Source organism: Flavobacterium sp. SM15 (assembly GCF_022012335.1).
Taxonomy (GTDB): Bacteria; Bacteroidota; Bacteroidia; order Flavobacteriales; family Flavobacteriaceae; genus Flavobacterium.
In genome coordinates this window covers 173,014-288,356 of the sequence record NZ_JAKLTO010000004.1, presented here as the reverse complement: position 1 = coordinate 288,356, position 115,343 = coordinate 173,014, and the positions used below count along the sequence as shown (strand labels likewise).

The 115,343-nt window shown below is 35.7% G+C and carries 106 protein-coding genes, 1 other RNA gene and 1 pseudogene (2 of these 108 only partly in view); 67 read left to right on the top strand and 41 right to left on the bottom strand.

Annotation, left to right across the window (positions count from 1 at the left end):
* From LZZ90_RS09135 to LZZ90_RS09055, 17 genes are all read left to right on the top strand, one after another.
* On the top strand, nucleotides 1-2,020 hold the 3' portion of the coding sequence (locus LZZ90_RS09135; RefSeq protein WP_237790386.1) for an FAD-dependent monooxygenase. It extends 278 nt beyond the left edge of the window; 2,020 of the gene's 2,298 nt are visible here — the last part of the coding sequence; its start codon lies beyond the left edge, outside the window; it ends in the stop codon at nucleotides 2,018-2,020.
* 25 nt (nucleotides 2,021-2,045) lie between these two features.
* Nucleotides 2,046-3,635, top strand: coding sequence for an AMP-binding protein (locus LZZ90_RS09130; protein WP_237790385.1), 1,590 nt, complete (start codon nucleotides 2,046-2,048; stop codon nucleotides 3,633-3,635).
* Between the two features lie 17 nt (nucleotides 3,636-3,652).
* Complete coding sequence (locus LZZ90_RS09125; RefSeq protein ID WP_237790384.1) at nucleotides 3,653-4,078, top strand: thioesterase family protein; 426 nt, start codon at nucleotides 3,653-3,655, stop codon at nucleotides 4,076-4,078.
* A 4-nt stretch (nucleotides 4,079-4,082) separates the two neighbouring features.
* Nucleotides 4,083-5,063, top strand: a complete 981-nt coding sequence (locus tag LZZ90_RS09120) for a carbon-nitrogen hydrolase family protein (protein WP_237790383.1) — start codon at nucleotides 4,083-4,085, stop codon at nucleotides 5,061-5,063.
* Nucleotide 5,064: 1 nt separating this feature from the next.
* Nucleotides 5,065-6,171, top strand: coding sequence for a cupin domain-containing protein (locus tag LZZ90_RS09115; RefSeq protein ID WP_237790382.1), 1,107 nt, complete (start codon nucleotides 5,065-5,067; stop codon nucleotides 6,169-6,171).
* A gap of 1 nt (nucleotide 6,172) precedes the next feature.
* Nucleotides 6,173-7,357 carry a retropepsin-like aspartic protease gene (locus LZZ90_RS09110; RefSeq protein WP_237790381.1) on the top strand — a complete coding sequence of 395 codons (1,185 nt, stop codon included), beginning with the start codon at nucleotides 6,173-6,175 and terminating at the stop codon, nucleotides 7,355-7,357.
* Nucleotides 7,357-8,268 carry a fumarylacetoacetate hydrolase family protein gene (locus LZZ90_RS09105; RefSeq protein ID WP_237790380.1) on the top strand — a complete coding sequence of 304 codons (912 nt, stop codon included), beginning with the start codon at nucleotides 7,357-7,359 and terminating at the stop codon, nucleotides 8,266-8,268. The genes LZZ90_RS09110 and LZZ90_RS09105 overlap by 1 nt, the downstream gene beginning before the upstream one ends.
* Nucleotides 8,269-8,276: 8 nt before the next feature.
* Nucleotides 8,277-8,906, top strand: a complete 630-nt coding sequence (locus tag LZZ90_RS09100; RefSeq protein WP_237790379.1) for a class I SAM-dependent methyltransferase — start codon at nucleotides 8,277-8,279, stop codon at nucleotides 8,904-8,906.
* A gap of 1 nt (nucleotide 8,907) precedes the next feature.
* On the top strand, nucleotides 8,908-9,657 hold the full coding sequence (locus LZZ90_RS09095) for an Asp/Glu racemase (protein ID WP_026981583.1): 750 nt from the start codon (nucleotides 8,908-8,910) through the stop codon (nucleotides 9,655-9,657).
* A gap of 111 nt (nucleotides 9,658-9,768) precedes the next feature.
* Nucleotides 9,769-10,647 carry a pirin family protein gene (locus tag LZZ90_RS09090; RefSeq protein WP_237790378.1) on the top strand — a complete coding sequence of 293 codons (879 nt, stop codon included), beginning with the start codon at nucleotides 9,769-9,771 and terminating at the stop codon, nucleotides 10,645-10,647.
* Between the two features lie 153 nt (nucleotides 10,648-10,800).
* Nucleotides 10,801-11,115 (top strand): GNAT family N-acetyltransferase, encoded by a 315-nt coding sequence (locus LZZ90_RS09085; protein WP_237790377.1) that lies wholly within the window; start codon nucleotides 10,801-10,803, stop codon nucleotides 11,113-11,115.
* 41 nt (nucleotides 11,116-11,156) lie between these two features.
* On the top strand, nucleotides 11,157-11,459 hold the full coding sequence (locus LZZ90_RS09080) for a phosphoribosylpyrophosphate synthetase (protein WP_237790376.1): 303 nt from the start codon (nucleotides 11,157-11,159) through the stop codon (nucleotides 11,457-11,459).
* Between the two features lie 56 nt (nucleotides 11,460-11,515).
* A complete protein-coding gene (locus LZZ90_RS09075) occupies nucleotides 11,516-12,130 on the top strand; it encodes a hydrolase (protein WP_237790375.1) in 615 nt (204 codons plus the stop codon).
* Between the two features lie 3 nt (nucleotides 12,131-12,133).
* Entirely contained in the window at nucleotides 12,134-13,021 is an 888-nt protein-coding gene (locus LZZ90_RS09070) for a pirin family protein (RefSeq protein ID WP_237790374.1), read from the top strand.
* A 3-nt stretch (nucleotides 13,022-13,024) separates the two neighbouring features.
* Nucleotides 13,025-13,417, top strand: a complete 393-nt coding sequence (locus tag LZZ90_RS09065) for an OsmC family protein (protein WP_237790373.1) — start codon at nucleotides 13,025-13,027, stop codon at nucleotides 13,415-13,417.
* A 9-nt stretch (nucleotides 13,418-13,426) separates the two neighbouring features.
* Nucleotides 13,427-14,509: a DUF6544 family protein gene (locus LZZ90_RS09060; RefSeq protein ID WP_237790372.1), complete on the top strand. Its 1,083-nt coding sequence runs from the start codon at nucleotides 13,427-13,429 to the stop codon at nucleotides 14,507-14,509.
* 107 nt (nucleotides 14,510-14,616) lie between these two features.
* Nucleotides 14,617-15,369 carry a GH25 family lysozyme gene (locus LZZ90_RS09055; protein ID WP_237790371.1) on the top strand — a complete coding sequence of 251 codons (753 nt, stop codon included), beginning with the start codon at nucleotides 14,617-14,619 and terminating at the stop codon, nucleotides 15,367-15,369.
* Nucleotides 15,370-15,403: 34 nt separating this feature from the next.
* Here LZZ90_RS09055 and LZZ90_RS09050 read toward each other — a convergent pair whose 3' ends face one another.
* Nucleotides 15,404-15,931, bottom strand: coding sequence for a helix-turn-helix transcriptional regulator (locus tag LZZ90_RS09050; protein ID WP_237790370.1), 528 nt, complete (start codon nucleotides 15,929-15,931; stop codon nucleotides 15,404-15,406).
* Between the two features lie 268 nt (nucleotides 15,932-16,199).
* Here LZZ90_RS09050 and LZZ90_RS09045 point away from each other — a divergent pair, with 268 nt between their 5' ends.
* Nucleotides 16,200-18,065 (top strand): ATP-dependent endonuclease, encoded by a 1,866-nt coding sequence (locus LZZ90_RS09045; protein WP_237790369.1) that lies wholly within the window; start codon nucleotides 16,200-16,202, stop codon nucleotides 18,063-18,065.
* A gap of 141 nt (nucleotides 18,066-18,206) precedes the next feature.
* Here the strand turns inward: LZZ90_RS09045 and LZZ90_RS09040 are convergent, their stop codons facing one another.
* Nucleotides 18,207-19,823 carry an ABC-F family ATP-binding cassette domain-containing protein gene (locus LZZ90_RS09040; protein WP_237790368.1) on the bottom strand — a complete coding sequence of 539 codons (1,617 nt, stop codon included), beginning with the start codon at nucleotides 19,821-19,823 and terminating at the stop codon, nucleotides 18,207-18,209.
* A 157-nt stretch (nucleotides 19,824-19,980) separates the two neighbouring features.
* Here LZZ90_RS09040 and LZZ90_RS09035 point away from each other — a divergent pair, with 157 nt between their 5' ends.
* Nucleotides 19,981-21,384, top strand: coding sequence for a thioredoxin-like domain-containing protein (locus LZZ90_RS09035; protein WP_237790367.1), 1,404 nt, complete (start codon nucleotides 19,981-19,983; stop codon nucleotides 21,382-21,384).
* An 83-nt stretch (nucleotides 21,385-21,467) separates the two neighbouring features.
* On the opposite strand, the gene fsa is transcribed toward LZZ90_RS09035, so the two are convergent.
* From fsa to ffs, 4 genes are all read right to left on the bottom strand, one after another.
* Nucleotides 21,468-22,124, bottom strand: coding sequence for a fructose-6-phosphate aldolase (fsa, locus tag LZZ90_RS09030; RefSeq protein ID WP_237790366.1), 657 nt, complete (start codon nucleotides 22,122-22,124; stop codon nucleotides 21,468-21,470).
* 45 nt (nucleotides 22,125-22,169) lie between these two features.
* A complete protein-coding gene (locus LZZ90_RS09025) occupies nucleotides 22,170-22,973 on the bottom strand; it encodes an SDR family oxidoreductase (RefSeq protein WP_237790365.1) in 804 nt (267 codons plus the stop codon).
* A gap of 54 nt (nucleotides 22,974-23,027) precedes the next feature.
* A complete protein-coding gene (locus tag LZZ90_RS09020) occupies nucleotides 23,028-24,026 on the bottom strand; it encodes an enolase C-terminal domain-like protein (RefSeq protein WP_237790364.1) in 999 nt (332 codons plus the stop codon).
* A 63-nt stretch (nucleotides 24,027-24,089) separates the two neighbouring features.
* Nucleotides 24,090-24,188, bottom strand: an RNA gene (ffs, locus tag LZZ90_RS09015) — signal recognition particle sRNA small type.
* A gap of 88 nt (nucleotides 24,189-24,276) precedes the next feature.
* On the opposite strand from ffs, the gene LZZ90_RS09010 reads away from it, so the two are divergent.
* Together LZZ90_RS09010 and LZZ90_RS09005 are read left to right on the top strand one after the other, a co-directional pair.
* A complete protein-coding gene (locus LZZ90_RS09010) occupies nucleotides 24,277-25,353 on the top strand; it encodes a glutaminyl-peptide cyclotransferase (protein WP_237790363.1) in 1,077 nt (358 codons plus the stop codon).
* A 19-nt stretch (nucleotides 25,354-25,372) separates the two neighbouring features.
* Complete coding sequence (locus LZZ90_RS09005) at nucleotides 25,373-25,702, top strand: HopJ type III effector protein (protein ID WP_237790362.1); 330 nt, start codon at nucleotides 25,373-25,375, stop codon at nucleotides 25,700-25,702.
* Between the two features lie 76 nt (nucleotides 25,703-25,778).
* On the opposite strand, the gene LZZ90_RS09000 is transcribed toward LZZ90_RS09005, so the two are convergent.
* On the bottom strand, nucleotides 25,779-26,375 hold the full coding sequence (locus LZZ90_RS09000) for a hypothetical protein (protein WP_237790361.1): 597 nt from the start codon (nucleotides 26,373-26,375) through the stop codon (nucleotides 25,779-25,781).
* A gap of 250 nt (nucleotides 26,376-26,625) precedes the next feature.
* Nucleotides 26,626-28,512 (bottom strand): molecular chaperone DnaK, encoded by a 1,887-nt coding sequence (gene dnaK / locus LZZ90_RS08995; protein ID WP_237790360.1) that lies wholly within the window; start codon nucleotides 28,510-28,512, stop codon nucleotides 26,626-26,628.
* A gap of 211 nt (nucleotides 28,513-28,723) precedes the next feature.
* Between dnaK and LZZ90_RS08990 the strand changes: the two genes are divergently transcribed.
* Nucleotides 28,724-30,112, top strand: a complete 1,389-nt coding sequence (locus tag LZZ90_RS08990; RefSeq protein ID WP_237790359.1) for a DUF6056 family protein — start codon at nucleotides 28,724-28,726, stop codon at nucleotides 30,110-30,112.
* 8 nt (nucleotides 30,113-30,120) lie between these two features.
* Here the strand turns inward: LZZ90_RS08990 and LZZ90_RS08985 are convergent, their stop codons facing one another.
* Nucleotides 30,121-31,377 carry a hypothetical protein gene (locus LZZ90_RS08985; RefSeq protein WP_237790358.1) on the bottom strand — a complete coding sequence of 419 codons (1,257 nt, stop codon included), beginning with the start codon at nucleotides 31,375-31,377 and terminating at the stop codon, nucleotides 30,121-30,123.
* 137 nt (nucleotides 31,378-31,514) lie between these two features.
* Between LZZ90_RS08985 and LZZ90_RS08980 the strand changes: the two genes are divergently transcribed.
* On the top strand, nucleotides 31,515-32,936 hold the full coding sequence (locus LZZ90_RS08980; protein ID WP_237790357.1) for an L-serine ammonia-lyase: 1,422 nt from the start codon (nucleotides 31,515-31,517) through the stop codon (nucleotides 32,934-32,936).
* An 18-nt stretch (nucleotides 32,937-32,954) separates the two neighbouring features.
* Here the strand turns inward: LZZ90_RS08980 and LZZ90_RS08975 are convergent, their stop codons facing one another.
* Nucleotides 32,955-33,398, bottom strand: a complete 444-nt coding sequence (locus LZZ90_RS08975; protein ID WP_237790356.1) for a nuclear transport factor 2 family protein — start codon at nucleotides 33,396-33,398, stop codon at nucleotides 32,955-32,957.
* 95 nt (nucleotides 33,399-33,493) lie between these two features.
* Here LZZ90_RS08975 and panB point away from each other — a divergent pair, with 95 nt between their 5' ends.
* Genes panB through LZZ90_RS08950 form a run of 5 tightly spaced genes read left to right on the top strand, consistent with a single transcriptional unit; the run spans nucleotide 33,494 to nucleotide 38,061 of the window.
* Nucleotides 33,494-34,312 (top strand): 3-methyl-2-oxobutanoate hydroxymethyltransferase, encoded by an 819-nt coding sequence (gene panB / locus LZZ90_RS08970; RefSeq protein ID WP_237790355.1) that lies wholly within the window; start codon nucleotides 33,494-33,496, stop codon nucleotides 34,310-34,312.
* Nucleotides 34,312-35,007, top strand: a complete 696-nt coding sequence (locus tag LZZ90_RS08965) for an RluA family pseudouridine synthase (protein WP_237790354.1) — start codon at nucleotides 34,312-34,314, stop codon at nucleotides 35,005-35,007. Before panB ends, LZZ90_RS08965 begins: the two co-directional genes overlap by 1 nt.
* Nucleotides 35,008-35,047: 40 nt before the next feature.
* The gene (locus LZZ90_RS08960) at nucleotides 35,048-36,412 is read left to right on the top strand and encodes a DUF5723 family protein (RefSeq protein WP_237790353.1); all 1,365 of its coding nucleotides are present in this window, start codon (nucleotides 35,048-35,050) and stop codon (nucleotides 36,410-36,412) included.
* A gap of 18 nt (nucleotides 36,413-36,430) precedes the next feature.
* The gene (locus LZZ90_RS08955) at nucleotides 36,431-37,201 is read left to right on the top strand and encodes a hypothetical protein (protein WP_237790352.1); all 771 of its coding nucleotides are present in this window, start codon (nucleotides 36,431-36,433) and stop codon (nucleotides 37,199-37,201) included.
* A 2-nt stretch (nucleotides 37,202-37,203) separates the two neighbouring features.
* On the top strand, nucleotides 37,204-38,061 hold the full coding sequence (locus LZZ90_RS08950) for a neutral zinc metallopeptidase (RefSeq protein WP_237790351.1): 858 nt from the start codon (nucleotides 37,204-37,206) through the stop codon (nucleotides 38,059-38,061).
* 54 nt (nucleotides 38,062-38,115) lie between these two features.
* On the opposite strand, the gene LZZ90_RS08945 is transcribed toward LZZ90_RS08950, so the two are convergent.
* Nucleotides 38,116-38,742: a hypothetical protein gene (locus LZZ90_RS08945; RefSeq protein WP_237790350.1), complete on the bottom strand. Its 627-nt coding sequence runs from the start codon at nucleotides 38,740-38,742 to the stop codon at nucleotides 38,116-38,118.
* A gap of 64 nt (nucleotides 38,743-38,806) precedes the next feature.
* A complete protein-coding gene (locus LZZ90_RS08940; protein ID WP_237790349.1) occupies nucleotides 38,807-40,342 on the bottom strand; it encodes a YifB family Mg chelatase-like AAA ATPase in 1,536 nt (511 codons plus the stop codon).
* A 179-nt stretch (nucleotides 40,343-40,521) separates the two neighbouring features.
* Here LZZ90_RS08940 and LZZ90_RS08935 point away from each other — a divergent pair, with 179 nt between their 5' ends.
* Nucleotides 40,522-41,721 carry a HAMP domain-containing sensor histidine kinase gene (locus LZZ90_RS08935; RefSeq protein ID WP_237790348.1) on the top strand — a complete coding sequence of 400 codons (1,200 nt, stop codon included), beginning with the start codon at nucleotides 40,522-40,524 and terminating at the stop codon, nucleotides 41,719-41,721.
* 29 nt (nucleotides 41,722-41,750) lie between these two features.
* Here LZZ90_RS08935 and LZZ90_RS08930 read toward each other — a convergent pair whose 3' ends face one another.
* The 3 genes from LZZ90_RS08930 to LZZ90_RS08920 form a co-directional block, all read right to left on the bottom strand.
* Nucleotides 41,751-43,778 carry a thioredoxin family protein gene (locus LZZ90_RS08930; RefSeq protein ID WP_237790347.1) on the bottom strand — a complete coding sequence of 676 codons (2,028 nt, stop codon included), beginning with the start codon at nucleotides 43,776-43,778 and terminating at the stop codon, nucleotides 41,751-41,753.
* Nucleotides 43,778-45,040, bottom strand: a complete 1,263-nt coding sequence (tilS, locus tag LZZ90_RS08925) for a tRNA lysidine(34) synthetase TilS (RefSeq protein WP_370640660.1) — start codon at nucleotides 45,038-45,040, stop codon at nucleotides 43,778-43,780. Before tilS ends, LZZ90_RS08930 begins: the two co-directional genes overlap by 1 nt.
* Nucleotides 45,041-45,102: 62 nt before the next feature.
* Nucleotides 45,103-46,392, bottom strand: a complete 1,290-nt coding sequence (locus LZZ90_RS08920; RefSeq protein ID WP_237790345.1) for an anthranilate synthase component I family protein — start codon at nucleotides 46,390-46,392, stop codon at nucleotides 45,103-45,105.
* A gap of 247 nt (nucleotides 46,393-46,639) precedes the next feature.
* Between LZZ90_RS08920 and LZZ90_RS08915 the strand changes: the two genes are divergently transcribed.
* The 3 genes from LZZ90_RS08915 (at nucleotide 46,640) to LZZ90_RS08905 (ending at nucleotide 49,853) form a co-directional block, all read left to right on the top strand.
* A complete protein-coding gene (locus LZZ90_RS08915) occupies nucleotides 46,640-48,364 on the top strand; it encodes a hypothetical protein (protein ID WP_237790344.1) in 1,725 nt (574 codons plus the stop codon).
* Nucleotides 48,365-48,526: 162 nt separating this feature from the next.
* On the top strand, nucleotides 48,527-49,420 hold the full coding sequence (locus LZZ90_RS08910; RefSeq protein WP_237790343.1) for a DUF4349 domain-containing protein: 894 nt from the start codon (nucleotides 48,527-48,529) through the stop codon (nucleotides 49,418-49,420).
* 55 nt (nucleotides 49,421-49,475) lie between these two features.
* Nucleotides 49,476-49,853: a DoxX family protein gene (locus LZZ90_RS08905; RefSeq protein WP_237790342.1), complete on the top strand. Its 378-nt coding sequence runs from the start codon at nucleotides 49,476-49,478 to the stop codon at nucleotides 49,851-49,853.
* 54 nt (nucleotides 49,854-49,907) lie between these two features.
* On the opposite strand, the gene lpdA is transcribed toward LZZ90_RS08905, so the two are convergent.
* The 3 genes from lpdA to LZZ90_RS08890 form a co-directional block, all read right to left on the bottom strand.
* On the bottom strand, nucleotides 49,908-51,311 hold the full coding sequence (lpdA, locus tag LZZ90_RS08900) for a dihydrolipoyl dehydrogenase (RefSeq protein ID WP_237790341.1): 1,404 nt from the start codon (nucleotides 51,309-51,311) through the stop codon (nucleotides 49,908-49,910).
* A gap of 196 nt (nucleotides 51,312-51,507) precedes the next feature.
* A complete protein-coding gene (locus tag LZZ90_RS08895; protein WP_237790340.1) occupies nucleotides 51,508-51,708 on the bottom strand; it encodes a hypothetical protein in 201 nt (66 codons plus the stop codon).
* Nucleotides 51,709-51,794: 86 nt separating this feature from the next.
* Nucleotides 51,795-52,253 carry an Lrp/AsnC family transcriptional regulator gene (locus LZZ90_RS08890; protein ID WP_237790339.1) on the bottom strand — a complete coding sequence of 153 codons (459 nt, stop codon included), beginning with the start codon at nucleotides 52,251-52,253 and terminating at the stop codon, nucleotides 51,795-51,797.
* A gap of 179 nt (nucleotides 52,254-52,432) precedes the next feature.
* Between LZZ90_RS08890 and LZZ90_RS08885 the strand changes: the two genes are divergently transcribed.
* On the top strand, nucleotides 52,433-53,638 hold the full coding sequence (locus LZZ90_RS08885; RefSeq protein ID WP_237790338.1) for an aminotransferase class I/II-fold pyridoxal phosphate-dependent enzyme: 1,206 nt from the start codon (nucleotides 52,433-52,435) through the stop codon (nucleotides 53,636-53,638).
* A 171-nt stretch (nucleotides 53,639-53,809) separates the two neighbouring features.
* Nucleotides 53,810-55,984, top strand: a complete 2,175-nt coding sequence (locus tag LZZ90_RS08880) for a DPP IV N-terminal domain-containing protein (RefSeq protein WP_237790337.1) — start codon at nucleotides 53,810-53,812, stop codon at nucleotides 55,982-55,984.
* 619 nt (nucleotides 55,985-56,603) lie between these two features.
* On the opposite strand, the gene LZZ90_RS08875 is transcribed toward LZZ90_RS08880, so the two are convergent.
* The gene (locus LZZ90_RS08875; RefSeq protein ID WP_237790336.1) at nucleotides 56,604-58,304 is read right to left on the bottom strand and encodes an amino acid permease; all 1,701 of its coding nucleotides are present in this window, start codon (nucleotides 58,302-58,304) and stop codon (nucleotides 56,604-56,606) included.
* 161 nt (nucleotides 58,305-58,465) lie between these two features.
* Between LZZ90_RS08875 and LZZ90_RS08870 the strand changes: the two genes are divergently transcribed.
* The 10 genes from LZZ90_RS08870 (at nucleotide 58,466) to LZZ90_RS08825 (ending at nucleotide 68,365) form a co-directional block, all read left to right on the top strand.
* A complete protein-coding gene (locus LZZ90_RS08870; protein WP_237790335.1) occupies nucleotides 58,466-58,807 on the top strand; it encodes a hypothetical protein in 342 nt (113 codons plus the stop codon).
* Between the two features lie 92 nt (nucleotides 58,808-58,899).
* A complete protein-coding gene (locus LZZ90_RS08865) occupies nucleotides 58,900-59,460 on the top strand; it encodes an AraC family transcriptional regulator (RefSeq protein WP_237790334.1) in 561 nt (186 codons plus the stop codon).
* Between the two features lie 81 nt (nucleotides 59,461-59,541).
* Nucleotides 59,542-61,965 carry a heavy metal translocating P-type ATPase gene (locus tag LZZ90_RS08860; protein WP_237790333.1) on the top strand — a complete coding sequence of 808 codons (2,424 nt, stop codon included), beginning with the start codon at nucleotides 59,542-59,544 and terminating at the stop codon, nucleotides 61,963-61,965.
* Nucleotides 61,966-62,054: 89 nt separating this feature from the next.
* Nucleotides 62,055-62,273 (top strand): heavy-metal-associated domain-containing protein, encoded by a 219-nt coding sequence (locus LZZ90_RS08855; RefSeq protein ID WP_237790332.1) that lies wholly within the window; start codon nucleotides 62,055-62,057, stop codon nucleotides 62,271-62,273.
* 6 nt (nucleotides 62,274-62,279) lie between these two features.
* Complete coding sequence (locus LZZ90_RS08850) at nucleotides 62,280-62,750, top strand: DUF3347 domain-containing protein (protein WP_237790331.1); 471 nt, start codon at nucleotides 62,280-62,282, stop codon at nucleotides 62,748-62,750.
* Between the two features lie 8 nt (nucleotides 62,751-62,758).
* Nucleotides 62,759-64,945, top strand: a complete 2,187-nt coding sequence (locus tag LZZ90_RS08845; protein WP_237790330.1) for a multicopper oxidase domain-containing protein — start codon at nucleotides 62,759-62,761, stop codon at nucleotides 64,943-64,945.
* Between the two features lie 89 nt (nucleotides 64,946-65,034).
* Nucleotides 65,035-65,604, top strand: a complete 570-nt coding sequence (locus LZZ90_RS08840) for a DUF4256 domain-containing protein (protein WP_237790329.1) — start codon at nucleotides 65,035-65,037, stop codon at nucleotides 65,602-65,604.
* 258 nt (nucleotides 65,605-65,862) lie between these two features.
* The gene (locus tag LZZ90_RS08835; protein ID WP_237790328.1) at nucleotides 65,863-66,000 is read left to right on the top strand and encodes a hypothetical protein; all 138 of its coding nucleotides are present in this window, start codon (nucleotides 65,863-65,865) and stop codon (nucleotides 65,998-66,000) included.
* 81 nt (nucleotides 66,001-66,081) lie between these two features.
* Nucleotides 66,082-66,831 carry a hypothetical protein gene (locus LZZ90_RS08830; RefSeq protein WP_237790327.1) on the top strand — a complete coding sequence of 250 codons (750 nt, stop codon included), beginning with the start codon at nucleotides 66,082-66,084 and terminating at the stop codon, nucleotides 66,829-66,831.
* A 94-nt stretch (nucleotides 66,832-66,925) separates the two neighbouring features.
* Entirely contained in the window at nucleotides 66,926-68,365 is a 1,440-nt protein-coding gene (locus LZZ90_RS08825) for a hypothetical protein (RefSeq protein WP_237790326.1), read from the top strand.
* Nucleotides 68,366-68,561: 196 nt separating this feature from the next.
* Here LZZ90_RS08825 and LZZ90_RS08820 read toward each other — a convergent pair whose 3' ends face one another.
* The 3 genes and pseudogenes from LZZ90_RS08820 to LZZ90_RS08810 form a co-directional block, all read right to left on the bottom strand.
* On the bottom strand, nucleotides 68,562-69,404 hold the full coding sequence (locus tag LZZ90_RS08820; protein WP_237790325.1) for a DUF3825 domain-containing protein: 843 nt from the start codon (nucleotides 69,402-69,404) through the stop codon (nucleotides 68,562-68,564).
* A gap of 520 nt (nucleotides 69,405-69,924) precedes the next feature.
* Nucleotides 69,925-70,377, bottom strand: a pseudogene (locus tag LZZ90_RS08815) (RtcB family protein); the annotation flags it as partial.
* An 845-nt stretch (nucleotides 70,378-71,222) separates the two neighbouring features.
* Complete coding sequence (locus tag LZZ90_RS08810; protein ID WP_237790324.1) at nucleotides 71,223-72,740, bottom strand: TROVE domain-containing protein; 1,518 nt, start codon at nucleotides 72,738-72,740, stop codon at nucleotides 71,223-71,225.
* A gap of 117 nt (nucleotides 72,741-72,857) precedes the next feature.
* Here LZZ90_RS08810 and LZZ90_RS08805 point away from each other — a divergent pair, with 117 nt between their 5' ends.
* Nucleotides 72,858-73,469, top strand: a complete 612-nt coding sequence (locus tag LZZ90_RS08805) for a hypothetical protein (protein WP_237790323.1) — start codon at nucleotides 72,858-72,860, stop codon at nucleotides 73,467-73,469.
* A gap of 42 nt (nucleotides 73,470-73,511) precedes the next feature.
* Complete coding sequence (locus LZZ90_RS08800; protein ID WP_237790322.1) at nucleotides 73,512-74,534, top strand: WYL domain-containing protein; 1,023 nt, start codon at nucleotides 73,512-73,514, stop codon at nucleotides 74,532-74,534.
* 163 nt (nucleotides 74,535-74,697) lie between these two features.
* Here LZZ90_RS08800 and LZZ90_RS08795 read toward each other — a convergent pair whose 3' ends face one another.
* On the bottom strand, nucleotides 74,698-76,059 hold the full coding sequence (locus tag LZZ90_RS08795) for a T9SS type A sorting domain-containing protein (RefSeq protein WP_237790321.1): 1,362 nt from the start codon (nucleotides 76,057-76,059) through the stop codon (nucleotides 74,698-74,700).
* Between the two features lie 253 nt (nucleotides 76,060-76,312).
* Here LZZ90_RS08795 and LZZ90_RS08790 point away from each other — a divergent pair, with 253 nt between their 5' ends.
* The 3 genes from LZZ90_RS08790 (at nucleotide 76,313) to LZZ90_RS08780 (ending at nucleotide 78,629) form a co-directional block, all read left to right on the top strand.
* Nucleotides 76,313-76,738 carry a DUF1801 domain-containing protein gene (locus tag LZZ90_RS08790; protein WP_237790320.1) on the top strand — a complete coding sequence of 142 codons (426 nt, stop codon included), beginning with the start codon at nucleotides 76,313-76,315 and terminating at the stop codon, nucleotides 76,736-76,738.
* Between the two features lie 30 nt (nucleotides 76,739-76,768).
* Nucleotides 76,769-77,119, top strand: a complete 351-nt coding sequence (locus tag LZZ90_RS08785) for a DUF2200 domain-containing protein (protein ID WP_237790319.1) — start codon at nucleotides 76,769-76,771, stop codon at nucleotides 77,117-77,119.
* Between the two features lie 148 nt (nucleotides 77,120-77,267).
* The gene (locus LZZ90_RS08780) at nucleotides 77,268-78,629 is read left to right on the top strand and encodes an RCC1 domain-containing protein (RefSeq protein ID WP_237790318.1); all 1,362 of its coding nucleotides are present in this window, start codon (nucleotides 77,268-77,270) and stop codon (nucleotides 78,627-78,629) included.
* A 56-nt stretch (nucleotides 78,630-78,685) separates the two neighbouring features.
* Here LZZ90_RS08780 and LZZ90_RS08775 read toward each other — a convergent pair whose 3' ends face one another.
* A complete protein-coding gene (locus LZZ90_RS08775) occupies nucleotides 78,686-80,662 on the bottom strand; it encodes a thiamine pyrophosphate-dependent enzyme (RefSeq protein ID WP_237790317.1) in 1,977 nt (658 codons plus the stop codon).
* Between the two features lie 220 nt (nucleotides 80,663-80,882).
* Between LZZ90_RS08775 and LZZ90_RS08770 the strand changes: the two genes are divergently transcribed.
* From LZZ90_RS08770 to LZZ90_RS08745, 6 genes are all read left to right on the top strand, one after another.
* Nucleotides 80,883-81,836, top strand: coding sequence for an isopenicillin N synthase family oxygenase (locus tag LZZ90_RS08770; protein ID WP_237790316.1), 954 nt, complete (start codon nucleotides 80,883-80,885; stop codon nucleotides 81,834-81,836).
* Nucleotides 81,837-81,911: 75 nt separating this feature from the next.
* Complete coding sequence (locus LZZ90_RS08765; protein WP_237790315.1) at nucleotides 81,912-82,244, top strand: translation initiation factor; 333 nt, start codon at nucleotides 81,912-81,914, stop codon at nucleotides 82,242-82,244.
* 77 nt (nucleotides 82,245-82,321) lie between these two features.
* Nucleotides 82,322-83,194, top strand: coding sequence for a nucleoside phosphorylase (locus LZZ90_RS08760; protein ID WP_237790314.1), 873 nt, complete (start codon nucleotides 82,322-82,324; stop codon nucleotides 83,192-83,194).
* The gene (locus tag LZZ90_RS08755; RefSeq protein WP_237790313.1) at nucleotides 83,194-83,571 is read left to right on the top strand and encodes a VOC family protein; all 378 of its coding nucleotides are present in this window, start codon (nucleotides 83,194-83,196) and stop codon (nucleotides 83,569-83,571) included. Before LZZ90_RS08760 ends, LZZ90_RS08755 begins: the two co-directional genes overlap by 1 nt.
* Nucleotides 83,571-84,098, top strand: coding sequence for a GNAT family N-acetyltransferase (locus LZZ90_RS08750; protein ID WP_237790312.1), 528 nt, complete (start codon nucleotides 83,571-83,573; stop codon nucleotides 84,096-84,098). Before LZZ90_RS08755 ends, LZZ90_RS08750 begins: the two co-directional genes overlap by 1 nt.
* A complete protein-coding gene (locus LZZ90_RS08745; RefSeq protein WP_237790311.1) occupies nucleotides 84,095-84,640 on the top strand; it encodes a GNAT family N-acetyltransferase in 546 nt (181 codons plus the stop codon). The genes LZZ90_RS08750 and LZZ90_RS08745 overlap by 4 nt, the downstream gene beginning before the upstream one ends.
* A gap of 14 nt (nucleotides 84,641-84,654) precedes the next feature.
* Here the strand turns inward: LZZ90_RS08745 and LZZ90_RS08740 are convergent, their stop codons facing one another.
* Nucleotides 84,655-85,458, bottom strand: coding sequence for an AraC family transcriptional regulator (locus tag LZZ90_RS08740; RefSeq protein ID WP_237790310.1), 804 nt, complete (start codon nucleotides 85,456-85,458; stop codon nucleotides 84,655-84,657).
* A 153-nt stretch (nucleotides 85,459-85,611) separates the two neighbouring features.
* On the opposite strand from LZZ90_RS08740, the gene LZZ90_RS08735 reads away from it, so the two are divergent.
* From LZZ90_RS08735 to LZZ90_RS08715, 5 genes are all read left to right on the top strand, one after another.
* Nucleotides 85,612-87,129 carry a succinate CoA transferase gene (locus tag LZZ90_RS08735; protein WP_237790309.1) on the top strand — a complete coding sequence of 506 codons (1,518 nt, stop codon included), beginning with the start codon at nucleotides 85,612-85,614 and terminating at the stop codon, nucleotides 87,127-87,129.
* 143 nt (nucleotides 87,130-87,272) lie between these two features.
* On the top strand, nucleotides 87,273-88,118 hold the full coding sequence (locus tag LZZ90_RS08730; RefSeq protein WP_237790308.1) for a substrate-binding domain-containing protein: 846 nt from the start codon (nucleotides 87,273-87,275) through the stop codon (nucleotides 88,116-88,118).
* Between the two features lie 14 nt (nucleotides 88,119-88,132).
* Nucleotides 88,133-89,065: a transglutaminase gene (locus LZZ90_RS08725; protein ID WP_237790307.1), complete on the top strand. Its 933-nt coding sequence runs from the start codon at nucleotides 88,133-88,135 to the stop codon at nucleotides 89,063-89,065.
* A gap of 43 nt (nucleotides 89,066-89,108) precedes the next feature.
* Nucleotides 89,109-89,690 (top strand): outer membrane beta-barrel protein, encoded by a 582-nt coding sequence (locus LZZ90_RS08720; protein ID WP_237790306.1) that lies wholly within the window; start codon nucleotides 89,109-89,111, stop codon nucleotides 89,688-89,690.
* A gap of 11 nt (nucleotides 89,691-89,701) precedes the next feature.
* Nucleotides 89,702-90,265, top strand: coding sequence for a hypothetical protein (locus tag LZZ90_RS08715; RefSeq protein ID WP_237790305.1), 564 nt, complete (start codon nucleotides 89,702-89,704; stop codon nucleotides 90,263-90,265).
* Nucleotides 90,266-90,295: 30 nt separating this feature from the next.
* Here LZZ90_RS08715 and LZZ90_RS08710 read toward each other — a convergent pair whose 3' ends face one another.
* Nucleotides 90,296-90,961 carry a uracil-DNA glycosylase gene (locus tag LZZ90_RS08710; RefSeq protein ID WP_237790304.1) on the bottom strand — a complete coding sequence of 222 codons (666 nt, stop codon included), beginning with the start codon at nucleotides 90,959-90,961 and terminating at the stop codon, nucleotides 90,296-90,298.
* 55 nt (nucleotides 90,962-91,016) lie between these two features.
* Here LZZ90_RS08710 and LZZ90_RS08705 point away from each other — a divergent pair, with 55 nt between their 5' ends.
* Nucleotides 91,017-93,188 (top strand): DNA mismatch repair protein MutS, encoded by a 2,172-nt coding sequence (locus LZZ90_RS08705; RefSeq protein ID WP_237790303.1) that lies wholly within the window; start codon nucleotides 91,017-91,019, stop codon nucleotides 93,186-93,188.
* Between the two features lies 1 nt (nucleotide 93,189).
* Nucleotides 93,190-93,606: a thiol-disulfide oxidoreductase DCC family protein gene (locus LZZ90_RS08700; protein ID WP_237790302.1), complete on the top strand. Its 417-nt coding sequence runs from the start codon at nucleotides 93,190-93,192 to the stop codon at nucleotides 93,604-93,606.
* A 54-nt stretch (nucleotides 93,607-93,660) separates the two neighbouring features.
* On the opposite strand, the gene LZZ90_RS08695 is transcribed toward LZZ90_RS08700, so the two are convergent.
* The 4 genes from LZZ90_RS08695 to aroC form a co-directional block, all read right to left on the bottom strand.
* Nucleotides 93,661-94,503: a T9SS type A sorting domain-containing protein gene (locus LZZ90_RS08695; protein ID WP_237790301.1), complete on the bottom strand. Its 843-nt coding sequence runs from the start codon at nucleotides 94,501-94,503 to the stop codon at nucleotides 93,661-93,663.
* Nucleotides 94,504-94,629: 126 nt separating this feature from the next.
* Nucleotides 94,630-95,697 carry a T9SS type A sorting domain-containing protein gene (locus LZZ90_RS08690; RefSeq protein ID WP_237790300.1) on the bottom strand — a complete coding sequence of 356 codons (1,068 nt, stop codon included), beginning with the start codon at nucleotides 95,695-95,697 and terminating at the stop codon, nucleotides 94,630-94,632.
* Nucleotides 95,698-95,854: 157 nt separating this feature from the next.
* Complete coding sequence (locus LZZ90_RS08685; RefSeq protein ID WP_237790299.1) at nucleotides 95,855-96,754, bottom strand: T9SS-dependent choice-of-anchor J family protein; 900 nt, start codon at nucleotides 96,752-96,754, stop codon at nucleotides 95,855-95,857.
* Nucleotides 96,755-96,815: 61 nt separating this feature from the next.
* A complete protein-coding gene (gene aroC / locus LZZ90_RS08680; protein WP_237790298.1) occupies nucleotides 96,816-97,862 on the bottom strand; it encodes a chorismate synthase in 1,047 nt (348 codons plus the stop codon).
* 149 nt (nucleotides 97,863-98,011) lie between these two features.
* On the opposite strand from aroC, the gene LZZ90_RS08675 reads away from it, so the two are divergent.
* The 3 genes from LZZ90_RS08675 to LZZ90_RS08665 all read left to right on the top strand — a co-directional run bounded on the left by LZZ90_RS08675 (nucleotide 98,012) and on the right by LZZ90_RS08665 (nucleotide 100,320).
* Entirely contained in the window at nucleotides 98,012-98,842 is an 831-nt protein-coding gene (locus tag LZZ90_RS08675; protein ID WP_237790297.1) for a UDP-2,3-diacylglucosamine diphosphatase, read from the top strand.
* A gap of 90 nt (nucleotides 98,843-98,932) precedes the next feature.
* The gene (locus LZZ90_RS08670; RefSeq protein ID WP_237790296.1) at nucleotides 98,933-99,688 is read left to right on the top strand and encodes a hypothetical protein; all 756 of its coding nucleotides are present in this window, start codon (nucleotides 98,933-98,935) and stop codon (nucleotides 99,686-99,688) included.
* A gap of 110 nt (nucleotides 99,689-99,798) precedes the next feature.
* On the top strand, nucleotides 99,799-100,320 hold the full coding sequence (locus LZZ90_RS08665; RefSeq protein WP_237790295.1) for a hypothetical protein: 522 nt from the start codon (nucleotides 99,799-99,801) through the stop codon (nucleotides 100,318-100,320).
* Nucleotides 100,321-100,353: 33 nt separating this feature from the next.
* On the opposite strand, the gene LZZ90_RS08660 is transcribed toward LZZ90_RS08665, so the two are convergent.
* From LZZ90_RS08660 to LZZ90_RS08610, 11 genes are all read right to left on the bottom strand, one after another.
* Nucleotides 100,354-100,794, bottom strand: a complete 441-nt coding sequence (locus LZZ90_RS08660; RefSeq protein ID WP_237790294.1) for a protease complex subunit PrcB family protein — start codon at nucleotides 100,792-100,794, stop codon at nucleotides 100,354-100,356.
* The gene (gene bshA, locus LZZ90_RS08655; RefSeq protein WP_237790293.1) at nucleotides 100,769-101,920 is read right to left on the bottom strand and encodes an N-acetyl-alpha-D-glucosaminyl L-malate synthase BshA; all 1,152 of its coding nucleotides are present in this window, start codon (nucleotides 101,918-101,920) and stop codon (nucleotides 100,769-100,771) included. The genes LZZ90_RS08660 and bshA overlap by 26 nt, the downstream gene beginning before the upstream one ends.
* A gap of 143 nt (nucleotides 101,921-102,063) precedes the next feature.
* On the bottom strand, nucleotides 102,064-102,534 hold the full coding sequence (locus LZZ90_RS08650; RefSeq protein ID WP_237790292.1) for a DUF1801 domain-containing protein: 471 nt from the start codon (nucleotides 102,532-102,534) through the stop codon (nucleotides 102,064-102,066).
* A 30-nt stretch (nucleotides 102,535-102,564) separates the two neighbouring features.
* Nucleotides 102,565-105,471 carry a glycoside hydrolase family 3 N-terminal domain-containing protein gene (locus tag LZZ90_RS08645; RefSeq protein WP_237790291.1) on the bottom strand — a complete coding sequence of 969 codons (2,907 nt, stop codon included), beginning with the start codon at nucleotides 105,469-105,471 and terminating at the stop codon, nucleotides 102,565-102,567.
* A 39-nt stretch (nucleotides 105,472-105,510) separates the two neighbouring features.
* Entirely contained in the window at nucleotides 105,511-105,993 is a 483-nt protein-coding gene (locus tag LZZ90_RS08640) for an ABC transporter ATPase (RefSeq protein WP_237790290.1), read from the bottom strand.
* Nucleotides 105,994-106,141: 148 nt separating this feature from the next.
* On the bottom strand, nucleotides 106,142-106,738 hold the full coding sequence (locus LZZ90_RS08635; protein WP_237790289.1) for a hypothetical protein: 597 nt from the start codon (nucleotides 106,736-106,738) through the stop codon (nucleotides 106,142-106,144).
* Between the two features lie 214 nt (nucleotides 106,739-106,952).
* Nucleotides 106,953-107,744, bottom strand: coding sequence for a (Fe-S)-binding protein (locus LZZ90_RS08630; protein WP_237790288.1), 792 nt, complete (start codon nucleotides 107,742-107,744; stop codon nucleotides 106,953-106,955).
* Nucleotides 107,745-107,774: 30 nt separating this feature from the next.
* A complete protein-coding gene (locus LZZ90_RS08625) occupies nucleotides 107,775-109,109 on the bottom strand; it encodes a (Fe-S)-binding protein (RefSeq protein WP_237790287.1) in 1,335 nt (444 codons plus the stop codon).
* Nucleotides 109,110-109,128: 19 nt separating this feature from the next.
* Nucleotides 109,129-110,082: an MlaD family protein gene (locus tag LZZ90_RS08620; protein WP_237790286.1), complete on the bottom strand. Its 954-nt coding sequence runs from the start codon at nucleotides 110,080-110,082 to the stop codon at nucleotides 109,129-109,131.
* A 55-nt stretch (nucleotides 110,083-110,137) separates the two neighbouring features.
* Nucleotides 110,138-111,256: an N-acetylmuramoyl-L-alanine amidase gene (locus tag LZZ90_RS08615; RefSeq protein ID WP_237790285.1), complete on the bottom strand. Its 1,119-nt coding sequence runs from the start codon at nucleotides 111,254-111,256 to the stop codon at nucleotides 110,138-110,140.
* 16 nt (nucleotides 111,257-111,272) lie between these two features.
* Entirely contained in the window at nucleotides 111,273-112,307 is a 1,035-nt protein-coding gene (locus LZZ90_RS08610) for an N-acetylmuramoyl-L-alanine amidase (RefSeq protein ID WP_237790284.1), read from the bottom strand.
* A gap of 215 nt (nucleotides 112,308-112,522) precedes the next feature.
* On the opposite strand from LZZ90_RS08610, the gene LZZ90_RS08605 reads away from it, so the two are divergent.
* On the top strand, nucleotides 112,523-115,168 hold the full coding sequence (locus LZZ90_RS08605; RefSeq protein WP_237790283.1) for a putative LPS assembly protein LptD: 2,646 nt from the start codon (nucleotides 112,523-112,525) through the stop codon (nucleotides 115,166-115,168).
* Between the two features lie 38 nt (nucleotides 115,169-115,206).
* Nucleotides 115,207-115,343 carry the start of a RidA family protein gene (locus LZZ90_RS08600; protein ID WP_237790282.1) on the top strand. The gene runs 244 nt beyond the window's last position, so 137 of the gene's 381 nt are visible here — the first part of the coding sequence; the start codon lies at nucleotides 115,207-115,209; its stop codon lies off the right edge, out of view.

Below are 115,343 nucleotides of genomic sequence, written 5' to 3'. Positions count from 1 at the left end.
ATGTTCCCGTAAAACTTTGCTTCAGCTTTTACAACAACGATGTGCCGAAGAAGGTGTAAATCTTCATTTTGAACAAAATATCGACGATCTCTCGCAATTTAAAGACAGCGACATCATTGTGGCTGCTGATGGCATTGGAAGCGCAATCCGATCACAATTTGCCTCAGATTTCGGAACTAATGTCAAACTACAGAAAAACCGTTTCGTGTGGTTGGGTTCTACTAAACCATTGGATGCTTTTACTTATTTTTTCAGAACTACAGAATTTGGAACTTTTGTAGCCCATACCTATCAATACGAAGCAGGAATGAGTACCTGGATTTTTGAATGTTCCAACCAAACATGGGAGAACGCAGGTTTTAAAGTTGAAGATGAAGCTTCCACAGTTCAAAAAATATCCGAAATCTTTAAGGACGAATTAGACGGTCATCCGTTAATTACCAATAAATCACATTGGCGCCAGTTTCCGCATGTTACCAATGAAAAATGGTCTAAAGACAACATTGTTTTATTAGGCGATGCAAAAGCTACGGCTCATTTTTCGATCGGTTCCGGGACTAAATTGGCAATGGAATGTGCAATAGCATTGTCGGATGCTGTGGTTACCAATCAAAATAATGTTTCAACTGCTTTTGAACACTACGAAAAAGCAAGAAGAAACCGCGTGGAAATGATTCAGCACGCAGCAAATGTTTCCTTAGATTGGTTTGAGCACATGGATAGACACGTTAAACATGATTTTCAGCAATTTGCCTTTGGAGTAATGACTCGCTCTAAAAAAGTTACGTTTGAAAATTTAGCGATTCGCGATGCTTCCTATCCTGAAAAAGTATTATCTGAATTCAATGCTAAAATTGGGATTGAAGCCAAAACTCCGGCAGCTTTCACACCTTATAAATTAAGGGAAATGACTTTGCAAAACCGAATTGTAATGTCTCCGATGGGGCAATATTCGGCAGAAAACGGTGTGGTAAACGATTGGCATTTTCAACATTATACCAGCCGTGCAATTGGTGGTTTAGGATTAATTATTGCAGAAATGACTGCCGTATCAGAAACCGGAAGAATCACTCCAAGTTGTGCAGGTTTATATTCACAGGAACAAGTAATTGGCTGGAAACGAATTATCGATTTTATTCATAAAAATACTCAAACGAAAATTGGAATTCAGCTTGGACATTCCGGAAGAAAAGGCGCTATCAAAAAACCTTGGGAAGGCGCTTCGGAACCTATTGAACATCCTTGGCAATTGCTTTCAGCCTCTCCTATTCCATTCAATGAAAAACTAGCTATTCCAAAAGAAATGACTTTGGAAGATATGGATCAGATTGTTTCGGAATTTGTTCAGGCTACTAAAAATGCAGATGCAGCTGGTTTTGACATGATTGAATTGCAGGCGCATCACGGGTTTTTATTAGCTTCCTTCTTATCGCCCTTAACCAATATCAGAACCGATGAATTTGGCGGAAGTATTGAAAACCGTTTAAAATTCCCTATTCGTGTTTTCACAGAGATGCGTAAAGCATTCCCACAAAACAAGCCAATGTCCGTTAGAATTTCCGCTTGCGATTGGGTAGAAAATGGAATTTCGGAAGAAGACATTATTAAAATTTCGGAAGCTTTTAAAACAGCCGGAGCTGATATCATAAGTGTTTCTACAGGAAATACCGTAGCAAATCAGAAACCGCAAGTTGGCAGAATGTGGCAAACGCCTTTCTCTGATATGGTGCGTAATACAGTTCATATTCCAACAATAACAGCAGGTTACATTCAGGATATCGATCAAATCAATACGATTTTATTAAACGGTCGCGCCGATTTGGTTTCCTTGGGAAGACCATTGCTTTTAGATCCTTATTTTGTTCGAAATGCTCAGGCTTATGAAAATTTCAGACCTACGGATATTCCACAGCAATATATGGCAGGCACTACACATTTGTATCCACTTAAAGCTTCGGAACGCAAAATGGTTGAAGGCATGAAAAAGGCGTTAAAGCCTGAAAGTCATAAAAAAGTATAGTTTAGAAGATTTCAACTTAACAAAAATGAAACATTACGAAGATAATTTCGCTCACAATAGTTTACCGTCTCTGGACTTACAACCGGATTACGCTTTTTTGGACTTGCCACAATTTATCCGACCGGAAATGCTAAACTGCGTGGAACGTCTGTTGGATTTTCATATTCAGAATGGCCATGGAGATGCAGTTTGCATCCAGACATTTGAAGAGTGCTGGACTTATAATGACTTGTATGAAAAAGCGAATCAGATTGCCCATATTTTAATTGAAGATTTAGGCCTAAAATCAGGTAATCGTGTTTTAATCCGTTCGGCAAATAATCCGATGATGGTAGCTTGTTGGTTTGCAATTTTAAAAGCCGGCGGAATTGTTGTTGCAACGATGCCATTGTTACGTTCCAAAGAGCTTACCACTATTATTGATTGTGCCGAGATTTCACATGTGCTGTGTGACAGTTCTTTATCCGAAGAAATGGAATTGGTTAAATCATCGTTTTTGAAAAGAACATGCTATTACAATGCTTCGGAACTTGAAGATTTGATGCAAAACAAACCTAAAACTTTTTCAAACTATCATTCTAAATCAGACAGTATTGCTTTAATTGGTTTTACTTCCGGAACAACGGGGTTGCCAAAGATGACGGCACATTATCATAAAGACGTACTCAATATTTGCGAAGCTTTTCCTCAATATTCTTTACAACCTACTAAAGATGATGTATTTACAGGAAGTCCTCCTTTAGGTTTTACTTTTGGATTGGGTGGATTAGTATTATTTCCAATATATTTTGGAGCATCTACATTTTTAATAGAAAAACCAACTCCGGATTTATTACTGCAAGCAATTCAGGATTACAAAATTACTACTTGTTTTACTGCACCAACTGCTTGGCGGGTATTAACTTCTAAAGTAAATGAATTCGATATTTCAAGTTTGCGCAAATGTGTTTCAGCCGGGGAAACTTTGCCTTTAAAAGTTTGGGAAGACTGGTATCATGCAACAGGTTTGAAAATCATAGACGGAATTGGCGCAACGGAAATGCTTCATATTTTTATTTCCTCTAATGAGTCCAACATGAAACCCGGCTCTACAGGTGTTGCCATTACTGGATATGATGCGAAAATTATCGATAATCAAGGTAATGAAGCTTCAATAAATAAACCTGGAAGATTAGCCGTAAGAGGAATAACAGGTTGCAAATACTTAAACAGAGAAGAAAAACAGCGCGAATATGTTGAAAACGGCTGGAATTTGACCGGAGATATTTTCCGTCAGGATGAAGATGGCTTTTTTTGGTTTGTGGCGCGCGGTGATGATATGATTATTTCCTCAGGATACAACATTGCAGCAATTGAAGTGGAAAGCGTTTTATTAACACACGAAGAAATTCAGGAATGTGCTGTTGTGGGCTTACCGGATGAAGAGCGTGGTATGTTGGTTTGTGCCCATATTGTTCTAAAAGAAAAACATAAAGCAACGGATGAATTAGCCAAATCTATTCAGCAGTGGTTCAAGGAAGTAGCTGCTCCATATAAATATCCAAGAGTTATTAATTTTATTGATGTTTTGCCGAAAACTGAAACGGGTAAAATTCAGAGATTTAAATTGAAATAATACTTAATTTTACAGATATGAAGTATTTTATTAAAACAGAAAAAATTCGTTTTCAACATATAGACTTTGCAGGAATCGTGTTCTATCCGAGATTCTTGGAAATGCTTAACGGATTGGTGGAAGACTGGTTTGAAGAAGCATTACATCGACCTTTTTCCAAAATGCACGAAACAAACGGAATTCCAACCGTAGATTTAAAAGTACAATTTAAAAAAGCTGCACGTTTAGGTGAAGTTATTATCAAAGAATTATGGGTTAAAGAACTGAGAAGCTCTTCCCTACTTTGTGGCTTTATGTTTAAAAATCAACAGGGTGAAATCATATTGGAAGGCGAAGTTACGCTTGTTAACGTGAAAATTGCCGAAGACAGAAAAACAATCTCCGCAGAATCATTCAACGATGAGATGCGAGAAAAAATAAGTTATTTCCTTTTACCACAATAAAATTATGGAATTCAAAAAATTCAAAGCCGCTACTGTTCAAACTTCACCGGTATTTTTAAACGTTGAAAAAACAATCGACAAAGCAATTTCATTTGTTCAGGAAGCTGCTTCTAACGGAGCAAAACTCATTGCTTTCCCTGAAGTATTTGTTGCTGGATATCCTTATTGGAACTGGGTTATGACGCCGGTTCAAGGCAGCAAATGGTACGAAGAATTATACAAGTGTTCGGTAACTACTGAAGATGAAGATATGCTTCGTTTATATCAAGCAGCGAAAGACAATGATATACACATTGTGATTGGAGTTAATGAACGTGGCAACAGTTACGGCGAAATTTACAACACAAATTTAATCATCGATAACAAAGGAAAACTAATCGGAAGACACCGTAAATTGGTGCCAACTTGGGCTGAAAAACTAACCTGGACATCCGGTGATGGTTCTTCATTAAAAGTTTATGATACGGAAATTGGCCCGATCGGAACTTTAGCTTGTGGTGAAAACACGAATACTTTAGCTCGTTTCACCCTATTATCTCAAGGCGAATTGATTCATATTGCGAATTATATTTCCTTACCGGTTGCCCCACCCGATTACAATATGGCGGAAGCAATCAAAATCCGTGCAGCAGCACATTCCTTTGAAGGTAAGTTGTTTACGATAGTTTCCTGTTCAACAATTTCAAAAGAAATTATGGACGCTTTAAAAAACGATGTTCCGAATATTGAAGAATTACTAACCCGTAAAAACTCTGCCTTTTCTGGATTTATCGGACCAAACGGAGCAGTAATTGGAGAACCGTTAATTGATGAGGAAGGAATTGTTTATGCCGATATTGATTTAGCTAAATGTATCCAGCCCAAACAAATGCACGACATTTTAGGGCATTATAACCGTTTTGATATTTTCGATTTGCGTGTGAATGTAGCGCCAACACGAAAAATCACTTTTATTGACAATCACGAAGAATTCAATAAGAAATAATATGGAAGAAAAATATAGCGATGACGTAATTGGTCGCGCACGAGTACAAGACACACCGGAACTTGAAGCCTATTACAAAGAATTAGAAGGTTTAGGAGCCGGTGCTTTATGGACGGTTGCCAACGATATCGAGCCTTGGGAACCGAGAACTTCTTCTATTCCAATGCTTTGGAAATATGAAGATTTACGCGAACTGGTTTTAAAATCATCCGAATTGGTTACACCTGAACAAGCTGGACGTCGTGTAGTTTATTTAGTAAACGATAAACGTAAAGATGTTTCAGCGGCTGTGGGCTGGTTATATACAGGAATTCAAGTTACTCGTCCGGGAGAAAGTACATCAGCACACCGTCACAAGGCTTCTGCTCTACGTTTTATTATGGAAGGTGAAGGCGGTTATACGGTTGTAGACGGAAACAAGGTAACTTTTGAAGTAAACGATTTCGTAATCACACCAAATTCTGCATGGCATGAGCATGGTGTTGCCCAAGACGGAAAAACCTGTGTTTGGCAGGATGGTTTGGATATTCCGCTAGTAAATGCTTTAGAAGCCAATGATTATGCGGTTTTTGACGGAAAACAACCTTTACAGGCACCTGTTAATTATTTACCGTCATCCTATGGTGGTGCTGGAATCATTCCGGCTGATAAAGTATGGGATAAACCCTATTCCCCATTATTCAAATATTCATGGAAGCAAGTATATCCGGCCTTATTAGAAGCTGCAAAAGTAAATGAAGGTTCTCCTTTTGATGGGATTATCATGCAGTATTCCAACCCTTTAACGGGTGGTCATGTAATGCAGACTATGGGTGCTTCCATGCAACTATTACCAGCTGGTTTTAAAGGGAAAGCACATAAACATACAGGATCGTTTGTGTATCAATGCGCAAAAGGAAGCGGATATTCAATTATTGACGGAAAACGATTTGACTGGAAAGAAAGAGATATTTTCTGTGTACCGTCTTGGGCTTGGCACGAGCATCATAATGCTTCCGATACCGAAGATGCTTGTCTGTTCTCTTTCAATGATTTGCCTGTGATTGAAGGATTAGGGCTGTATCAGGAACGCGTGTATACGGAGAATAATGGGAATCAAACTGTTTAAAATGAAAGCCAGACTTCACTTTTTGGTTGTGCTTTGCTTGCTCACTGTTATTGGTTACGGTCAAAAGTTAAAAATAAACAGTGGTAAAATAGCGCAGTCCAATTACTATGAGGTAATCGATTTCGAATTGGTAAATGAGAAAATAAAGATACCAGTTACTATTAACAATAAAGTTTATTATTTTATGTTAGATACTGGTGCTCCGAATCTGATTTCCAAACGAGTGGCAGATGATATTAATCTTCAAAACAAAACAAGCATAGTAACTACAGATGCCAATAACAATAAAAGCACTTTAGAAATGGGCGCTTTGGAGTCAATAAAATTAGGAACGCTGGATTTTCAGGATAACGTTGTCTTGATTTCTGATTTGGACAATCATCCGTTATTAAAATGTTATAAGATTGACGGCTTGATCGGAAGCAATTTTTTTAAAAATTCCATCTTAAAAATCAGTTTAAAAGAACGTAAAATATGGGTTACCGATAAAATTAAGAACCTAAATATAAAAACACCTGCTTCAAAATTATCATTGATTGGAGAGCAACAATCGCCCTATATTCCGATAAGTTTTTTAAACGATTCAGGTAATAAAGGTTCCGAACATTTGATGATTGACACCGGAATGGACGGTTTTTATGAAATCTCAAAACGAGTTTACAAACTAATTGCTAAAGAAAAGTTCTTTAAAGAATTGTCCAGTTCTTCCGGAAGCGGCAGTGTCGGATTGTTTGGAGCATCAACTGAAAAAGAACAATTCCTGCTTCAGACAAATTATTTTAAAGTAAATGAAACTGTTTTTTCAAACGTTATAACTACAACTACTGAAGACAACAATTCAAGAATCGGCTTTGATTTGTTAAAACACGGAGACATAACCTTAGATTTCAAAAACAAAAAATTTTATTTTGAATCTAACCCTAACATTACACTTTCTGAAAAAGTACCCGTTTATGCAGCAACTTTCATGAACAACAAATTATCGGTTGGTTTTGTCTGGAGTTCCTCCTACCGGAATCAATTGAATTATGGTGATGAGATTGTGCGCATGGGGAATTACACGCTAAGCGAACTTGATCTTTGTGATATATTAAAGTTGAAAAACTTCAGAAAAGAAAATCCTTCCTATGAAATGGAAATAAAAACAAAAGAAAATAAAACCGTCCTTATTAAAATAGAGAATTAATGAAATTAGCAACGTATCAAATAAACCACACAGCACCAAGATTGGGTGTTGTACAAGATAACCACATGATTGATTTAGAAGATGTGGCACAAATCAAAAAAGAGTCCCTTCCTAAAACCATGTTGGATTTAATTGATATGGGATTAATAGAAGTAACACGCATTCAGGGAATCATCAACAGTTTAACTTCAGAAGAATTAAGTAATTGTTCGTATCCTTTGTCGAATGTGACTTTCCTTGCTCCTATTCCGAAACCAAGAAAAAACATCATCGGAATCGGTTTAAATTATACAGAACACGTTGCGGAAAGCGCAAGAACTTTGGATACAACGGGAAAATTGCCTCAAAAACCAATCATTTTCTCCAAACCACCAACGTCGGTTACAGCTACAAACACGAATATTTTGCTAAATCCTAAATTAACGCAACAATTGGACTGGGAAGTGGAATTAGCGGTTGTTATAGGTAAAGGCGGAAAATACATACCAAAAGACGAAGCGTTAAACCACGTTTTCGGTTATACGGTTATTAATGATATTTCGGCTCGTGATTGTCGTCGTGAAGGTCAATGGATCGTTTCTAAAGGACAAGATACGTTTGCACCAATGGGACCAGTTTTAGTGACTGCGGATGAAATCGAAAATCCTCACAATTTAAACTTGTCTTTAAAATTGAACGGTGTTGAAAAACAAAATTCAAACACAAAATTCCTTTTGTTCAACATCAACGATTTAATTGAAGATTTAAGTACTGTTTTCACATTAGAATCCGGAGACATTATTGCAACAGGAACGCCGGCTGGAGTTGGTGCAGGAAGAAACCCTCAGGAATGGATGTGGGACGGTGACGTTGTTGAAGCTACTGTAGAAGGCATCGGAACTATTACAAATACCGTAAAAGAAATTAAATAATTCTCAAGGTGGACAAAACGCAAAAGGCAGTCGAAGTTTTTAATAAAAATGCAAATCTATACCAAGATCGTTTCATGGATTTTGATTTGTACAATGATACTTTTGACTTGTTTTGCGACACAATAGACAAAAAAAATGCTACTGTTTTAGAGCTGGCTTGCGGTCCGGGAAACATCACAAAATATCTTTTACAGAAACGCGCTGATTTTCAGATTTTAGGTACTGATTTGGCACCCAACATGATTGAATTGGCGCAAAAGAATAATCCTTCCGCTGATTTTCAATTGCTGGACTGTCGGGATTTCTTAAAATTGAACAGGCTTTTTGACGGAATCATGTGCGGCTTCGGATTGCCATATCTCTCCAAAGAAGAAGCAATCCAACTGATAAAAGACGCGGCAGTTTGTCTTAACCCGGAAGGTGTTTTGTATTTAAGCACCATGGAAGACGATTACAGCAAATCGGGATTCAAAAAAGGAAGTACAGGCGATGAAATTTTCATGCATTACCATCAGGAGGATTATTTATACAAAGCCTTAATTAAAAGCGGTTTTAAAATAATAGCTTTGGAGCGAAAAAAATTTCCCGAACAAGACGGATCAGACACAACAGATTTAATATTAATTGCAAAAAAATAAAATGAAAAAATACAGAATTGGCCAGATTGTCCCTTCTTCTAACGTAACTATGGAAACCGAAATTCCGGCTGTTTTCCGTTCGCGTGAAACTATTTTACCGGAGCGTTTTACCTTCCATTCCAGCCGTATGAGAATGAAAAAGGTAACCAAAGAAGAATTGGAAGCTATGGATGCCATGAGCTTGAAATGCGCCACAGAATTATCCGATGCGCACGTAGACGTTATGGGTTATGCTTGTTTGGTAGCTATCATGAGCATGGGACGCGGTTATCATTGCGTTTCTGAAGTGAACTTACATCAGGAAACCATTAAAAATGACTTCCCTACTCCTATTGTAACTTCTGCCGGAGCATTAATCAACGGATTGAAAGTTTTGGGAGCGAAAAAAGTTGCTGTCATTACACCGTATATGCGCCCGTTAACTGATTTAGTTGTTGATTATATTGAACATCAGGGATTTGAAGTAGTTGATTCCATTGCTTTGGAAATTCCTGATAACTTGGAAGTCGCAGCTCAAGACCCAATGAATTTACTTGAGATATACAAACGATTGGATTTAACCGGTGTTGATGTTTTGGTAGCTTCTGCCTGCGTACAAATGCCATCTTTGGAAGCCATCGATTTAATTCAGAAAGAAGTTGGTATTCCGGTGACTTCTGCAGCGGTTTGTACTACTTATGAAATGATGAAAAAATTAGGCATTGAAGCCAAAGCACCAATAGGCGGTGAATTATTAAGCGGAAAATATTAAACGAAGGGAGCTGTTAAAAGCTCCTTTTTTGTTTGTACTTCTTAATCTAAATTAAGTGTTTTCCTTCTTTTGATGACGTAACTTTGTGTATCAATTTAAAAAAATAACACAATGGCAACAAAAAATATCGAATTAGTAGCCGAACCAAGAGCGCCACATTTCGTAGGCGACGGCTTTAGAGTACATAATTTCATCCCAAGTGGTTATCGTTTGGATATGGAACGTATGAGTCCTTTTATCATGCTGGATTATAATTCAAAATACAACTTCCCTCCTTCTGAAATTCCTAAAGGTGTTGGAGTGCATCCGCACAGAGGTTTTGAAACCGTAACCATTGCATACAAAGGAAAAGTAGCGCATCACGACAGTGCTGGTGGCGGTGGAATTATTGGTCAGGGAGATGTACAATGGATGACCGCAGCTTCCGGTGTTTTGCATAAAGAATACCATGAAGAAGAATTCAGTAAAACCGGCGGTGAGTTTCAAATGGTTCAGCTTTGGGTAAATCTTCCGGCAAAAGATAAAATGAGCCAACCAAAATATCAGGCTATTTCCAATGATGAAATGGGGCGCTATGAACTTCCTGATAATGCAGGTTTTATCGAAGTTATCGCAGGAAATTATAAAGATGTAAAAGGTCCCGCTTTCACTTTCACACCGGTTAATATGCAAAACGCCAAACTTAATAAAGGAGGAAAAGCAGAGTTTTCATTTCCGGCAAGTTACAATACTGCTTTATTGGTTATTGAAGGAAGTATCAAAGTGAATGACAAAGAAAATGTTTCAACCGATCATTTTGTATTATTTGAAAATGAAGGAGAAAATTTCACCATTGAAGCTCTTGAAGATACAATCGTTTTAGTTTTGAGTGGTGAACCGATCAATGAACCAATTTTCCCTCACGGACCATTTGTAATGAATACCAGAGAAGAAATTATTCAGGCAATTGAAGATTTTAACAATGGAAAATTTGGTCATCTTGAAGACTAAAGCGTGAAATTCTAAATTCTGATTTTATTTAACCATATAAGGTCAGTTATGAGGATTTCTAAATTCTAAATAAACATATAAGTTATATAAGTTTCAGTATGACAACACTTATATGACTTATATGGTTAAATAATAATCTTTAATCATAAAAATATGAAACCAGAATTCGAAAACATTCCACTAAATAAAAACGAAGAAACCCATCGTTTTGAAATTATTGTTGATGGCTATAAAGCGTTTATTGACTATAAAGAACGTCCAGGTAAAATCACTTTAATTCATACAGAAGTTGAGCCGGAATTAGAAGGAAAAGGCGCAGCAACAGCAGTAATTGAGAAAACGTTGGATTATATCGAACAAAACAATTACAAACTTGTTCCGCTTTGTCCTTTGGTGTTTGCTTACATCAAAAGACATCCGGAATGGAAACGAATTGTTGATCCTGATTTTAAAGGATTTGAGGAATAAGTCGTAACTTTAAAAGGCTATTATAATCAATACAAAACCATATGGAGAATTACGACAATTTAATCGAAGCGATAAACGGCTTAAAAGAACAAGGTTACGTAGAAAATTTTAACCTGAAAGAAAACTGTTTGGAATGCAGAGGAAATCAGTATAAAATCTTTCACAACGAATTTGAAATCGATAAAGCTTTTCGTTTTGAAGATGATTCCACGCCCGACGATTCCTCCATTTTATATGCAATTTCTTCAGAAAAATATAAACTGAAAGGTATTATGATTAACGCTTACGGGATTTATACTGATGTAATTACCGATGAAATGCTGAACAAATTAAAATTCTCATAGCATCAAAATATTCAGTTAAAGGCTTTATCCGATTACAATCTTGAAAATTTCATAACATGAGCAGTACAACATCTATTCGCGACCCCAAAGCAGATCATTTGTTAAGCCCTGAGAATTCAGCGCTTATTATTATTGACTATCAGCCGGTTCAGGTTTCTTCCATTAAATCAATGGATCAGACGCTTTTAGTGGAACAAATTGTCCGTTTGGCTAAAACGGCAAAGATTTATAACATTCCCGTGGTTCTATCAACGGTAAATGTTCAAACGGGAAGGAATCAAGACACAATTACTCCTTTGAAAGAAGTTTTAAAAGACGATGCTTCCTACGACCGAACAAGTATTAACGCTTGGGAAGACAAAGAGTTTCTTGAGGCTGTTAAAGCCACCGGAAGAAAAAAACTAATCATGGCCGCGCTCTGGACAGAAGCCTGTTTAACCTTCCCAGCTTTAGATGCCTTAAAAGAAGGTTTTGAAGTTTTCCCTGTGGTAGATGCTGTTGGAGGAACTTCATCGGCAGCTCATGAAATTGCTTTACGAAGAATGGAACAAGCCGGAAGCCAACTCATTTCCGTAAATCAATTGCTTTGTGAATTACAACGTGATTGGAATCGTGAAGAAACGGTACCGGGCTTTTTTCAGGTTTTATTTAAAGATGGAAAAATACACTAAACTATGTCAAACGTACAATTAATTATAGAAGAACGTTCCGCCGACATCGGTAATTTTATGGTCGGACGATTGCTTCCTTTTCGTGAAAAAAGAACCGTTGGCCCCTTTGCTTTTATTGACCACATGGGGCCCGCTTGTTTAAAAGATTATCAGAATTTAGACGTTCCGCCACATCCACACATTGGGCTTTCCACCCTAACCTATTTGTTTGAAGGAAGCATTATGCACCGTGACAGTTTAGGAACAGAAATAGAAATCCAACCCGGAGCCGTAAATTGGATGACCGCCGGAAAAGGAATTGTGCATTCGGAACGAACACCGGAATATTTACGAACTTCAGATAAATTTTTACACGGATTACAAATTTGGGTAGCGCTTCCGAAGGAATTGGAAGAAATGGAACCTACTTTCACTCATGTTGAAAAAGACGATTTACCTCATTGGCAACAAGACGGTGTTTCGATAAAACTAATTGCCGGCGAAGCGTTTGGCAGAAAATCTCCGGTTCCGGTTTACAGTCCGTTGTATTTTTTAGAGATTAAATCAAAACAAAGACAAAAGGTAAAAATTGGGGACGATTTATTTGGCGAAAGTGCTTTATACATTTTAGAAGGAAGCATCACCGACGGAACCAATACTTTTGAGCCGAAGCAAATTCTGATTGCCAAAGACAGTAAACTTTGTGAATTCGAAATGGCTGAAAACACTACGGTTTATATTTTTGGTGGCGAACCTTTTCCGGAAGAACGCTTTATTTTCTGGAATTTCGTTTCCTCTAGAAAAGAACGTATTGAACAAGCCAAAGCAGACTGGGAAAACCAAACCTTTCCAAAAGTTCCCGGAGAAACGGAATTTGTACCGCTTCCTCCTGCTTTAAAAAACTTTAAATAAGCTATGGAAAAGATTAGCGCTCATATAGGAAGACAGAATTATAAAGTTGATGTTCAGGGTTCAAAAAAAACCTTGATTATTGATGAACCTCTTGAATTAGGAGGTCAGGATTTGGGACTGAATCCGAAAGAATTGCTTGCAGCTTCTTTAGGCGCGTGCACTTCCATCACTTTGAAAATGTACGCAAACCATAAAGGCTGGGATTTAACCGATGTAAACATTGATGTTACTTTTGACTGGGACAAGGAAACTTCAAAATCATTTTTTACAAGAGAAATTGAATTGATTGGAAATTTAGACGATGCTCAACGCGAACGACTATTAAAAATTGCCGACAGCTGCCCGGTTCATAAAGTGCTTATGAATCCTACCGAAGTGGAAACCGTTTTACTATAAATCCAAATTATGAAAGTCTTATTGGTATTACTCCTATTTCTTCATGGATTAATCCATTTGATAGGGTTTGCCAAGGCTTTTCATTTTGGAAACATCACGCAATTAAAGTTTGAAATATCCAAACCCATTGGTCTACTTTGGTTACTTTCTGCATTGCTCTTTATAAGTTCGGGATTTCTTTTATTCCTGTCAAATAATGTTTGGCTGTTAACTGCAATCATTGCGTTGCTACTTTCTCAATTTCTCATTTTCAAAAGTTGGAAAGATGCTAAGTATGGAGCGCTGATCAACTTTACTATTTTAATTGCTGTTATTTTAAGTTACGGAAGTTATCGCTTTGAAAATGAATATATAAACGATGTAAAAGCAAACCTGAAAAGTTCCAAAAATTTTACTCCTGAACTACTAACAGAAGCTGATTTAAAGCCACTTCCACTCCCCGTTCAAAAATACCTTAGATATTGTGGAGTGGTAAACAAGCCTAAAATTAAAAGCATGAAAGTTGTTTTTGAGGGCGAAATGCGTGACAAAGGGAAAGATTATTTTTCCTTCCGTTCCGAACAATACAATTTTTTTGAAAAACCAACAAGATTGTTTTTTATGAAAGCCAAAATGTTTGGAATTACTGTTCCCGGATATCATAAATATTCCGATGCAAAGGCAGCTATGAATATCAAGCTTTTCGGGATTTTTCCAATTGTTTCCCAATCGGGTTCAGTGATGAATCAAACAGAAACCGTTACGCTTTTTAACGATATGTGTTTGCTGGCTCCCGCTACTTTAATCGATAAAATAATTAAATGGGAATTAATTGATAACAAATCAGTTAAGGCTATTTTTATAAATAATAAGATTAAGGTAACAGCAAAACTTTATTTCAATGATAAAGGACAATTGGCAAACTTCATTTCCAACGACCGAACCGCTGTTGCAGATGGAAAAAAATATCCGTTTTCTACTCCAGTCCTATCGTATAAAAATAATAACGGATTCAGATTAATGAGTTCCGGTGAAGCGGTGTGGCGTTATCCCGATGGGAAATTTACTTATGGAAAATTTCATTTAAAGAAAATCCATTACAATCTTGATTAGTTACTTTGTTAATAAATACAGTTTGCTGCAAAATCTATTTATGATGATTTTTTTATTTTTACAAAAAATCTTACACTTTGATAAAATAAGAAATTCAAAATAATTCCATGACAACACCTATTCGTTTAATAAGTTTAACTTTAATTAGTTCGTTTTCAATTTTTACATTCCTGATTAAAGAAAATAATTTCAATTTTAAAAATTCAAAACAAAACGAACATCCAGTTGCAGACAGCTTAATTTACGGAATTGACCTTTCACATTATCAGGGAGATGAAATTGAGTACTTAAACGCAAAAGGTACCCGATTAACTTTTGTAATCTGCAAAGCAACTGAAGGCCTCACCTACACAGATCCCGATTTTAAAACCAATTGGGACATGATTGACGAGAATGGTTTTGTTCGCGGAGCCTATCATTTTTATCATTGTGCAGACGATCCTACCCAGCAGGCGAACTATTTTCTATCGACTATTGGTAAATTAGACGAAACAGGTTTTCCGCCCATTGTAGATTTCGAGGAAAACAGTATTGATAAAAGTTGCAACAAAGCCAGCATTCAAAAAAATCTACTGACCTTTTTAAAAATACTAGAGCAAAAAACGGGAAGAAGACCAATACTATATACAGACACTAACATTGGTAATTCTCAAATAAACAGCGCTGCTTTTGCCAATTATACGCTTTGGATAGCCGATTATAACAATGGAAACCAACCTGATATTCCTTCCGTATGGAAAACAAAAGGATGGGTTATCTGGCAAAAAAATCCAAATTATAATCTGGATAATTACAGTAACGATTATGATGTTTTTAATGGTAGTGATGTTGCTTTTCTGAAATTTCTTCAAAAAGAGTAAGTACTTAAGAAACAATCAAATCTAAGCTCTGATGTTATTTGTAACGCTCTAACTCCTTCTTTAATTCCTTATGATAGTGTTGTGCAGCTTTTAGGGCAAGCTCGCATTTTAATTGAACCGACAGACCGTTTTTCTCCATTCCTTTTATCGCTTTGCGGCGTAATATTCCTGTAAAATCTGGGGAGGTTTGTTCTTTCTCTGGATGCTCATTTTCCAGATAAGCCACCAACTCTAATGTGGATGAATATTTTTGGTATTTTGCCTTATAACTTTCCAGCTCTCTGTTCAGTAATAGAAGTTTTAGCTCGTTTTCCTTAAGCTCCTGCTCCACTACCAGAATACTTTTAGCAGTTTCAGCTTTTAAATCTATAACCGTGCTTTTATCCTGCTGTTTGTTTTTTACATGATTGTACAGCGTTACGAGTTTCAGCATTTTTGCAGTTGGCAATTCCCGTAAACCGAGTTCAAACATTGCGATTTGGCTTTTGGTGGTTTTTAATAATATGGCGGCTTCTTCTTGGGTTATGCCTAAGGTTTGTCTGAAATTGTTTGGTTTTAGCATGGCTTATTGATTTAATCTTTTGTGATCATTTTTTTTGAATGACAAATATAATTACAAAACTGTGATCTTTATTTTTTATAGGAAATTTTGATTACAAAGTTGTGATCTTTTATTTATATATCAAAATTTGATTACGGGTTTTTTAATAATTTTTTGGTTAGGTGTCAATAAGTTTAGGGTTTGTCTTGAAGGAAATTTATTATATTTGGGAAGTAGATATGTGTTTTAATAGATGTCTACAAATTATGTGTGATTAAAATCAAACTGAATGTATATATCAAAAATTTCAATCAAAAACTTTAAGTGCATCCAAGAACTAACTATTTATCCAAATGAGAAATTCAATGTAATTATTGGGGAAAATAATCAAGGAAAAACAACAATATTTGAAGCTTTACAGATTTGGTATCGGTGTTATCAACTATACATTAGGCCCAACAGAACAGATTTCTATCAAGGGAATAATTTATATCTTGCTTACAAAGATTTAAATTTTTTACGACTATCTAAGGATACGGACTTGTTTAGATCAGCTCCCAACGAAGCAATAATTGGATTAATGATAAAAGATCAAGACACATCAGGAAATGATGTATCTTTCGATCTTCAATTCAAGATTAACAGGCCACAATCAATATCTAACGCATATCTAAGGGTATTAAAAAACAATAATCAGCAATTTATTCGTTTTGCAGCTCATTTAAAAACAAAACACGTTAAGCTTGATGACGCAATATTTTTGTACCAAACAAACCCAATTGCTCAAGTATTGTCACAAGAACCTTTCATGAACGAAGGTCAAGTTCGAAAAAAAATAACCAGAGGAAAATCTCAAGAAGTATTAAGAAATAAAATATTGTTACATAACAATTTGATAAATCTCGAAACTCAAGTATCTAACGTACTTGGAGGTGAAGTAAAATTTAAAATAACTAATAAAGACAGGAAAGACAGAGATGAATACATAAACTTACAAGTTCAAAATAGAGGCCATTCTCTAGATCTTCATCTACAAGGAAGCGGTTTAATACAAGTAACAGAGATTTTCGCAACCGTTGATTATCTAGAATCTAAACTAAACATTCTTTTGATTGATGAACCTGATAGTCATATTCATTTAGCATTACAGAAAAGATTAATGACAAATCTTCAATCTATGTCAGACAATCAATCATTTATCATTACTCATAACGATGGTTTTGTAAGTCAAATTTCAGATGGAGAATTATTTTATTTGAATCAAGATGCGAAAACATCAAAAGTTTTAAATCCACTTACAAATGCAGATTTGATTAAAAAAGATTTCGGAAGTCCAATTCTGACATTGGAAAAATTAAATAGCTCAGAAAACATAATATTTGTTGAAGGAACTGATGACAAATATTACATTGAAAAATTGTTAGAAAAATTCATTGAACATAACATAATTACAAACTCTCAAAATTTAAAACCATGTTTTTATTTTCAAGTGAGAGGAAAAGATAATTTAAGTACAAAAATCGAGCATAACAAAAGAACACTTAGTCAATTATTTAATGACAAAAAATATATAGTCGTAACGGATAAAGATTTCACTTCTCTTACTAATAGCACCCAGTTAAATATTTCAATAAAACAGAAACTTGGCCCAACTTCTGATGCATTTTGCCACGACGGTTATTGTATCGAATCAACGTTATTTAGTGATTTAACAAAACTTTACGAGTACTTAGCTTATGTAACTTCTCAAAACGTAGCAACCATCGAAAGTCAGTCAAATATAATTCTAGATTTAATTTTAACTGAAGTACAAAATGTTACTTCCGCCAGATATCAAAAATTTCAACAACAATTCAATTCACAAAAAAATAATAGACAAGAATTAGCTTCTACGATGATAAGTGATGTTATTCTTGATGCAACACAGAATAGAGCTACTTTAAAGTACATAATGAATAAGCATACAATTCGTGAGTACATAACGCAGTTAGAAAATGCATGTTCAGTTTCCGTCGTTCCTGGAGGAGTGAGTTTATCTGATGAGGATTTTTGCAACAAACTTTTCCTCAATTATATTGATCAGATAACAACTCATAACGTTTTATACGATAATCATAAACTAATACTTGAAAAAATCTATAGTGCAGAATATTAACGAAACACAACAAGGTTTACGTCAAGCGATCTGAAGTTAAAAGCAGAGCTTAGTACTTTCAGTGATAAATTTAAATTTTTATGCTTCGTAATCTCATTAAAAGTGTTAAAAAAATCCCGCCAAACAGCGGGATTTTTAATATTAAGAATACATCTTCGTTCTCAATTCTTTAATCTTCGGATCATCCAAATAATCATCGAAAGTCATATAACGGTCGATAACTCCCTTTGGCGTGATCTCCACTACTCTGTTGGCAACGGTTTGTGCAAACTCGTGGTCATGGGTGGTGAACAATACAGAACCTTTAAAGTTTTTCAAGGAGTTGTTGAAGGCTGTAATCGATTCCAAATCTAAGTGATTGGTTGGCTCGTCTAACATTAAAACGTTGGCTCTTAACATCATCATTCTTGATAACATACAACGTACTTTTTCTCCTCCAGATAAAACGCGTCCTGTTTTTAAAGCTTCTTCTCCTGAGAAAATCATTTTCCCTAAGAATCCGCGAACGTAAACTTCGTCTCTTTCCGGTTCAGTTTTCGCCCACTGACGTAACCAGTCTACCAAAGTTAAATCGTTTTCAAAGAAACTGTGGTTGTCTGCAGGTAAGTAAGATTGGTTAGTCGTAATACCCCATTCGTAAGTTCCGCTATCTGCTTTTAAATTGTCGTTCAAAATTTCATAAAAAGCGGTAGTTGCACGGGAATCTTTTGAGAAAACCACAACTTTATCACCTTTGGCCATATTCAAATCGATGTCTTTAAACAAGGTTTCTCCTTCCAAAGTATAACTCAATCCCTGAACATTTAAAATCTGATCGCCCGCTTCTCTCTCCTGATCAAAAATAATTGCAGGATAACGACGGCTTGACGGTTTGATTTCGTCTAAGTTCAATTTATCGATCATCTTTTTACGGGAAGTTGCCTGTTTTGATTTTGCAACGTTTGCCGAGAAACGACGGATAAACTCTTCTAATTCAGCTTTTTTCTCTTCAGCTTTCTTATTCTGTTGTGCTCTTTGTTTCGCCGCTAATTGAGACGATTCATACCAGAACGTATAGTTCCCGGAATAATGGTTGATTTTCCCGAAATCGATATCCGAAACGTGCGTACAAACTGCATCCAAAAAGTGACGGTCGTGAGAAACCACTAAAACCGTATTGTCATAATTCGCTAGGAAATTCTCTAACCAACCGATCGTTTCAAAGTCAAGATCATTGGTAGGCTCATCCATGATAAGTACATCCGGGTTTCCGAAAAGCGCCTGCGCCAATAACACACGTACTTTCATCTTTCCTTCCATGTCGCTCATCAAAGTATAATGATGCTCTGCTCCGATTCCTAAGTTGGAAAGCATGGCTCCGGCGTCAGATTCTGCGTTCCATCCGTTCATTTCGTCAAACTGCATTTGCAATTCTCCGATTCGGTCTGCGTTTTTATCGTCGTAATCGGCATACAATTCGTCCATTTCCTTTTTAATGGCAAACAAAACCTTATTCCCCATTAATACGGTTTCCAAAACGGTATGATCGTCAAACATATTGTGGTTCTGGTTTAAAACCGACATACGTTTTCCCGGCTCAAGAATTACACGTCCCGAAGTTGGATCGATATCTCCCGATAATATTTTTAAGAACGTTGATTTTCCAGCACCATTTGCTCCAATAATACCGTAGCAGTTACCTTGTGTAAAAGTTACGTTTACTTCGTCGAACAAAATTCGCTTACCAAATTGTACTGATAAATTTGAAACTGTTAACATTGATTTCTTATTTTTAATAAAAGTGTTGCAAAAGTAGAAAAAATAACGGAGTTTTACGCGCTTTATTTAGAATGTGTTTATGCTTATTTTAACTGTACATTAACAACAAGTTAAGTATTACAAAGCTATTTTTGTTTCGATAATTAACTGATATTGAATGTTTGCCTATTTCAAAAATCTACTTCTTCCTATTTCCACAATAGCCCTGTGCACACTTACCTCTTGTAATAAGGAGTTTAAAGATGGTGACTATACAGCTTATTTTGGTGGCGAAATTATCAACCCAAACAACCGGTATGTATTATTACTTAAAGATAATGAGGTAGTTGACTCAATATTACTTGATGATAAAAATCGTTTCTTTAAAAAGTTTGATTCTCTTGCTCCGGGGATGTATACTTTCAGACATGAACCCGAATATCAGTATATTTATTTTGGCAAGAACGACAGTTTAATGCTGCGTTTAAACACAAAAGAATTTGATAACTCTTTAGTTTTTTGCGGACGTGGAGACCAGAAAAACAATTTCATGATCGAAATGTTCCTGAAAAACGAATCCGATAAAGATTACGAAGTTTTTGATGAAAGTTATAAGGATTTCACTAAAAGCATCGATTCCTCACTAAAAGTTAAAAAAGCTTTTTATTTAAGACGTAAAACTGAAATCGGTTGGGACGACAAATTCGATGTATATGCCAAAGCTTCAATTGATTTAAATCATTTGGCAAAAAAAGAAATCTATCCGATGGCGCATAAACGAAGAACCGGAGAAGATTTATCACACAAACTTCCTGCAAATTATTACGCTTTCCGTAAGGAAATTGATTATAATAACGAAGATTTAACTACCTATATGCCTTTTGTACGTTACATGACCGCAATGCTTAATAATATTGCGTACAGTAATTGTAACAGTGAGAAAGATTACGAGAAACATGCTTTAGGCTGTAATATCAAAAAACTTAATATTACCGATACGCTTTTTAAAAATTCCAAAGTTAAAAACGGGGTTTTAAACAACATTGCCTTTACGTATCTTCTTGAAGATCAAAATATGGCAAACAATAAAAAGTTTTTAGAGCGTTATTTTAAATTATCTACAGACAAGAGTCGTCATAATGAAATCAGAAAAATTTCAAGTGCCGCTCAATACCTTAAGCCCGGAAACAAATTACCAACTGAAAGTTTTGTAAATACTTTTGGTGAAAAGGTAGATTTCAACCACATGGTTAAAGGACAGACAATTGTTTTCTTCTGGACTCAAAGCTCCAAATCACACTTGGAAGCCGTACATAAAAAAGCGCACGCTTTAAAAGCCAAATATCCTGATTTGAATTTTATTGCCATTAATATGGACGATTCTAAAGAAGATTGGCTTAAAACTTTAGCAAGTTATGATTTCAGAGATACCGTAGAACTTCATGCTACTGATCTGCAGAAATTAAAAGACGAGTGGGTAATTACCAAAATTCACCGTGTAATTCTTTTAAATGGTAATGGAACCATCAAAAATGCTTTTGTGAGTTTATTTGATGCTAATTTTGAAGAGCACTTGAAATAAGTTTACAGTCACAGTCACGATTTACAGTATAAAAAAAGGATTCAATTTAGTTGAATCCTTTTTTGTTTTATCCTTAAGAAATATTATTTATTTCCTTTTTCGTAATCAGCAATGAATTGAGCAATTCCGATGTCTGTTAAAGGGTGTTTTAATAATCCTGTGATGGATGATAAAGGCCCTGTCATTACATCGGCACCAATTTTAGCACAGTTTACCACGTGCATTGTATGACGAACAGATGCAGCCAAAATTTGAGTTTCAAAAGCATAGTTGTCATAAATCTGACGGATTTCGTCGATTAAGTTTAAACCGTCTGTTGAAACATCGTCCAAACGTCCTAAAAATGGAGAAACATAAGTAGCTCCGGCTTTAGCAGCTAAAAGTGCCTGTCCAGCTGAGAAAACTAAAGTTACATTAGTTTTGATTCCTCTGTCTGAAAAATATTTACAAGCCTTGATTCCTTCTCTAGTCATTGGAAGTTTAACAACGATTTGCTCGTGTAAATCTGCTAACTCCTCACCTTCTTTGATCATGCCTTCGAAATCCATAGCGTTCACTTCAGCGCTTACGTCTCCGTCAACAATATTACAGATATCAACATAGTGTTTTAAAATGTTGTTCTTTCCTGTAATTCCTTCTTTTGCCATTAACGACGGGTTTGTGGTAACTCCGTCTAAAATACCTAGCGACTGAGCTTCTTTGATTTGCTCTAAGTTTGCAGTGTCAATAAAAAATTTCATATAAATGATAGTTGTGTTTCTAAGGTTGATAAATCGGTTGCAAAATTACAACTTATAATGGTTCATTAATAATTTCTCATACATTTTGTCGGGAAGGATTCGCTTTAATACGATGGAAAACTTCTGCATAAAAGCCCCAACTTTATAGTGAATATCCGGATTGGGTTGCTGGATAATTGCATAAACCGCAAGCGCCATATCGTTCGGATTACTTCCGCTGTCTACATGCTCGTCCATTTCTTTTAAGGTGTTTCCATAAGGAATTTCATAAGCAGAACCTTTAACAACCGGCGCATGATAACGACCTGAAGCAATATTCGTTGCAAAATCGCCCGGCGCTACATTAGTAATATGGATTCCGAAAGATTTGGTTTCCATGCGTAAGGCTTCTGTAATCAGTTCCAAAGCGCCTTTCGAGGCAGAATATACACTACGATAAGGCAATCCCATATAACCGGCTATAGAAGTTACATTAATAATCAATCCTGATTTTTGAGAACGCATTTGTGGCAAAACCGCTTTCATTACTTCGATCGGGCCAAACAAATTGGTTTCGAAATTGTTTTTGATTTCTTCAGAAGGAATTTCCTCTAACGGGCCGGTAATTCCAACTCCGGCGTTGTTGATTACAATATCAAGACGTCCTGATTTTGCGATTACTTCGGATATCGCATTTTGGATACTTTCTGTGTTTCGAACATCTAATGCAACTAAAGGAAAAACAGAATTTTCAACACGCTGCGGATTTCTGCTTGTTCCATAAACCACGAAACCTTTACTATGCAAAAATTCTCCTATTGATTTCCCAATTCCGGAAGAACCTCCGGTAATCAAAACCACTTTATTCATTTGATTGATTTTATTAAAGCTTTGCGAAAGTACGCATTTTTAGACGTTTTTCGATTATAAAATTTGAATTCCCAAACCTGGTTTTTCAGAAAGAAGTACTTTACCGAATTCAATTTTGGAACCATTCGCAATGTCGTTGGAAATAAGATTTGCTCCGTCTAAATCCACAAAATCCACTAAAGGCGTTAATACTGCACCAGCTGAAATTCCAACGGTTGATTCAGTCATACAGCCAATCATTATTTTAAAGTTTAAGGCACGAGCGCTTTTAATTAATTTTAGAGCTGGTGTCAAACCGCCGCATTTAACAAGTTTAATATTGATGCTTTGGTAATGCGGTTGAAGTGTTTTTAAATCGATGTTTTCCTGACAATCCTCATCAGCCATCCAGTTTGGAAATTTATCGGCTTTAAGATTCGAATAATTTTCAGATGAAGGTTTCATGGGCTGTTCAACATAGGTGAAATTTTTAGATAATTCAAAGTTTTCCAGCCATTTACATTGTTCACTCGTATAACTTCCGTTAGCATCCAAAGCTATTGTTTTACCACAATTTAAAAGCAATTCGATTTCTTTCTCGTCAAAATGATTGCATTTTACTTTGAATTTTGTCCAAGACGATTTTTCAATTTTAGAGAATTGTTCTTGAATTGGAGCTGCACTAATGGTTATGGAAGATTCCGGTAAATGGTTAATCTCGATTGGATTCAGCTCAATAAAACTTCTGTTTTCCAGCTTTCCAAATAAATCCCAATAAGCACAATCTAAGGCAGAACGCAGAAAACTCGGTAGTTGTAATTCTTCCAGAAAACGATAAAACTCTGTTGGATGATTGATTTTTTGACTTTCAATTTTCTCTTTAATGGTGTGAAGCTTTCTATCAAAATCTTCTAAACTGATGTGATAATAATCGATTCCGGTACATTCGCCGTAACCAGAATAACCGTGTTTGCTTATCTGAACAACAAGTGCTTCCCTAAAAGAATAGCTTCCGTAAGAAATTGAAAAAGTCTCTTTGAGATGAAATCGGACAATTTGCCAGGATAAAACCATTAGTAGTGTTTGAATGGCCCTAAAATAAAAAAATCTCCGCAAGGGAGACTAACTTTTTAAAAAAAATGGCAAGCGACCTACATCGCACCGCTACAACCACATACCTTTGCTGTGTTCCCACCCTGGAGGAGTCTGCAGGAGCTGGTCGTGTAGGACTTGCCGTTGCAAATGTACAACTTTTTTATTTTTTTGCAAGGCAATTTGAGGATATAAAATATCGTTGTATATTGCTGTGACAATAATTTAAACAATGAAAAAACATAACTTATTAGCTTTCATTTCATTAGGAGCACTTATAATTTCCTGTAACGGTGATAAAAAAAATCAAGAAAATTTATTTTCAATCGATTCAACCGGTTTTAAAGAGCAATATCATACCGATGAGAAGCTTTCTTTAGGAGTAAAAAACAACGAAAACAAGACTATCGACTCTATAATTTACTATGTAAACGATGTAAAAGTTGGAAGTGTTAAAGGTAATTCTAAAATTGATTTTCCTTTCACAGATCAGAAATTAGGGTACCAAAACATTAAAGCATTAGTGTATTCCGAAGGAGAAAATAACGAAGCTACTTATCGTGTGGAATTAGTTTCCAACATTCAGCCTAAATTGTTGAAATACACAATCCTTAATACTTATACTCATGATTTAAAAGCTTATACTCAAGGTCTTGAATTTCATAGAGATACATTGATTGAAAGTACTGGTAATGGCTCAGGAAGCGGAACAGGATTACGCGGTATTTCCTCACTTCGTAAAACCGACTATAAAACCGGAAAAGTATACAAAATTGTAGAACTTCCCGAGAGTGTTTTCGGGGAAGGCTGTACTATTTTAAATAATAAGATTTATCAGATTACCTGGCAGAACAACGAAGGTTATGTGTACAATGCAGACACGTTCAAAAAAGAAAAAACGTTCTCATATTTCAAAAAAATGGAAGGCTGGGGATTATCCAACGATGGAAAAAATCTTTTAATGTCTGACGGTTCTGAAAAAATCTATTTTGTAAACCCTCAAGATTTTAAAGAAGTTGATTATATAAATGTATATACTGCAAATACTAAGATTAAGGCTGTAAACGAAATGGAATGGATTGACGGAAAAATCTATGCAAATATTTACACCATGGATGCAATTGCTGTAATTAACCCTAAAAATGGAGCTGTTGAAGCAGTTATCAACTTAGCAGATTTAAAATCCAAAGTAACGCAACATCCTGATTTAGACGTATTAAACGGAATCGCTTACAATCCAAAAACCAAAACCATTTTTGTTACCGGAAAAAACTGGGACAAAATGTTTGAGATTAAGGTTGGCGAATAACCATTTTTAATTTACTTCTATGGAATTAATTGCAAAAATTCAAACGCAGCCTGAAACGATTTCGTTTTCTGAAGTTATCGAGTACATTGACTCCAAATATAGCTTTACGCCTACCCGCTTCACAAACGGTGATATTGTAAACGAAGTGAATCAGAACAATGGTTCCTGCAAAATATTTTATTTTGCCAGCTCTCATTCGTTATCAGTAGAACAAACCTTGCATTTATTTGGAAACTACTATCGCATTGACGTTTTGGAAAATCCTGACGGAATCGACCATCAAAACATTAGAAACTTTATGAAATTTGGCTGGGAACGTGTTATTTTTGATGGAAAAGCATTGCAATAACAAAAATTAAATCATAAAAAAAACTCCTCAAAAACAATTCGTCTTTGAGGAGTTTTTTTAATAAAATTAAGCAAGCTTATTTTTTCTTCTTTGCTCCTGCTCCGGCAGCAACATATTTTTTGTCTGTAGCATTATAAGCATATTTGGTTTCTCCTTTTTTATCTTTCAGAATGAAATCTCCGTTAGGAAGAAGCGAAAATTCAAAACCTTCGCGACGCATTTTTTCCTGAGTTTCGGAAGCATTCTTAAGTCGGTCTAAAAATACTTTTTCAACAATATGAGTTGTGGTTTGTGTATTGCCAATCATTTGGGTTTTAGCTGTTACGTCCCAAATTTCAGAAACGATTGCAGTAGCATCTTCTTGCTTCAAATCTGTTTTGGTTGTTCCATCTTCTTTCCAGGTAATATAAAACAAGTCAGTTCCTTGAGTCTTGAACTTAGTAATTTTAGCTTCAGATACTTTTCGGGTAGGATCAACTGGTTTTGAGAAAAGTTCTTCTTTTTTTCCTGCGTTGTCAACATTAGCAATCATTTTGTTGCCTTTCAATTCAATGGAAACATTTTCAGTTTTGGCCGAAGTTCCGGAAGCAGCTTTACTTCCACCCTTCTTTTTTTGGGCATAACCAATACTTGTGCAAACTACTAAAGCAAATAGCAAAATTGTTTTTTTCATATATGTTAAATTTATTTTTTAGTGGTCATATATGGTATCGCTTTTATTTATTGGTGTTTACTTACGTAAACTTGTTGTTAATAGCGATTTCATAATTATTTATAGGTTTCTTAGAATCGAAAAATACAAAAATATTCTTCAAAAAAACAATTCTTTATTTTTTTAACAAATAGATTAAAATCTGTGAATGACCAATAAAAAAAGGCTGCCTAATTAAAGACAGCCTTTTCTAACTATAATGATAGAAGATTTATTTCACTTCCTCAAAATCTACATCCTGAGTCTGGTCGCCGTTAGCGTCCGCTTGCGGTTGCGCTTCATGGGTTTGACCTTCTGACTGAGCTTTGTATAATTCTTCAGAAGCATTTTTCCACGCTTCGTTGATTTTATCCAATGCCGGTTGAACTGTATCTACGTCTTTAGTTTCGTACGCTTGTTTCAATTCATCCAAAGCAGCCTGAATGCTCGTTTTGTTTCCTTCTGATAATTTATCTCCGAATTCTGAAAGCTGTTTCTCCGTTTGGAAAATCATACTGTCCGCTTCGTTTAATTTATCAACTTTTTCTTTAGCCGCTTTATCTGCTTCCGCGTTGATTTCCGCTTCTTTACGCATTCTTTCGATTTCTTCCTGAGTAAGTCCTGAAGACGCTTCAATACGAATATCGTGTGATTTACCGGTTCCTTTATCAACCGCTGTTACGTGGATGATACCATTCGCATCGATGTCGAAAATAACTTCAATTTGTGGTACTCCTCTTGGCGCTGGCGGAATTCCGTCTAAGTGGAAACGACCAATTGTTTTGTTGTCGTTTGCCATTGGACGCTCCCCTTGCAACACATGGATTTCTACTGATGGCTGATTGTCTGCCGCTGTTGAGAAAACCTGTGATTTTTTAGTTGGGATCGTTGTATTCGCATCGATTAATTTTGTCATTACGCTTCCCATAGTTTCAATTCCTAAAGAAAGTGGCGTAACGTCTAATAACAATACGTCTTTTACATCTCCAGTTAAAACTCCACCTTGAATTGCAGCTCCAATTGCTACAACTTCGTCAGGGTTTACTCCTTTTGATGGTTTTTTACCGAAGAATTTCTCAACTTGCTCCTGAATAACTGGAATACGTGTAGAACCTCCAACTAAGATCACTTCGTCGATGTCTGAAGTTGATAAACCTGCATCTTTCAATGCTTTAGCAACCGGGTCCATAGAACGTTTTACCAAAGTGTCAGCCAATTGCTCGAATTTTGCACGAGTTAAAGTCTGAACTAAGTGTTTAGGTCCTGAAGCAGTAGCTGTAACATAAGGCAAGTTAATTTCAGTTTGTGCAGAAGATGACAACTCGATTTTTGCTTTTTCAGCCGCTTCTTTCAAACGTTGTAAAGCCATTGGGTCTTTACGTAAATCTACTCCTTCAGCACTGTTGAATTCGTTAGCCAACCAATCGATGATTACCTGGTCGAAATCGTCTCCTCCTAAGTGAGTATCTCCGTTTGTTGACAATACTTCAAAAACTCCGTCTCCTAATTCAAGGATAGAAATATCGAATGTACCTCCACCTAAATCGTAAACCGCAATTTTATGATCGTGTCCTAATTTATCCAAACCATACGCTAACGCAGCAGCAGTAGGCTCGTTGATGATTCTTCTAACTTTTAAACCCGCAATTTCACCAGCCTCTTTTGTAGCCTGACGTTGTGCATCGTTAAAATAAGCCGGAACTGTGATAACCGCTTCAGTTACTGTTGTTCCTAAATAGTCTTCAGCTGTTTTCTTCATTTTTTGAAGTGTCATAGCTGATAATTCCTGCGGCGTGTAAAGTCTTCCGTCGATGTCAACACGCGGAGTGTCGTTATCTCCTTTTACTACTTTGTAAGCTACAGTTGATGCTTCTTTAGCACTTTCAGAGTATTTGTTACCCATGAAACGTTTAATTGAAGCAATGGTCTTAGTAGGATTAGTAACCGCCTGACGTTTAGCAGGGTCACCTACTTTAATTTCTCCACCTTCCACAAATGCAATTACAGATGGTGTTGTTCTTTTTCCTTCGGCATTAGCAATTACAACCGGTTCTCCACCTTCCATTACAGAAACACAAGAGTTGGTTGTTCCTAAGTCGATACCAATAATTTTACTCATAATATAAATCTCCTTTATTGTTCGTTTTGATTGCCCCTCTACGAGTAGGCAGTGTTTAACACGCTTTGTCAAATGACAATCATTGTGCCAAGTAAAAAAAAATTGAAAATTGTCATATTTTTTTAAATTCGTGTTTAAAATACTGACAGGATGACATTTTTCAAAACAAAGCAATCGTCAAAAAAGCATATATTTGACAGCTAATTAATTCATGATGACACATTTTTCAGATTTTAAAAACAATATATATAATGCGATAAGTTTCTTTGGTTTTTTAATTATCTGCTTGATTTTGAGCTTAAATCTATTAACATTTTATTGGGCGGATGATTATTCTGTTTTCAATGAAATAAATAACTACGGAATCTTTAACAGATGTTTACGAGGTTATTTTGTTTGGGATGGTAGATACATGACACCTGCCGGTTTTCTTCAGGGATTATTTTTGAGCTCTCTTCCTGCGGAACTTATCACTTTGTTTTGGACTATTTGTTTTTTAACAAGCGGGTTGATTATTTATTTTATTTTAAATAAAAATGAAGGAATTTCGGCAAAAAACAGCAAGACTTATTTTTTACCTATTTTAATTGTAATTGCTTTTTGGTTAGGTTCTTACAGGCATATTGGTCAAACCATTTATTGGGCAACTGGTGGGGTTTATTCATTTAACCTTGTTTTAGGTTCCTTTTGGATCTTGCTATTCAATAGGTTAGAAAAAGTCAACTCAAGTGTCCAACGAATTAGCTTTATCGCTTTCACTATAGTTGTTTCTTTAACTACACAAAACTTAACCATTGCATTAATTACCATAGTTTTTTTGAAAATTCTTAGTGACTTTCTGTTCAGGGAAAAACAAAATCTAAGAATCAACATCTTTATATTATTAATCATTATTGCTGGAACAGTTTTTCTTTCAACTGCTCCGGGAAACTTTTTAAGAGCAAAAGAATTAAACGATTCTGCTTTGAGTAACGTTTCAATACTGAATTTGGTTAAAAACTACTTTTTTATTCTGTATTCTTATTTAAAATTCTCTGCTTTAATAATAATATTGGCAATTTTTTCCACAATTGTATGGGTTAACAATTATAGTATTCTCAATTTTAAAAATTTTGCCAGTGCAATTTCACTTCCCAAATCAAAAGTGGATTGGGCCAATTTCATTAATAATTACAAATATTTAATTGCAGCTTTGAGCACGATTTTACCATTCGTTGCTCTTCCGGAAATTGTTTCAACCAGAACGGCAATTTATTTTATGTTTTTTTTATTTCTGTTTATTGTAGAATTTTTAAAAAACATACCGATATCAAGACCTGCAACTACAAAAAGCTTTATTCCCCTATTTACGCTTATTGTTTACTTTTCAGCAACTTGTTTCATTACCTATAATTTGAAAAAAGGAAGCGTATTGAAAACAAAAATGACTGAAAGAGAACAACTTCTGCAAAAATCAAAAGGAAAAGCAATAACAATCAGACCCATTGATGAAAGCCTTAAATCGTACTGTTTTGATTTAAGAGATTACAACAATAATGATGACTGGGCTTTAGAAGCTCAGGAAGAATACTTTGGAATTCAGAATATTACAGTGAAATAAACGGACAATCATTTAATTTGATATTGAAACAACATTGGGTTTTCAAATTTTGTACCATCAAGTTTTTCATCTTTAGTATAAGCTTTCCAAGGTGAATTTGAGAAGAAAAACAAGTTATTTGCTACAATTGTTCCTAATGCAGGTTCGTCAAATTCAGGTCGGTTAATATCAATTATTCTAAAACTGGAAATAGCTGTATGATTTTCGGTTAAATTATACTGAATCACGCGAATCGGGTTTACTCCGTTATGAATGGCTAATAATGTGTTTTTATAAAACAACAAACCGTCAATGCCTTTGACAGTGGTTCCTTTTGGAAATTTCAACCAGTTTCTGTTTTGAGGGTTTTGCACATCAATTACTAAAATTCCTTTAAGATAATCGGCAATAAAAATTTTAGAAAAGTCTTCATTAAAAGTTATTCCCTGTAAATTGAAAGCTTCCTTTTTTAAATCCAGCCAAACCGACAATTTATCGTCGGAAATCTTATAAACCAATGCTTCACCACTGTCGGAAACATAAGCATTTCCCTTATTATCAAGAACTAAATCTCCAAAAACATGATTGCCTTCAACCGGAAAACGCTTTACAACTTTTTTTGTCTTACTATCTATTTTCAATACTTCTGCTCTACCTTCCATTTCTTTAGTAAACCCAATCATTTCTGGCATTGCGGCTGTGGCTACCCAAAGATATTTTTCTTTTTTATCGGTTTTCATGGCAAATGTTGAAAAGTGACTCTCAGTAAACCAGTTTGAGCATTTTCCGGTTTTTAAATCAAAGGCAACTATCTTTTTCTGTCGGATACTTGATGCCAGCCAAAGTTTTTGTTTTTCCAGATAAATCAGGCTTTCTGGATGCAATTCCTTGTCGTTCAGTGAAATTACTTTTTGAGAATTTACAACCGGGTTATTTAATTCAGCTTTTAACTTCAATATATTTTGAAATTCTTCAGATTGTCTGATGTTATTAAAATCAGTATCTTTTTCAAAATCAATTTTATTGTTCATCTGAACTAATTTTTCCAGAACGGAAATCGCTTTTTCCTTTTCATTGTTCAAAGCATAAGCAGCGGAAAGATTATAAGTGAATGTTGGGTGCATTGGCCGTATGCTGTCCAGCTTTTCAGTAAGTTTCAAGAATTGAGGGTAATTCCTGGTTTTGTAAGCTTCTGTACTCTGATTATACAATTCTCGTTGAGATTGCGAGAAACAAGCTGCAGAAACCAAAAAAGTTGCAGTAAAAGATAGGATTAAATGTTTCATAATTTTAATTGACATATCAAATATACACTTTAAAAATTTAAGAAAACGATAAGGTTGTTATAAAATCATAAAGCATTATGAACTCTCAAATTATACATTTATCTTTGTCTTAAACAAACCAAATCAACACTAAAGTTATGGAATGCATTTCCGTTTTTGATATGCTTAAAATCGGTGTCGGGCCTTCAAGTTCGCATACCCTCGGCCCTTGGAGAGCTGCCGAACAGTTTCTTGCTGAAATCCGTGAACGTAAACTAATTGATAATATTAACAGAATTAAAGTCGATTTGTACGGCTCACTTTCCTTAACTGGACACGGTCACGCCACAGATTTAGCTGTTATGCTGGGCTTAAGCGGTGCTGATCCTGAATATATTCCTGTAGAGAGTATCGACGTGATTATCTCGGCCATCAAAAACAAAAAAGAAATCTTTTTAGGAAACGAAATCATTATTCCTTTTGATGCGGAAACTGATATTGTTTTCAATAAAAATTTTCTGCCATTCCACGCTAACGGTTTAACGTTTACTATTTATACTGATACAGAAGAATACAATTCGACCTTCTACTCTATCGGTGGCGGATTTGTGGTTAAAGAAGACCGTGAACACGCTAAAGAAAACAAAGAAATAAAATGCGCTTTTCCTTTCCCGATTGACAAAGCCGAAGAATTACTGGTTTATTGTCAGAAGGAAAATAAAAAAATATCGGAAATCGTTTTTGAGAATGAAAAATCGATGCGTTCCGAAGATGTGATTCACTCTGAATTGTTACGTATTTGGGATACCATGCTTGAATGTATGTACATCGGTTGTCATACTGAAGGAACCTTACCAGGCGGTTTACACGTGCGTCGTCGCGCTTATGATATGCACAAAAACCTGATTGGCGTTTTGCCTTATGACAATCCGCATTCTTGGTTACAGATTATCCGTCAGACCGAAGTAAAATTCCGTCAGATTTTAAAATGGGTTAGCTGTTTCGCCTTAGCCGTGAATGAAGTAAATGCTTCTTTAGGTCGTGTTGTGACTGCTCCTACCAACGGAAGTGCCGGTGTAATTCCAGCGGTTTTGATGTACTACATGGTAATCGAAAACCATGAAGCAAACGAAGATCAGATCAAACAATTTTTGATGGTTGCCGGTGAAATCGGAAGTATTTTCAAAAAAGGCGCTACCATTTCAGCAGCTATGGGTGGATGTCAGGCCGAAATTGGAGTATCATCTGCAATGGCAGCCGGAGCTTTATGTGAACTAATGGGCGGAACTCCGGAACAGGTTTTAATGGCGGCAGAAATCGCGATGGAACATCATTTAGGATTAACCTGCGACCCGATTGGTGGATTAGTTCAAATCCCTTGTATTGAGCGAAATACAATGGGCGCCATAAAAGCCATAAACGCTGCGGAATTAGCCTTGGAAACTGATCCTAAAAACGCAAAAGTGCCTTTGGATAAAGTGGTTGACACCATGTGGCAAACAGCTAAAGACATGAACAATAAATATAAAGAAACATCTGAAGGAGGATTGGCAATTGCCGTGAACTTGGCAGATTGTTAAAATATAAAAGGAAGCTCTTTAGCTTCCTTTGTTTTTTCTGCGAGTGTCGATAATATGAATGATTTTCCAAATCCCATTATCATTATAAAATGTAAACGCATTTACTCCCGAATGACTTAGTTTTCCATTAACATAAAACTCATAAGGTGTCCAGCCGTGCGCCATTTTGCCGTCTATCTGAATGTTGTAGCTCAAGATTTTTTCCTCGAATTTCATGTCTTTCGGAAAGGTGGAAAACGATTTGTAGAATTCGGAAGCTTTTTCATCAACAAGCTTACTTCCCTTCTGCCCTTCTATTATGGATTGCAAAATCAAATTTTCATGACACACTGATTTTATTTTCAAAGTATCTTTTGCATGAAAGCCTTCAAAAAAAGTTTTGATTGTATTTTCTACTTCAGTTTTTTGAGCAAACAAACTCATTGAAAAACAAATCATTACAACTAAAAGTGCTTTTTTCATAAACAACCATTTTAAAGCTATAAGTTGTATTTATCGGAATATTGTTACGCTTTAATTGAAATTGTAGTAATTTTACAATTCCTAAATACTTAATCATGTCTGTAGCTAAAAAAGATTATAAAAGAATTACCACGAAATCATTAATTGAGATGAAAGCCAATGGAGAAAAAATTTCCATGTTAACAGCTTATGATTATACCATGGCAAAAATCGTTGACAGCGCTGGTGTGGACGTGATTCTGGTTGGAGATTCTGCCAGTAATGTAATGGCAGGGCATGAAACTACGCTCCCAATTACTTTGGATCAGATGATTTATCATGCTTCTTCAGTAGTTAGAGCTGCCGAAAGAGCTTTGGTTGTGGTAGATTTACCTTTTGGAAGCTACCAATCTGATCCTCGTGAAGCACTTCGTTCCTCAATTAGAATAATGAAAGAAAGTGGCGGACACGCTGTAAAACTGGAAGGCGGAAAAGAAATCAAAGAAAGCATCAAAAAGATATTACACGCAGGAATTCCTGTAATGGGACACTTAGGATTAACCCCTCAATCCATCTATAAATTCGGAACTTATACCGTTCGTGCAAAAGAAGAAGCTGAAGCTGAAAAACTTTTAGAAGATGCAAAAATGCTTGAAAAAGTGGGTTGTTTTGCTTTGGTTTTAGAGAAAATCCCATCTTCATTAGCTAAAAAAGTTGCAGAAAGTATTTCAATCCCAGTTATTGGAATCGGTGCCGGAAGCGGTGTTGACGGACAAGTTCTTGTTCTTCATGATATGATTGGAATGACCCATGAATTCAGCCCAAGATTTTTACGTCGTTATATGAACTTATACGAAGATATGTCCAAAGCCATCGGACAATATGTAACTGATGTAAAAGCAGTTGATTTCCCTAATGCAAACGAACAGTATTAATGTCTGAAAAGATCGTTTCAACCAAAGACAATCTTCAGGTTTTACACGAAGACAATCATATTATTGTTATCAACAAACGTGTTGGTGATATTGTACAAGGCGATAAAACCGGCGATAAACCGTTGAGTGACGTCGTTAAAGAATACATCAAAGATAAATACAATAAGCCTGGAGAAGTTTTTCTTGGTGTTGTACATCGATTAGACCGTCCTACCACAGGGATAGTTGTTTTTGCCAGAACTTCTAAGGCCTTAACACGATTGAACGATTTGTTTAAAAACCGCGAAACCCAAAAAACGTATTGGGCTGTGGTTAAAAATCAGCCGCCAAAACCTGAAGACAACCTGATTCATTTTTTAAAGCGTAATCCAAAAAACAACACTTCAAAAGCACATCTTAAAGAAGTCCCTGAGAGTAAAAAAGCGAGTCTGGATTATAAAATCATTAAGAAATTGGATAATTATTATGCTTTGGAAATTAACCTGCATACCGGAAGGCATCATCAGATTCGCAGTCAGTTATCGGCTATCGGATGCCCAATAAAAGGAGATTTAAAATACGGTTTCGATCGAAGTAATCCTGATGGAGGCATTCATCTTCACGCCCGAAAACTCATTTTAACACATCCAGTTACCAAAGAAATTTTACAAATTATTGCTCCGGTTCCCAATGATGGGATTTGGAAATCAATCTGATTTTTTGTTAATTTATAAACTAAACACAAACCTTTTAAGTATGAGAAAACTTCTACTCTGCTCTATTTCATTACTTTCTTTAAACCTATTTTCTCAAGAACATTTTTCGGGAATCAATATTTCCAAACGCAGCGGATTACTCAATGCTTCGGTAAATCCTGCGGAACTAACCAATATGTCCCGAAAATTCGACATCAATGTTTTTAATATGAGTGTCAATGTTTCGAACAACAAAGTGACTTTTTCAGACTTAGTGGGTGGCGAAGATCTTGAAAAAAAGATTTTTACAGGATCCGAACCAACAAGTATGCGTTTAGATGTTTTGATTCAAGGTCCTTCATTTGCAATGCAGTATAAAAAATGGGCTTTTGCTATTTCATCAGCTGCAAATATTAAAGCGAATGCAATCGATGTAGATGTAAATTTCGGAAATGCAGTTACTAATTCATTTTTTGGAAACGCACAGATTAATTCCGGATATAATCAAAGAATGAATGGTGCTTCTTGGGGAGAAATTAACTTAACAGCTGCCAGAACAATTTTTGAATCGGATATGCATAAATTTAGTGGAGGTTTAACCCTAAAAATGCTTTTTCCAGGTTCTTATATGAATATGGGAGTAGACAAACTAACCGGTCGAGTTTATTATGACCCTGTTAGTGAAGATGTATATTTAACTGATGCAACTGCAAATGTAAATTTCTCGTATTCAGGTTCTTTAGCCGGAAACTATGAAGATACTTCTAATTACAGCAAATTATTTGCCGGAGGATTAAACGGCATTGGAACTGATATTGGATTCAATTATCAACTTAAAGAAAAAGTTGAAGAATCTACCGATGCAGGAAGCAGGACTTATGATGAATACAAATTAAATGTTGGTGCTTCTATCCGAAACATGGGAAGCATGACTTTTAAAGATGATAATAACGAATCAATCAACTATAGACTTAACATCCCCACAACCAATCCATTAAATATGGAAGAGTTTGATCAGGCAAAAAGTGTTAAAGAAATCGAAGCAATTCTAATGAGTAAAGGATATTTGACCAAACAAACATCCAATGGAGATTTTAAAGTCAAATTTCCTGCGGTAATTAACCTTTATGCAGATTACAAAATTTACAACAAATGGTATGTTTCTGCCTATACTCAACAAAAACTTACTGATGACAGCGGAAATGATTTCACGACAATTCAAAACGTACTAACACTTACTCCACGATTTGCAGGAAAAAATTACGAACTGTATTTGCCGCTTTCAAGCAACGAAGTTTCTGGTTTTACAACAGGTTTTGGTTTTAGACTTGGTGGATTTTTCCTAGGATCAGGATCAATTATCACAGCAGCTTTGGACAATTCTAAACAAGCTGATATTTACATGGGATTCCGTTTCGGAATTTAATTTCAAAGATTATTACAGATGAATTACATAACGAGAAGACTTGCTGAAATTAAGCAAAATGGTTATCAGATCGATTTAGGAAATTTAATCGACGAAAGTTTTACAAACTATAAAAAGATTGCACTATTAGCCGGTCTGGCTTTAATAATAGTTATTTTGTCGTTGTTGATTTTGACGATTTTCGGAATGTCTTACTTTATAGATTTTGAGAATTTTAATGAAGAATCTATGGTGATGGATTTTTCACAATTTACCGCTACTGAAATTCTTGCCTATATTGGAGGGGTTTCATTATTAGGAATGTTATTTGCTCCATTTACTGCAGGTCTAATCAAGTTAGCTCATGATGTTGAAACCAAAGAAGAAGTTTCCTTTTCAACTATTTTTGAATGTTATAAGGCAAGTTATCTTAAAGATTTACTTCTTTCATCTCTGTTGATATCAGTAATAACAGGAAGTATTGCCGTAGCTTTTCAAATTTTACGTTTGGATTTTGTTGGAACTTTATTGAGCTATTTCATTGGCTTTTTGCTTAGTATGACTATTCCGCTAATTATTTTTGGAGGATTATCTGCTTTTCAAGCCATTTCAAACAGTATTTTGGTGGTAAGCAAACAACCAATCTGGATTTTTCTGGCGCTTTTGATTGCAGCTATAGCTTCTTGTGTGGGATTAATCGCCTTTTGTTTAGGTATTTTCTTTACATTACCTTATCTTTATTCTATGTATTATGTAATATACAAGAACAGTGTTGGCTTTGAAGAACAAGAAACCTTTAATAACTTATAATTATGAAGTGGAGAGGAAACAGACAAAGTGATAATGTTGAAGACCGTAGAGGAATTTCCGGCGGTCAGGTAGCAGTTGGTGGTGGAATAATTGGTATAATTGTTTTATTGCTGAATGTTTTTGGTGGTGATAATGCTAAAATGCTTACCCCGGTTCTGGAACAGATGCAACAAAATCAACAACAATCTGCTCCTACCCAGCAAGTTGAACTTACTCCTGAACAAAAAGAATTAGGCGAGTTTGCCAAAACGGTTTTTGCCTACACTGAAGATACGTGGCATAAAATCTTTGAAGAAAACGGAATGACCTATGAAGAGCCCAAAATGGTTCTGTTCACTGGTCAAGTGCAAACCGCATGTGGAGGAGCTACTTCAGCTTCTGGACCTTTTTACTGTCCGGGAGATCATAAAGTTTATATGGATCTGGATTTCTTTGAAGAATTGCGCACCCGTTTTGGGGCCAAAGGTGGAGATTTCGCCATAGCTTACGTAATTGCTCATGAAGTTGGACACCATATTCAAACTTTGCTGGGAACATCAAATAAAGTAAGGCAATTGCAATCCGGAAGAAGTGAAGCCGAAGCCAATAAACTTTCCGTTTGTTTAGAACTTCAAGCCGATTTTTACGCAGGAGTTTGGGCAAGATACAACCAGCAATACATTGAAGAAGGCGATATTGAAGAAGCGCTTAGTGCTGCAAATGCGGTTGGTGATGATGCTATTCAAAGCAGAATGCAGGGACAGGTTGTTCCGGAATCTTTTACACACGGAACTTCAGAACAACGCATCAAATGGTTTACCAAAGGATATAAAACCGGCGACATCAAACAAGGTGATACTTTTGCTGAAGAACTTGATTAAGCTTAATTAAATACTTTAAAAAATAGAAAATCGGGACTTCCCCGATTTTTTTAGTTAACCTCTTTTTATATCAAGTATTCTTTTATGTAAAAGTTTAAACAATCGCAGAATTTTTTCTGCCTCGTCTGGCCCTTTTACCTTCATCACAATTTTATGTTTTTCCCATCGTTTAATTTTAGGATTTACTTGAGCAGCTACCCAGATGTTAATAAATGAATAGGTTTTAGTTCTATCTGACAAATCATGAACATCATAAATTTTAATGAAATTATATAAAATCCCTTTGTCCATTTTTGTCCCTTTTGAATTCTTAATCTGAAGTCTTAAATAGTCATCTTCAAATGTGGCATAAAATCTTTTTGTGTCAGAATCTGAATCAAATCCGAATTTATTAATCATACTTGTCAAATCACTTTTAAAATCATCAAATGGTTTTGATCTTTCTTCTTCTGAAAGAAAATCTATTATTTTTCCATCATGATATTTAATATCGTATATATCATCTTTGGATAAAGAATATTCTCGACCTTGCGGAGATGAAAAGTTTTTAAATTTGACACTGTCGTTCGAAATCGAAATGTTACTTGCTAAGTATTTTTTTTGTCGTAAAGTACTGATGGTATCCTGAGCAAAACACATTGAAGTAAATAGCAGGAAAAGGAATACAATTTTAAATTTCATATTTGTCATTTTTCAGAGTATAAAGCTAGCAAACTAAATTTCCGAATCAAATTAAATCGCACCATTATCCAAGCCAGCCTTCCCTATCTAAACTTCTGTACTGAATTGCTTCCGAAATATGATTAGAATTTACAGACTCGCTATTTTCTAAATCTGCAATGGTTCTTGAGACTTTCAAAATTCTATCATAAGCTCTAGCCGAAAGGTTTAATCTTTGCATTGCGGTTTTTAAAAGTTGTAATGACACTTCATCAAGTTTACAATGTTCACGAATATGTTTAGTTGTCATTTGTGCATTATAATGAATATTTTCAAGATGTTTAAAACGAATCGACTGAAGTTCTCGGGCTTGAATTACACGCTTTCTGATTTCAATACTACCTTCCCCATTATTAGTATCAGAAAGTTTGTCAAAAGGAACAGGAGTTACTTCAATATGAATATCTATTCGGTCTAAAAGTGGACCTGAAATTTTACTTAAATATCGTTGCATTTCCGCTGGAGAAGAGCTTACAGGAGCATCAGGATCATTAAAATAACCACCAGGACTCGGATTCATACTTGCCACCAACATAAAAGATGAAGGATAAGTAATCGTGAATTTTGAACGGGAAATTGTTACTTCTCTATCCTCCAAGGGTTGCCGCATTACTTCCAAAACATCACGTTTAAATTCCGGCAATTCGTCCAAAAACAAAACTCCGTTGTGAGCTAAGGAGATTTCTCCCGGTTGAGGGTAACTACCTCCGCCGGCAATTGCAGAACACGAAGTATTATGATGAGGGCTTCTAAAAGGCCGCTGGTTCATCAAACCAATATCTTTCATTTTACCTGCAACACTGTGAATCTTGGTAGTTTCCAGAGCTTCTTTTAATGTCATTGGAGGCAAAATACTTGGCAAACGTTTAGCAAGCATCGTTTTTCCTGCACCGGGTGGACCTATTAAAATTATATTATGACCTCCTGCCGCCGCAATTTCCATACATCTTTTAATGGATTCCTGCCCTCTAACTTCCGCAAAATCAAATTCAGGAAAATCTAAGGTTTTATAGAATTCTTCCCGAGTGTTTACTATTGTTGGTTTAAGGGATTTTTTGCCGTTGAAAAAATCAATAACCTCTGAAACATTTTCAACACCATATACATCTAAACCACTTACAATAGCAGCTTCCTTATCATTTACTTTGGGTAAAAAGAAACCTTTAAACCCCTCTTCTTTTGCTTTTATGGCAATTGATAAAGCTCCTTTTATTGGCTGCAAACTTCCATCAAGGGAAAGTTCCCCCATTATCATGTATTTATCAGTTTCTTCAGATTTAATTTGACCTGATGCGGCAAGAATTCCAATGGCAAGGGTTAAGTCATAAGCAGACCCTTCTTTTCGAAGATCCGCAGGAGCCATATTGATTGTTATTTTCTTTCCGGGTAGTTCATAACCGTTGTTTTTTAAGGCAGCCGCTATTCGATAACTGCTTTCTTTTATAGCGTTATCCGGTAACCCAACTAAGTGATAACCAATACCTTTATCGATATTCACTTCTACAGTGACTGTTGTAGCGTCTACTCCAAAAACAGCGCTTCCAAATACTTTTGTTAACATGGCGTATAAATTTCATCAAAAATAGTATTTTTCTTATAATTTAAAAATATTTCTTACAAAATGACTAAAATCAACTGTTATATTTTTATTCAGAATAAGAAATACCGTTTAGAAAACTATAATAATTGCTGTTTTTTTCATAAATTTAATAGTCATTCTATAATTATAACAACTTGATTATGAATGCAAAAACTACACTTGATGAGCGTATAAGGTTAGAAATTTTAAAAAGTTATGAAATATTAGATACCGACCCCGAAACTGATTATGATAATATTACTTATTTAGCTTCAAAAATTTGTAACACCCCAATTTCAGCAATAACTCTTGTTGATCAGGACAGAGTTTGGGTCAAATCTAAAGTTGGTTTTGATAGTTATGATGCCAACAGAAATACCTCTTTTTGCGCTTTGGCAATTACAAAACCCCATAAATTTATATCCGTAAATAATGTTAAAAACGAAAAGGATTTTGAAGCCTTAAGCAAGTTTAACGGATTTGAAGATGGCGGTTTTTATGCAAGTGTAACACTCAAAAGTCCTGAGGGATACAATTTAGGTTCTTTATGTGTTGCAGACTTTTCTCCAAAAGAAATCACTGAGGATCAGGCAAAATCACTTGAAATTTTAGGTAATCAGGTATCCAAATTGCTCGAACTCAGAAAAAAAAACCTCAGATTACTGCAAACCAACAAAATGCTCAATTTAAAATACGAAGAATTAGAACAATTTGCACGGGTTGTTTCTCATGATATCAAATCTCCTTTGAACAACATCATCTCCTTGATATTATTACTCAAAGAAACCTGCAACGACAAATTTGAAGGACAAGAAAAAGAATATCTCAATTTTCTCTCGCTTTCCTCCTATCAGTTAAAGGATTATGTTGATGGGCTTCTTAATTATTATAAAAGCGATACGTTCCACAAAAATGACTGTGAGGAAGTTGTGTTTTGCGATGTGCTGAATCAAATTATCAGTGTGCTGGATTCTAAAAGAGAACATCAATTTAAAATACCCGACAAAACCTTGATTTTAAAAACCAATAAGAATGCCCTTGAACAGATACTTATAAACCTTATCAGCAACGGTATCAAATACAACGATAAAAAGCCGGTTAAAATTGAAATTAATTGTGAAGATTCAGATAAACAAACAAAAATCTCAGTAAAGGATAATGGTAACGGAATTGAAGCCGAAAGTCTTGATCAAATTTTTTTGTTCTTTAAAACCCTTAATAAAAAAGATCGTTTCGGAAATTACGGGACAGGAATCGGTTTGGCTACCGTAAAAAAAATAACTGAGAATCTTAACGGAAAAATCGAAGTTAAATCCGTTCTAAATCAAGGAAGCGAGTTTACTATCAGTTTTGATAAATAAACCCGCTTCAATAGTATTAGTAAAATGAATTATTTCTTGTATTTAGCAATTCCGCTTTCCAGCCATGCTTTGTATTCGTCTGAATCTGGTGTGTAACCAACCGGTTCCGTTAATCGATTTGCTTCATTATCTAAAATGATGTAATACGGCTGTGCGTTTGCTTTGTAATGCGTAATTTGGAAATCACTCCATTTGTTTCCGATCGTTTTAATTTCTTTACCGGTTTCTTTCGAAGTGTATTTCTCGTTTTCGGGTAATTCGCGTTTGTCATCAACATATAACGAAATCAATACCACTTTATCTTTTAAAATAGATAAGATTTCCGGCTTCGACCAAACGTAATCTTCCATTTTACGGCAGTTTACACAAGCAAATCCGGTGAAATCCAATAATACTGGTTTATTAGCTGATTTAGCATAAGCCATTCCTTTTTCATACTCTGTGAAAGCTACAATATCGTGTGGCCCTAAATGTGCTCCGTCTGGTAATCCTGCATGAGAATCACTATTTCCTACTCCTTTCGAATTTCCTACTCCGTAAGGGCTTTCGCTATAAGTCATTGGCGGTGGGAATCCTGAAATCAATTTCAAAGGTGCTCCCCAAAGTCCCGGAATCAGGTAAATCGTGAACGATAAAACCAACAAACCTAAAGACAATCTTCCAACTGAAATATGGGTTAACGGGCTGTCATGTGGCAAAGTGATTTTCCCGAAAAGATAAAAAGCCAACGCTCCAAAAACGGCAATCCAAATCGCTAAAAACGTTTCTCTTTCCAATAAATGTGCTTGAAGAACCAAATCTGCATTGGATAAGAATTTAAACGCTAAAGCCAATTCTAAGAAGCCTAAAACAACTTTTACTGTATTTAACCATCCTCCTGATTTTGGTAATGAATTTAACCAACCCGGGAACATTGCAAATAACATAAACGGTAAAGCCAAAGCTGATGAAAAGCCCAACATTCCAACAATCGGAGCAAGTCCTCCTTTGGAAGCTGCTTCCACCAATAACGTTCCAACAATTGGACCTGTGCAGGAAAACGAAACAATCGCCAGAGCCAAAGCCATGAACAAAATTCCGATAATTCCTCCTTTATCCGCCTGACGGTCCACTTTATTTGCCCAGGAATTTGGTAACATGATTTCGAAAGCTCCTAAGAACGATGCGGCAAAAAACACCAACAAGACAAAGAAAATGATATTAAACCAAACGTTTGTTGATAAAGCATTTAACGCATCGGCACCAAAAATCGCCGTAACCAAAGTTCCAAGAATTACATAAATCAAGATAATGGAAACCCCATAAATAATTGCGTTTCGAATTCCCTGTGCCTTGTTTTTACTCTGCTTGGTAAAGAAACTCACGGTCATTGGAATCATTGGAAAAACGCATGGTGTTAATAGTGCTGCGAACCCACCTAAAAATGCGAAGAAGAAAATTGATAACAAACCTTTTTTCTCTTCTTTTTTGCCAACTGGTTTTTCTTGAGAAGTTGCAACGGTTTCTTTAACTTCTGATGATGAAGTCGAATCTGTAACAACTGCTGTTTGTGAAGAAGTTGAATCAACCGAAGTTATTGTTACAGCTACTTCCGAAGCTTTCACGTTCATCTGCGGCAACTTGAACTCAAACGTTTTGTCTTGCTGGATACACGATTCTTTACAAACCTGATACTCAACATAAACAGAAATAGATTTTAAATTCGGATTGGTAATTTTAACTGTTTGTCTGAACTGTGCTTTGTTTTCAAACATGTATTCGTCTACCTCAAAAACATCGCTGTATACTTTTTTATAAGGACTTTCCTTAGTTTTTCCGACCAATTCAAAGTTTCCTTTTGCATTTTTATATTCAAAAACAGAGGGTGAAGAACCACCTTCCGGTGTGAATTGGGAAAACATGTGCCATTCGTGCTCAATTGTGGCATCGAAGACCAAAACCACTTCAGTATCCGATTTTTTCTCAACGGAAGTTTTCCAGCTTACCGGATTTAATATTTGTGCCTGAGCACTTAAAAAAGTAAAAAATAAGAGTAACAGGGCGTAAAATCGTTTCATTACTTTAATTCAAATTTTATTATAGTTTGTGTTGTTTTTGTTACTGAAAATCGTCTGTCTGCACGTTTTCCGGCAATCCAGACAATTTCTTCTCCGGAACATAATAACCAGGCGTTTTCTTTATCGATCAGTGAAAATTTCTCATCTTTAAAATACTTGCTGACCTTCTTTTTGCCTTCCATTCCGAAAGGGTAAAAATAATCACCTTGTTGCCATTTTCGAAATACCAGCGGAAACTTTAACGAATCTTTATCAACAAAGATAATTTCTGAACTTCCGGTATCTGTAACATTTGTTACATACGAGATTTTCATAGCAATTGGATGTTCAATTTCCGTTTGATTTTCTTCAATAAGATATCTTTCGTTTTGATTTTCAGAAAGTTCTTCCAGAATTAGCACTTCCCTATCCTTAAGTAGCCGATGTTTTCCGGAAAAAACCTGTTTGCCGGATTGAGCCTCAACTAAATCATAAATATCATTCCAAGCTGTAAATCCGAAAGGCTTTAACCATTGGTACAAATACGCCTGGTAATTGGGTAGGATTTTTAATTCCATAAGATTGATTCGCTTCTGAAAATCAGCATCTTCCACCACTTTTCGATAAACTATTCTTGACGCATCATCTACCATAGACTGAACTTGTTGCAGGTTTTCCAAGGTTTGTTGAAACGAACTCAAAAAGCTTGGATTGAGTTCTTTTAAAATAGGAATAACATCATGTCGAAGTTTATTTCTCAAATATTTATCAGAAGTATTACTGGAATCTTCCCGCCATTTTATATTACTTTCTTTGGCATAATTTTCAATTTCCTCGCGCGAAAAAACCAAAAGCGGACGAACGATTTTATTATTCATTTGCGGAATTCCGATCAAACCTTCCAGCCCTGTTCCTCTTGTAAAATTGATTAAAAATGTCTCTGCGGAATCATCCAAATGATGCGCTGTCAACAGATAATCAAAGCTTTCTTTTTCCAGTAATTCATCAAACCAATCGTAGCGAAGTTGACGCGCAGCTAATTGAATTGATTGTTTATGTGAACTCGCATATTCTTTTGTATTAAAATGATTTACAAAAAATACAACATTGAAATTTTCACATATCAATTTCACAAAAGCTTCGTCTCCATCACTCTCCTCGCCTCTTAATTTGAAATTGCAATGTGCAACTGAAATATCAAAATTTAACTGTTTCAAAAGATGCAACAAAACCATACTGTCGATACCGCCGCTTATAGCAAGCAGTAGTTTTTTTCCTTTCAAAAATGAAAGATTTTCGCTGATATGATTTTGGAGTTTTAAAAACATAACCAAATGTATAAAATTTAACCAAGTAACACTTCACGCATCGCTTTAGCTTTAAGCAAGCATTCTTCATATTCCATTTCCGGTTTTGATTCTGCAGTGATGGCGCTTCCTACCGAAAAAGAAACGTATTTCTCTTTTGAATTATACAGAATACTTCGGATTACTACATTGAAATCGAAGTCGTTGTTTGGCGTAAAATAACCAACCGCCCCACTGTATAAACCTCGCTTGGTTTGTTCTAAATCCTCGATTATTTGCATAGCGGAAATTTTTGGCGCCCCGGTCATACTTCCCATTGGAAAAGTGGTTTTGATGATTTCGATTGGTGAGGTTGCTTCTTCTACTTCTGAAACCACAGTCGAGATCATTTGATGGACTTGCTTGAACGTGTAAATCCCACAAAGTTCCTCTACCTGAACCGAACCTTTTGTCGCGGTGTGTGATAAATCATTTCGAACCAAATCCACAATCATAATGTTTTCGGAACGTTCCTTTGGATTTTCAGATAAATCGATCTTGGATTGATTATCAGGCTCTTCATCGAAAACGCGTTTCGCGGTTCCTTTTATGGGCTGGGAAATTATTTTTGTACCTTGCTTTCGCAGATAGCGTTCCGGAGATGCACAAAGTAGAAAATCCGTGTTGTTTTTGAAAAATGTTGCAAAAGGCGGTTCGGAAATGGCATTCAGTTTCTGATAGATTTCCAACGGATTGATTTTGGTGTTTTCTGCAAAAAATTCCATGCAGAAATTTGCTTCATAAATGTCGCCACGATGGATATGCTGCAACATTTCGCTTACTTTTTGCAAATACTTTTCCTTTGAAATCCTTTGCTCGATTTTTATTGCAAGACTTTGCTCTTCTTTTCCCTTTTCCCTTTCAACTATTTCCTCAAAATCCTCCTCCAACTCGTCATCACACATGTTCAGATAACAGATTTCCAACTCATTACCTTTTAAAAAAAACAATTTCTTAGGCTGAAAAAAGTATAAATCAGGGAAATTTAAACCGTCGAAATTTTTAGAATAGAGTTTTTCGGTATCATTTTTTAAATCGTAAGACAAGTAACCGAAAAGCCAATCTTTGGTTTGTTGCTGATACTGTTTTAAATCTTCAAAAGCGTTGTGATAATCTGTTTTTAAGGATGTAAAAGCATCACAAGCCAGAACACAGTCGTAGCTTCCGTACTGCTGCGGATAACTGTTACTGTCGAGAAAAACGACTTCCCGAAACTGTTGCGCCCAACTCAAAATTTGTTCTTTGAATTGACTTACGTTTGAAATGGATTTAAAAACAGAAGTTCTCAAAAATTACTATTTATCACGTAAAAGTACTGCTTAACCATAAAGTTTACAAGGAAATTGCACAAAGTTGCCAAAGAAGCTATGGTTTCCACTCTAGCCCCGGTTGCAGCGGCACCTTGTAAAGCGGAAAACGGGAAAAAGGCTTGCTGATAAATCACTACCCATTCGCTCCATAAAAACCTACAAAAAACAAATCAACTCATTGATTTTAAGTAACTTTATATATTTCTTTCACATTAAAATTGTCATCATGAAAAAAACAGTATTCATTCTCTTAATCGCATCTGCCCTATTCTTTTCCTGCCGAAAAAAATCTCCGTTACCAGAAAATGAACCGCAAATTACTCATAACAGCATGAGTTGCGCGCCACCTGTAATTGATGCAAAATGGTATGAATCCGACAATAAAGCACCACTGTTCAAAGGGATGAATATCCTTGATTATAAGATTACCACCAAAAATCCGGAAGCTCAAAAATACTTCAATCAAGGATTAGCTTTGGCTTATGGATTTAATCATGCAGAGGCTGCCCGGTCCTTTTATTATGCAACCAAACTCGATCCCCAATGCGCTATGTGTTTTTGGGGATTTGCCTATGTTTTAGGGCCAAATTACAACGCCGGAATGGAACCGGACAATTACGAAAGGGCTTATAAAGCGATACAAACTGCTTTGAAATTAAGCACTAACGCTTCTGAAAGTGAAAAAGCGTTAATAAATGCGCTCTCAAATCGTTATGTGGAAAAACCTGTCAAGGATAGAAAAAACCTTGATATTGCCTACTCAAAAGCGATGAAAGAAGCCAATGCTAAATTTCCTGACGATATTAATATCAATGCGCTTTATGCGGAATCTGTCATGGATTTACATCCTTGGGATTTATATGATAAAAACGGAAAACCTAAACCCTGGACGCCTGAAATTGTTGGTTTATTTGAGAAAATCCTTAAAAAAGACCCAAAACACATCGGTGCCAATCATTTCTACATTCATGCGGTTGAGGCTTCATCCACTCCGCAAAGAGGTTACGCAGCTGCCAGATTCTTTGATGACGGTAATGCGAAATCTTTTGGTCATCTGACGCATATGGCTTCCCATATTTACATCCGGACGGGTGATTATCACAAAGGAACCATAGCCAATATAAATGCCTGTAAAGTGGATAGTGCTTATGTTACGATGTGTCACGCTCAAGGCGCTTATCCGATTGGTTATTATCCTCATAATTATCATTTTATGGCTGGAACTGCTACTTTGGAAGGAAATTCAAAATGGGCTATGATTGGAGCAAACGAAACTTCTAAATTAGTGCATCCGAAAAATATGATTATACCCGGATTGGAAACGTTACAGCATTATTACGTGATTCCTTATTTCGTAGCGGTAAAGTTTGGCAAATGGGACGAAATTTTAAAAATGAAATTAGTTTCCGATACCTTAAAATACCCTAAGGCGATTTCCCATTATGCAAAAGGAATGGCTTATTTGGGCAAAAACGATTTGCAAAAAGCAAAATCTGAACTGGTGCAATTGGAAGTTCTGGCCAACGATAAGTATTTGGAAAAAATAACCATTTGGCAAATCAATTCGATGAGCTCGATTGTGAATATTGCTGCTAAAGTTTTGAAAGCCGAGATTTTAGCTTCTGAAAAAAAATACACACAAAGCATCCAAACACTTCAAAAAGCCGTAGTGATTGAAGACGGTTTGAATTACAATGAACCGCCCGATTGGTTTTTCTCAGTAAGACATCATTTGGGAGCCATTTTAATTGAAGCCGGAAAATACAACGAAGCCATTAAAGTTTACCAAGAAGATTTAAAACAATTTCCTAAAAATGGCTGGGCTGAACACGGTTTAAAATTGGCTTATGAAAAACTTAGCAACAAGCAAAAATCAACTGAAATAGAACGACTTATATTAAAAAGTTGGGCAACCGCCGATGTGAAAATTGCAACCTCCAGAATCAAGTAAAAACTCAAAAACAAAAATATTATTGCATTGCCGTTTTTTTGAAATTGTGGCACACTTTTTAGTAGGAATACTTGTGTGAAAATCTACTAAAACCAATTCCTATTGACTGAAAATTACTATTTCGTTTTACCCTGTAACATTAACCTTTAAATAGTAATTTTTATGAAAACAATTCCTCGAATTGGTATGGCGGCATTGCTTTTAGTGCTTGCTTATTCCTGCAAAGAAGCTTCTGAATCTAAAGCAGAAGAAATCGTAACCTCTGAAAGCGCGGCTGATGCAGTTTCCTCATCCGCAGCAGTTGAAAAAAAAGACAGTAATCGAAAATTCGTTCGAACGGCAGATTTGCAGTTCAAAGTCAAAAATGTCGCAAAATCAACGTATTCCATTGAAAATGTAACTGCTAAATTTGGAGGATTTGTCACTTATACAAATTTACAAAGTCATATAAACGAAAAAGAGGAAACTCGTGTAAGTCAGGACAGTATTTTAGAAACTACGAAATATACGGTTGAAAATGACATCACAATTCGGGTTCCTAACACTAAACTGGATACTTTAATAAAATCGATTGCAAAAGAAATTGATTTTTTGGATTCGAGAGTGATTAAAGCGGATGATGTCTCCCTTCAGCTTCAGGCTAACAAAATGGCGCAAAAAAGAAGCTCATCAACTGAAAACAGAATCGAAAAAGCTATTGACGAAAAAGGAAAAAAACTAAACAATGTAATTGATGCCGAAGAAAATCTGGCGGCTAAAAAAGAACAGAACGATAATGCCAAATTGAATAATCTTTCTCTGAACGATCAAGTGAACTTCAGCACGGTTTCTATTAAACTGTATCAGCGTGAAGCGATTAAACACGAATTGTATGCCAGTGAGAAAAGCATCAACAAATACCGTCCGCATTTAGGTTTACAGATTTGGGACAGCTTAAAAACCGGTTGGTACATGCTGGAATCCATCATTGCTTTTGTGGTGCAACTTTGGGCTTTGATTTTGATTGGTGCTTTAGGATATATTGGCTATAAGAAACTTAACAGAAAACAACAGTAACCATTTTAATTATTTTCTTACATTTGATTAACTAACCTCTAAAAATCAAATATTTATGAAAATTGCGACTGTTGTTATAAGGGTTCTTATGGGAGCTTTATTGTTGTTTGGTTCCATCGTTTATTTCTTAAAATTATTTCCACAACCGGTTTTAACTGGAGATCTTAAAACCTTCAATGAAGGATTAGCTGCCTCCGGTTATTTAATGAATTTGGTAAAAGGATTGGAATTTCTTTGTGGTTTGGCTTTTATTTCCGGGATGTTTGTGCGCTTAGCCAATTTGGTTCTATTGCCTATATCAGTAAATATCATAATGGTCCATCTTTGTTTGGATCCAGCCAATATTGGTGCCGGAGCTTTCTTGTTTCTTGGAAATATTTTTCTGATTTACAGGCATTGGGACAGTTATAAAGGTATTTTCGTAAGCAAATAAAAAAAGTCGCTCAAATGAGCGACTTTTTTTATATAGATATTGTTTAACAGACTGTTATACGTGTAATGCTCTGTTATCTGTAGCTGCCAATGCTGCTTCTTTGATTGCTTCTGCAAAGGTTGGATGTGCGTGAGACATTCTTGAAATATCTTCTGCTGAGGCTCTGAATTCCATTGCCGTTACAGCTTCTGCGATTAAATCTGCGGCTCTTGCTCCAATCATGTGGATTCCTAAAACTTCGTCGGTTTTAGCATCTGCCAAAATCTTAACAAATCCTTCGATATCAGCACTTGCACGCGCTCTACCTAAAGCTTTGAATGGGAAACTTCCGGCTTTGTAGGCTACTCCCGCTTCTTTCAATTGCTCTTCAGTTTTACCAACCGCTGCAACTTCAGGCCAAGTATAAACAACTCCTGGAATTAAATTATAATCGATGTGAGGTTTCTGTCCTGCTAAATATTCTGCAACCATTACCCCTTCTTCTTCCGCTTTATGTGCTAACATAGCTCCACGAACTACATCACCAATTGCATAAATATTAGAAGCTGATGTCTGTAAATGATCGTTTACTTCAACCTGTCCTCTTTCAGTGATTTTAACTCCTGCTTTATCTGCGTTCAAACCATCCGTATAAGGACGACGACCAACAGAAACCAAAGCATAATCACCTTCTAAAGTAATTACTTCACCTTTAGCGTTTTCAGCTTTTACAACCACACCTTCTCCAGCTCTGTCAACAGCCTGAACTTTGTGGGAAGTGTAGAATTTCATTCCTTGCTTTTTCAATACTTTGGTTAATTCTTTCGATAAACCTCCGTCCATACCCGGAATGATTCTGTCCATAAATTCTACAACAGAAACCTGAGCTCCTAAACGTAAATATACTTGTCCAAGCTCTAATCCGATAACTCCACCACCAATGATGACAAGGTGTTTTGGAACTTCTTTTAGTTTTAAAGCTTCAGTTGAAGTGATGATTCTTTCTTTATCGATTTTGATGAAAGGCAAAGATGATGGTTTTGAACCTGTAGCAATGATTGTATTTTTAGCTTCGATTTTCTCAACAGAACCGTCAGCTTTAGTTACATTGATGGTAGTTGCGTTTTCGAAAGACCCTACTCCTTCAAATACAGTGATGTTATTTTTATCCATCAAATATTTTACACCGCCAGAAGTTTGATCTACAACCGCCTGTTTACGGGCAACCATTTTCTCAAGGTTTACTTTTACATCTCCGGAAACTTCGATACCGTGATCTGCAAAGTGCTGTAATTCTTCATAATGATGAGAAGAAGCCAACATTGCTTTAGAAGGAATGCAACCTACATTAAGACAAGTACCTCCAAGAGTGGAATATTTTTCGATGATGGCCGTTTTCATTCCTAACTGTGCGCAACGGATTGCCGCTACATATCCACCAGGACCTGAACCAATAATAACTACGTCAAATGAACTCATAGTATTTATTTTATGTTGTGTTTTTAAAAATTTCGTCGCACAAAATTAAGGATTTTTGTTTATACAGAATCAGTTTATTAAGGAAAATAATGATGTTTTGCATTTTATCAAGAATCAAATTCAAATAGTATGTTTTTCACAAAAAGACATAAAAAAAGACCTATTTAATAGGCCTTTTCTTTTTATTTAAATCTGATTATATCGAATCGTTACAGGTATAAACTTGGGGGCAAGCAATATATTGTACGCAATAATCAGGACCGGTAACCGCTCCACTACATGAACAGCCACAAAGTGATAAATCTGGATTTCCACCTTTTCCGGAACCTTTGATCATTTTTTGTGTTTCTTTTGATAACACTTCTGCTCCTGGAATGTTTAAAAGTCTTGTTTTCATAATTTTTTAGTTTTGTTGGTTAATAAAGTTCTAAAGTAATCCTTTATTTACAAATTAAAAAATAAAATCTAAAAAATTGTAATCTTTTACACATAAAAAGCAGTTGTACTCTTTACCTCACTAATCATAAAAGTACTGTGTGTGCTTCCAATATGCTGTAAGGTAGTTAGTTTCGTTACCATAAATTCACGGTATTCCTCCATATCTTTTAAACAAATCTTCAGTATATAATCATAATCTCCACTCACATGGAAACATTCCAGCACTTCATTGAGTTTAATGACTTCCTTTTCAAATTGGTTGATGAATTCAATTTTATGCTGAGTCAATTTAATATGACAGAAAACCACGAAGCCTTTATCAATTTTATTACGGTCGACTAAAGCAACGTAATTTGAAATTACACCTTCTTTCTCTAGTTTTTTAATTCGTTCATAAACAGCTGTAACCGACAAATTGAGTTTTAGAGACAACTCTTTAGTAGTTTGCTTGCTATCGGTTTGTAGCAATTTTAGTAGTTTTTTATCAATGGCATCAAAATTCATAATTGAAAAAAAATTGGTTTGAAAGTCAAATTTACTTCTTTTAAATGAAATTACAACTACAATTACCAATAAATACAGAATATAAATCTAAATAATCAATAATTAGTTGATATATTTTCCTAAATAACTTTTCTTTGACCCCTATTTAACTACTACTATCAACCTACAAAAATTATTTTATGGAGAAATTCAACCCGGCAGACAAAATTCAGGATTTGCAATATTTTGGAGAATTTGGAGGTGTTAACCCTTCTATTTCAGACAGTTCTACTTATACATTCCTTTCCGCAAAAACCATGTTCGATACATTCGAAGGAAATGCAGAAGGTTGCTATTTGTATTCCCGCCATTCTTCACCAAGTAACCTTTATTTGGATAAAGCTTTGGCAGCAATGGAAGGAACCGAAAGCGCAAACGTAGCCGCTTCAGGAATGGGCGCCATCACTCCTACTTTATTACAATTGTGCGGTAACGGTGATCATATTGTTTCCAGCCGTACTATTTATGGAGGAACTTATGCTTTTCTTAAAAATTTCACTCCTAGAATGGGTATAAGCACGACATTTGTAGACATTACAAAGTTAGAAGTTGTAGAAGCAGCAATTACTCCGAATACAAAAGTAATTTATTGTGAAACTGTAAGTAACCCTTTATTGGAAGTTGCTGATATTGCTTCACTTTCTAAAATAGCAAAAAAACACAACCTTAAATTGGTGGTTGACAATACGTTTTCACCTTTATCAGTTGCTCCGGCAAAATTAGGTGCTGATGTTGTGATCCACAGTTTAACAAAATACATCAACGGAAGCAGTGATACTGTTGGTGGTGTGGTTTGTGCTTCTCAGGATTTTATTAATAGCCTTAAAAATGTGAACGATGGAGCAAGCATGCTTTTAGGACCAACTATGGATAGTTTGCGTTCCGCTTCAGTGATGAAAAACCTTCGTACACTTCATATCCGTATGAAGCAACACAGTCACAATGCACAATATTTAGCCGAGAAATTTGAAGCGGACGGAATCAAAACGGTTTATCCTGGTTTAAAATCACATCCAAGCCATGAGATTTATAAAACCATGATTAATCCAGAATACGGTTTTGGAGGAATGATGACCATCGACGTTGGTTCTTTAGACAAAGCCAATGAATTAATGGAACTAATGCAGGAAAGAAACCTTGGGTATTTAGCAGTAAGTTTAGGATTTTACAAAACCTTGTTTAGTGCACCGGGAACTTCAACTTCTTCTGAAATTCCGCTTGACGAACAAAAAGAAATGGGCCTTACCGACGGATTAATTCGTTTCTCCATCGGTTTGGACAACGATATTGAGAGAACCTATACAATGATGAAAAATTGCATGAAGGAACTTTCGATTTTAAATTAAGTTTTTTAGTTTTTTAGTTAGTAATCCGCTTTTGAGTAATCATTGGCGGATTTCTTTTTTGTAACAAAAATTAAAAAATTGTAACTAATTGATGTATCAAGTAATTTTTAGCATTCCTTAACAGTATAGGAATTCAACTTTGTATAAATTAGCCTTTTAAAAATTCTATTAATGAAAAAATTTACATTATTCTTTCTTCTGGCTGGTTCTGCGGCTATTGCCCAAAAGAATTTCACCATAGAAGAAACGGTAACAGGTGCCCGAAAATATGCCCCTACTACACAAAATGCCCAGCAATGGCGTAAAGATTCTAAAGCAATTACTTATTTAAGTGCCGATTTTTCAAGTTTATTGGAAAAAAGTGCTGCTACAGCGTGGAAAGAAACTACCCTTGCTACCAAAACTGATTTCGAAAATGCTCTTAAAACTGCTTTTCCAAATGAGGAGTTTTCACTAAGAATGTTCCCTTTTGAAATTAACTGGAAAACAGCAAACACTTTCGAGACTGAAGTTGCCGGAAAAAAAAACAACTATAAAGTAACTTACGATGTGGTTTCCAAAAAAATCACAACTTCAACAAGTTATTCTAATGAAGGTGCACAAGCTAAATTTGCTTCTAACGGTAATGTTTCTTGGTTAAAAGAAAATAATATCAGAATTACAACTCCAGCTGGAAATGTAATTGAAGTTACCAACGATCAAAATCCTGCCATTGTAAACGGTTCGGATTATGTTCACCGTCAGGAATTTGGTATCGACCGCGGTATGTGGTGGAACCAGACCGGAACACAATTAGCTTATTACAGAAAAGACGAAACTATGGTGGGCAACTACCCTATCATCAACTGGAATGAGCGTGAAGCAGCAAACAAAGACATCAAATATCCGATGGCCGGAATGACCAGTGAGAATGTTACCGTTGTAATTTATGATGTTGCTACAGAAAGAAAAGTAACCATTCAAACCGGAGAACCAAAAGAACAATTCTTAACTATGGTTTCTTGGGAACCAAGTGGAAAATATATCTTTATTGGTGTTTTAAACCGTGAACAAAATCATTTGAAATTCAACAAATACGATGCTTCAACCGGAGCTTTCATTAAAACTTTGTTCGAGGAAAAAGCTTCAACTTGGGTAGAACCACAACATTCGTTAACTTTTGTTCCGAACAATCCTAACCAATTTATTTACCAAACGGATTTTTACGGATTCAATCAAATGTATTTGTACAACACGGAGGGTAAAATGATCAAAAACCTTGGTTACAAAGATGTTGTAGTGAAAGACCTTTTAGATTTCGACGCTAAAGGAACAAAGATCAATTACATCGGAACAGCCAACAACGGTTTGGATCGTCAATTATACCAAGTAGATATCAAATCCGGAAAAACTATTCAATTAACTACAATTTCCGGAACACACGCAGCATCGGTTTCTTCAGACGGAACAATGATTTTGGATCAATACAGCAATGTGAGCACTCCAAATGAGATTTCTATTCTGAATGTAAAAACGAAAATGGCCAACACTTCAATTTTAAAAGCGGATAATCCTTTTACTGGGAAAATCGACATGCCTAAAATGGAGTTGGTTACTTTAACTTCTGCAGATGGAAAAACGCCTTTAAACGGACGAATCATCTATCCTGCGAATTTCGATGCTGCAAAAAAATACCCGGTAATGGTTTATGTTTACGGAGGTTCTCATGCTCAGTTGGTGAACAACCGTTGGATGGGCGGCGGAGGCTACTTCGATTATTACATGGCACAACAAGGTTACGTTGTGTTTACTTTAGACAACCGAGGAAGTGACTCTCGAGGAAAGAAATTCTGCGATGTAAACCACCGACAGTTAGGGGTTAACGAAATGGCCGACCAAATGAAAGGTGTTGAATTCTTAAAATCGAAAGCGTTTGTAGATGCTGATAAAATTGGTGTTTTCGGATGGAGTTTCGGAGGATTCATGACTACTTCCTTAATGACCAACCACAGCGATGTATTTAAAGTAGGTGTTGCCGGAGGACCGGTAATCGATTGGAAATACTACGAAATCATGTACGGAGAGCGTTATATGGATATGCCTCAGGAAAATCCTGATGGTTATGCAAAAGCTTCTTTATTAGATAAAGCCAAAGATTTAAAAGGACGCTTGTTAGTTATTCACGGAGCTCAAGATCCGGTTGTGGTGCAACAACACAGCATGAACTTTATTGAAGCATGTATTAAAGCAGGAAAACAAGTCGATTACTTCTTATACCCTAACCACGAACATAATGTTGGCGGAAGAGACCGAATCCATTTGTATGCAAAAGTTGCCGATTATTTTAATGTTCATTTGAAGAAATAGACTTCTTAGAATTTTACATAATTAAGAAATCCGTTGTGAAAGCAGCGGATTTTTTTTATCATAACACCTTATTAAACCGAACTATTAACTTGATAAAGCCCACTGCATCAAAGCTTTTGGAGGTATTTTAATACGTTGCACAACGTGGTAAATTGATAAAATAACTGTATTTTTTAAGTAATTTTCTAGATGTATCAAGTTATCGTTTCAAAGTATCGGGTTATTTTTTTAATTAATACAGTTGTTTTTTCAATAAATAGATTCATTTTTTCAATAAATACAGTTGTTAGAACGATTTATTAAATCAGTTTATTAATTGATTATGTTTTTAATATGAAGATTGAATCGTTATACTATAAAGATTCCGTTTTTTCAATAAAAATCCGTTATTAAAACAGCGGATTTTTTATTTGTAACAAAGCGGTAAATTTTGAGTCAAATAGTTTAAAATCATAGAATTATGAAAACCGGAAACAACACAAATTTCACAACTAAAAAAGCAATCTTTTTTACAGTTGCACTAGCAGTTCTCTTTATGGTTGGTTATTTCTTTGGTAAAGGACTATACCATACTTTTAATTAAAAAAAATCCCGAATTAAACATTCGGGATTTTTTTATCTAATCTTCTAAAGTAGCTTCTAATTTATTGAACTTGAGTTTACTGTTTTTAAATCCGTAACAGAAATAAAATACAAGTCCTATAACTAACCAAACGCCAAACCATTTCCAGTTGGAAACCGCCATACCGGTTAACAGGTAGCAACATGAAATCAATCCTAACAATGGAATTAAGGAAAGGTTTTTCATAAACGCCACAACAGCCATTATTGCACATAAGATAAAGAATACTACCATCGAAATATTTGTAGCGAATTTATCTCCTGAAAAATCGAATGTATCTCCAAAGAAAGTCGGGAACAAATAGTTAACCAATAATCCTGAACCTAATACTAATGCAGGGAATATGAATTTCGAGTTAATGTACGGAATTCTAAATTTACCGTTGGTTTTACGTTCTGCAATTTCTGCTTCACTTTGTGGAGAAAGCATAAGTACACCACCACAAACCAATACAAATGCAAACAAAGTTCCGATACTTGTAAAGTCTAATACAAAGTTTTCATCAGTGAAGAAAATTGGCAAACCTACCACACAACCTGTTACTATTGTTGCAAAACCGGGAGTTTTATGTTTCGGATGAATTTCTGAGAATTTCTTCGGCATTAAACCGTCACGGCTCATGGTCATCCAAATACGCGGCTGTCCCATCTGGAACACCAACATTACACTGGTCATGGCTACTACGGCTGCAATTGAAACAATAAACAGCATCCACTTCACTCCTTTTAAGGCGAAAATTTCTGCTAAAGGATCACTAACACCGAGGAATTTGTAAGATACCATTCCTGTTAAGATTAACGCTAAAATGATATAAACCACTGTACAGATTACAAGAGAATAAATCATTCCTTTGGGTAAATCGCGTTGTGGGTTTTTACATTCTTCCGCTAAAGTTGAAACCGCATCAAAACCGATATAAGCAAAGAAAACTGCTGAAACTCCAGCCATTACACCTCCGAAACCGTTTGGCATAAATGGAGTCCAATTGTCAATATCAACATAAAAAGCACCAACAATGATAACCAGAACGATAATCGCTAACTTAATCATTACCATTACATTACTGAAGTTTTTTGACTCTTTTGTTCCTTTATAAACCAAGTATGTAATCAATAAATTGATGACAAAAGCCGGCATATCGAAAATTACTTTTAAGCTACCGATCATTGGAGCATTTTGCCAGGCATTAAAACCTTCACCTGCTTTATTTTCAAGGAAAGCCGAATGCGCAGACTGATAATTTATTGTAAGCCATTCCGGTAAATGAATATGGAAACTTTCCAGTAAGTTGGTAAAATAACCACTCCAGGAAAAGGCAATATAAATGTTACCAATGGAATACTCCATGATTAAAGCCCATCCGATAATCCAGGCAAAAACTTCTCCGAAAGAAACGTAAGCATACGTATAAGCACTTCCTGAAACCGGTACGCGAGAGGCAAATTCTGCATAACACATCGCTGTAAAACCACAGGCAATCGCACAAATTACATATAATAAAATTACTCCGGGACCACCTGAGAAACAAGCGTTTCCAATAGCGGAAAACGTTCCTCCTCCAATAATGGCGGCAATTCCGAAAAAGGTAAGATCACGAACGGTAAGTACTTTGTGAAGGCCGGTGGCATGATCACCATCCCCTCCCTGTTTTAATATGGTTGCTGTGGATTTTCTTCTGAATAAATCTTTAAAAAACATAAATAGTTTCCCTTGGTTTGGTTTGTTAATTTTTAGGAAAACAAATATATGAAACCAGTTGAATTATATCTTATTTGAAGAGAAAATAATAATCAATATCGCTCAGGGAAACTTACTGCAATTCAATTTCAGTAAAAACCGGAAAATTAGTAACTTAGAGTATGCGGGAAAATTCTAAACTCATACTTGTAAAACTGCTCCATACAGCGATATGGCTGTTTTTCAACGTTGTTATTTTTTATTTGTTTTATGCGGTTATTGCTAATAAAATTGACAAATGGGTCTGGATTTGCCTTGGCCTGATTGTTATGGAAGGAATTGTCCTTCTTATTTTCAAAAGAATTTGCCCTGTTACTTTAATTGCCAGAAATTATTCCGATTCCTCAAAACCTAATTTCGATATTTATTTACCGCTTTGGCTGGCCAAATACAACAAAGAAATCTATTCAACCATTGTTTTTATAACTGTTATCATTTTAATATTCAGATTGATTACTAATTAACGTTCTGTTACCTGTTATAAAAAATTTGTAAAAATTTTAGCACCTGAACGTTTTAACATTTCCTAATTTTGTATGTATTCTAAATAAATCCAATGAAAGTCTATATAAAAAACATGGTTTGCCAAAGATGCATCATGGCAGTGGAAAACATCCTGAATGATCTTGAAATTGATTACAAAAATGTTGCATTAGGAGAAATTGAATTAAGCAGTGAGCTTAGTGACGCTAACTTAATGAAACTGTCCAATCAGCTGCAATCTATTGGTTTTGAGATGATCGACGATAAAAAACAGCAACTAATTGAACGCATTAAAAACCACATTATTCAATTTATTCATCATGACAAGGAAATGCTTAAAGTGAATTTGTCCAGCTTTCTTTCAAAAGAATTAGGTTATGAATACAACTATTTAAGTAATCTGTTTTCGGAAGTGGAAGGCACAACCATTGAAAAATATGTAATCCTTCAAAAAATAGAAAAAGTAAAGGAACTTATCGTTTACGATGAACTTTCACTCAAAGAAATCGCTAATCAATTGGGTTATAGCAGTGTAGCTTATTTAAGCAATCAATTCAAAAAAGTAACCGGTTTAACGCCTTCCCATTTTAAAACAATCGGACAGCAAAAAAGAGTACCGCTGGATTTTCTGTAAATGTTACAACGCATCAAAAGAATAGTGTAATACTTACTGTTGCTATCTGTGCGAACTTTGTATCATCAAATAACAACAGCCATGGAAACCAACCAAAAAATAATCAGTATTCCCCTAGAAGGTGTTCACAGTGAACATTGTGCTTTAATTGTTGATGATGCGCTGGACAAAACCAAAGGCATTCTTACCCATAAAGTGGAACTAAACAACAATCAGGCAAAAATTGAAGTTGATGCAAAGCAATTCAAACTGACCGAACTTACCCAAAATATCCGTGATTTAGGATACGATGTAACAACAATTAAAAAGACGTTTCCCATAACCGGAATGACTTGTGCTTCCTGCGCCGTGAGTGTGGAAAGTATCCTTTCTTTTGAAGAAGGCGTCGTTTCCGCAGCAGTAAATTATGCTAATGCCACAGCAATTGTAGAATACATTCCCGGTATTGCCAAACTCGAGAATTTCAAAAAAGCCATTCAAAGTATTGGTTACGATATCATTATTGAAACTTCTGAAAATCAAGAAGATGAATTAGCAGAACATCAGGCGCAACAATTCGCAACTTTAAAAAGAAAAACTATTGCTTCTGCCCTATTTACCTTTCCGGTTTTCCTCATTGGAATGTTTTTTATGAATATGCCTTACGCGAATTGGATCATGTGGGCGTTATCCACTCCGGTGCTGTTTTGGTACGGAAGAAGCTTTTTCATCAACGCTTGGAAACAAACCAAACACCGAACTGCCAATATGGATACGTTGGTCGCTTTAAGTACAGGAATTGCTTATCTTTTCAGTGCTTTTAACACCCTAAATCCGGAATTCTGGCACAACCGAGGACTGCATGCCCACGTATATTTTGAAGCAGCGACCGTCGTCATCACTTTCATTTTGCTGGGAAAAGTTTTGGAAGAACGTGCAAAAGGCAATACTGCATCCGCCATTAAAAAACTAATCGGATTACAACCGAAAACCGTAACCCGTTTAACCCAAAACAATCAACAGGAAGAAATAAAAATAAGCGAGGTTTTAATTGGCGATCTTCTTTTGGCAAAACCCGGTGAGAAAATTGCGGTAGACGGAAGCGTTTTTAGCGGAACTTCTTTTGTAGATGAAAGCATGATTTCCGGTGAACCGATTCCCGTAGCTAAAAACCAAAACGATAAAGTATTTGCCGGAACAATAAACCAAAAAGGAAGTTTTCAGTACAAAGCCGAAAAAATAGGTAGCGATACTTTGTTGTCGCAAATTATTACGATGGTTCAAAATGCACAAGGCAGTAAGGCGCCGGTACAAAAATTAGTCGATAAAATTGCCGGAATCTTTGTGCCTATCGTAATCGGAATATCCATTTTAGCCTTAATCGCATGGATTGTTTTAGGAGGTGAAAACGGCTTTACCCAAGGGCTTTTGGCGATGGTAACCGTATTGGTAATTGCTTGTCCTTGTGCGCTGGGTTTAGCTACTCCAACAGCAATTATGGTTGGTGTGGGCAAAGGTGCCGAAAAAGGAATCCTAATTAAAGATGCCGAGAGCTTAGAACTTGCTAAAAAGATCGACGCCGTTATTTTCGACAAAACCGGAACATTAACTGAAGGAAAACCCTCCGTTATAGCAACATTGTGGAAAGAAGAAAACCATCATTTACACAGCATTTTACTTTCGATGGAATCCAAATCGGAACATCCATTGGCAGAAGCAGTTACTAAACATTATGCTGGCATGCACACCAAAGAAGTCACTGAATTTGAAAGCATTACCGGCTTCGGTGTGAAAGCTAAAATTGACAATCAAACTTATTTCGCTGGAAATAAACGTCTACTAAAAGAGAACAATATTGAAATCGACGCTTTCTTTTCCGAGTTTATTGCCCGTCAAGCGGAATTGGGACACACTTTAATTTACTTTTCAGATCAACAGAAAACACTTGCCGTTTTAGCAATAGCCGATAAAATAAAAGAAACCTCCATCGAAGCCATTAAGCAATTGAAAGCACTTGATATCGAAGTCGTAATGCTAACGGGTGACAACGAATCTACAGCAGCAGCTGTAGCCAAAACCGTTGGCGTAACGGAATACAAAGCCAGCGTTTTACCGGAAGACAAACTCACTTATGTTAAAGTTCTGCAATCGGAAGGAAAAACTGTTGCGATGGTTGGTGACGGTATCAATGATAGCGCCGCTTTGGCTCAGGCAAATGTGAGTATCGCCATGGGAAAAGGTTCGGATATTGCAATGGATGTAGCACACATGACCATTATTTCTTCTGATTTACTGAAAGTACCGCAAGCCATTTCACTATCAAAGCAAACTGTAAAAACCATTAAACAAAACCTGTTTTGGGCATTCATCTATAATTTAATTGGAATTCCGATTGCAGCCGGCCTACTCTACCCGATTAACGGATTTCTATTAAACCCAATGATTGCAGGTGCAGCAATGGCGTTAAGTTCCGTAAGTGTGGTAAGTAACAGCTTATGGCTAAAATACCGAACCTCAAAACTGTAAATCTTACAACGGACAATTAAAAAAACATAACATAAACGGTTATTACAATTCGGAACTTTGTATAAATAATAATCATTAATCTATTGAAAATGAAAACCAAACAATTCAAAACCAATATTAACTGCTCCGGTTGTGTTTCGAAAATAACTCCTGTTTTAAATCCGCTTTTGGGCGAAAACCAATGGGAAGTGAACACCGGGCATAAAGACAAAATTTTAACCGTCGCCCTAGACAATCTGGACGAGAAATCGTTAGTGGAACAAGTAAAAAGCGCCGGTTTCAAAATCGAATCATTAACTGAAAAATAAATAATCATGAAAAAACTATTTGTACTACTGATGAGCTGCCTGGGTTTCATGACAACACAAGCACAAAGTAATGACTGGAATCATATGCTTAAAAGTTATTTGGATATCGAAGATGCCTTGGTAGCTTCAAATCTGAACGATGCTAAAAGCGCCATGTCCCAAATGCAAAAAGAAGCCTTACAGATTTTGCCGAAAGCCACCGGAAATGCTGCTCAAAAAGAGCTGAAATTTATTGCGGCACGATTAGAAGTCTATGGAAAATCCGAATCTATTGAAGACGTTAGAGCCGGTTTCGATAAACTATCAAATTCCATGATCGTATTGGCGGAACAAAAAGTATTTGGTTCCGAAACTTTATATGTAGTGTATTGTCCCATGAAAAAAGCAAACTGGTTAGACGATGCCAACACTGTTAAAAACCCTTATTACGGAAAAGCTATGCTTACTTGTGGCAGCGTAAAGAAAACCATTAACTAAACCAGACCATGAAAAAGCTATTCCTGATACTGATTCTATTACGTTTTTCATTTGCTGCTGATGCACAGCGTGTTCAACGTTATGATTTACACATCAAAGACACTATTGTCAATTTTACCGGAAAAAGTAAACCGGGAATAGCTATCAATGGTCAGATTCCTGCTCCTACACTTGAATTTACTGAAGGGGATATCGCCGAAATCCATGTTCACAACCACATGCATCATGAAACTTCCCTGCACTGGCACGGATTGATTCTTCCAAATGAAATGGACGGTGTTCCTTATTTAACAACAGCTCCTATCAAACCGCACTCTGAAGCAGTGTATCGTTTTCCAATTGTGCAAAACGGAACGTATTGGTACCATTCCCACACGATGTTACAGGAACAGGTTGGAATGTACGGCGCGTTCATCATTCATAAAAAAGAACCTTCTAAAATCAAGGAGAAAGTTGTTCTGTTAAGTGACTGGAGCGATGAAAACCCAGATCAAATTGAGCGTTCGTTACATCAGGCTACGGATTGGTACGCCATTAAAAAAGGAGCAACTCAAAATTATTATCAGGCGGTAAAAGAAAAGCAATTCGGAACCAAACTGAAAAACGAATGGAAACGCATGATGGCGATGGACGTTAGCGATGTGTATTACGAAAAGTTTCTCATCAACGGCAAGCCTTCAGAAGCGGTTACAGACTTAAAACCCGGAGAGAAAATCCGTTTGCGGGTAATTAACGGAAGTGCTTCCACCTACTTCTGGCTGCAATTTTCAGGTGGAAAAATGAGCGTGGTGGCCAGTGACGGAATCGACGTAAAACCAATTGAAGTTGACCGTCTTATTGTAGGGGTTTCCGAATCGTACGACATTGAAATCACACTTCCTGAAAATGGCAGTTATGAGTTTTTAGCGACTTCTGAAGACCGAACCGGCTCGACCTCTTTGTGGCTTGGAAATGGAGAAAAGAAAGCGATGCAGCCCATGGAACGCCTCAACTATTTTGAAGGCATGAAGATGATGAACGACATGATGACCGTTGGCGGAAAAATGAACGATATGGGCATGAACATGAGCCTGCAACAAATGGATATGAATGCGGTGATGTATCCTGAGGTAACGGGAAGTAAATCTGATAAAACTACCGAAAAAGAACATCAACACCATGAGATGAACGATGAACTAAACGGTGAAAAAGTTACGTTGAATTACAACATGCTTCAAGCCGTAACCAAAACGACTTTATCCGATAAACCGTTTCGGGAACTTACTTTTGAACTCACCGGAAACATGAACCGTTATGTTTGGACGATGGACAACAAAACGATTTCCGAAACCGATAAAATCCTGATCAAAAAAGGCGAAAACATCCGTATTATCCTGAAAAACAATTCCATGATGCGCCATCCGATGCACCTGCACGGGCATTTCTTTAGAATTGTAAATCAATATGGAGACTATTCTCCTTTAAAAAATGTGATGGACATTATGCCGATGGAAACCAATATCATCGAGTTCAATGCTTCGGAAAATTATGGGGATTGGTATTTTCATTGTCATATTTTGTATCACATGATGTCTGGCATGGGGAAAATCTTCAGTTATGAAAATTCTCCGGTAAATCCTGAGTTGGGTGATCCGAAAAAAGCCCTGAAAAAAGTATATGCCGATGATCGTCGTTTTTACTTAGGTGCGGAGATCGGCCTAGAAAGCAATAGCAGCGACGGAGAAATTCGATTCAGCAACACAAGATGGATGTTTCAAGGGGAATGGCATGCCGGTTTCAGAAAAGAATATGGGTATGAAAGTGCATTACAGTTTGGTCGTTTTACTGGTAAAAACCAGTTTTTATACCCTTATGTGGGTGCTGATTTCCGTTACCGTCCGGGTGAGGATGCCGAAACGAATCTTTTTAACCAAACAAATACCAAAAACAAACGTACTGCTGCCATTGCGGGTTTACAATACACTTTACCTTGGTTTATAGTTGCAGACGGACGTATTGACCATGAAGGAAAAGTCCGTTTTGAAATTGCCCGGGAAGACATCCCTTTAACGGAGCGCTTGCGATTGAGAGCCAAATGGAATACCGACAAAGAATGGACGGTGGGCGCAAAATACATCCTGACCAAATACTGGTCGCTTTCCTCCCATTATGACAGCGATATGGATTGGGGTGCAGGACTAACGTTTACTTATTAAAAAGTTCTTGTGCCCTAAGTTTTCAGTATTCTTTTTTGTAGCTTTGGGATTACATTCTGTAATTTTAATCTCAATCAATCAAAAACACTATGGCACAATCCAACAAAAAAACTTTACAAGCGGAACAAAGCGAAACACTACTAAAAACTTTAAAAACCCGCTTTGAAAAAAACAGTAACCGACACCAAGGCCTTGAATGGGCTGCTGTGCAGTCTAAACTGGAATCTCAACCTGAAAAGTTATGGTCCCTTAATGAAATGGAAAACTCGGGCGGTGAACCTGATGTGATTGGTTACGATGCTAAAACCAAGGAGTATATTTTTTGTGATTGTTCCGCAGAAACCCCAAAAGGGCGCAGAAGTATTTGCTACGACCAAGAAGCGCTAGAATCAAGAAAAGAGCACAAACCCGCAAACAGTGCAATAGCCATGGCAACAGCAATGGGAATTGAAATACTGACTGAAGAACAGTACAGGGAATTGCAACAATTAGGCCCTTTTGATTTGAAATCATCGAGTTGGGTAAAAACTCCTGCGGCTATTAGAAAACTAGGAGGTGCGTTATTTTGTGATTATCGTTACCAGACCACTTTTTTATACCATAATGGTGCAGAGTCGTATTATGCGGTTAGAGGGTTTAGAGGATTGTTGAGAGTTTAATCCATTTTAATTCCTAGCATCTTACATTAATTTTCAAATCTAAATACAGAAGCCTGACAGGTTAGTTTTACTTGTTGGGCTTTTATTATTTTCTTTATTCAAACAGAATCACCTTAACGGTGAGTACAAAAAAAAGACACTTGCAGTATTCTGTATTATATGGCTTTCTGCTGTTGAATAATCGGATGGGGTACTACTTATATTCAACTTTACTATGGCTTTAATACGGCTTTACCATGGCTTTGATACGGCTTTAGCATGACTTTGATACGGCTTTACTATGGCTTTACTCCAAAGGAAAACGATAAGAACAGAAAATCAATTTGGGGTTATACTAAAGTGGAACGTATTGTTATTGGGTTGAAAAAAGGGCTTTTTTGGGCTATTTCGGCATAAACGGTTCCTTTCGGAACTGAAATTTGCAGTACTTAAATTGTTGTTATATTATTGTAATACAATTCCTAAATTTATTGCTGTATGGCTAAACAAAACGGTTTTTTAAAAATTGAAGGAACGCTCGATAATTTAATATTTTATAAAAGGGACGGTACGTATTATGTTAGGAAAAAAGGCGGGATTTCTAAAGAACGAATCCACCATGAACCTAATTTTATAAGAACACGGGAAAACAACAGTGAATTTGGCAGTTGCGGCAGCAGTGGCAAAATGCTCCGTCAGGCTTTGGGCACCTTGATTATTAGAGCGAAAGACAGTCAATTACACAGCAGATTACTTAGTGTACTATTACAGATTAAGAATTGTGATACGCTATCAGTTAGAGGAAAACGAAATGTAGCAACAGGTATCGCGACTACGGAAGGAAAGCAATTGCTGATGGGTTTTAATTTTAATGCAAATGCTTTGCTAAACACCGTTTTACACGCAGCCTATGATTTAAATACCTCAACGGGTGCAATTACAATAACAGCCTTACGTCCTGCCAAGCAAATAAGCTATCCAAACGGAGCCACCCATGTGAGTTTTCAAAGTGCTGTTTGCGTTGTAGACTTTGAAACCCAAGCCCATGAAGTAGCTTACAGCGCTGTAGTTAATTTCACTTTGAACCTTACTCCTACAAGCTTTTCCCTTCTACCTACCCACATACCAAACATTACGGGAACACAGCTTTTTTTGTTATCGCTTACGTTTTATCAGGAGATAAATGGGGTGCAGTATGCTTTGAAGGAGGATGGGTTTAATGTGTTGGGGGTTGTTGGGGTGGTTTAGTTTTTTGGTGGGTTTTTGAATTTGTGAATAAATAAACTTACAAAAACTAATAATCAATCCGTTAGATGTTAAATTTACTTTAAAGAAAGTAGTTATGATTAGAGTATATTTAGATTGGAATGTGTTCAGTAGATTGGATCACAATGATGATATCTATAAAAGGCTTACAACAATATTGAAAGATGATTCAAAATATATTATTCCTTATTCTCCTGCACATCTCAAAGACTTATATAGGAGTTATAAAAAAGTTGGTATAAATGGAATTGATGGATATTTGGAAAAGCTTCAAAAATATTCTAAATCATTGTTTGTTGTTTACACAATTAAGGATGTATTGGAATTTCAATTTTTAGACTCAAGAGAATCAATGCAACAACACATAGAAGCGTATGATGAGCATGAAGATTTTGGTTTTAGTGTAGATAGAATGAAGGATGCCTTAGGTCCGTTTTCTTCTATTTTTGATTCATTATTTGAGATTCAGTTACCAAATTTTTTACCGATTGGTAATAATGAGACAAAAGGGAATATTGCAAATACAAAGGGTTCTGAACTTTTAAAAAGTCTTTTAGGTACAGAAGAAACTATTTCTATGAAAGATATGATGCAAAACATGTTAACAATATCTAGCACCCTTTACGAAGACAATAACTATTCAAACTGGCGTGATGGATTTCAAAAAGATATAAAGGTTAGTGGTAGAATTAAGGATAAGAGATTTAGCCCATTAAAAACGTTGGATGAAAACGCTCAAAAGTTACAGAAAACAAACTTTATGGAACTTTTTGAAAATACTTTGATCGGAGAAGATAGAAAGAGCCTTTTCAACAAAATAATTGCGCTTGTGAGGCAATTAGACTTTCATGGATTTTATCAAGACATTATTGAAGAAGGGCATCATTTGGACAATATCGAAACTGACTACGAGCACATTGCTTATGCTACAAGCTGTGACATTTTTATTGTTGCTGACAAGAACACCAAAGAAAAAGCTGCACTTTCTTTTGAACTTTTGAAATTAAATGTTCGTGTAGTAACACCAAAGGAATATGTAGACTTCGTTGAGGAAAACTCAGCAGAAATTAAAGATGGTCAGCATTTAATTGACTATCTTTTCTGGGTTTCAACAGTAGAGCCTACATTGAAAATTAATGAAAGGAATGCACTTTACATTCCATCGTTTGTTTTGAATTACTTCAACTTAGCATCATATCCAATAGATAACCCAAAATCAGTAATACTGCAAAAGATGGATACACCGAATCGTGTAGGAATCTTTGTGAAAGAAATTGAGACAGTTGCCCAAAAACTTAATTCATTTTATGGAACACCAATAAATGAACTAGGCAAATTAGGTGAAGATTCGTATTTTATTGCTTGGTTAACAAAAGAACTAGTTTTAATTAAACTCCAACTTTCTCTTGGTAATTTTACTCTTGAAATCACTCAATGCGAGAAATTGTCCAGGTATGAGAAATTCATCAAAAAAAGCAAATATATAATCGGTAAAGTTTTCAGAGAACTGAAATAATTTGATTTAAGCAACCTACAAAAAATGATTCTTTTTGTGTAGTGATAAGCAATGAGTTTAATGTTGTAACAATTTTAAGTTGATAAGGAAATTAGTTGCAGATATTTAAAGAGGAGAAAGTGCAAGCACTTTCTCCTCTTTAAATATAAATTCGCATAGCCCTTTCTTAAAAACGCTGTTATACATCGTTTTACATTTAAGGATTCAACCATTCATCAGCTGGTTTAGTGATTAATCTTGCATCAATATAAGCCATGTCCATAGACAAAATTGTTTTACCTCTATATATTTTCCTAATATCGTCTCTGTCAACGACCAATGCTAGATCAGCAATTCCTTCATCGTTAGTTAAAACCAACGGTAACAACAATTGAATTTTATTATCATACCAATGGGGTATAGCGATTTTATAATTTCGTTGTATTAACCCTTTTAGTGATTGTATTGAACCGTTTATTACATTTTCAGCCATTCTCAAATTTCCTTGTAATACTTCTGGAAGTCTATCTTCATTATGTTTTAGAAAGTGGTCTAAATTAGGTTCAATAGTATATTCAGTGTTGAATACGAGATCATTTACATCATTTATGTATTTTGCTAAATCTGGTAAAGGATGAAAAGGCTCTAACTTTTCAGAGTAAGAATCGCAAAATGCATAAAGTGTCCAATCTGGTTGATTTCTTTCTTCAGCTTGTTTATTTCTAAAGAATGTTGCAAATATATCTTTGCCTCGTGGAGTTTGCAATCCTGTATTAAAACAAGCTTTATCTTTTTCCTTTGAATACATTATTTTTTTTTCATCCTGAAGACGTAAAAATGTATAATTCAAAAAGTTCGTCAAAATGGGAAATGATTGACTTTCGTATTGACTGATAAACTCTTGCCTTTTAAACCCCCATTCTTCTGTTTTTGTAATATGTGTTAATCTTTCAAATGGTGTTTCCCATGTTTCCCCTGCTTGTCCATTGTATGGAAAATGAGCAAAAACTTCTCTTTGATTTTGATCTTTAAATCTTTTATTCAGTGATTTGTATTTCATGTTTTCTTGGATTTAGTTTTTTATGTCTTATAACTTGTAAATATGTTACACAAATGTAATTTCAAACAGCAAGATTACCAATACGGCAAACCTATAAATAAAAATTTACTTACACAATCACCAACTCTAGTGATTTTTGAAAGTTTATGAGTGGTGTGGCTTTGGCTCCGCTCAGCCACCGAGGAAAACGAGAATCTCAGCCACCGAGGAAAACAAGAGTCTCGGTCATTGGAGGGAAAGAGATCCTCAGTTAACGAACGGATCAACTAAACGAACTTAAAAATCCAAACGTTAATCAAAGCACCCCCCCGACCTCAGAACGCGTAACCGTTAAGAAAAATTAGAACACTTCCGTTAAGAATTATCCGCTGTTTGATCCCGATTTTTCATCGGGAGAGTTCGGATAATTTAGGAAGTGTTCTAATTTTTTAGGTGGAGCGTTCCAGTCTTGATTTTTGGTACTTTGTATCAAGACAAAGTACAAAGGGAAATATGTGACTTCGGCTCCGCTCAGCCACCGCTAATCCTCTCTACTCCCATCATCCGCCATCCTCACCATCTTAGGCGTAAACTTCGCCACGACATCCACAAGTTCCTTTTGGGATTCCATCACTAAATTGATGTCTTTGTACGCCATTGGTGCTTCGTCTAAACCTGCACCGATTAAGGTTACCCCGTGATCTTTCAAAATGGTTTGCATCTCGTTTTTGGTGATGTTTTTGATAGCTTGTGTTCGGCTCATTTGACGTCCGGCGCCGTGGGAGGCAGAGTTTATGGCTTCTTCCTCGCCTTTTCCTCTCACTAAAAAACCGGGTGCGGTCATGCTTCCGGGAATGATTCCCATTACGCCTTTACCGGCTGGAGTTGCACCTTTTCTGTGGACGATTACTTCTTCTCCGTTCCAGACTTCTTTCCATGCGAAATTGTGGTGGTTTTCCACTTTTGCCAAAACGGTTGCTCCTAAGGCTTCGCTGGACTCGTAACCAATGGCTAATAAATCGTTTCCGTTAATTGGTGCATTCATAATTTTTCTTTTTGCGAACCTGACACTACTCAATTTATAATGTCAGGTTGGGTTATTAATTATATTTTTTCTAATGTGTAATCTGCTTTGGTAAACCCGATAACCTCCACCGTGTTATCGGGTTATTTCTTTTTGATGGTACAAAGTTGAAAACAACCTGCGCAATTATTTTGCGTACTGTGTTATTTTAAAAAAGAGGTAACAAACCTGCATAGTGTAAAGTTCATTTGGAAGACGAAGTAACTATACAGCACGACACTCTTTCTAAACATAAGAGCAATAACTTATAAATGTTTCTATAGGATTCGAACCTATGTAAAATCAACCGGACGAAGTAACACTTATAAACGGCATCTTATAAAAACCTAAAGAAGCAAAAAGCGTAAAGTGAAACGGGGCATGTCGAAGCCGGAGTCGAACCGGATAGCCTTGCTGGTTTTACAACTTCGCTATTCCTCCCCAAATTGCTGACGAAGTAACACTTTACTACGGCATTCTTTAGTATTGTTTTCAATTGTTTCAAAGACTTACTACCATTTTAAAACAAGGCAACAAACGATAAATGTATTTACGTGCTCTAACCAACTGAGCTACTCTCCCATTTTATTTTAAATTTAGTGGAAGAGACGGGACTTGAACCCGCGACCCCGTCGCCTAATCGAAGTAACACTTACCTACGGCACTTGTTTATGTAATAGTATTTGATTATTATGAAGCAAAGGTATTTCTCCTCTGCGCAATTATTTTGCGTACTTTAAAAAGTGTCGCGAATAAACGCGTTCGCGACACTTATACTACAACGTTATCGCATTAATGTACTGCAAAGCGGAATTTTTATCTTCCATAGCCTGCAAAACATCGAATATTTTGTCGGACCAACCTGCAATCAGATACACATCATTCTGCTTGATATCCAACGGCACCTGACCGTAACCTGCCAAATCGAACAAATACAATTTAGCGTTTGGCGCAATGGCTTTGTAACGTTTCCATGAGTTTTCAAAAGAATGAAAAGTACCTTGGTTGTTCCACATCTGAACATCGGTAAACAGCATTACTTTATCAACGATTTCTTTTCGTTTGATAAGGTCTTCAAGAACCAAATAACCGTTGGTGGAATACCCTACTTCACCTTCACGTCGGTAAAACTCCTGAACATTAGCCAGAACATTTCGCTTGGACATGTTGATGATTTTCCATTTGTCACCAAACATACCGCTTACCACGTTTTTACAACGCGATTGCATCAGCATACCCAACATCAAACCGATGTCGTACAATTGTATTTTACTTTTTTTAGAAATCGGCTGTTGCATCGAACCCGAAACGTCGCAGGCAATAACCACCGAAGTCTTACCGTCAAAACCTTTGATATTCTGTGCACTATACATAACCGCATCTTCCAAAGCATCCAATACCATTGTTGCATAACGGGATTTCAACACACGAATCTCTCGGTACGCCGCTAAAAAACGGAATGGTAATTGTTTGGAATTGGCAACCGCATTGGCATTGCTCAAATACTGGCAAACTTTCTCCATATGAGCAAAGGAAACCTCTGCCTCGATAAGGTTACGAAGGTTACGCATCGTCGCCATATATCCCATTTTGTTGCTATCGATAAGTTCCTCCCATTTTTGTTTAAAGGCTTCTTTCTTAGCGGCTTCATTTTTAAAAGCTGATTTACCTAATTCAGACAATTCAGTTTCCCAAGTATAAGGAGTTGCCAAATTGTTCTCAGCTATTTTGTTGAAAAGCTGTTGTTGTGCTTCATCTTTTGCTTTTGGGTGTACCAAAAACAAAGCATCTCGCAATTTTACTTCTCCCTGTCGGTTGTATTTTGCAAACTGGTATTCATCAAATCGGTTGAACGATTCCGCCAAACCTTTTTGAATCTGTTTTGACAAACGGTTTAATTTTTTAGTTTCAGTACGGTTGTTAGCCATCTGATAATAAGCCAATAACTCAGTAATTTCATCTGCACGCTGAATCACTTTCTGAACGGTTTGGTTTACCAAAGCATTTCCCGAATTATTCTTCGCTAATTCTACCGTCAAAACCATTGGAACGGAACGCATATACATTTCGTTTCGAGCATAAACGGCAAGCTTGGCTGTAAATTCAGGGTTGCATTGCAAAATCAATTCTTTGATTCTCTTTAAACGCGTTGCATCTTTTTCATAAGTAACATCGTTTAATCCAGAAGTTACCACAGCTGAATACAGTTCCATTTCCGGAGACATACGGTATGCCTTTGCACCTTCATAGTTTGTTACTACATTTTTCACTTTGTTAAAATAATTGAATTTCATCTTGGATACTTTTTAATTAAACATTTGTTCCTTATTGACAGTACAAAGATGCATGGAGCACTACGCAATTATTTTGCGCAGTAAAAAAAGAATGCTATTTTTGGTAAAATTACCACAATGAACCTGCAACAAATTTTCACGGAACTACTTGTAAATAATGGCTTTTCAGAAGGAAATGCAATTGTACGATGGACTGAACTTGAAAAAGCCTATTCCCATAAATCCAGACAGTATCACAACCTGACACATTTGAAGGAAATGATTATCTGTTTTGAAGAATATCGTAATCAGCTTCAATGTCCCGATGAAGTTTTGTATGCGATTTTCTACCATGATTATGTATACAACAGTTCCCGAAAAGACAATGAAGCCAAAAGTGCTGAATTGGCAGTTTCCCTCCTTCCTGAGCACTCGACAGTAAACAAAGACCGGATTTACAAGCTGATTATGGTGACCAAAGACCATTTGTGTCATGATAACGAAGATGAAAAATGGCTGATTGATTTCGATTTGAAAATTCTTTCTAAAGAATGGGAAGATTATATGATTTATTACAAACAGATACGAAAAGAATACAGCATCTATCCAGATTTTATGTACAATCCGGGCAGGAAAAAAGCATTACAGCACTTTCTGGAAAACAAGAACATCTATCAAACCGAAACCTTCAAAAATTTATACGAACAGCAAGCCATAGCAAATATTCAAAGAGAAATCGATTTGTTATAACAGTCAATTCATAACTCATAACTTATAACTCATAACTCTAAAGTGGCTCAAAACAAAAACGCACTGATCCGTTACAAAACCATCGACAAATGCCTCCAAAATCATTACCGAACCTGGACTTTGGAGGATTTAATGGAAGCCTGTTCCGATGCCTTGTACGAATACGAAGGAAAAGAAACTTCGGTAAGTAAGAGAACCGTTCAGTTGGATATTCAATTGATGCGCAGTGAGAAGCTGGGCTACAATGCTCCTATTGTGGTGTATGATAAGAAGTTTTACAAATACGAAGACGATGAATACACTATTACGGATATTCCGCTAACCGAAACCGATATCAACATTCTGACTGAGACCGTTTCCATGTTGAAACAGTTTAAAGATTTTTCATTATTTAACGATGTTTCGGACATCCTTCAACGATTGGAAGATAAAATCTATGCGGAGAAATCGCATACGCAACCGGTCATTCATTTGGACAAAAACGATAAGTTGAAAGGGCTTCATTTCTTAGACGAAATCTATCAGGCAATTATTAAAAAAGTAGTTCTGGTAATCACGTATAAGTCTTTCAAATCCAGAGAGGAACAGCAATTTATTTTCCATCCTTTCATCCTTAAAGAGTTCAACAATCGTTGGTTTTTGATAGGCCGTAAAAAACAAAGCCAGCCGATTACCAACTTAGCATTAGACCGAATTATTTCAATTGATTATGATTTCAATATCCCCTATCTTGAAGATACTTTTAATCCTGAACAATTTTATCGAAATGTAATTGGAGTTACCGTAAACGAAGGGTTACGGCCACAACGCATTGAAGTTTGGATTGATCGTATTAATGCTCCCTATGTTATTACCAAACCGTTACATCATTCACAACGATTAATTAAAACCAATGAGGATGGAAGCGTCATCGTTCACGTATTTCTTATTGTAAATTATGAATTTGAACGTATACTGTTAGGTTTTGGAAATGGTCTGGAGGTACTGCGTCCGGAGCCACTTCGAAACAGAATGAGAAAAATTTTAAATGATGCTGTTTTGCGCTATGAAAAAGAAAATGAATAAAAAAGACGCTCTTGATAAAAACCAAAGCACTTCCTAAATCCATAGAACTGGATTTGTTTTGCGTTCAGAGAATTTAAGTTTTTTTAGCCTAACTTTTGAATAAAAAAACTCCTGAAGTATCCGGTCCGTTAAATGAGACATTCGGTTAATTCAGGAGTTTTTCTTAGTTTTTTAAAAACTTATTGGAATAGACACCATTATCGGTTTTAAGTTTCAAAAGATATACTCCATTGCTTAATTCTGCAACATTGATTTGATTATTGCTTAACGTGTTAGTTGAAACTTTTTTTCCTAAAGAATCATAAATTTCAAATTCATTTACGGAAATAGCATTGGGCATATTAAGATACAATACATCCTTTACCGGATTTGGATAGAACGTAATTTCATTCATTTTAAATTCATTGGCAGATAACGTTACATTGTTAATTCGAGCTAAATGATTCCTTGTAATTCCATTATATGAAGTAAAATTTCCCGCTACAATTATTTTCCCGTCAGATTGTTCTACTGCATGAGTTATTTCTTCATTAGGGCCATTTCCTCCATTGAATGAACTATCAAATTGACCATCTACATTTAATCTCATGATATTTTTTGCAGAATTTCCTCCGTATGAATTAAAAATTCCGCTTACTAAAATTTTGTCATCACTGAAAGTTTTCCAAAATAGATTACTTGGCAAATCAAAACTTATTCTGGCAAAAGTATTATCAAATCTTCCATCTGTATTCAATCTATAAAGCATATCATACGGTGGACCTCCAAATGACCAATCAATGCAGGATTCCTGGAGAACGATTTTTTCATCAGATTGCAAGGAAAAAGGAATGTATCCGCATATTCTATTAACTTCAAAACTTTCATCCGGAGTACCATTTGAATTCATGCGGAAAATTTCGTTCCCAAAAAGAGATGGGTTGTCTACAATAACTAAATATTTTTCATTTTTCAATGGTTTTATATAGTGTATTTCATTGTCTAAGTAAGAATAATTAAAGCTCAAATCAATTTCTCCATTGCTTTTCAGCCTAACCATGCTTTTAACATTATTCCCATTATAAGTTGAAAATTTTCCCCCAATGAGGATCTTACTGTCTGAGGTTGAAACTACCACATTAATTGAACCATTAGCACCGGCAAAGGTTTGAAAACTATTGTCTACTGAACCATCTGCATTTAATCTTATCACTAATCCTTGAGTTTCTGAAGAATTATTCAAAACAACCAAAACTTTGCCATCCATCTGTATAGAAGACATATAAGGAACATCAGTACTGTTAAATTCCGGATTAAAAGTATCGTCTAAACTTCCATTAGAGTTTAATCGAATAATTTTTTTATCAGGATAACTGTTTTGAAAATTACCGGAAACAAGAATTTTGCCATCCGATTGCAACAACACATTACTTATCTTATCTGTTGAACCAAAATCTGTATTAAAACTTAAATCTAGTGAACCATCTTGGGCAAATGCAAGTAATGTTACAAAAAACACTGTAATGGAAAAGATAATTTTTCTCATGATGACAATTTTTAAAATTAAACAATGAGGAAAATTTGAAGCAACCATAGGAAGAAACAAATTTACAAATTATAATTAATACTTATTTGATAATCATATAATTACAAATTTTAATTATTTATTCATATTGGCTTAGATTTAATTTAATTTGAAAATAATTTTAGCATAGATAATCACCTTTTTTAACTTTCTTTATATATTGTGTATTCGTTTTTTAATGCCCTATTTTTTTTTCAAACCTAACTTTATATTTATGGCCAAAAACAAAACTGCCCAAACTGATCAAAACGTAATGGATTTTATCAATTCGTTTGCAAATTCAGAACAGAAAAAACAGGACAGCTATACTCTTTTAAAAGTAATGGAAGAAGCCTCAGGTCATCAGGCAAAAATGTGGGGGCCAACAATTATTGGTTTTGGTTCTTACCATTATAAATACGACAGTGGTCATCAAGGCGACGCTCCGATGTTGGGTTTCTCTCCAAGAAAAGCAGCTATCTCATTATATGTTTATACCGGATTAAAAGAACACGAACACCTTTTAAAAGATTTAGGTAAATTCAAAATGGGTAAAGCGTGTATTTACGTGAACAAATTGTCAGACATTGATCAGGATGCTTTAAAAGAATTGATGAAGCAGTCGATTTCATTTTTGAAAAATAATTACGAAATCTCATAGGTTTTCAGGCCTTCATTTAATAAGTTAAAAATGGACAACACAAAAGTTTATAAAATGTCGTTTGCCGCTGTCTATCCTCATTATATTACCAAAGCTGAAAAAAAGGGACGTACTAAAGAAGAGGTGCACCAAATCATATTTTGGCTTACTGGTTATAATGAACAAAGCTTTCAAAAACTCCTTAAAGACAAAACCAATTTTGAAGATTTCTTTAACAATGCACCACAGATTAATCCAAATGCGTCAAAGATTACTGGCGTAATTTGCGGGTATCGTGTAGAAGAAATTCAGGACAAACTCATGCAGCAAATTCGTTATTTGGATAAATTGATTGACGAATTAGCTAAAGGAAAAACAATGGAGAAGATTTTGAGAACATAATTCAATAAAATCACTTCAATTTAGATACAAACAATATTTACTGCAAACGTAACAACTTTTCGAGAAGGAATTCTGCAGGTGCATAAATACCGATTGTAAAGTCATTTGTAATCATTTGAGTATATTTGTAAAAATCAAATAGTTAGTTATGGCAAACAAATACTTTTTATTCTTATTTTTTTCAGCGCAATTTTTAACAGCGCAATGCTGGCAAAGTATTTCAGCAAGCAGATATGGAAGTTGTGTTGTTGCTGACAATGGTAGTTTATGGAGTTGGGGCAATAATGCTTCTGGAGAATTGGGTATAGGTGTAACTGGTGGAATTCGTAATATTCCAACACAAACTGGTTCAGACCAAGACTGGAAACCTGTATCGGAAAAAACCACAATCCAAACTGCTTTAAAAAATGACGGTTCATTATGGTCATGGGGATTAAATAATTCTGGACAATTAGGACATGGCAATACAACCAATATTAATTCCCCGACAATGATTGGAACAGCTTCTGATTGGAAATCTGTTTATGCAGGTAAGAATCAAGAATTTGTTATAGCCATTAAAAACAACGGGACATTATGGTCTTGGGGAAGAAATGACTACGGTGGATTGGGTTTAGGCGATACTGCATTAAGGACTGCTCCTGCCCAAATTGGAAGTGATACAAATTGGGAAACAATTGCTGTTGGTGGTTACTTTGCTTTAGGATTAAAAACCGATGGTACACTTTGGTCTTGGGGAGATAATGGAAGTGGTCAATTAGGTTTTGGTGATTTTGCTAATAGAGTTTCTCCAACTCAAGTTGGTACTGCCAACGATTGGGACAGTATATATTGTGGTTATAATCATGCTATTGGAGTTAAAAATGATGGAAGTATATGGGTATGGGGCTATAATGGTTATGGACAATTAGGATTAGGAGATACTGTAAATAGAAATGCACCTGTTCAGCTTACCAGTATGAATGGGATCCAAAAAATTGCGACTTCCATAGATTCTATATATTTTATTAAAACAGATGGGGCTCTATGGGTTTGTGGAAGAAATAATTATGGTCAATTAGGCTTAGGCGATTATTCCGATAGAAATATTCCAACACAACTAGGAACAGAAAATAGCTGGCAAGATATTTCCGGTGGATTTTATCATGTTTTAGCACTTAAATCAAATGGAACTTTATGGTCGTGGGGACATAATAATTATGGCCAATTAGGAGATGGTACTACGATTATTAGAACTTCACCAGTTGCTATCAATTGTCCAGCAATTCTTGGAACACAAGAAAATAAATTAACTGAATTAAGAATATTTCCTAACCCAACCAATTCCAGTGTTACCTTTTCAGAAGAAATTAAAAATTTAGAACTATACGATTTTACAGGAAAAAAAATAAAATCATATAGTAGCACAATATCGAAAATAGACCTATCTCAATTAGAAAATGGAATTTATTTTCTTAAAGGAAAAACAACTTCAGGTCTCATTTTTAATCAAAAACTAATCAAAAACTAATTAATAAATAAAAAGCCGTAACGTTTGCTACGGCTTTTTATTTATAAATGAATTTCTTAATATTTCAACAATTCCAGCAACTCTGCTTCAAAGCGTTGTTTCGGTAAATACTGATCTTCCAATGATTTCATAAACGGAATAGCTGATTCCAAACTTCCAACTCGTTTTACAGGAGCATCTAAATATTCAAAACAGTTTTCCATGATCATTGATGAAATATCACTTGCTACCCCACCAAACAAGGTGTCTTCCTGAAGAATGATTACGCGGCTTGTTTTCTTAACTGAAGCGTAAATAGCTTCCCAATCTAATGGTTGTAAAGTACGCAAGTCTAATAAATCTGCAGAAATATCAGAATGTTTAGCTAAAGTTTCCAAAGCCCAATGAACTCCTGCTCCGAAAGAAATAATGGTTACATCGTTTCCTTCTTTCAACAATGATGCTTTTCCAAATGGTAATGTGTAGTAATCTTTAGGCACATCTTGGTACACACTTCGGTATAACTGCTTGTGTTCGAAGAACATTACAGGGTTCGGATCGTTAATTGCTGTTGCTAATAACCCTTTTGCATCGTATGGGAAAGCTGGGTAAACTACTTTCAATCCTGGAGTTTTGGTAAACCAAGCTTCATTAGTTTGTGAGTGGAAAGGTCCAGCCTGAGTTCCTCCTCCACAAGGCATACGCACTACTACATCGGAATTTTCCTGCCAACGGTAGTGTTGTTTTGCTAATAAATTTACAATCGGGTTGAATCCTGTAGAAACGAAATCTGCAAACTGCATCTCAACAACCGCTTTATGTCCGTTGATTGACAATCCGTTAGCTGCTGAAACAATTACGCTTTCGCAGATTGGTGTATTGCGCACGCGCTCTTTTCCAAACTGATCCACAAAACCATCGGTAATTTTGAAGGCGCCACCATATTCCGCGATGTCTTGCCCCATAATTACCAGATTCTCATGGCGTTCCATTGACTGACGTAATCCGTTGGAAATTGCATCAATTACACGGATGTTTTCAACTTCATCAGAATGCTTTACTTCCTCATATTCCCAAGGACGGTAAACGTCGTTTAACTCTTCATTCAAATCTGCAACAATCGCAGGCTCTTCCTGAACCTTTGCCCAATCTGTATCGATTTCTTTTTTAATTTCTGCGCGGATAGCTTCATCTGTTGTATCATCTAAAACTGCAGTTGCTTTCAAGTAGTTTCTGTAATTTTCCACCGGGTCTTTAATAGCCCACATATCCATCAATTCCTGAGGAACATATTTCGTACCACTCGCCTCTTCGTGCCCACGCATACGGAAGGTCATGAATTCCAATAAAACCGGACGCGGGTTTTCAATCATAGAAGCTTTCAATTCCGTAATCAAATTGACTACTTCTAAAAGGTTGTTTCCGTCTACCACATGGCTTTCCATTCCGTAACCTATACCTCTATCTGCCAATTGTTTGCAACGGTATTGTTCGTTTGTTGGTGTGGATAATCCGTAACCGTTATTTTCAATTACGAATAAAACCGGTAAATCCCATACAGAAGCAACGTTCAATGCTTCGTGAAAATCACCTTCGGAAGTTGCCCCTTCACCTGTAAATACAGCAGTAACTTTTCCGTTTTTCTTTAATTTATTGGCTAAGGCGATACCGTCAGCAATTCCTAACTGCGGCCCCAAATGGGAAATCATACCTATAATATTGTACTCCTGAGTTCCGAAGTGGAACGAACGGTCGCGACCTTTAGTAAACCCATTACGTTTTCCCTGCCATTGTGAGAATAAGCGGTGCAACGGAATTTCTCTTGTGGTGAACACACCTAAATTACGGTGCATTGGCAAGATGTATTCGTCTTTATCTAAAACCGATGTTATTCCTACGGAAATTGCCTCCTGTCCAATTCCTGAGAACCATTTTGAAACTTTCCCTTGACGGATAAGGATTAGCATTTTCTCCTCTATCAAACGAGGTTTTAATATCTTTTTATATAAATCTAATAATTGATCGTTGGTTAGATTTTTTCTATCGAAGTTCATTGTATTGTGGTTTATAAAACGCTGTCAAAAGTATAAAAAATAACACTTTCAGCCTAAATTGTTGGAGATTTTATTTCCCGAATATCAAAGCTTTCTTAACTACTGATTTATAAACTTTTAAATTGTTGACAACTTTATTATTTTTTTCCAGAAATTATTCAATACATTTGTCTTTATAATGGTTTCAAACCGAAAAAGTTATTAACAAAAACTAAGTACAATGCAAAACATTCCTAGTGTTGACTTACGTGATTTCCTGTCGGATGATCCGGCACGTAAACAAAAATTTGTAAATGAAATCGGAAAAGCCTACGAAGAAATCGGCTTCGTAGCATTAAAAGGTCATTTCTTAGATGACAAATTAGTAGATGAACTTTACAGTGAAGTTCGTAATTTTTTCAACCTTCCTTTAGAAGTAAAAGAGAAATACGAAATCCCTGGAATCGGCGGACAAAGAGGCTATGTTTCTTTCGGAAAAGAGCATGCTAAAGGACGTTCAGCCGGAGACTTAAAAGAATTCTGGCACTTTGGCCAGTATGTAAGTGAAGGTTCAAAATACGCTTCGGAATACCCTGAAAACGTAACCGTTACAGAATTACCAAAATTCAATGCCGTTGGAAAAGAAGCATACCAAATGCTAGAAAAAACCGGTATTTATGTTTTAAGAGCTTTGGCAATTTACATTGGATTAGACGAATTCTATTTTGATAAATACATCAAAGACGGAAACAGTATTTTACGCCCAATTCATTACCCACCAATTACTGATGAACCAAAAGACGGAGCTGTTCGTGCTGCCGCTCACGGAGATATCAACTTGATTACGCTTTTGATGGGTGCTCAAGGTAAAGGATTACAAGTACAAAATCATGACGGTCAATGGATTGATGCTATTGCGGAACCGGATGAATTGGTAATCAATGTGGGTGATATGTTATCGCGTCACACTAATAATAAATTAAAATCTACAATCCACCAGGTTGTGAATCCGCCTAGAGAATTATGGGGAACTTCTCGTTTTTCCATTCCGTTCTTTATGCACCCGGTTGGTGATATGTCTTTAAACTGTTTGGAGAACTGTATCGATGCAGACCACCCGAAATTGTACGATGACATCACTGCTGGTGATTTCTTATACGAACGTTTAGTAGATTTGGGATTAATTAAAAAATAATCTTTAATTTTATACTCTTACGAAAAGACATTGAGTTTTTGCTTGATGTCTTTTTAATTTTTAAGAATAGTTACAATGGACTTAAGAGATCAGTTAAAAAATCTGTTTCCTGACCACGAAGGATCAAATGAACCGGAGGAAGTTCAGCAAGAAAATCATGAGCTTTTCATTCAGAAAGAACCACTTATCTGCAAATTTGAAAAACGAAAAGGAAAAGTTAACACCATAATCGAAGGCTACGAAGGTGATATTGAAGATTTCAAAATTCTCGCCAAAGAAATTAAAACAAAATTGAGTGTGGGCGGAAGCTTTAAAGACGATGCAATCATCATTCAGGGCGATTACCGTGATAAAATCATGAACATCCTAAAAGACAAAGGGTTCAAGGTAAAACGAGTTGGCGGTTGATTATTTGATTCAGAAATAAAGTTGAGCTACTACGAAAACTACACAACTAAGTATTAAGTAACTCAGAAACAAGAATTATGGCAGAAATAAAATCTTCAGAATTGATATTAAACCCGGACGGAAGTGTGTATCACTTAAACCTGAAACCGGAACACATTGCTCACGACATCATTTTTGTGGGCGATCAATATCGTGTTGAAAAAATTACCAAACATTTTGACAATGTGGAGTTTACCACTCAAAAACGTGAGTTCAAAACACAAACGGGAACTTACAAAGGAAAACGCATCACGGTAATGTCTACCGGAATTGGCCCTGACAATATCGATATCGTAATGAACGAATTGGATGCATTGGTAAATATTGATTTAAACACAAAACAACCGAAAACCGAGCTTACTTCATTAAATATAGTTCGAATCGGAACCTCGGGTTCATTACAAACTGATATTCCTGTGGATAGCATCGTTATGTCTGAATATGCTATTGGTTTAGACAATATGCTTCGCTCTTACTTAATTAATGAAGTAACCGATAAAAATATCGAAGAAGCTTTTATTAACCACACAAATTGGGATTTAAGAAAAGGGCGCCCATATGTAATTAAAGGAAGTGAAAAACTTGCTAAACTTATTGAAAGTGAGTCTATTCACAAAGGTTTTACAGGGACAGCCGGAGGTTTTTACGGACCACAAGGACGCGTGTTGCGTTTGAACATTCAGGACGAAAATCTGAACCAAAAAATGGACAATTTTAATCACAACGGCATCAGAATGACCAATTTAGAAATGGAAACTGCTGCTATTTACGGTTTAGGAAAACTTCTTGGTCACGAAACACTTTCTATGAATGCTATCATTGCCAACAGGGCCAACGGAACCTTCAGCGAAGATCCTTATAAAGCCGTAGATGAGCTAATTATTTATGTTTTAAATAAATTAGTCGGATAATGACGCTAAGAGTTGCCAGACACACCAATAATCTTGAAAAAATCAAATCGTTTTATATTGATATTTTAGGATTTGAATTACTTGGCAGCTTTGAAAATCATGATTCTTACGATGGGATTTTCATTGGTAAACCAAATTTGGATTGGCATTTCGAATTTACACGATCTGATGAAAAAGCAAATCATGTTTCGGACCAAGATGATGTTTTAGTATTTTATCCGGAAACTATTTCTGAATACAACGTGTTAATCGACAAAGTGATAACCAATAACATTTCAATAACAGCATCTAAAAACCCGTATTGGAACTTAAACGGAAAAATGGTTCTTGATCCGGATGGTTTTAGAATTATTATATCGAATTTAAAAGCCAAATAATGAACCGAATAATAGAAACAGAACGACTCATTTTAAGACCAATTGTGCTTTCCGATGCAGAGGCAATGTTTGTTTTAGACAGTAACCCGAATGTAAACATTTATTTGGGAAACAATCCTGTACAAACAATGGAAGAAACTATAGGATATATTGAAAATATTCAAAATCAATACATCCAAAATGGGACGGGACGATTTGCCGTGGTTTTGAAAGAAACGAATGAATTCATCGGTTGGGCCGGAATTAAATTCTTAACAGAACCCGAAAACAATCATGTCAATGTTTATGAAATCGGATACAGACTGCAGGAAGCGCACTGGGGAAAAGGTTACGGCAGTGAAGCCGCAAAAGCATGGCTGGATTATGGCTTTACAGAAATGAACATTCCCAAAATGTATGCTTCAGTACACAAAGAAAATGCCGCTTCAAAGCGAATTCTTGAAAAAATAGGAATGCAGATTACTTCCGAATTTTTATGGAACGATATTCCGTGTTATTGGCTTGAAATGGAAAATAATATGTTATGAAGATAATCATAGAAACCGAACGATTGCTTATTCGCGAATTACTTCCTTCCGATAAAGAGGGAATTTTTCATTTGGATTCTGATATGGATGTACACGAGTTTTTAGGGAAAAACCCCATAAAAACAATTGAAGAAGCACAAAACATTATCGATTTTGTCCGTCTGCAATATCAGGAAAACGGCATTGGTCGCTGGGCTGTTCTTTTAAAAGAAAACCATGAATTTATTGGTTGGGCCGGCTTAAAACTGGTAAAAGAAGAAATCAACGGACATCAGAATTTCTATGATTTAGGCTACCGATTTATCAAAAGTTTCTGGCAGAAAGGCTATGGATATGAAGCTGCCAAAGCCTGTTTGGATTACGCCTTCAACGAAATGCACCTTAAAAATGTTTATGCTCATGCTATGATTGGTAACGAAGGTTCGAAACGAATACTGGAAAAAATAGGTATGAAAAACACCGGCACTTTCTTTCATGAAAAAGACGAATGTGCCTGGTTTGAAATAAGTAAAGAAGACTATAAAAATATGGAGATTCAGTAACAGGATCTCCTTTTTTATTTCTTTAATATCTCAATCCTTTTTAGATAATCGGAAGGACGTTGCCCTAATACTTTTAAGAATGTATTGCTAAAAGTTGGCAAACTGTTGTAGCCTACCGCCATAGCCACTTCACCCACTGGCAGTTTCTTATCCAGTAAAAGTTCGATGGCTTTCAACATTCTTTTAATGGTAAAAAACTGAATAAACGACATTCCCATATCCTTCTGAAACAAACGATGCAGGGAACGCTCACTAAACCCAAATTCTTTAGCCAATTTTGAGAACTGAATGTTTTCAGAAAGATTAGCATCCAAATAAGCAATTACCTTAATGAGACGTTCCTCTTTAGGTAAGGGAAGCGCTAACGAAAGATTAACTGTGCAAATTTCCGGCAAAATTGCTTTAATTGAAGAAGCAATGGTGAAATTTCTGGTTCCTGCTTCTAAATTACCGTTCCAACGATTGGTAAAAAGCATCATTTGAAGCAGCAAATCATTTACCGGATAAATCCCTTCAGTTAAATAAAATGAATGATCTTTTCTTTCTTTTGGAAAATAGAGATTTCGCATCATTACATCTTCAGAACTCGGATGAATACTGTGCAAAACTCCTCCGGGAATCCACATAAAATGCCGGGCCGGTAAAAAATAGGTTTGAGTTTGCGTTTTTACATAAACAATCCCTCCTTCTGTGTAAAGCAGTTGTGATTTTTCATGTTTATGTGTTGGAATAAGCAATTCTCCCATAAGATCATGATGGCAATAAATGCTTTTTCCATCCGTATCAACATCCATTATATAATATTTATCACTTTCCATCTATATAGTGTCTTAAATGAATAAATATATGGCTTTTTTAAATATTTAGCAAAAAACAGTAATTCTTAAAATTGTATAACAATCTAAATAATAACTATTAAAAATTGTGTTATATGCAATTTTAAAGCACTATTATTCAAAACAACAGCAATTATGAGTGAAAAAAGAATACAATATGCCGGATATGAAACCAGAATAATTTCTGCGGAAGAAGCCGCCAGCCTAATACAAGACAAGATGGTTATTGGCACTAGCGGATTTACCAAAGCCGGCGATAGCAAAGCCGTTCTTCCTGCATTTGCAAAGAGAGCTGAAAATGAAAAGATTGGTATCACTTTAATTACCGGAGCTTCCCTTGGTCATAATACCGATACTGATTTAGCCCAAAGCAATGCTTTATACAGAAGAATGCCCTTTCAGGCAGATGCGGGACTTCGGAACAAGATCAATGAAGGAGACACTTATTTTATAGACCAGCATTTAAGCGAAACTTCCGAGTTACTTGAAAACAATCATTTACCTAAAATTGATTTTGCCATAATTGAAGCTGCTTATATTGATGTAAACGGCAATATTATCCCAACAACATCGGTTGGAAATTCTGCAACTTTTGCAAAATTGGCAGATAAAATATTAATTGAAATAAACACTTCTATACCTTTAAATTTCAAAGGAATACATGATATATTTTTACACGAAAACTACCCCAACAGAAAACCCTTAAACATCACGAAATCCGATTCCAGAATTGGCTTGGAATACATTCCCGTGAATCCGGAAAAAGTAGTCGGAATCATCTTTACCAATCTTTCAGACAGCTCCGCTGTAGTAACTCCTCCTGATGCAAAAACCTCTGCAATTGCCAATCATTTACTTACTTTTTTTGATGATGAGATTAAAGCCGGAAGACTTACCGAATCGTTAATGCCTTTACAAGTTGGTATTGGAAAAATCGCAAATGCGGTAATGTCCGGTTTTTCAAAAGGGAATTTTAAAAACCTAGTCATGTATTCCGAAGTACTGCAAGACAGCACCTTTGAACTCATTGATAGCGGAAAATTGGATTTTGCTTCTGCATCCTCTTTGACCGTATCGGAAGACTGTTACAAACACTTCCTTGAAAATTTTGACCATTACAAAGAAAAAATCCTGCTTCGACCGCAAAACATCAGTAATTCCGGAGAAGTTATCCGAAGATTGGGCATCATTGCTATTAACACCGCAATAGAATTTGACATTTACGGAAACGTGAATTCAACACACATCTCCGGAACCAAAATGATGAACGGCATCGGCGGCTCCGGTGATTTTGCCCGAAATGCCTATTTAAGTATTTTCGTAGCTCCCTCAACATCAAAAGAATTCAACGCGATTTCCCATGTTTTGCCAATGGCTTCCCATGTAGACCATACCGAACACGATGTTGATATTTTAGTAACCGAACAAGGTTTGGCAGATTTAAGAGGATTGGCGCCAAGAGAACGAGCAAAAGTCATTATTGAAAAATGCGCACATCCCGAGTATAAAGAACAACTTACAGATTACTTTAACCGTGCTTGCATCAGAGGCGGCCATACGCCGCATATTTTAGAAGAAGCGTTCTCCTTTCATACCCGCTATAATGAAACCGGATCTATGAAGAAAGAAAACCACGTTGATTTAGTTTCATAAAAACGTGTGTTAATTTGGTTTGTTTTTTGAAATTTTCCCTGCCATTGATTTGCGCGGGGAAAGTTCGTTTTTAGACCAATTTAACGGGTCAATTTCTTATAATTACGTTTAGTATTCCTATCTTAGCAATTAATTTTTTTCAAATGAAAACAGTAAGAATTGCGGGAGTTCCGGAACATTTCAACCTTCCTTGGCATTTATGTATCGAAAATGGTGAATTTGACGAAGTTGACATCGATTTACAATGGACCGACGTGCCTGAAGGTACTGGAAAAATGTGCCAAATGCTTCGCGATAATCAAACCGATATTGCTGTAATTCTTTCTGAAGGAATTGTAAAAGATATTGCTACCGGAAATGATGCTTCTATTGTTCAGGTTTACGTGCAATCGCCTTTAATCTGGGGAATTCATGTTGATGGAAAATCATCGTTTAAAAGTCTTTCCGAGCTTGAAAACAAAAAAGTTGCTATTAGCCGAATGGGCTCCGGCTCTCATCTGATGGCAATTGTAAATGCGAAAACCCAAAACTGGGACACCAAAAATATAGAATTTGAAATCGTTAACACTATTGATGGTGCTGTTGAAGCACTTACAGCAGGCAAAGCAGATTACTTCATGTGGGAGCGTTTCATGACCAAACCACTTGTAGACAACGGTACTTTCAGAAGAATAGCCGACTGCCCTACTCCTTGGCCATGTTTCGTGATTGCGGTTCGAAACGAATTTCTTCAAAATAACAAACATGTTGTGCAGCAGATTTTGGAGATCATCAACAATACCACTATCGAATTTAAAGAAATACCAAGTATTGACCGCACTTTGGCAACACGTTACAATCAAAAATTAGAAGACATTCAGGAATGGTTGAAACTCACTCGTTGGTCGCAAAAGAAATTGGACAAAAACACCTTCGAGAAAATACAAAACCAATTATTTGATTTACATTTGATTACAGATAAAACAAATTACGAAACTGTTGTGAAATAAACGGCTTCCAAAGCATGCTCCCTTCAATACCGACAAAACTCGAAGTGCTCAAAGAAAAGCTTTCTCTGCCAAAGCCTTGGGATACTGTTGTTATTTTTTTGCTGAATATTTTAATTGCCATTCCTATTTTTATTATTGCTCATCAGAATTTAATCGATCCTGAATGGTTTCTGCATATTGATCGGGTTCTTTTGTTTATAATAATCCTTGCGGTAATTCAGTTGGTTTTACGATTACTGAAAACCATAATCGTAATTTGTATTTTTCTGTATTTGATTGCATTATTATGGGGCACTTTATTTGGAGGTTACGGTTTTGCATCTGTTTTTGAAGATTATCAGGCGATGATTTTTACCATGAACGATGATCCAAACCCTCAGGACATCATTATTTCAAAACTGCTTCCGTTTCCTAATAAATCCCAAATTATTGATGCGGTTGATTTCGAAAATCCTAAAGTTCGAAATTTTGCTTTAAAAGCTACGACGCTTCATTTTCAAGATGTAAAAGGACATCGGGAATACCGTCAAATCATACAGTGTTTTGCAGTTTTTAAAGAAATTCGAAACCGCTGGAACTATGTAAACGACCCAAAAGGAAGAGAATATATCGCCTACGCCAGCGAATCACTCCAGCATTTTTCAGGTGATTGTGACGATCATGCTATTTTTACTTCCGCATTAATCCGTGCTATTGGCGGAACTCCGAGAATAATTCACACCGGAGGTCATCTCTACCCCGAGATGCTTATCGGAAACAAAGCCGATTTTGAAAACGTCAATTATTTGATAAAAGAGGTTTTATTCAAAGAAGAATCCAAAGGAAAAGAAGTACATTATCATATAGACGAGCGCGGACAAATCTGGCTTAACTTAGATTATACGGCAAAATATCCCGGAGGACCGTTTATGAGTGAAGAAATTCTGGGAGCACTTACCTTTAATTAAGCAACCTTTTGTTATATTTACCATCATTAACTAAAAACCTTCTATGAAAAAAACAGCTTTTTTATTAACCTTGTTTCTTTCGCAATTTGCAATGGCCCAAGACTCCACTGCAACAGTAAGCCCTCTTTCATTAAAGAAAAACGAAATTAAACTCGACGTCGTTGCTTTAATTACTCAAACCCGTTTTCATGTAAGTTATGAGCGCTTTTTAAAGAATGATTTTTCGGTAGGTTTAAGTATCAGTTTATCAGCCAGCAGTAAGCGAAAAGATGATTTCGATAATAATTTCAATAGAACTATTTCCGAATATGAGGTAAACCCGTTTATGAGATATTCATTATCCAAAAGCCAAAGAAGCTACTATTTTGTAGAGGCTTTCGGTTCAATAAATGGGGGAAAATACAAAGAACAACAACGAATTACAGATGGCTCCAGTGCTTATTATGCTGCTGTAGAAGACACTTATACCGATTTTGCCCTAGGAGCTGCCATTGGTTACAAGCTTTACCTTGCAGACAAATTCGGAATTGAAATTTTTGTAGGCGGAGCTAAAAATCTATTAAATACAGACGTAAGCCCGAAGTATGTTCCAAGAGTTGGTGCTAATTTCGGTTACCGTTTTTAAAAATTATGACTATGAAAAAAATACAAATAGCATTTCTTGCAGTAATCAGTTCAATCGTTTTAGTTTCCTGCAATACTAAAGATGATGATTTTTTTAATTCCGTTTATCTTGACGCCCCAGATTTGGTAAGAGTCGATGATCCAACAATAGACGGAATAGTTGGCAACATTTTATCTTTTCACGTTGTCATTGACCGTTATTTAGATGAAGGTTTAACCACTCCTTTGGATATTTACAAAACTACCGGGGCAACATCTTTTGGTTTTTCCTATTCTTTGGAAGTTAAAAATTCTTCTGGAAATTGGGTTTCTTATTTAAATGGTGGAGCTGAATATAATGTTGGTGAAGTTGTATACGATTCTGTAAATGAAACTTATTCATTTGACAAGACAATTTCCTTAAGTGCCGGTACTTATCGTTTCCGACTTGGAGAAAGCCACCAGGGAGCTGCAAATACAGATTTTATTTCCAGAAATGAACCAAATAAAACGTCCGTTGTAATTTCATCAAGACCAAAAAAATTTGACGGAACATACTTTGATAACGATGGTTATTATTATTTCACAATTGATTAAAAAAGAGCCTCCAAATTTGGAGGCTCTTTTTTACCACACTATTTCACTTTTTTTCTTCGATTTTAAAAAAGCATTTGTCTGACTAAAATGCTTGTTTCCAAACCATAATCCTCTATTTGCACTTAATGGTGAAGGATGTCCGGTTTCCAAAACCAAATGTTTTGAACGGTCAATTTTTGCTCCTTTTTTCTTTGCAAACCCACCCCAAAGTAAAAAGACAACATCTTGTTTTTCTTCAGATATTTTTTGAATTACCTTATCGGTAAAAGTTTCCCATCCTTTTTTCTGATGGCTTCCGGCTTCACTCTCACGCACAGTTAATGTTGCATTCAACAACAAAACTCCTTGATCGGCCCAACGTTCTAAATTACCTGATTTGGGAAATTGCTTTTGTAAATCGGTCTCAATTTCTCTGAAAATATTGTTTAACGAAGGAGGTAGCGGTACATTATCATTAACTGAAAAACATAATCCGTTTGCTTGCCCCAAACCATGATAAGGATCCTGTCCAATAATCACGACTTTTAAATCGTTTAAATGACAATGCTCAAAAGCTGAAAAAATAAGATGTTCTTCCGGAAAGCATTGTCTGTTCTGATATTCTTCCTTAACAAACCTGATAAGTTCTTTAAAATACTTTTTTTCAAATTCCTCTTGCAATAACAAATGCCAGGAATCATGTAATTTAACTTGCATGAATTATTTTTTACAAATATAATAAGTTTGTAACTTTGTTACTTTCCCTCTTAAAATGATTTCAATTAACGATAAAACGCTCCAGGACTTAGAATTCAATACGGTTTTAGAAATGGTATCTTCCTTGTGTACCACGGAAATTGGCCAGCAAAAAGCCTTGGAAATTAAACCTTATAAAGAAGCTTCGGTTCTAAAAGACATTTTGGTACAAACCTCTGAATACGTATCTTCCTATACCAATAACAATGCAATTCCGAATCATTACTTTGACACTATTAGTAATGAGCTAAACTTTCTGGCGATTGAAGACAGTTTTTTAGAAGTTGCAGGATTCAAAAAAATCAGCACCTTATCGGAAACAACTAATACTTTGCTTGTGTTTCTCAGAAAATTTGAAGATTATTATCCTAAACTGAATGAGAAAGCTTCTGAAATTGAATTGACAAAATTTATTGTTCAGAAAATTGACGAAGTACTTGATAAATACGGAGAGATAAAAGACACTGCCTCTCCTACTTTGGCTGAAATCCGTAAGAATATGAATCTGGTTCGCGGTAAAATAAACCAAAGTTTTGGTATGGCTCTTTCAAGTTATAACAGCTTAGGTTACTTGGATGATATTAGAGAAACAATTGTTGATAATCGAAGGGTTTTGGCAGTACTTGCAATGTACAGACGAAAAGTTAAAGGTTCCATTCTGGGGAGTTCTAAAACCGGAAGTATTGCCTATATTGAACCTGAAGCAACCTTACGTTATTCCCGAGAACTTGGAAATCTGGAATACGAAGAACGTGAGGAGATTACAAGAATCTTAAAACAACTTACCAACACAATCCGTCCTTATACCGATTTACTCAAACAGTATCAGGAGTTTTTAAGTGATGTTGATGTTATTGCAGCAAAAGCACGTTATGCTAATAGAATAAACGGTATTTTACCAAAGATCACCACAGAAAAAAGGTTGTTTTTTAGAGATGCGTTCCATCCTATTCTACTTTTAAATAATAAAGAGAAAAACAAACCAACCTTCCCACAAACCATTGAACTTGAAAACGATAGTCGCATTATTGTAATTTCAGGACCAAATGCCGGTGGCAAAAGTATAACCTTGAAAACCATTGGGCTATTGCAACTAATGCTTCAAAGTGGAATGTTGATTCCGGTTCACGAACGTAGCGAAACTTTTTTGTTTGACCGAATTTTAACTGATATTGGCGACAATCAATCTATTGAAAATCACTTAAGTACTTATAGCTATCGTCTAAAAAACATGAATTACTTTCTAAAAAAGTGTAATTCTAAAACATTATTCTTAATTGATGAGTTTGGAACAGGATCCGATCCGGAACTCGGAGGGGCTCTTGCAGAAGTTTTTCTTGAAGAATTTTACCAGCGAGAGGCTTTCGGAATTATCACTACACACTACACCAATTTAAAAATCCTCGCCAACGAATTGCCTTTTGCAATCAATGCTAACATGCTTTTTGATGAAAAGTCTCTTGAACCAATGTATAAACTGCATTTAGGACAAGCAGGAAGTTCCTTTACCTTTGAGGTTGCGCAAAAAAACGGTATTCCTTTCGGATTGATAAATCGAGCAAAAAAGAAAATTGAAGGTGAAAAAGTTCGTTTCGATAAAACTATTGCTAATCTTCAAAAAGAGCGTTCAAAACTGGAAAAAACATCCAAAAATTTGAAAGAAGAGGAAAACCGAGCTCGTGAAGAAAGCAAAAAAATGGAAAACATCAATACCAAAATACAGCAAAAACTGGAAAGTTATCAGGAACTCTTTGATGCAAATCAGCGTTTGGTATATATGGGACAAAAAATCGACGATATTTCAGAGAAATATTTCAACAATAAAAATAAAAAGGAACTCATTAGTGAATTCCTGAAAATGGTTGAAATTGAAAACTCAAAGCGCAAAAAAATCACTGCAAAAGAGAAAAAAACTAAAGAAATTATTGAAAAGCAAATTATTGAAGAAGTACGAGTAAAAGTTGAAGAAATTCGAAAAGAGAAAAAAGAAAAAAAAATAAAAGCTCAAAAAGAAGAATCCAACAAACCAAAAATTCCTCTAAAAATTGGTGATCGAGTAAGAATGATAGATGGAAAATCGGTGGGAAGTATTGATAATATTGAAAAAAACAAAGCAACGGTTAATTATGGTATTTTCACCTCGAAAGTAAGCCTAGATGATTTGGAACTGGTAGAACGAATGAAATAATATGGAAAAACTGCCTCAAAATAAAAAAATTATCTTGTTCGACGGATTGTGTAATTTATGCGACTCAACAGTACAGTTACTGATAAAAAAAGATAAAAATGATGTTTTCCGTTTTGTTCAATTACAGTCTGAATTAGGAAAAGAAATAACAAAATACATTGGAATTGATACCAAAAGTGTTGATAGTATTATTTTCTATGAACCTGGAATTTCCTACCATCTAAAAGCTGATGCAGCCATTGAAATTGCAAAAAATATCGGAGGAGTTTATTCTATATTGAGTATTTTTTCAATTTTTCCTAACTGGTTGAAAAATAAAGTCTATGATTATATAGCAAAAAACCGTTACAAATGGTATGGCAAAAAACAAAGCTGTATGATGCCTACACCAGAAACAAAAGCTAAATTTTTGCAATAAAAAAAGTCCCGATTAAATCGGGACTTTTAAATTATATCGTAAAGTAACTAAAAATTAGTTTTTAACAATTTTCTTAGTAGCTGTACCTTCGTTAGTATCAATATTTAAGAAATAAACACCCGCGTTTAATTCAGAAATGTTGATTTGAGTTTCAGTTACACCATCAACATCAATCGAATTTACAGTTCTTCCGTTAATATCTGTGATTACAACTTTATTGATTGCAGCACTATTTTTACTAGTAACAGTTACAAAATTCTTTGCAGGATTTGGATATACGGAAAACTTAGACGATAAAAAATCATTTGTTGATAACGTTCCGTCCACCACAATATCATCAACAGAAACTGCATCAGCATCAGTTCCAATATATTCAAATTTTATTTTCAAATTCGACATCCCTAAATAGGCAGCTAAATCAATTGAAACATTTGCAGTATTGTATAAATCTGAGTTACCATCTCCATCACCATCATCAACAAACTCCGGCGAATCTTCTTCCATCCAAAGCAAAGTCCATGTACTTCCGTTATCTGTAGAAATTTTAGCAAATAAATTACCCGCATTTAAATTAATCATATAATTCCATCCAACTTTAACTTTAAAATTAAAATTTGAAGTGGCATAACCTGCTAAGCTAAATGAAGGCGAAATCAAATTTGCTTCATTATAGGCAGCCGTGTAGTTAATAAATGCTGATTCTGTCCCAGCAATTAAAAAAGTTGTTTTTAATCCCAAGGTTTGAGCCGATACTTTTGCCCAAGGTCTTGATGTCACTTGAGTATCAATTGTCCATCCTGTCGGAGGGAATGTCCCTCCTTCAAAATTCTCAGACAATGCCTGAGCCGATGAATTTAAAGAAAGAATCAATGAAGAAATGAGTAATAGTTTTTTCATGTTAGTTAATTAGAATTTTTTGTAAAAATATATAATTTCTGACGCTAAAAAAATACAATTACAAAAATTTAAAATAAAAAAAAGTCCCTTAGAAGGGACTTTAAATATTTCTTAAAAACCAGTCGATTAGTTTTTAATAATTTTTTTAGTTGCTGAACCTTCGTTAGTGTCAATGTTTAAGAAATAAACACCAGCGTTTAATTCAGAAATGTTGATTTGAGTTTGAGATACTCCATTAGCATCAACAGTTTTCACAGTTCTTCCATTGATGTCTGTAAGTGTAACTTTATTAATTGCAACATTATCATCATTGCTAACAGTCACAAAGTTGTTAGCTGGATTTGGAAAAATATTGAATTTTTTTGAATTGATTGTAGCAAGTTGATTTACACCTAATAAAGCTTCAGTTGCAACTGCAGTAGTCACCAAGCTATCAAACATTGCGTCTGTTGAAGCAGCATTTGTTGTTGGAGTACTGCTCACAAAATCAACTTCTTCCGGAGGGAATGGTCCAGCCCAGTTAGCAGCAGGTAAGCTAGTGTAAAAACCTGGTCCTTTCCAAGTTACTTTACCATTTACAGAATCATAGGCAAATCCAATTCTGTACCATGTATCTGCAGCAAGCACTATTCCTGGTGCTGCAGCTAAGTTAACTAGGTAAGTATTATAAGTTCCGGCATTGTTCAAATAAGCAAGTCCGTTCAAAACTTTTGTATCCATTGTCAAAACAAAACCACCAATAACTCTACTTGTTACAGCTACTGCATCAGTTCCATAAGCTCTAACTCCTACTTGAGTTTTACTTGTTGTAGCTGGCCCTGAATAAATATCAAACTCAACTTGAATAACATCGTTTCCAGAAGTTCTAGCATCCCAAGCAGCTACTAAACCATCTTTCCACATAAAACGTGAACCTTTGTTACCGTCAGCTGTTGTAATTTTCAATCCGTTGGTAGCATTATTACCATTTGAAACAATTTGAAAATTTGTGTTAGAAGCATTTGTACTGGTTGTCGGAGCAGCTCCATTTGAAGATGCTGTAAACCATCCGTCCTGACCAGCAGTAGCACCAGTAATGTCTGTTCCAACATTGCCTAATGTTAACGCGTCAAAATTTTCGTTTTGTAAAACCTGAGCATTCATTGATAAAGAACTTATCATTGAACCTACAAATAAAAATAAAGTTTTTTTCATATTACATACATTTTTAGATTCCAAATGTAGTTTAAGTTTTATAAAATAAAAAATAATTATACTAATAAATAAAGTTTACAACAATTAAACCTTTAAATCAACTTTATTTAATAAAAAAACCCGACACTAGGTCGGGTTTTATGAATTGACTAAAAAATTAGTTCTTAACGATTTTTTTAGTTGCAGTACCTTCGTTAGTATCAATGTTTAAGAAATAAACACCAGTATTTAAATCACTTACATTAACTCTAGCATCAGCAACGCTATCAAAGTTCATAGTTTTAACTACTCTTCCATTAACATCAGTAACTGATACTTTGTTAATTTGAACATTTGATTGATTAGAAATAGAAACAACGTTGTTTGCAGGGTTTGGATAAACTGCCAATTTTGAAGAAACAAAATCTGAAGTTGATAATGCATCTCTTGTTACTTTGAAATCATCAAACATGAATCCGAATTGATCTTCAGAAATACAGTGGATACCAATGTAAATATTTTGACCTTGGTATGCATCTAAATCAAGCGTATATTCAACAAATGGTCCAGCCATTGTAGTCTCAGTTGCCATAACTTGAGTAAAACTTGCAGGATTTGTATCAGTTGTTGATACCCATACATTAAACTTTTCATCTGGGTAAGTAGCATCACAAGATTTTGCCCAAAATGACAACATATTTCCAGAAGCTCCTAATTGAATTTGAGGTGTAATAACCCAATCATCATTTCCATTAATTGGTGCTTGAGGAACAGCAGCGAAACATGCCATTGCTTTAGCGCCAGAATTTGCAGTCCAATCTCCTTCTGCACCTGGAGTTAAAGGAGGATTAGTAGCTGTTGAATTGAAAACAATAAATGCCATCGCAACACCTTCATTAGTAAAAGATGCACCAGAAAATCCGTAAGTAGGTCTTAAATCTACGTCTACCATAGTCCAACCACCAACACCTGTAATAGCAAAATCTGTGTAAGAATCGAAATTGTCTTCAAAAATTGTTACCTGAGCACTTGCAGATAACGTTGCAAACAATCCTAGGGAAAGTAAAAGTTTTTTCATTTTTTAAATAATTTTTTTGATTAATATTGCGAATATATCTATATTTTCTGATATCCGAAAATTATTTAAGAAAAAAGTCTGCTATTACTAAGGCTGCCATAGCTTCAACAATTGGCACTGCTCTAGGCACCACACAAGGATCATGCCTTCCTTTTCCCTGAATCTCAATTACATTACTCTCATTATCAAGAACTTCCTGTTTTTGCATTAGAGTTGCTACCGGTTTAAAAGCTACTCGAAAATAAATATCCATCCCGTTGGAAATTCCTCCCTGAATTCCTCCTGAATGATTGGTTTTTGTAGTTCCATCGGGATTGAACAGGTCATTATGCTCACTTCCTTTCATCTTACAGCCCTCAAAACCACTTCCGTATTCAAATCCTTTAACCGCATTTATTGAGAGCATCGCTTTACCTAATTGAGCATGAAGTTTATCAAAGACTGGTTCTCCTAATCCTATTGGAACATTTTGAATCACGCAAGTCACAACACCTCCAATTGTATTGCCTTCTTTTCTTATTTCACGAATATAGGCTTCCATTTTTTGAGCGATTACTAAATCAGGACAACGAACCGGGTTACTTTCTATTAATGAAAAATCGAGTTCCTGATACGGTTTATCTACAGAAATTTCCCCAACAGAGCTGACAAAAGCATTAATTTTAATAGTGGGAATAATTTGTTTCGCAATTGCTCCGGCCACTACCCTGCTTGCAGTTTCACGCGCAGAACTCCTCCCTCCACCTCTATAATCACGGATACCGTATTTTTGCTGGTAAACATAATCTGCATGGCTAGGACGATAGGTATTTTTGTAATCTGAATAATCTTCTGACTTTTGATTTTCGTTCGGAATAATGAATCCTATTGGTGCTCCGGTAGTTTTTCCTTCAAAGATTCCTGATAAAAACTGAACCCTGTCTGATTCTTTGCGTTGTGTTACAATTGCTGATTGTCCCGGCTTTCTTCGGTCCAGATCTTTCTGTATTGCTTCAAAATCAAGGGTAATTCCCGATGGACATCCATCGATAACACCACCTATTGCTTCTCCGTGGGATTCTCCAAAAGTCATCAGTTTAAATCTGTCTCCAAAAGTATTTCCGGCCATAATCTCATTTTTAAACAAATGTAAGTTTTTTCAATTTCAAAAAAATTACATTTTGATAATATTAGTCTGAATTATACATACTTTAATAATATTGTAATGATATTGGATTAAAGTATTGTGCCTTATTTTGATCAAAAAAATAAGCAGGATTGAAAAAAAGAGCACTCGACCTTGTTGTGATTTCCGATGTTCATCTAGGTACCTATGGTTGTCACGCCGACGAATTGTTGGAATATTTAAAATCTATAAAACCTAAAATACTAATCCTTAATGGAGACATTATTGATATTTGGCAGTTTCGCAAATCGTACTTCCCTAAATCTCATTTAAAAGTAATAAAAAAGATTCTTGACTTTACCTCCAAAGGAACCAGGGTTTACTATATAACCGGTAACCATGATGAAATGCTCAGAAAGTTCAGTGAAACCAAAATGGGAAATTTTTCCATACTTGACAAACTCGTATTAGAACTTGACGAAAAAAAAGCCTGGTTTTTTCATGGAGACATCTTTGACAATTCTGTAAATCAAGCAAAATGGATTGCTAAGCTTGGCGGTATTGGTTACGATTATCTTATTTTATTAAACCGATTTGTAAACTGGTGTTTAGTAAAATTCGGCAAAGAACCTTACTCGCTTTCCAAAAAAATTAAGGCCAGTGTAAAAAAAGCCGTTAAATTTATTTCAGATTTTGAAAATGCTGCGATAGATTTAGCCATTGACAATCAATACGACTATGTGGTTTGTGGTCATATTCATGAACCGAAGCTTGAAGAACGAACAAACAAAAAAGGAAAAACCACTTATTTAAATTCTGGTGATTGGATTGAGAATTTAACTGCTTTAGAATACAACAACAAGCGCTGGAAATTATACAAACACAAGAAAATTTCTAAAGTAGATGAGGAAAAAGAATATTTCGAAATGGAGGAAAAATTTTGTGAAGAGCACATGATCGTCAATTTTTTAACAAGAAATTAAGATATACTTCATTTTTAGTATATTAGCCACAAATTACTAATCAACTAAACAATGAAAACTAAATTTTACCTACTAGCAGCCCTTAGTGCTATGCTTTTTTCCTGCTCTTCTGATGATTCCTCAGGCGATAACTCTAATAATTCGGGGTTTCAGCTACCTTTAACGAGTAACAAATTCTGGACATACAAAGTTCATGGGCAAACAGGAGAAACAAGAGATTCGCTTTATATTTCCGGAGACACTATTATTGACTCTAAGACCTATAAACGATTTGATGTGCGCAATGGTCTCGCCACCGGTTTTTATTCTAACTCATTAAGAAACAACGGTGTTAGAGAATTTGATAATAAACTTTTGCTGTCTGGTGATTTATCAATGGGACTTGGACAAAATCTTCCAATTGCATTAGACCTTACTCTTTCAGATTTCATAATTTTCAAGAAAAATGCCACTAATGGTGAAGCGCTTTCTTTAATAGAAAATTCCGTGCAACAAGATTTTGGTGGTTATCCCCTAACTATCAATTATAAATTAAAGTCTATTGGAGGTGAAAGTCTCGCCGCTTATACATCAAATGGTGTGAATTATACTGATGTAAAAACTTCTAAAATCGTTTTACGTGCATCTATAACTACAGTTCAAACCGTTATGGGCTTTACTGTTACAATTCCAATTATGCAGGAACAGGATGTATTGGTTTCAACACAATACATAGCAAACGGCATCGGTGTTGTCTATACAAAAACTGATATGCAATACCAATTAAATGCATCAATCCCTATTACATTACCAATTCCTAGTTCGGGAAGTACTACACAAGAGGAATTTTTAGATACACACAACTAATTTGTTGAAAAAAAATTGCGATTTTGTACAATAAAATAATGTGTTAAAATTTTAAGAATTTTTAAAAATCTAAAAAAAGCTAGGTTTACCTTTGTTAAAATTAAATCATTATGAGGAAAATATTTTTATCAGCTTTTATGCTAATAGGATTAGCATTAAGCACTCAGGCTCAGGAATTTAAAAACGCAATCGGTTTGCGTTTAGGTGACAACGATGGATTTGGTGGTGAGGTTTCTTACCAACGATGGATATCAAACAAAAACCGCCTTGAATTTGATTTAGGCTGGAGAGATACCAAACATTATGATGCCGCAAAACTTATTGGAATTTACCAATGGGTATGGAACATTGACAATGGCTTTAAATGGTATGCTGGACCAGGTGCTGGTATTGGAACTTGGAGAGCAGACATTTACAGAGTAAACAATGGTAACGGAAATTATTATTATACCAGTGACAATGGCGTTTTCTTAGTTGCAACCGGTGATATCGGAATTGAATACAACTTTGATATTCCACTACAGATTTCATTGGATTTCAGACCTGAAATTTATATCAGTTCGGATTATACAGACCTTCGTGACGATAGCTTCGGACCCGATTTTGGCTTGAGTGTTCGTTACAAATTCTAAAAAATAAAAAGTCCCGATTTGATCGGGACTTTTTTATTTTACTTCATAAATCTTATTCTTTTTAACCACTACAAGACAATACGGATTTGTAAGTGCCATCGTGGCCATTTCACCTTGTTTAGGTCCTGTAATCTTTCTTTGGATTATGGTTTTTCCTGGCTCATTTTGGACTTTATCTACAGAGAGAGTATATCCTCCTGTGTTTTTTTGCCCAAGATATAAAGCAAGAACACAATTTTCAGAAAAATCAATTTTTTCAAAATTAGAATACACTTCGGAATCCAGCTGAAGCTTGGTAAACAAGTCTGTAAGTGCTTCCGAAGAGTCAATTATATCATAACCCTGCTTCTGAGCACCTCCATATTCGTTTTGATATAGAATTCTAAAACCTTGAGCGCCCAATTTCATTTCTTTTTGAGAATTACAAGAAAAGAATAGTGCAAATAAACTAACTAATAAGATTTTTATTTTCATATTTCTTCAATGCTTTTTGATACAACTTTTCGTAAATAGGCATAATTTCCTGAATATCAAACTCTTTTGCCACTTCCAAAGCATTTTTCTTAAATTGAAGCAAACGATCATCGTCCGATAAAATTGCAATTGCATTTCTGGACATTTCCTCAATATTACCAACATCGCTTAAATAACCCGAAAAACCTTGTTTATTTACTTCAGGTAAGCCGCCAGAATTACTTGATATTACAGGTACACCGGCAGACATTGCTTCTAAAGCTGCCAGACCAAAACTTTCAGTCTCGGAAGGAAGCAAAAACAAATCGGAATAACATAGAATCTTATCAATCTCATGACTGTTCCCGAAAAAAATCACTTTGTCTGTAATTTTCAACTCTTCACACATTTTTTCAGCTACTTCTTTTTCAGGACCTTCCCCTACCATCATAAGTTTAGAAGGAATTTGTTTTTGTATTTCATAAAATACTTTAACCACATCCGGAATGCGTTTTACTTTTCTGAAATTACTGATGTGTGTGATGATCTTCTGATCCTGAGTTGCCATCAAAGAACGATGACAAGGAGAATTCACATCAACTCGGTTCTTGTCAATTTCAATAAAATTTGGAATCACTTCGATTTCTTTATCAATGTCGAATAAACGATACGTTTCGTCTTTCAAACTTTGGGAAACTGAGGTAACATAATCAGATTTATTAATGCTGAACGAAACCGCCGGCTTATAAAACGGATGATTCCCCACTAAAGTGATATCGGTTCCGTGCAAGGTAGTAATCATTGGGATTTTGATTCCTTCACGTTTGAGCATCTGCTTTGCCATATAACCGGCATAAGCATGAGGGATAGCATAATGCACGTGCAAGATTTCTATTTTGTGCAGTTTCACCATATCAACCAATTTACTGGAAAGTGCTAATTCATAAGGCTGATAATGAAATAACGGATATTCAGGAACGTTTACTTCATGATAATGAATATTCTGATTTAAGAGCGCCAAACGAACCGGCTGACTGTAAGTAATAAAATGGATTTCGTGACCACGACGGGCCAGCTCGAGTCCTAATTCTGTTGCTACAACTCCACTACCTCCAAAGGTGGGATAACAAACTATTGCGATTTTCATCTGTTGATTTTGAATTTATGATACAGATGTAACCAATACGGCGCAAAGTGGAATTTACAGAACGAGTATCAGTTGCATTTCTTGTTTTTAGTGCTACTAAATTAAACTAAAAAAGTAAGGCAAAACCCTACTTTTAGATAATATTAACGTTGTTTGGAATGTTGGCTCAAAGCCGCTTCATACTTAGAAATCCAATCTTCCACTGTCATTTTTCGGAACAGTTCTGCAAGCAATTCATAAGGCATTTGATCCACCTTTTTAAAACGGATGCAGCTTTTGCCCATATCCAGTTTGGTTTTCATGTGTTTAGGATATTCCGAAACAAACCAATCCAGCAAATTTTTATCAGAATAAATTCCCATATGATAAACCGCGATAAAGTTCTTTTGAGAAGCAATGCTCAAAAAACCTAAAGGTAATTTTGGATCACAATGATAACCGTTCGGGTAAGTAGAATGCGGTACCACATAACACAGCATTCCATAACCAATGGTTTCTTTAAATCCTTTCGGGAGATTTTGCAAAACGGTATTTCTTAATTTTTCCATTGCCAGCTTTCGGTCTTCAGGCAAGGAATTCATGTATTCTTCTGGAGATTGGGCTTTTGATTGCATGCGTTATCTTTTTCTAAAATAAGAAATAAATTATTCCGAAATGGCTTCGTAAATCACTTTTTGAATATCTTCTCTGATATTGTTTTTAGATAATTTATTCTCGTTTGCATCCGGATAAGTTCTGTTGGATAAGAAAATATAAATCAAATCTTTCTCAGGATCTGCCCAGGCAATGGTTCCTGTAAATCCTGTATGACCAAAACTTGTCATTGAGGCACAACCACAAGTTGGCCCTTCACCACTTAATTGTGGTTTATCAAAGCCCATTCCTCTACGATTTCCAACATTACAATATGCGCAATTATTGAAGGCATCAAATGTCTTTTCTGAGAAATACTGTTTACCAGCATAATTTCCTTTTTGTAAAAACAACTGCATCATTTTGGCTACGTCTAAGGAGTTTGCAAACAAACCGGCATGACCTCCAACACCATCCTGCATTGCGGCTCCCATATCGTGAACATAACCCTGAATGGTAGTGTAACGGAAATACTTGTCCACTTCAGTAGGCGGTATGACGCTCATATCCATTTTACGTAAAGGATTGTAGGTCATGGTGTTCATTCCCATTGGTTTATAAAAATGATTATCACTTATAAAATCCAAAGGTTTATGATAGGTTCTTTCCAGATATTCTTTTAAAATGATGAAGGTAAAATCACTGTATTTATACTGCTTTTTCGGAAGCAATGGACTCTCTGCAATACGTTTGATAATGGTATCCTGATAATCTTTCCTTAAGAATAAATTTTCAGTAACCTGTAGCGGGAATTCCGGAGAATAAGTCTTTCTGTAATATTTTTTTGAAGGATGTTTAGTACTGTCCAAAGTAGCCTGATAAAAAGGAATCCAAGCCTGAAGACCAGCCTGATGAGCTAGTAAATCCTTCAGGATAATATCTTTTTTATCGGTGTGTTCAAAAGCAGGAAGCATATGTCCCAATTTGGTGTCAAATTTAATTTTTCCTTTATCGTACAATTGCATTACGTTAGGCAAAGTCGATAAAATTTTGGTTAACGATGCTAAATCGTAAACATCCTGATTGGTTACTTTAGTGTCTTTCTTATAATTGTGGTAACCAAATGCTTTTTGATAAAACACTTTTCCTTTTCGAGCAATCAAAATTTGCATTCCCGGCGTCATATTTCCGTCAATTGCTTTTTTGGCTAAATCATCAATTTTAGCTAAAATCCTTGGGTTCATACCAACACTTTGCGGAGTTCCGTAGGCAAGAATATTTGTTTTCGAGGTTTTGAATCCATCATCAACCTTGAAAAACGTATTAATTGAAACCGGAAGTTTTCCTTTAGCTCCAATAGCACCAAAAATAACTTCTGAAGCAACAGTTTGAGCAATAGTATTGTTCTGATAAGCCAAAACTACATTCTTGATATTTTTAAAATCTTTTACCGCCAACAAAGTATATGGCTTTGCAAATACAGCAAGAGTTACGTCTTTATGTTTAGCAATCGAGTCTAAAATAGCGAGTTCATTTGATTTGAAATCGTGTTTTTTCCAGGCTCCGTCTGCTTTGTGAAATCCAATAATTACTTTAGAATAAGGTTGAAGGTTCTTAAGCATTAAATGAATGCTGTCGGTTTCAATTTCTGTAATTTTCGAATACGTTTTGATGCCGTTTAAAAAAGCTTCGTTGGTATCGTCTCCAATTTTTACATAAGCAATATTCTCGTGTTCAACTTTGGTAATTGGAAAATTGTCTTCTTCTTTTTTAAGAACTGTAGCCGCACTTTCATATAATTGATAATTCAGATCTTCATACTCAGCAGCGTTCAAATCTTCATATAAATTCTTTAATTCGATTGGTTTGTAGTGATCTAACCCAGAACGAAACTTGTATTTCAATATCTTTTTTACCGAATGCTCCAATCGTTCGTCTGTAATTAACGAATCGTTGTAAGCCTGACAGAACTTCTCCAGAGCAACGGGAACATTTTCAGCAAAAAGCAAAATATCGTTTCCGGCCATAAAGGCTTCTAAATCGATATCACCCGGCTGTTTAAAATTACTCGCTCCTTTCATGTTCAAGGCATCCGTAAAAATCAACCCTTTGAAATCCAGCTCGTTCTTAAGTACATTGGTAACTACGTTATAGGAAATCGAAGTTGGATAACCGTCTCTGGGTTCAAGGCTTGGAACATTCAAATGAGCAACCATTACACTTGCCAGTCCTTCTTTGAAGAGTTTTTTATATGGATAGAATTCGACTTCGTTGAGTCGCTCTTTCGAGAAATTGACCATTGGTAATGTATGATGCGAATCTGTAGAAGTATCTCCGTGTCCAGGAAAATGTTTTCCAGTAGCCCAAACTCCCTCACTTTGAATACCTTTCATTAAGGCCAAAGCGTGTTCGGTCACATGTTCTTTATTTTCACCAAATGATCGGTTACCAATAATAGGATTGGATGGATTGGTGTTGATGTCTAAAACTGGGGCAAAGTTGAAATGCAATCCTAATCGTTTTGCCTGTTTTCCCATTTGCTTACCCATTTTTTCAATGAGTTTCATATCCTGAACTGCTCCCAATGTCATGTTCCAAGGATAACGATACGTGGAATCCAGTCGCATACTCAGTCCCCACTCCCCGTCAATTCCAATAAACATCGGAACTTTTGATTTTGCCTGATAACGGTTGGTTAATTTCGCCTGACGTACCGGACCTCCCTGAAAAAAAATCAAACCACCAATTTTATATTCTTCTACAAGTTTGTCAATGGATTTTACATGCTCTGCATCTTTATTGGAATAGGCCGCAACCATAAATAACTGCCCTACTTTCTCTTCAAAAGTCATTTGATTGTAAATGCTGTCCACCCAAATTTTTTCGCGATGTTCGGAAACATCAGGCAACGGATTTACTTTGCTTTGTGAAAAACAAAACGAACTGAGAAAAAGAAAAAAGACAAATAATTTACGCATAGCAATCTATTGGAGGCGGTTGAAGAAAATGTTTGGAAATTAAAAGAAACGGTTGTGCCAGCTTTCTTTAGCAGGAACCTCCCAAAAATCCTGCCATTCTCCAATTGTATTAACTAAATTGTTAAATACAACCGTATTTTCAGAAACAGCTTTCTCTTTTGCCATTTTTTTAAAATCGATAAGTGGCTTATAGGCAATATGTTCCCCTAATTTAAAGGTAACATTCATTTTATCTAATAAATCCACTTCGTATTTCTTTTCAAGACTCTGAATGAAATTAACAGAGGAATCGATAGAACAGCCAGTAGCAGCTTGTACAGACTGATCAATAGCCAAGATAATAAAACGGTGGTATTTCGTAATAAACGAAGCCTGAAGCCCGGTCCCGTGTGCAGACCATTCATTAATAAACGTTTCTAAGGACGTTTCAATTTCTTGAAGTTCCTCATCTGTGAACTTTCTGTTGGATTGATAGATCCAGATTTTTGATTCTTCTGGAAGTGTATTAAAATCTACGTACATAATAATATCTAGTAAGCTACAAAAATAACCTTTTAGAATTAGATAGCCGAAATCTTAAAAATATTTTAGCATAAAAAAAACCACCGTTCCCTAAAACGATGGTCTTTTTGCCACAATATAACTAACCCCTAATAACTAACTAACATATTTAATCTCTAATGTTAATGACTATCCATCTTGAGGCAGTCCCGTCATAAACTAATTCAACCGTACCAACACCTGCCGTGGAAGTTGACGAACCAATAGTATCAATTGTATTAATTGCAGTACTTGACAATAAATGATCAACCTTCATATTTACAGCCGATGAATTATACAAAATGATATGTCTACCATCAATTCCTCCAATAATACCTCTAATAGAAAAATTCTGAGTTGATCCGTAAAGTCTAAAAACCACTACTCCTGCGTTAGTCCCATTCAAATCCAAATCCAGATTATCAAATACTGTATTTGAAACTGGCGTAGTCATTCTAATTGGAGCGACTTTATATTTTGAATTATCAGTACCTGCTGCACTTAATTCATTTCCAATGAGCGTTAAATTTGGACCAATCTTGACATCTGCCATTATTCCCTGAGCACAAGTTCCTACTAATTTAGTAGTAGTAGTAGTGTTATTGGTATTGGTAACCCTCATAGTCCCTTCCACATGTAAAGTAGACAATGGGTTTGTTGTTCCGATTCCAACTTGACACACAGCAAGCTGGGAAAACAGTAAAATTGCCACACCTACTGTTTTCAATAAGTAATTATTTTTCATACGACCCCTTGTTTTTAATTCTATAACTAAGTTACTTCATCAAAATACTATTGTTAAAATAATCCGTTGATATGCTATAAAAATTGATGAAAAACATCAGATTCGATAAAAAACCAATTAAATCGATGAAAATTTCGCAACAAAAAAGCCTATAATCGAAATTATAGGCTTTTTATCGTTTGTATTATTAGGAATCTTATAAATCCTGTGCGTTGGCAATAAGTTCGGCAACGTCCATTACTTTAATTGATCCTTCTTTTTCCTTGAACTTCACACCATCGGTTAACATAGTATTACAGAAAGGACAACCAGCTGCAATAATTTCGGGTTGTGTCTCCATAGCATCTTCTGTTCGTTCAACGTTTATGTCTTTGTTTCCTTTTTCAGGTTCTTTAAACATTTGAGCACCACCCGCTCCACAGCATAATCCGTTTTTTTTAGAACGTTTCATTTCCACTAACTCTGCATCCAATTTCTGGATTAAATCACGAGGCGCTTCATAAACATTATTGGCACGTCCTAAATAACAAGGATCATGGAACGTGATTCGTTTTCCTTTAAATTGACCTCCCTCAATCGATAAACGACCTTCGTCTAATAACGATTTTAAGAATTCTGTATGGTGAACCACTTCGTATTTTCCGCCTAATTCTGGGTATTCATTTTTAATGGTATTGAAACAATGCGGACAAGCCGTTACGATTTTCTTGATTTCGTAAGCGTTCATCACTTCAATGTTTGTCATAGCCTGCATTTGAAACAAAAACTCGTTACCAGCACGTTTTGCAGGATCACCGGTACAGCTTTCCTCCGTTCCTAAAACCGCAAACGAAACATTCGCTTGGTTTAAAAGCTTTACGAAGGCTTTAGTAATTTTTTTTGCTCTATCATCAAAACTACCTGAACAACCTACCCAAAATAAAACTTCCGGTTGCTTGCCCTGGGCCATCATTTCGGCCATTGTAGGTACTGTTAAATTTGCTGACATATCTCTAGTGTAATTGAAATCGTTAATTAATTATGCTTCGTCTTTCCAGTTAAGGCGGTCCATTTGGTTGTATTGCCAAGGCGCACCGTTATTTTCGATGTTGGTCATCATGTTGTTTAATTCGGTTGGAGCTGCACTTTGCTCCATTACCAAATACCTTCTCATATCCATGATGATTGAAAGCGGGCTGATATTTACCGGACATTCCTCCACACAAGCATTACAAGATGTACAAGCCCAAAGTTCCTCAGGAGTGATGTAATCGTTTAATAATGATTTACCATCAGGAACAAATACTCCTTTGTTTTTATCGATGTTCTTACCTACTTCTTCCAAACGGTCACGCGTATCCATCATAATTTTACGAGGAGATAACTTTTTACCGGTTTGATTCGCAGGACAAGACGATGTACAACGACCACATTCAGTACAAGTATAAGCATTCATTAACTGAACCCAGTTTAAATCCTGAACATCACTTGCGCCGAATTTAGCAGGAGTTGCATCAGCATCTGGAGCCGGAGCTGCAAACGGATCTGCATTGGGATCCATCATCAATTTTACTTCATTGGTTACCGATTCTAAGTTATCAAACTGACCTTGAGGGTTTAAGTTTGCAAAATAAGTATTCGGGAACGCCAATAAAATATGTAAATGCTTAGAGTAATATAGATAGTTTAAGAAAACTAAAATTCCGGAAATGTGTAACCACCACGTAGCTCTTTCAAGCAATTCTACAGTATGGTTGTTCATTCCGTCAAAAATTGGTGCAATTAATTGGGAAACAGGAAACGAACCTGCCTGAATATAATGACCAAATCCTCCTTCTACATACTGCAAATGATAATCCGCAGCATTCATGAACAAGAAAAGGAACATCAATACTGTTTCGAAATACAAAATATAATTGGCATCATTTCTAGGCCATCCTTTTAAATCACCGTGAATAAAACGTTTAAGTTTCACTACATTTCTTCTGATCCAGAATGTAACTACCGCTACAATTACCAATAAGGCTAAAATTTCGAAAGAACCAATCAAAAAGTTATAGAAACCGCCTAAAAACGATAAAGCTCTGTGAGTTCCAAATAAACCATCAATCACGATTTCCAAAACTTCAATGTTGATGATCACAAAACCAACGTAAACAAAAATGTGCAAAATTCCTGCAATTGGCCTTCTCACCATTTTGGATTGACCTAAAGCAATCATGGTCATGTTTTTCCAGCGTTCAGATGAATTATCGGAACGGTCAACATCCTGTCCTAATTTAATATTTCTAATTAGTTTCTTTATGTTTTGAGCAAAATAGCCACCTCCTAGAATAAGAAGTATCGCAAACAGTATATTAGGTAAAATACTCATAGGGTTGGTTTAAATAGTTCTATTTTTTTGGTTGTTCGGTTGGTGCGGTATAAGGCTTCTCTTTCTTTCCGAAGAGAGAAACGTTTACGTAACGGGTCGGGTGCAAACGCAAATCCTGAAGCAACAATTCAAGTTCTTTTGAAGCCTTTGATAAGTTGTTGTACATGGCCTCGTCTTTCATTAATTTACCCATGGTTCCTTTTCCGGATTCCATATCGGCCATTAATTTATTTACGTTAACCAATGTTTTTTCAAGGTTTTCAACTGTTTCTCCTAGCTTGGCTTTTTCTAAATCTTCAGAGATTTTCGCAAAATTACTTGTTGTTTTGTCTAAATTAGCCACAGCCGAACCTAACTTATCTTTATTTTCAGCAAGGATTTTATCTGCACTAGCAGAAACCGAACTGAAATTGGTCATGGTTTTGTTTAACTCCGCAATAGTCTTTTTTAAATTTGCTTTGGTATTAGCATCTAAAACATCGTTTAAATTTGCTAATAAAGCATCAGCATTAGATAAAACTGCGTTTAACTTTTCTTGAATCGGAGTTAAGTTTTTTTCTAATGAAGCCGTTAATCCCAATTTAACTTGAGGTTGAAGATAATCCCCCGATTTAGCATAGTTAGTATCCTGAAAATTCGGGTTGATTGAAATTTGTTTCCCACCGATAAATCCTGGTTCATAGATACTTGCCGTACTAGATTTAGAAACTGGAAAATCATTATTCATCTGGATCTCCACCAATAACTTTCCGGTTTTGGGATCAATGGTAATTGTATTTACTTTTCCAACTGTCAATCCGTTGATGGTTACTGGTGCAGAAGGAGCCAATCCTTCTACATTTTCATAAACAACATAAAACTTTCTTGAAGTGTCGAATAAATTTTTTCCTTTTAGAAATGAATAGCCCCAAAAACATAATAAAATGGAACCTATAACTAAAACTGCTGTTTTTACTTCTCTAGTAATTTTCAAAATAAATATCTTTTTTGAGCAAAATTAAAACAAAATAATTTAGAATGGTTTTATATTATCGTAAAGCTTCCTGAATAGTGATCTTTTGACCGTTTTTGTACGCTACGATAAATGCAGAGGAATATCCTTTAGCCTTAGCCTCTTCCAAATCTCTTTTTGATTGTTCATAATTACTGGTAGAACCAAAGTAATACTTATGAATAGCACCTTCTTCAATGGAAACTCCGGACAATCCGTTAAAATTGCTCGGGATTAACTCCATTTTTTTGGAACTGGCCGAAATCTGAACCTTGAAAATAATATTGGAAGTTACAGAAACCGATTTAGTATCTTTTACCTTAGGCGTATCAATTGGAGTTGTTTTTACTTCGTTTACCTTTGGCGTTTCTGGTACATACTCTTCAGTTCCCGGAACAAAATACTCTTTTTTATAATCTAAAATAGCTTTGGCAATCGCACTTGCAATTTTCTCCTGACCTTCATCGGAACTTAAATAAGCACCTTCTTCTTTATTGGAAACAAAGCCCATCTCAATTAAAACCCTTGGCATGTAGTTTTTTCTCAACACAAGGAATCCGGCCTGCTTTACACCGCGACTCTTTCTGCCTAAATCATTTTCAAATCCTTCCTGAATACCGGCTGCCAATTCAATACTCTGATCTAGAAATTCTTCCTGAACCACAGTCATTCCAATTACAGATTCCGGAGAATTGGGATCATAACCGTCGTACTTGATTTTATAATCTTTCTCCATGGTAACTACCTCATTCTCCTTTTTTGCAACCTCTAAGTTGGAAGCATTTCGTGTTACCCCCATTACATAAGTTTCTGTTCCGCTTGCCACTGTATTTTTATTGGCATTACAATGTATGGAAACGAAAATATCTGCTTTTGCTTTATTAGCAATGTTTGCACGCTCGTCCAACGGAATGAAAACGTCTGTTTTTCTGGTATAAATAACCTGAGTTAAAGCATCTGCCTCTAGGATACGTCCAACTTTTAGTGCTACGTTCAGAGCATTATTTTTTTCTACATAACCATGATATACGGCACCAAAGTCGTTTCCGCCATGACCGGCATCCAAAACAACTCGAAATTTTGCGTTATTCTGACTGTAAAATGAGGTAGCACTAAACAAAAGCCCTACAACAGCGATTTTAAAAAAACTGTTCATTTTCATTACTCTTTAATTATTCGTTGTCATCAAATGAAGAAATAAAAGCACTTGAATAGCCTTTCCCTTTAGCTTCACTTAATAATTTTTCACATTCTGATTTACTGCTTACGCTTCCATAAAAATACTTATAAAATCCGTTTTCATGTATACGTGTCACATTTTTTAATCCTTTAAAATTTGAAGGAACCGTATCAACTTTCTTTTTACTGGTTCCGATTTGCACCTTATAATAAGTACCATTTTTAGTATTAGAGCTTACCACAGCTTCTTTTTCGTGTTTGTCTTGCTCTATATTTTTATCGTTTTCTTCTTTTTCAGCATTGAATTTTACAGAAGAATGATTGCTGTTTTTGAACTTCAGAATTGCATCGGCAATGGATTTAGCCAATTCGTTTTTACCTTTTTCTGAACCTAAATAACGTGCTTCGTTCGGGTTGGAAAGAAATCCTAATTCGATAAGAACACCAGGCATCAAAGTCGCATCTAAAACCCAAAGCGGTTGCTGGTGTACTTTTTTGTTTTTCCTGTTAAGCTTTTTTTCAAAACTATTCTGAATGGTACTGGCCAATTCAATACTCTTAATTAACGATTCTTCCTGAAGCAATTTTAGTCCTATTAATGTTTCAGGCTTGTTCGGATCAAATCCTTTATAATTTTCTTTATAGTTTTTCTCCTGAAAAATTACCGAGTTTTCCGTTTTTGCAATTTCCAGATTAGTCGAAGTACGCGAAAGCCCCATTACTAAAGACAACGAACCATACGGTTTTGCCGAGGTAGAAGAATTACAATGCACAGAAACAAACAAATCTGCTTTAGCTTTATTAGCCTTGTCTGCTCGTTCCCTAAGCTCTACAAACACATCGGTCTTTCTTGAATAAATTACTTTCACGTCGTTATAATCATCCAAAATCCTGCCAATTTTTAAAACCACATCAAGGGCAATATCTTTTTCCTTATAACCGTTTTTAATGGCACCGAAATCTTTACCACCGTGACCTGCATCCAATACCACTTTAAAATCAGATTTTGATTGTGACTGCACACTCATTACCGGAATTAAAAATGATAAAAAAAATAAATATTTAAACGATATTCTGTTAAACATAAAATTAAGGATGAAACTCAATGGTTATAATTTTTATAAATGCTTATTTTTGCCAAAAAATATATGTAAGTTTGAACCGTCAAAAATTAAGCCAGATTTTTACAAAAATAGTATTAAAAGCGTTGCGTACAAACTTATTTCATATCGTTTTATTATCAATGTTCCTAACACTTGGGGATTTTGAAATGCACTCACAGGAAAACCCTTCTAAATCTATTCGTGTACCTTCTGAAAAACAGAAAGATAAGATAAATTTATCTGCAAACGATCTTATTAAAATTGCAGATTCCACCAAAACGGATTCCGTTAAAAAAAAGAAGCCGATTTTAGAAGGAATTGTTAAACGTAAAGCGTTGGACTACGAAAAGATTGACCAAAAAAAGAAACAGCTTACCCTTTATAATCAGGCTGAACTTACTTATAAAGACATCGAATTAAAAGCGGGAATTATCGTTTTCGATTATGAAAAAAATGAAGTTTACGCAGGAAGAATCAAAGACAGTACCGGAAATTTCACGCAACGACCTATTTTTAAACAAGGAAGTAATGTAATTGAACCGGATTCCATTCGCTTTAATACCAAAACAAAAAAAGCACTGGTTTGGAATTCAAGAACTCAACAAGGGGAATTTCGGGTAAAAGCCGAAGTTAGTAAAAGAGAAAACGATTCAGTGTATTTTATGCGAAATGCACGTTTCACTACATCGGAAGACATTGAAAACCCTGAATATTATTTCCTTGCCCGAAAAATAAAATTTGTTCCTAAAAAGAAAGTAGTGGCCGGTTTTACCAATATGGTTATTGCCGATGTTCCTACTCCGCTGGCATTGCCTTTTGCCTACTTTCCAATGACTGAAAAATCGGTTTCCGGCTTTATTGTACCCACTTTCGGAGATACACAACAACGTGGTTATTACCTTCAAAATGGTGGGTATTATTTTGCACTTAGCGATTATTACGATTTGGCAGTACTTGGAGATTATTACACCAATGGAAGTTATGCTTTACGTTTTGAAAGCAATTATGCTCAGCGCTACAAGTTTAACGGTTTAGTAAATGTACGTTTTGAGAATCAGATTTTTAGCGAACGTGGATTTCCTGATTATGCAAAATCAAGACAATATAACATTCAGTGGTCACACAATCAGGATACAAAAGCCAGTCCTAATTCAAGGTTCTCGGCATCGGTTAACTTAGGTAGCAGCCAATATTTTAGACAATCACTAAATCAAACAAACATCGGATCCTCAATAAATAACAACTTGAGCTCTTCGATTTCTTATGCAAAAACCTTTCATACCGTTCCGCAAGTAAATTTATCCCTTACGGCAACCCATTCACAAAATACAAACACGGAACAAATTGATATGACCTTACCGACACTTCAGGCAAGTGTTGACCGTATTTTCCCTTTTGCACCAAAGGACGGAATTAAAAAAGGATTCATTAAAAACATCAACTTTCAATATAATTTAAGAGGAGAAAATCGTATCAGAACAACCGATTCGCTTTTCTTTAAATCGGAAATGTTCCGCGATGCAAAAAACGGTTTCCAACATTCCATTCCAATTAGTACCAATTTTAAGGTATTCAAACATTTCAGTGTTACAGCCGGTACCAATTACAACGAAGTTTGGCAATTTAAAACCATCAAAAAAGAATACAGCGCAACTGAAAGTAAAGTTGTAACGAGTGAAGTAAGCGGGTTCGAATCTTTTAGAACTTATAATTTATCAGCCAGTGTTGGAACAACAATTTATGGAACCTTCAATTTTGGAGAGGACAAAAAAATTCAGGCAATCCGCCATGTAGTTCGCCCTAATGTTTCTTACGGGTACACGCCTAGTTTTGATCGCTATTATGAAACTTACGCTTTAGATGCCACCGGAACAACCTATGCTGATTACACAAAATTTGAAAATGGGCTTTTCGGAACTCCTGGCAAAGGGTATGCAAACAATATCGGAATGTCTTTAAGTAATACCTTTGAGGCAAAAATTCGCGATAAAGACGAGACAAAAACCGAGCCTAAAAAGGTAATGCTTTTAAACAATTTGAACTTTGTTACCAGTTATAACATTGCAGCAGATTCTTTAGCATGGTCACCCTTAAGAGTTTCCGGAGGAACCAATTTATTTAAAGATAAATTAAACCTAAACTTTGGAACAACTTTAGATCCTTATGCCATTGACAATTCCGGAAGAAGAACTGATCGTTGGAATATTGATAACGGAGGAAGTCTATTCCGAATGACCTCTACCAATGTTACTTTGAATTATTCCATCAGCAGTAACGATTTTTCGGGCAAGGCAGCTACGGAAACCGGTTCAGAACAAACAACTTTAAACGGCGGACGACAAGACGATTTATTTGGCCGTGGCGTAGATTTAAGCGATCAGCGTCAAAGCCTTTTCAAAAAAGATAATGATGAAAATAAAGAGAAGCAATCTTCCGAATTTTATTCTTTAAAAATTCCTTGGGATTTGCGTCTTGCCTACTCTTTAACCTACTCGAACAATAATCGTGAGAACAAAGTAGTAGGAAATTCATTGATGATGTCCGGAAATGTTGATATTACTCCTAAATGGAAAATGGGCTTTTCTTCCGGTTACGATTTTGTTCAGAAAGGCGTAACCTATACCCAATTACGATTTGAACGCGATTTGTTAAGCTGGAGAATGGATTTTAACTGGATTCCTATTGGAACATATACCTCTTGGGGATTCTTTATCGGAATCAAATCTTCGGTATTGAGCGATATCAAATGGGATAAAAGAAGCCTTCCGGACAGACGTTTGAGATAATAATTACAAGTTAAAATACAACATACTTTATATCAATCATGAAGAAAATCATTTTTACAGAGAAAGCCCCAGCTCCAATTGGTCCTTATAATCAGGCAGTTTTGGTTGGAAACACTTTATATACTTCAGGACAAATTGCGATTAATCCTGAAAATGGTGAACTTGTTTTAGACAA

Coding starts and splice junctions, on each gene's coding strand:
- LZZ90_RS09130 (WP_237790385.1), top strand. CDS start 2,046: ATGAAACATTACGAAGATAATTTCGCTCACAATAGTTTACCGTCTCTG.
- LZZ90_RS09125 (WP_237790384.1), top strand. CDS start 3,653: ATGAAGTATTTTATTAAAACAGAAAAAATTCGTTTTCAACATATAGAC.
- LZZ90_RS09120 (WP_237790383.1), top strand. CDS start 4,083: ATGGAATTCAAAAAATTCAAAGCCGCTACTGTTCAAACTTCACCGGTA.
- LZZ90_RS09115 (WP_237790382.1), top strand. CDS start 5,065: ATGGAAGAAAAATATAGCGATGACGTAATTGGTCGCGCACGAGTACAA.
- LZZ90_RS09110 (WP_237790381.1), top strand. CDS start 6,173: ATGAAAGCCAGACTTCACTTTTTGGTTGTGCTTTGCTTGCTCACTGTT.
- LZZ90_RS09105 (WP_237790380.1), top strand. CDS start 7,357: ATGAAATTAGCAACGTATCAAATAAACCACACAGCACCAAGATTGGGT.
- LZZ90_RS09095 (WP_026981583.1), top strand. CDS start 8,908: ATGAAAAAATACAGAATTGGCCAGATTGTCCCTTCTTCTAACGTAACT.
- LZZ90_RS09090 (WP_237790378.1), top strand. CDS start 9,769: ATGGCAACAAAAAATATCGAATTAGTAGCCGAACCAAGAGCGCCACAT.
- LZZ90_RS09085 (WP_237790377.1), top strand. CDS start 10,801: ATGAAACCAGAATTCGAAAACATTCCACTAAATAAAAACGAAGAAACC.
- LZZ90_RS09080 (WP_237790376.1), top strand. CDS start 11,157: ATGGAGAATTACGACAATTTAATCGAAGCGATAAACGGCTTAAAAGAA.
- LZZ90_RS09075 (WP_237790375.1), top strand. CDS start 11,516: ATGAGCAGTACAACATCTATTCGCGACCCCAAAGCAGATCATTTGTTA.
- LZZ90_RS09070 (WP_237790374.1), top strand. CDS start 12,134: ATGTCAAACGTACAATTAATTATAGAAGAACGTTCCGCCGACATCGGT.
- LZZ90_RS09065 (WP_237790373.1), top strand. CDS start 13,025: ATGGAAAAGATTAGCGCTCATATAGGAAGACAGAATTATAAAGTTGAT.
- LZZ90_RS09060 (WP_237790372.1), top strand. CDS start 13,427: ATGAAAGTCTTATTGGTATTACTCCTATTTCTTCATGGATTAATCCAT.
- LZZ90_RS09055 (WP_237790371.1), top strand. CDS start 14,617: ATGACAACACCTATTCGTTTAATAAGTTTAACTTTAATTAGTTCGTTT.
- LZZ90_RS09050 (WP_237790370.1), bottom strand. CDS start 15,931: ATGCTAAAACCAAACAATTTCAGACAAACCTTAGGCATAACCCAAGAA.
- LZZ90_RS09045 (WP_237790369.1), top strand. CDS start 16,200: ATGTATATATCAAAAATTTCAATCAAAAACTTTAAGTGCATCCAAGAA.
- LZZ90_RS09040 (WP_237790368.1), bottom strand. CDS start 19,823: ATGTTAACAGTTTCAAATTTATCAGTACAATTTGGTAAGCGAATTTTG.
- LZZ90_RS09035 (WP_237790367.1), top strand. CDS start 19,981: ATGTTTGCCTATTTCAAAAATCTACTTCTTCCTATTTCCACAATAGCC.
- fsa (WP_237790366.1), bottom strand. CDS start 22,124: ATGAAATTTTTTATTGACACTGCAAACTTAGAGCAAATCAAAGAAGCT.
- LZZ90_RS09025 (WP_237790365.1), bottom strand. CDS start 22,973: ATGAATAAAGTGGTTTTGATTACCGGAGGTTCTTCCGGAATTGGGAAA.
- LZZ90_RS09020 (WP_237790364.1), bottom strand. CDS start 24,026: ATGGTTTTATCCTGGCAAATTGTCCGATTTCATCTCAAAGAGACTTTT.
- LZZ90_RS09010 (WP_237790363.1), top strand. CDS start 24,277: ATGAAAAAACATAACTTATTAGCTTTCATTTCATTAGGAGCACTTATA.
- LZZ90_RS09005 (WP_237790362.1), top strand. CDS start 25,373: ATGGAATTAATTGCAAAAATTCAAACGCAGCCTGAAACGATTTCGTTT.
- LZZ90_RS09000 (WP_237790361.1), bottom strand. CDS start 26,375: ATGAAAAAAACAATTTTGCTATTTGCTTTAGTAGTTTGCACAAGTATT.
- dnaK (WP_237790360.1), bottom strand. CDS start 28,512: ATGAGTAAAATTATTGGTATCGACTTAGGAACAACCAACTCTTGTGTT.
- LZZ90_RS08990 (WP_237790359.1), top strand. CDS start 28,724: ATGATGACACATTTTTCAGATTTTAAAAACAATATATATAATGCGATA.
- LZZ90_RS08985 (WP_237790358.1), bottom strand. CDS start 31,377: ATGAAACATTTAATCCTATCTTTTACTGCAACTTTTTTGGTTTCTGCA.
- LZZ90_RS08980 (WP_237790357.1), top strand. CDS start 31,515: ATGGAATGCATTTCCGTTTTTGATATGCTTAAAATCGGTGTCGGGCCT.
- LZZ90_RS08975 (WP_237790356.1), bottom strand. CDS start 33,398: ATGAAAAAAGCACTTTTAGTTGTAATGATTTGTTTTTCAATGAGTTTG.
- panB (WP_237790355.1), top strand. CDS start 33,494: ATGTCTGTAGCTAAAAAAGATTATAAAAGAATTACCACGAAATCATTA.
- LZZ90_RS08965 (WP_237790354.1), top strand. CDS start 34,312: ATGTCTGAAAAGATCGTTTCAACCAAAGACAATCTTCAGGTTTTACAC.
- LZZ90_RS08960 (WP_237790353.1), top strand. CDS start 35,048: ATGAGAAAACTTCTACTCTGCTCTATTTCATTACTTTCTTTAAACCTA.
- LZZ90_RS08955 (WP_237790352.1), top strand. CDS start 36,431: ATGAATTACATAACGAGAAGACTTGCTGAAATTAAGCAAAATGGTTAT.
- LZZ90_RS08950 (WP_237790351.1), top strand. CDS start 37,204: ATGAAGTGGAGAGGAAACAGACAAAGTGATAATGTTGAAGACCGTAGA.
- LZZ90_RS08945 (WP_237790350.1), bottom strand. CDS start 38,742: ATGAAATTTAAAATTGTATTCCTTTTCCTGCTATTTACTTCAATGTGT.
- LZZ90_RS08940 (WP_237790349.1), bottom strand. CDS start 40,342: ATGTTAACAAAAGTATTTGGAAGCGCTGTTTTTGGAGTAGACGCTACA.
- LZZ90_RS08935 (WP_237790348.1), top strand. CDS start 40,522: ATGAATGCAAAAACTACACTTGATGAGCGTATAAGGTTAGAAATTTTA.
- LZZ90_RS08930 (WP_237790347.1), bottom strand. CDS start 43,778: ATGAAACGATTTTACGCCCTGTTACTCTTATTTTTTACTTTTTTAAGT.
- LZZ90_RS08915 (WP_237790344.1), top strand. CDS start 46,640: ATGAAAAAAACAGTATTCATTCTCTTAATCGCATCTGCCCTATTCTTT.
- LZZ90_RS08910 (WP_237790343.1), top strand. CDS start 48,527: ATGAAAACAATTCCTCGAATTGGTATGGCGGCATTGCTTTTAGTGCTT.
- LZZ90_RS08905 (WP_237790342.1), top strand. CDS start 49,476: ATGAAAATTGCGACTGTTGTTATAAGGGTTCTTATGGGAGCTTTATTG.
- lpdA (WP_237790341.1), bottom strand. CDS start 51,311: ATGAGTTCATTTGACGTAGTTATTATTGGTTCAGGTCCTGGTGGATAT.
- LZZ90_RS08895 (WP_237790340.1), bottom strand. CDS start 51,708: ATGAAAACAAGACTTTTAAACATTCCAGGAGCAGAAGTGTTATCAAAA.
- LZZ90_RS08890 (WP_237790339.1), bottom strand. CDS start 52,253: ATGAATTTTGATGCCATTGATAAAAAACTACTAAAATTGCTACAAACC.
- LZZ90_RS08885 (WP_237790338.1), top strand. CDS start 52,433: ATGGAGAAATTCAACCCGGCAGACAAAATTCAGGATTTGCAATATTTT.
- LZZ90_RS08880 (WP_237790337.1), top strand. CDS start 53,810: ATGAAAAAATTTACATTATTCTTTCTTCTGGCTGGTTCTGCGGCTATT.
- LZZ90_RS08875 (WP_237790336.1), bottom strand. CDS start 58,304: ATGTTTTTTAAAGATTTATTCAGAAGAAAATCCACAGCAACCATATTA.
- LZZ90_RS08870 (WP_237790335.1), top strand. CDS start 58,466: ATGCGGGAAAATTCTAAACTCATACTTGTAAAACTGCTCCATACAGCG.
- LZZ90_RS08865 (WP_237790334.1), top strand. CDS start 58,900: ATGAAAGTCTATATAAAAAACATGGTTTGCCAAAGATGCATCATGGCA.
- LZZ90_RS08860 (WP_237790333.1), top strand. CDS start 59,542: ATGGAAACCAACCAAAAAATAATCAGTATTCCCCTAGAAGGTGTTCAC.
- LZZ90_RS08855 (WP_237790332.1), top strand. CDS start 62,055: ATGAAAACCAAACAATTCAAAACCAATATTAACTGCTCCGGTTGTGTT.
- LZZ90_RS08850 (WP_237790331.1), top strand. CDS start 62,280: ATGAAAAAACTATTTGTACTACTGATGAGCTGCCTGGGTTTCATGACA.
- LZZ90_RS08845 (WP_237790330.1), top strand. CDS start 62,759: ATGAAAAAGCTATTCCTGATACTGATTCTATTACGTTTTTCATTTGCT.
- LZZ90_RS08840 (WP_237790329.1), top strand. CDS start 65,035: ATGGCACAATCCAACAAAAAAACTTTACAAGCGGAACAAAGCGAAACA.
- LZZ90_RS08835 (WP_237790328.1), top strand. CDS start 65,863: ATGACTTTGATACGGCTTTACTATGGCTTTACTCCAAAGGAAAACGAT.
- LZZ90_RS08830 (WP_237790327.1), top strand. CDS start 66,082: ATGGCTAAACAAAACGGTTTTTTAAAAATTGAAGGAACGCTCGATAAT.
- LZZ90_RS08825 (WP_237790326.1), top strand. CDS start 66,926: ATGATTAGAGTATATTTAGATTGGAATGTGTTCAGTAGATTGGATCAC.
- LZZ90_RS08820 (WP_237790325.1), bottom strand. CDS start 69,404: ATGAAATACAAATCACTGAATAAAAGATTTAAAGATCAAAATCAAAGA.
- LZZ90_RS08810 (WP_237790324.1), bottom strand. CDS start 72,740: ATGAAATTCAATTATTTTAACAAAGTGAAAAATGTAGTAACAAACTAT.
- LZZ90_RS08805 (WP_237790323.1), top strand. CDS start 72,858: ATGAACCTGCAACAAATTTTCACGGAACTACTTGTAAATAATGGCTTT.
- LZZ90_RS08795 (WP_237790321.1), bottom strand. CDS start 76,059: ATGAGAAAAATTATCTTTTCCATTACAGTGTTTTTTGTAACATTACTT.
- LZZ90_RS08790 (WP_237790320.1), top strand. CDS start 76,313: ATGGCCAAAAACAAAACTGCCCAAACTGATCAAAACGTAATGGATTTT.
- LZZ90_RS08785 (WP_237790319.1), top strand. CDS start 76,769: ATGGACAACACAAAAGTTTATAAAATGTCGTTTGCCGCTGTCTATCCT.
- LZZ90_RS08780 (WP_237790318.1), top strand. CDS start 77,268: ATGGCAAACAAATACTTTTTATTCTTATTTTTTTCAGCGCAATTTTTA.
- LZZ90_RS08775 (WP_237790317.1), bottom strand. CDS start 80,662: ATGAACTTCGATAGAAAAAATCTAACCAACGATCAATTATTAGATTTA.
- LZZ90_RS08770 (WP_237790316.1), top strand. CDS start 80,883: ATGCAAAACATTCCTAGTGTTGACTTACGTGATTTCCTGTCGGATGAT.
- LZZ90_RS08765 (WP_237790315.1), top strand. CDS start 81,912: ATGGACTTAAGAGATCAGTTAAAAAATCTGTTTCCTGACCACGAAGGA.
- LZZ90_RS08760 (WP_237790314.1), top strand. CDS start 82,322: ATGGCAGAAATAAAATCTTCAGAATTGATATTAAACCCGGACGGAAGT.
- LZZ90_RS08755 (WP_237790313.1), top strand. CDS start 83,194: ATGACGCTAAGAGTTGCCAGACACACCAATAATCTTGAAAAAATCAAA.
- LZZ90_RS08750 (WP_237790312.1), top strand. CDS start 83,571: ATGAACCGAATAATAGAAACAGAACGACTCATTTTAAGACCAATTGTG.
- LZZ90_RS08745 (WP_237790311.1), top strand. CDS start 84,095: ATGAAGATAATCATAGAAACCGAACGATTGCTTATTCGCGAATTACTT.
- LZZ90_RS08740 (WP_237790310.1), bottom strand. CDS start 85,458: ATGGAAAGTGATAAATATTATATAATGGATGTTGATACGGATGGAAAA.
- LZZ90_RS08735 (WP_237790309.1), top strand. CDS start 85,612: ATGAGTGAAAAAAGAATACAATATGCCGGATATGAAACCAGAATAATT.
- LZZ90_RS08730 (WP_237790308.1), top strand. CDS start 87,273: ATGAAAACAGTAAGAATTGCGGGAGTTCCGGAACATTTCAACCTTCCT.
- LZZ90_RS08725 (WP_237790307.1), top strand. CDS start 88,133: ATGCTCCCTTCAATACCGACAAAACTCGAAGTGCTCAAAGAAAAGCTT.
- LZZ90_RS08720 (WP_237790306.1), top strand. CDS start 89,109: ATGAAAAAAACAGCTTTTTTATTAACCTTGTTTCTTTCGCAATTTGCA.
- LZZ90_RS08715 (WP_237790305.1), top strand. CDS start 89,702: ATGAAAAAAATACAAATAGCATTTCTTGCAGTAATCAGTTCAATCGTT.
- LZZ90_RS08710 (WP_237790304.1), bottom strand. CDS start 90,961: ATGCAAGTTAAATTACATGATTCCTGGCATTTGTTATTGCAAGAGGAA.
- LZZ90_RS08705 (WP_237790303.1), top strand. CDS start 91,017: ATGATTTCAATTAACGATAAAACGCTCCAGGACTTAGAATTCAATACG.
- LZZ90_RS08700 (WP_237790302.1), top strand. CDS start 93,190: ATGGAAAAACTGCCTCAAAATAAAAAAATTATCTTGTTCGACGGATTG.
- LZZ90_RS08695 (WP_237790301.1), bottom strand. CDS start 94,503: ATGAAAAAACTATTACTCATTTCTTCATTGATTCTTTCTTTAAATTCA.
- LZZ90_RS08690 (WP_237790300.1), bottom strand. CDS start 95,697: ATGAAAAAAACTTTATTTTTATTTGTAGGTTCAATGATAAGTTCTTTA.
- LZZ90_RS08685 (WP_237790299.1), bottom strand. CDS start 96,754: ATGAAAAAACTTTTACTTTCCCTAGGATTGTTTGCAACGTTATCTGCA.
- aroC (WP_237790298.1), bottom strand. CDS start 97,862: ATGGCCGGAAATACTTTTGGAGACAGATTTAAACTGATGACTTTTGGA.
- LZZ90_RS08670 (WP_237790296.1), top strand. CDS start 98,933: ATGCTTTTTTCCTGCTCTTCTGATGATTCCTCAGGCGATAACTCTAAT.
- LZZ90_RS08665 (WP_237790295.1), top strand. CDS start 99,799: ATGAGGAAAATATTTTTATCAGCTTTTATGCTAATAGGATTAGCATTA.
- LZZ90_RS08660 (WP_237790294.1), bottom strand. CDS start 100,794: ATGAAAATAAAAATCTTATTAGTTAGTTTATTTGCACTATTCTTTTCT.
- bshA (WP_237790293.1), bottom strand. CDS start 101,920: ATGAAAATCGCAATAGTTTGTTATCCCACCTTTGGAGGTAGTGGAGTT.
- LZZ90_RS08650 (WP_237790292.1), bottom strand. CDS start 102,534: ATGCAATCAAAAGCCCAATCTCCAGAAGAATACATGAATTCCTTGCCT.
- LZZ90_RS08645 (WP_237790291.1), bottom strand. CDS start 105,471: ATGCGTAAATTATTTGTCTTTTTTCTTTTTCTCAGTTCGTTTTGTTTT.
- LZZ90_RS08640 (WP_237790290.1), bottom strand. CDS start 105,993: ATGTACGTAGATTTTAATACACTTCCAGAAGAATCAAAAATCTGGATC.
- LZZ90_RS08630 (WP_237790288.1), bottom strand. CDS start 107,744: ATGTCAGCAAATTTAACAGTACCTACAATGGCCGAAATGATGGCCCAG.
- LZZ90_RS08625 (WP_237790287.1), bottom strand. CDS start 109,109: ATGAGTATTTTACCTAATATACTGTTTGCGATACTTCTTATTCTAGGA.
- LZZ90_RS08615 (WP_237790285.1), bottom strand. CDS start 111,256: ATGAACAGTTTTTTTAAAATCGCTGTTGTAGGGCTTTTGTTTAGTGCT.
- LZZ90_RS08610 (WP_237790284.1), bottom strand. CDS start 112,307: ATGAGTGTGCAGTCACAATCAAAATCTGATTTTAAAGTGGTATTGGAT.
- LZZ90_RS08605 (WP_237790283.1), top strand. CDS start 112,523: ATGTTCCTAACACTTGGGGATTTTGAAATGCACTCACAGGAAAACCCT.